The following is a 107445-nucleotide window of genomic DNA, read 5'->3' on the forward strand; positions in this document are numbered from 1 at the left end:
GTATACTAAAATATAACAGTATTTTCGGCAGAAAGCCGGAGAGGAATAAAGAGGATAAAAATATGGAAGCATTAAAAGCGGTAATATTGGCAGCTGGAAAGGGAACCAGAATGCAGTCAGACCTTCCGAAAGTAGTGCATACAATAGACGGAAAGTGTCTGGTAGATTATGTAATTGAAGCGGCAGAAGGAGCAGGAGCGGAGGATATCTGTCTGGTGGTAGGCTATAAGCATGAAGAGGTAGAGAATACCATTTCACATAAAGATGATGTAACATTTGTACTGCAGGAGCAGCAGCTTGGAACTGGTCATGCGGTAAAATGTGCCAAGGATTTTCTGGGAAAAGAAGGACATACACTGATTCTTTTTGGAGATGCGCCACTGATTACATCTGCAACCTTAAAGCAGCTTTTGAAGCATCATATCCAGCATAAAAATGCAGTAACCGTATTGTCAGCAACGATAGATGACCCGACCGGATACGGAAGAATTATCCGCAATGAATCCGGAGAATTTATAAAGAGCGTAGAACATAAGGATGCAAACGAAGAAGAGTTGAAATCCCATGAGATTAATTCCGGAATGTATGTATTTAATACCTGGGAATTATCACAGGCATTGGATAAGATTCAGCCGAATAATGCACAGGGTGAATATTATCTGCCGGATACGCTTGCGATATTAAAGGATAAAGGACTTCGTGTAGATGCATTTGCACTGGAAAGCCCGGAAGACATCAATGGAGTAAATGACCAGAAGCAGTTAGAATCAGCTGCAGAAATCATCAGAAGAAGGAAGAAAGAATGTACATTATAGCGGGACTTGGAAATCCTGGAAAGAAATATGAACATACCAGACATAATGTTGGCTTTGATGTCATGGATGTACTGGCAGAAAAATATAATATAAGGATGGACGAAAAAAAGTATAAAGCAATCTGCGGCAAAGGAATGATCGGAAGTGAAAAAGTTGTTCTGGTGAAGCCACAGACTTTTATGAACTTAAGCGGAGAAAGTATCGCTGAAGCAGTAAATTTCTATAAAGTGGATCCGGCCAGTGAACTGTTAGTGATTTTTGATGATATCAGCCTGGCACCGGGAAGAATACGGATTCGTAAAAAAGGCAGTGCCGGCGGACACAATGGAATTAAAAATATCATTGCGCAGGTGGGAACAGAGCAGTTTGCTAGGATCAAGGTAGGTGTCGGTGAGAAACCACAGGGCTGGGATTTGGCAGACCATGTCCTTGGCCATATGGATAAGGCAGACCGGAAACTGGCAGAGGAAGCATTTTTAGATGCGGTATCTGCGGTAGAACTGATTGTCGATGGAAAAATCGAACAGGCAATGAATGACTATAATTAAAGGAAGAACATTATGAATGTATTTTTGCAGCCCCTTTCGGAACTGGAAGAATTGCAAAATGCCTTAAAGCAGCTAAAGAGCAATCAAGGTATCGTTCAGATATCCGGATGCATGGATGCGCAGAAGGCACATATGGTATTTGCGGCGAACGATGGTTTTAGAAATAAAATCATCGTTACTTTTAACGAACAAAAAGCAAGGGAAATCTTAGAAGATTATCGTTTTTTCGACAGGGAGACTCTCTATTTCCCGGCGAAGGATATTTTATTTTATCAGTCGGATATCAGAAGTAATCAGCTTACCGGAGAGAGGATTGCCCTGTTAAAACGTTTATCCGAAAAGAAGCCGGTTACAGTGGTATTGACTTTTGACGGACTGATGAACCGGATGGCAGGACTTGAAGCCTTTAAAGAAGCGGTGCGTACTTATAAGGTGGAAGACGAATTAGACTTTGAGGCAGAGACAAAGCGGCTTTTGCAGATGGGGTATGTGCGCAATTATCAGGTGGAAATGCCGGGAGAATTTGCGGTGCGTGGAGGAATCCTTGATATATATCCTCTGACGGAAGAAAATCCGCTGCGTATTGAAATGTGGGGAGATACCATTGATTCCCTGCGAAGCTTTGAGGCGGAGAGCCAGCGTTCCATAGAGAATTTGGAAGAAATTACGTTGTATCCTGCAACGGAACTGGTGCTGACGGAAGAACGGAAGCAGGCAGGCTTGAAGAAAATTCGACAGGAAGCGGTAAAAGCAGAAAAGAAGTTCCGCGACCAGATGAAAAATGAAGAAGGCCATCGCATCAAACAGACGGCGGCTGCTTTGGAAGAAGAGATAGAAGAATTAGGTGGTGCAGCTAATTTGGACAGCAGCCTTGCATATTTCTTCCCGGAGGCGGTAAGCCTTTTGGATTATTTTGGCAAAGACGAGACTCTTTTAGTCCTGGATGAACCTGCCCGGCTGATGGAAAAGGGCAGAGTGACAGAGCAGGAATTTGAAGAGAGCATGAAGCAGCGCTTGGAGAAGGGTTATATTCTGCCGGGACAGGCAGAAACGCTCTTTACCGGAAAGGAAATTACTGTGAAGATGCAGAGTTTCCACGGACTTGCACTGGCAGCACTGGATATGAAGGTGCGGGAGTTAGACATTACGAACCGTTACCATATTCAGGTGCAGGGTGTGAATTCCTATAATAACAGCTTTGCAACGCTGGTAAAGGATTTAAAGAATTATAAGAAAAACGGATACCGGGTCGTTGTATTATCCGCATCTAAGACAAGGGCAGAGCATCTGGCGAAGGATTTACAGGAAGAAGAGGTGAGCTGTTATTATGCCAAAGATTTTGAACGGGAATTGCAGCCGGGAGAAATCTTAACTGCCTATGGAAAAGTAAAACGTGGATACGAATACCCGCTGATTAAATTTGCGGTTATCACAGAAAGTGATATATTCGGGCAGGAAAAGAAGAAACGGAAGAAACACCGCCTCTATGAGGGAGAAAAGATACAGAGCTTTCGTGACCTTCATGTAGGTGATTATGTGGTACATGAAAATCACGGCCTTGGCATTTATCGTGGAATCGAGAAAATCGAAGTCGATAAAAAAGTCAAGGATTATATCAAGATTGAATATGCCAAGGGAGGCAATCTTTATATTCTTGCAACCCAGCTGGAACTGATTCAGAAATATGCCGGTTCCGATGCCAAGAAACCGAAGTTAAACCGGCTGGGCAGCCCGGACTGGGATAAGACAAAAACCAGAGTGCGTGGTGCGGTAAAAGAAATTGCCCACGAACTGGTGGAACTCTATGCTATCCGGCAGAACAAAGAAGGCTATGTCTATGGTCCGGATACTGTATGGCAGAAGGAATTTGAAGAGATGTTTCCATTTGAGGAGACAGAAGATCAGGAACTTGCCATTGAAGCAACCAAGAAGGACATGGAAAGCACCAAGATTATGGATCGTCTGATTTGCGGAGACGTAGGATATGGCAAGACGGAGGTGGCAATCCGTGCTGCCTTTAAGGCGGTGCAGGAGGGAAAACAGGTAGTTTATTTAGTACCGACCACAATCCTGGCGCAGCAGCACTATAATACCTTTGCCCAGCGGATGAAAGATTTCCCGGTAAGAGTAGATTTGCTTTGCCGTTTCCGCAGCCCAAAAGAGCAGAAGAAAACCATCGAAGATTTGAAAAAAGGCATGGTGGATATTATTATCGGAACCCACAGAGTGCTTTCTGAGGATGTGAAATTTAAGGATTTGGGACTTCTCATTATCGATGAGGAGCAGCGTTTTGGTGTGGCTCATAAAGAGAAAATCAAGCAGATGAAAAAGGATGTGGATGTGCTGACTTTAACGGCAACACCAATTCCAAGGACATTGCATATGAGCCTTATCGGAATCCGCGATATGAGTGTTTTAGAGGAGCCGCCGATGGATCGTGTGGCAATCCAGACTTATGTCATGGAATATAATGAAGAAATGGTGCGGGAGGCAATCTGCCGGGAATTAGCAAGAGACGGACAGGTTTATTATGTATTTAACCGGGTAAACCAGATTGCAGAAATGGCAGCGAAAATTTCAGAACTGGTGCCGGATGCTAATGTGGCATTTGCCCACGGACAGATGAAGGAACGGGAACTTGAGGATATTATGTATCAGTTTATCAACGGAGAGATTGATGTGCTGGTATCTACAACGATTATCGAGACGGGGCTTGATATTTCCAATGTAAATACCATGATTATTCATGATGCGGATAATATGGGACTGTCACAGCTCTATCAGCTTCGCGGAAGAGTAGGGCGTTCCAATCGGACGGCATATGCGTTCTTAATGTACCGCCGGGATAAAATGTTAAAAGAAATCGCAGAGAAACGTCTGGCTGCAATCAAGGAATATACAGACTTAGGAAGCGGCTTTAAGATTGCCATGCGGGATTTGGAAATCCGTGGAGCCGGAAACCTGCTGGGTGCCCAGCAGAGCGGACACATGGAGGCAGTCGGTTATGACCTTTACTGCAAGATGCTCAATGAGGCTGTCAAACAGGAGAAGGGAATCGGAGTGGAAGAAAGCTTCGATACAACAGTAGATGTGGAAATGGATGCATTTATCCCACCGTCCTATATTCCAAACGAGACACAGAAGCTGGATATTTATAAACGAATTGCAGCCATTGAAAATGATTCAGAAAGTGATGAGATGCTTGATGAGCTGACAGACCGTTTTGGAGACCCGCCAAAATCAGTAACAAACCTTCTTTCCATTGCATTGATAAAAGTGCTGGCGCATCAGGCGTATATGAAGGAAGTGGTAGAGCGTGGCAATACAGTGCGCTTTGTCATGTATGAAAAAGCTGCGGTGAATCCGGCAAAAATACCGGAACTTCTGTCAAAATATGATCATGCGTTGAAATTTATACCAGATCAGAAAGGACCGTATTTTGTGCTGAACCGGGGAACCAACAGCCGGACAGTATCAGGCAGCAGTATCGACTATATCCGCCAGTTTGTGTTGGATGTGCAGACGATTCTGGTAGAAAAAACCATAAAAAAGGATGCTTAACTGCATAAAAATCTTGCGGCATGTACGAAAAAGCACTATAATAGAACGATGATAAATATTTTGGAGGAACGTGATATGAGATTTAAGAAATTCACAGCACTTGCATTGGCGGTTGTTACTGCAGCTTCCGTAGCTATGACAGGATGTGGCAGCAGAATCGATGAAGATGCAGTTGTTGCTACATTAGGAGATAAAGAGATTTCACTTGGACTTGCCAACTTTATGGCACAGTATACAGCAGTATCCTATGACAGCTATATTACCATGGGATATGCTAAGGAAAATATGTGGTCACAGGATTTATCCGGAAACGGTAAGACTATGCAGGATAATGTAAAAGATGGAATCCTGACACAGATTCAGACCAATTATCTCTTGGAAGACCATATGAAAGACTATGGTGTGGAAATAACGGATGAGGAGCTTTCTGATATTGATACTGCAGCACAGCAGTTCATGGATGACAATAGCAAGGAAGCAATCAGGACCATGGGTGCCAAGAAAGAATATGTAGCAGAAATGCTTCGACTGAACCTGATTCAGAAGAAGATGCATAATGCAATCATTGCAACTGTAGATACCGAAGTTTCTGATGAAGAAGCGGCACAGAGAACATTCAGTTATATCAAGGTTTCTACCGAGGCACATTATGATGACAGCAAGAATTATGTGGAATATACCGATGATGAGAAGGCAGAATTAGAAAAAACTGCAGAGAAAATCGCAGAAGAAGCGAAAACCGATTTTGATGCAGCAGCAACAGACAACGGATATACTGTAAGCACTTATTCATACGGCAGTGATGAAATCGGTGAAGATGGAACAGCAACCGGAAGTATGGATGCATCCGTTATTACAGCAGCAGATGCGTTAAAAGAGGGAGAAGTTTCTTCCATGATTTCCGTAGATGGAAAAGGATATTATGTTATCCGCTTAGACAGTGAATTTGACCGTGATGCAACCGACAAAGAGAAAGAAACAATTGTTTCTCAGCGTCAGTCCGATAAATATACTGAAGTATGCGACAGCTACAAGGAAGAAAAAGAATGGACGGTAAATGATGATGTATGGGCAGCTGTTAACTTTGATAAGCTCTATACCATCAAGAAAACAGATACAGAAACAGAATCTGTAAGTGAGACAGAGACAGCATCAGAGGCAGCAACAGAATAATTGCAGAAATTATAAAGTAACAAGAACATAGAGAAGCAGAAAATTTATTTTTCTGCTTCTTTTCTATCACATAGATACAGGAGTATGGAATGAAAGACAATATCGTATTAATCGGAATGCCGGGCGTAGGAAAAAGTACTGTAGGTGTCGTATTGGCGAAGGCATTAGGCTATAATTTTGTGGATGCAGATTTAGTCATCCAGCAGCAGACTGGAAAGCTTTTGTGTGAGCTGATTGCAGAGCATGGAACAGAAGGATTTCTTGAGATTGAGGATGAGGTAAACAGCAGCATAGAAGGACATAGAGCAGTCATTGCCACAGGAGGCAGTGCAGTATATTGTGCAAATGCCATGGAGCATTATAAAGAAATTGCAACCGTACTTTATCTGAGTGTATCTTATGAGACATTAGAAGAGCGTCTTGGTGATTTGAAAAACCGCGGTGTGGTATTGAATGATGGCCAGACGCTGAAAGATTTGTATGATGAGAGAACTGCATACTATGAAAAATATGCGGATGTAACAGTAAACGAAGAGGGATTGTCAATTCGTGAAACAATCGATGCAGTAAAAGAAAAACTCGGGATGGAATAAAAGATGCAGATACCAGGGAATGCACAGGAACCTGTGAAGATGCAGGAATCAGATAAAATGAAGAAGTCAGATAAGATGCAGGAGCAGAAAAAGAAATCAACAACTTTAAATAGAATTGGAAAAGTCGATAAAAAGATTCGTATCCGCATGTGGGCAGCAGGCATATTTTTCGTCTGTCTGGTACTGGTGGTACTTTTGCAGAAATTTTCACTGGGACAGAATTATTTTGTGGTAACCGTAAATAATAAAGTGGTAGGCTGTGTCAGCAGCAAGACAAATGTGGAAAAGGCAGTACACGAAAGCCGGCGGCAAATGGCAAAAGAGAGTGAAGGCTATCTGATGCAGGAGATTTCTTATGAGACAACAGAAAGCCATAAGCCATTTCAGAAACTGTTAAGTGAAACTGCATTAAAAGAAAAGATTACAAAGGAGCTTAAGAAAGAAAATTCCGGAGAAATCTTTGCATATACGGTAAGTGCCGGTGAAAACCAGCTTTCTTTTGCAACTTTAGATGAAGTAGAAACGTTTTTAGGACGTTTGAAGGAAGAACAGGATACGGACAATCGGTTTGAGGTAGAGTTCAAAAAGGAAACAGATCATCAGGAGGGAATGCTTCTTGCAAACTTAAAAGAGGCAGGCGTTTCAGAAAAAACAGAAGATTCTGCGGATGCCGGTATTGTGCAGCAGCTTGGAATCTATCTTTCCGATGCACAGGAGAATCCCGGGGAAAATAATTATGAAACCGGAATTCTTTCGATGGAATTTGCACAGGATGTGGAAGTGTTCACCAATCTGGTAGCAGCGGACACTCTGACGGATATAGATGCCGCGGTGGAAGAAGTAACAAAAGAGAAAGAAACGAATAAAATATATGAGATACAGCCGGGAGACTGTCTGTCGGTTATTGCACAGGAGCATGATACATCGGTGGCAGCAATTATAGCACTCAATGGATTGTCCGGGGAAGATGCAGTAATCAGTGCCGGTGAAGAACTGATTCTGTCGGTGCCTCAGCCGGACATCAGCTTACGGATCAGCGAAGGCGTAGTATATGAAGAGGATTATACCGCAGAGCCGGAGATTGTACCGAATGATTCCTGGTATACGACCGACGAGGTGGTGCTTGCAGAGGGAACTACCGGACATCGCGAGGTTAATATGGTGGTGACAACAGAGAATGGAATTGAGACGGAGCGGAGTATGATCCACCAGACCATACTGACAGAGTCAACGCCGGCAGTTATTGAGCGTGGAACCAAGATACCGCCAACTTACATTAAACCGCTGATTGGCGGAAGAGTTTCTTCCGGTTTTGGAAGAAGATGGGGCAGAATGCATAAAGGAATTGACTGGGCATGTCCGACCGGAACCAAGGTATTTGCATCCAGCAATGGTGTAGTAGTCAGTGCCGGCTATGTTTCCGGATATGGCAACTGCGTCTTAATCAGCCATCCGGATGGAAGAATGACACGTTATGCACATAACAGTAAATTACTGGTAAAAGCAGGGCAGAGCGTATCACAGGGTGAAGTGATTGCATTAAGCGGAAGTACGGGACGTTCTACAGGTCCGCATGTGCATTTTGAGATATTAATTAATGGTTCCCAGGTAAATCCGGTGAACTATCTGAATTAATTTCGATTTACAAGTCAGTGAATATATAATATAATAATACTATTGTAGATAATTCTTTTGAGGTACGAGAAATACTTGACAAAAGAGGAAATAAGTTACTATAATATTTTGTTTGTAATTTTGTAGGGAATCTAAGCATAGAGGTGCGAGATGGAACAGTATGTGATTAAAGGTGGAAATCCTTTGGTTGGCGAAGTTGAGATTGGTGGAGCTAAGAATGCTGCACTGGGAATTCTTGCGGCAGCAATTATGACGGATGAGACCGTAATAATAGATAATTTACCAAACGTTCGTGATATTAATGTGTTATTAAGTGCCATGGAGGGAATTGGTGCTAAGATAGAGCGTCTTGGAGAACATAAGGTAAAGATTAATGGTTCGCTGATTCATGATTTGAGCGTGGACTATGAATATATTAATAAAATCAGAGCTTCTTACTATCTGTTAGGAGCATTACTTGGCAAATATAAGAAAGCAGAAGTGGCTTTTCCGGGTGGCTGTGCAATCGGAACCCGTCCGATTGACCTTCATCTGAAAGGTTTTCGCGCGTTAGGAGCCGATGTTGATATTCAGCATGGGTTAATTTCTGCTACTGCAGAACATCTGGTGGGAAACCATATTTATTTAGATAAAGTTTCTGTAGGAGCAACCATTAACATTATGATGGCGGCATCCATGGCAGAGGGAAAGACAATTATTGAAAATGCAGCTAAGGAGCCACATGTCGTAGACGTAGCAAACTTCTTAAACAGCATGGGAGCAAATATCCGTGGTGCAGGAACAGATGTCATCCGTATTGTGGGTGTAGAGAAGCTTCATAAAACAGAATATTCTATTATTCCGGATCAGATTGAAGCAGGAACTTTTATGTTTGCAGCGGCTGCAACCAAAGGTGATGTAACTGTTAAAAATGTTATTCCCAAGCATTTAGAGGCAACCACAGCAAAGTTAATTGAAATTGGTTGTGAAGTGGAAGAATTTGATGATGCAGTACGTGTGGTATCCAGCAAGCCATTGCATCATACCCAGGTAACTACTTTACCGTATCCTGGCTTTCCAACAGATATGCAGCCACAGATGTCGGTGCTTTTAGCATTAGCAGAAGGAACAAGTACCGTAACGGAGAGTATTTTTGAAAACCGTTTCAAATATGTAGATGAACTGACCCGTATGGGTGCACAGGTGAAAGTAGAGAGCAATATTGCAATTATTACCGGTGTTGAAAAATTCACAGGTGCAAGAGTCAGTGCTCCGGATTTAAGAGCAGGTGCAGCCCTTGTAATTGCAGGTCTTGCAGCAGAAGGCATCACCATTGTAGATGATATTTATTATATTGAACGTGGATATGAACATTTTGAAGAGAAATTAGCTTCCCTTGGTGCAATGATTGAAAAGGTAAGTTCCGAGAAAGAAATCCAGAAATTCACATTGAAAGTATCATAAGATAAGAGCATCACAATATAGAAAGTTTTGAATATAAATACTAATATGAATATTGCAATGAGACAGAAGTGTTAAAAAGCGTTATCATAACCAAAAAAAGATATCTGGTAAATATGCTGCAAATGAGGCATAGTTATCAGATATTTTTTTTACGCGAGTAGCGAGAAAAATCGCATGCTTGCATGCAGATTTGACGAGCACCGCGATAACTCGAGAAACTCGCAAAGCGTGTTTCTCGTAGTTTATATGATTGCTTTGATATATAAAGGACTTTTCTCAAGGTCAATACAGGCTCCATCATCTAACTGAACCAGTGGCTTGGAAAGACGACGATGATTCAATAAAACAATGCGGGCAGAAGTACCATCACTTAACATAACCCGGTTGTTCTGGTATGCATTGGCAATATTCTCTAAGAAGGTCAGAATATACTTTGGCTTATATTTCTGCAGACCGTCTTTTTCAAATTCGGCAATTACCTCAAACGGACAAAGGGGAGCACGATAGGAGCGTGCTGCTGTCATGGCATCGTAAACATCGGCAATCGCAATGATGAGTGCATAGTCATCGATTTCTTCCATGGTAAGCCCCATTGGATAACCGGAACCATCGCAACGTTCATGGTGCATGAGAGCTGCCTTTTTAATATGGGAATTTAATGGCTGGGATTTTAAAATATCGTAGCCATATTTCGGATGATTACGAATCATCTGGAATTCTTCATCTGTTAATTTTCCGTCTTTATTTAAGACCTCATCCGGAATTTTTGTCTTACCGATGTCATGAAGCAGACCGGCAAGGGTGAGAGTGTCTAATTCTTCATTGGAAAAATGCAGCCATTTTCCGATAATACGGGAGATGATGGCAACATTCAGACTGTGTGCATAGGTGCTGTCGTTGACCTGACGCATATTATGTAACATATCAAAGACATCCAGAGTGGTCTGCTTTGGACTTACTAAAGAAATGGTCTTTGATAAAAGCTCTTCTTTGTTTACGGTTCCTCCATCGGAAAGATAAGCATCAAAACAGTTCTTTAAATCCTGGGAACGCAGGGTGAAATCCACCTGAAAACGCTGGAATTCCGGAGAACTTTTGAGCTTCTGTGAGTAAGAAGCATCAGAAACCGGACTTGGTGCAGAAACAGGGCTTTTGGCAGGAAAATATGCCGGATCTTTTGGCGTTTCCATTGGAGTAGCGACCTGTTTATTTTCTGTAATCTGCACACTGGCGATGCCATAAAATTCCAGTCTGGAAATCAGGGTACGCGTAAGTTCTACATTCGGATTAATAATAAGCTGTCCACGCTTGGTGCGGACAGGAATTGCTGTAACCATACCTGGTAACAAATCTTTTGTCTGATATTCTTTCATGCATGTGGTCCTCATTCTGGATGGATTTTATAATTATGATAGAACAAATCACAATTATATTCCTATTTAAGTATATTCTTTTTGCTAAAAATGTCAATCTTAACAGTAAAAATCGGAAAAATTTGTCAAAAGGATACAAAAAGTAATAAGGAATGTTTTCTCTGTTGATGAGAAAATATGGTGCTTGACATTTCGATATAATAGGTGTATTCTCTCCCATAGAGATTTGAAAATTCAATATTGTAATTTCTCTTATTCAGAGTGATGGAGATACATAGGATCAATGAAGTCACGGCAACCCCACAACATAAGGAAGGTGCCAACCTGAGCGAGCAAGTCGAACAATAAGAGGATTTGATTATCTTTACCGTTATCGGGTCCGCTTATGATGTAAGCGGTTTTTTTATTTTACGCGAGCAGCGAAAAAAGGTCTGGAAGAAAGAGGAGCCAAGCGCATCCACCAGATACTTAATAAGGGAATCAACAAAACGAGAGGAGAAAACGATGGAAAAAAGATTATTCACATCAGAGTCCGTAACAGAAGGACATCCAGACAAAATGTGTGATGCGATTTCAGATGCAATTCTTGACGCATGTATGGCAGAGGATCCAATGAGCCGTGTTGCCTGTGAGACAGCAAGCTGTACCGGATTTGTACTTGTAACAGGAGAGATTACTACAAAGGCAAAATTAGACATTCCTGCAATTGTAAGAAATACTGTAAATGAAATCGGTTATGACCATGCAGAAACCGGATTTGACGGACATACCTGTGCTGTTATGGTAGCATTAGACCAGCAGTCACCGGATATTGCAATGGGTGTTGACAAGGCTTTGGAAGCAAAAGAAAATAAAATGACCGATGAGGAGATTGAAGCAATCGGTGCCGGAGATCAGGGTATGATGTTTGGTTATGCAACCAACGAGACACCGGAATATATGCCATATCCGATTTCGTTAGCTCACAAACTGGCATTACAGTTAACCAAAGTTCGTAAAGATGGTACTTTAAAATACTTAAGACCAGATGGAAAATCACAGGTTTCTGTAGAGTATGATGAGGCTGGAAAACCAAAGAGATTAGAGGCAGTTGTACTTTCTACACAGCATGACGAGGATGTAACTCAGGAACAGATTCATGAGGATATTAAGAAATATGTTTTTGACCCAGTCCTTCCAAAGGAATTAGTTGATGAGAATACTAAATTTTTCATCAACCCAACCGGACGTTTCGTAATCGGTGGACCACACGGTGATGCAGGTCTTACCGGACGTAAAATTATCGTAGATACATACGGTGGATACGCCCGTCACGGCGGCGGAGCATTCTCCGGTAAGGATTGCACCAAGGTTGACCGTTCAGCAGCATATGCAGCACGTTACGTTGCTAAGAACTTAGTAGCAGCAGGTCTTGCAGAGCGTTGTGAGATTCAGTTATCTTATGCAATCGGTGTAGCACAGCCTACTTCTGTTATGGTTGATACTTTTGGTACCGGAAAAGTTTCTGATGAGAAATTAGTAGAAATTATCCGTGAGAACTTTGACCTTCGTCCGGCAGGAATTATCAAGATGCTTGATTTACGCAGACCGATTTATCGCCCGACAGCAGCATATGGTCACTTTGGAAGAACCGATGTTGCACTTCCATGGGAAGCGTTGGACAAAGTTGATGAATTAAAGAAACACTTATAATATTGGAATAGATTCCAGAATAGTATAAAGAAGAAAGACCTCTTTTCGGAAAAGATTTATTTCTTAAGGGAAATGATTGAAATGCCGGAAAGAGGTCTTTTGGCATTTACGCGAGTAGCGAGAAAAATCGCATGCTTGCATGCAGATTTGGCGAGCACCGCGATAACTCGAGAAACTCGCAAAGCGTGTTTCTCGTAGTTTTAATGAGAAAACCAGCAAAGAGTTTTGGGTGGTTGGAAAATAATTTATAAATTCTTTAGAATAATTCTCAGAATTTTCATGGGAAAAGAGACTGCATGTGGTATACTATGATTATGAAAAACTGGAGGCTTGAGAATGAAACTAAGGACAAAGCTGATTATATCATTTTGTATTATCATATTTGTGCCGGTGACATTGGCCGCGTTGGCAATGTGCGGATTCCGTTATTTTCAGTTAAGAGATATTGCCAACACCTATCAGGTGGAAGATGGAAATATTAGTTATCTGACCAATACGGTGCAGATGTGGAACCGGGTGACAAAGGACAGTTGTCAGAAGTTACTGGATACAGCGGAAAGCGACCCGGACAAATTCCTGGACATGAAATATTTAATGCAGGTTAATGAGACTCTGCAGGGGAAAAACTCCTACCTGATTGTCATGAGGGATAATGAAGAAGTCTATGTGGGAACGAATGATTTGAATACGGTTCCGGAAAATCTGCCGGATTACATGGATACAAAGACAGGGGGAGAGACCGGCTATTTCATTGACAGTGATAAACAGGAAATGATTAAGCGGATTGACTTTGATTTTTCGGATGGTTCGGAAGGAACGTTGTTTGTAATTACCTCTATTAAATCACTTGTGCCGGAAATGAAGGAACTTCTGATAGATATTATTATTTCTGTGTTATTGATACTTTTGTTGACGGCAGGTATGCTTACCATATGGAATTACCGGAGCATCATTACTCCGATTAAGAAGTTAGAGATGGCAACCCAGAATATCAAAGAGGGAAACCTTGATTTTACTTTGGAAATAGACAGCAATGATGAAATTGGCGAGCTGTGCCAGAACTTCGAAGAGATGCGGCAGAGACTGAAAGATTCTGCAGAAGAGAAGCTGGCATCAGAGAAAGAAAACCGTGTTTTAATCAGTAATATTGCCCACGATTTAAAGACCCCGATTACTGCTGTGAAAGGTTATTCGGAAGGTCTGATGGATGGTGTGGCAGATACGCCGGAAAAAAGGGATAAATATATCAAGACCATTTATAATAAAGCCAATGAGATGGATTTACTATTAAATGAGCTGACACTTTATTCAAAGATTGATACTAATCGAATTCCATATAATTTTAGCAAGATAAATGTAATGGAATATTTCGATGACTGCGTAGAAGAAATCGGTCTGGATTTAGAGGCAAAAAATATTGGTTTATCGTATTTTAATTACGCTGGGGATGATGTGCAGATTATTGCAGACCCGGAGCAGTTAAAGCGTGTCATTCATAATATTATTAATAATTCCATCAAATATCTGGATAAGCCGAAGGGCTTTATCAATATTCGTGTAAAGGATGTGGGTGATTTTATCCAGGTAGAGATAGAAGATAATGGAAAAGGAATTGCAAAGAAAGACCTGCCATATATCTTTGACCGGTTCTTCCGTGCAGATACTTCAAGAAATTCTGCAACCGGCGGAAGCGGTATCGGTTTATCCATTGTCCGCAAAATTATTGAAGACCATGGCGGAAAGATATGGGCAACCAGTAAAGAAGAAACAGGTACAATCATGTATTTTGCACTGAGAAAATATCAGGAGGTTCCAAATGAGTAAAGTATTGATTATTGAAGATGAGGTTTCAATTGCAGAACTGGAGAAGGATTATTTAGAGTTAAGCGGTTTCGATGTCGAAATCGAAAGTGATGGAGCAAGGGGCTTGGAGAAAGCACTGGCATCTGATTTTGACATGTATATCTTAGACCTGATGCTTCCGGGCATGGACGGATTCGAGATCTGCAAACGTATTCGTGAAGTAAAGAATACACCGATTCTTATGGTATCTGCCAAGAAGGATGATATTGACAAGATTCGCGGTCTGGGACTGGGTGCAGATGATTACATCACAAAACCATTCTCCCCAAGCGAGCTGGTAGCAAGAGTAAAGGCACACCTTGCCCGTTATGAAAGACTGATTGGCAGCAATGTGCAGGAAAATGATATTATTGAGATTCGTGGAATCAAGATTGATAAGACAGCCCGCCGCGTCTGGGTAAATGGCGAGGAAAAAGCATTTACCACAAAGGAATTTGATTTACTGGTATTCTTAGCACAGAATCCGAATCATGTATTTACCAAGGAAGAACTGTTTAAAGAAATCTGGGATATGGAATCCGTTGGTGATATCGCAACCGTAACGGTACATATCAAAAAGATTCGTGAGAAGATTGAAATGGATACCGCAAAGCCTCAGTATATCGAGACAATCTGGGGGGTAGGATACAGATTTAAATTATAGAATGTGTAGCCCCAGATTGTCTATAGATGCGCATGCGCGCGTCAGCCAGCAAAGCTGTCTGAGCTGGGGGGTAGGTTACAGATTTAAATTATAAATGGTCTGGTAGCAGCTAATCCGGTGGCATTGTTATTTGCTTTACTTATTGCGGCAGCTATTATTGTTGACTTTGTATGTATTAAAATTTATGTAAAAACAAATTCAGCTTTATTTTTACAATTAGAAAATGCACAGGAGATGCAGGAAAAAGTATATGTATAAGATTGCAGAACATATTTTATATGAGGATGACAAGCTGCTTGTCTGTGTAAAACCGGCAGGGATTGCAGTGCAGACGAAGCGTATGGGCGAGCAGGATATGGAGAGCCTGCTTCGGAATTATCTTGCTGCAAAAGGAGAGACTCCCTTTATTGGAATCATCCATCGCTTAGACCAGCCGGTGGAAGGCGTAATGGTCTTTGGAAAGACCAAAGAAGCCACAGCAGAGCTGAACCAGCAGATGCAGAAAAACGGTTTTGGAAAATATTATCTGACAGTGGTATATGGAAAAGCAGAACCGAAAGAAGGACAGCTTATTGACTTTCTTAAGAAGGATGGTAGAAGTAATACTTCTTCTGTCGTAAAACAGGGAACCGCAGATGCAAAGCGGGCGGCGTTAACCTATCGGGTGCTGGAATGTAGTACGCTTGATGATAAAGATGATAGAGATGGCAGAGATGGTAAAGCTGCTTCAGGAGCGGGTACAGCGGATGGAACATCGGAAAAAACTGAAGCTGCGGAAGAAATCAGTCTTCTTGAAGTAAAATTAGAAACCGGGCGGCATCACCAGATTCGTGTGCAGATGTCGCATCATGGCTGGCCATTGGTGGGAGATAGAAAGTATGGAAGGAAGAATGAAAGTCTGCCGGGAATGAGGTCGATTCCACTGGCACTTTGTTCTTATCGGCTGGAATTTCTGCATCCCACAAGCAAAAAGAAGATGCAGTTTCAGATAACACCGAAAGGTCAGGCATTTCATTTATTTTCAGATTTATAATACATAAAAAAGTCCGGGATGCCACATACTGATGGTATGACTGGGAAAACAAGACAACTTATAAAAAAGATTATATATTTAGCAGGGATTACAGTTGCAGTATATTTGGGAATGCGTTTCGCACTGCCGATTGTAATTCCTTTTTTACTGGCAATCCTTATTGCAAGAATATTATGTAAACCAGTAGCTTTTCTGTCAGAGAAAACAAAGCTTCCCAAAGGAATTGTAAGTACGGCTGCAGTGCTGTTGCTGCTGGCAGTGATTTTTCTGCCGATGGGCTATCTTGTATACAAGGGAATCTGCGAACTTGTATCACTGATAACGAATTATCCGGCATTATTTGGAAAAGCAGATACACTCTGGTGCAGTTGTTGTGAGCGGGTTGCGGAAATCACCGGCATGAAAACAGAGACAATGGTGCAGTGGGGAAAAAACTGTGCGGCATATGTCAGCAGTCAGGCAGAAACGAAGCTGATTCCGGCAATGATGAATGGCTCGCTGGCATCTTTGCGGGGACTGGCAGCATTCTTTGGCATCTGCATTGTAACTGTTGTGGCGGCAGTACTGATACTCTGTGATTATAATAATCTGGTGCAGCGTTGGAGAAAAAGCAGCTTTTATTTCTGGGGCGGACGGATATTTCAAAATATGTGTCATGCCGGTGGAACATATCTTAAGGCACAGCTTATTATATTGGCATTAATCAGTGGCGTATGTATAGTAGGTCTGTTCCTTACCGGAAATTCTTATGCCATTCTGGTGGGAGTGCTGATTGGCATGAGTGATGCACTGCCTTTTATTGGCACGGGACTTGTCTTTATTCCATGGCTGATTATCGATTTATTTCGTGGAAAGTATTTTGCGGCAGTGATATATGGTATACTGTTTATATTGAGTACCTTTATCCGGGAATTTATGGAGCCAAGGCTTATGGGAAGAGGGCTGGGCGTGCATCCGCTGGCGGTTATTATCAGTATTTATGCAGGTCTGAAAATATATGGAACAGCCGGTGTTATTTTAGGTCCGCTTTCCGGATTTTTAATCTGGGAAATTTATCGCAGTATCTGTGGAAGAGAGGAAAAAGAGATAACATGAAAATTGTGTGCATTTATGGACAGAATCATAAGGGTTCCACCTATCATATTGCAAAAATGCTTGCAGACAAATTGCAGGGAGAGACAAAAGAATTTTTCCTGCCGAGAGATTTTAATCACTATTGTGTAGGATGTACCCAGTGTTTCGAAAAGGATGAAAAGTTATGTCCCCATTATGGGGATTTGAGCCCACTGACAGAAGCAATGGATGAGGCGGATGTGATTATTCTGGCAAGTCCGGTATATGTCTATCATGCCAGTGGTCCGATGAAAAGTTTCTTAGACCACTATGGATATCGATGGATGGTGCATCGTCCGGAAGAGAGAATGTTTCACAAGCAGGCAGTCTGCATTTCTACGGCAGCAGGCGGCGGAATGAAAAGCACCAATAAGGATATGGCAGACAGCACCTTTTTCTGGGGAGTTGCAAAGACATATAAATATGGTGTGGCAGTCCGGGCAGTAAACTGGGATGGAGTCAGTGCAAAGAAAAAAGAAGCCATTGAGAAAAAGACAACAAAGCTTGCCGCAGTCATTCAAAGAAAGAATGGAAAAGTACATACTTCCCTGAAAACGAAAATGTTTTTCCAGGTAATGCGGATGCTTCAGAGAATGGGCTGGAATGAAGCAGATGTAAACTATTGGAGGGAAAGAGGCTGGACGGAAAAGAAACGTCCATGGAAAAAATAGAGCTGAAACAGAAAAAGAAAATTTTTTATAAGAAAATCCCATGGGATAATCCCATGGGATTTTTAAAAGTTACGTAGTTATTTGTTGCTTCTTCTCCAGATATGCATTTTCTCTGCATCTGCGATTAATTCATCACGGAAGTCCGGATGTGCGACAGAGATAATTGCTTCACATTTCTGCCAGGTAGAAAGTCCCTTTAAGTTGACTTTACCATATTCTGTTACCAGATAGTGGATGTTGGCACGGGTATCGGTTACGATAGATCCTGGATCTAAGGTAGGAAGGATACGGGATTTTAACTGACCATCCCTGGTTGTAAAGGTAGAAGAACAGCAGATGAAGCTCTTACCACCATTAGAAAGGTATGCACCCAAAACGAAGTCTAACTGTCCGCCGGCACCACTGATGTGTTTGATTCCAGCAGACTCTGCATTTACCTGACCGAAGAGGTCTACATTTACTGCATTGTTAATGGAAATAAAGTTATCCAGTGCGGAAATGGAACGGATATCATTGGTATAGCTTACCGGAGCACTCATAAGTTCCGGGTTTTCATCTAAGTAGTCATACATTTTCTGAGTTCCTGCACCGAAACCATAGGTCTGACGGAAACGGTCGATGTTTTTCTTGGAACCGTTGATTTTTCCTGCTCTTGCAATATCAACGAATGCATCAACGTACATTTCGGTATGTACACCTAAATCTTTCAAATCAGATTCTGCAATCATGGAACCAACAGCATTTGGCATTCCACCGATACCAAGCTGGAGACATGCACCATTTGGAATCTCATCTACGATTAATTTTGCAACTGCCTGATCGATTTCAGTAGCAGCTCCGCCGCCGCCTAATTCACCGATAGCCGGGTTCTCGCCTTCTACGATGAAATCAACATCGGAAATATGGATGCTGTTTTCAAATCCGCCTAAGCAGCGAGGCATATTTTTATTTACTTCAACGATAACTTTCTTGGAAGTCTCGCAAACTGCCATCATATGAGAAGCGTTTGGTCCAAAGTTAAAATATCCATGTTTGTCCATTGGAGCAACCTGGAACATTGCTACATCATCCGGAGTAGCGGAGTCACGATAGTATCTTGGAAGCTCGGAATAACGGATTGGAGCGTAGTAAGAAAAACCACGGTTGATATATTTACGCTCGATTCCGGACATATGCCAGGAGTTCCAGGTAAAGTGTTCGCCGGCATCTTCACGTTCGAAGACAGCTAACGGTTTTAACAGAATACCACCTCTTAAGTTGACATCCTTTAATTCATCCGTACGTTTTGCAAGGGCTTTATCCAGTGCATCCGGAGTTCCGGTACACCATCCATAATCTACCCAGTCACCGGATTTGATGACTTTGACAGCCTCATCTGCGGAGACTAATTTCTGTTTATATTCCTGTGTGTAATCCATGAGAAACCTCCTGTATATTTTGTCTGTTAAATTATTATCATAGTACCACTTCGTACATGATTATTCAAGCCGAAGGGACTAAGAATTATCGTCTGGGAGCTGCCATTGTCTGGCTGCATTTCTATATTCTTCCGCCTGGGCTGCATTCCCGGATTTTTCATAGCAGTCAGCCAGTCCGTTCAGCGGAATATTTCCACTGGTATGGACATCAAGAATGCTGGCAGTTTCAAAGGCTGCATTGTAGTACCACACGGCTGCTTCATCATAATCTTCTGCGTCAAAAAAATAATTTCCCAATTCGCAGCAGATTTCTGCACAAGGGGTAGTAATCATATCCTTCAGTGCCAGCTTGAAAAATTCATTGACATTTCCGGTAATCCGATAGCAGCGGCTTAAGATACAGCCGGCTTCCTTGCGGGCATCCCCAGAGGCGGTTTCATCCTTTAAGGTAGCAAGAAATACTTTTGCGGCGGCAATGAAATCTTCTTTCTCCCCGGTCATGAGGAGCTCTTTGGCATACATCCGGTGCAATTTTTCGGAAAGCCGTCCGTCCCGGTCAAATGCCAGTAAGAAGCCTTTGAAATCACGGCTGCTGTGCAGGGACTGCGGAAGATGCGTAATAGCAATATCACTGTCAAAGACAACCGGGTCTAAGCGCACCGTTTCGTGAATCGGGTCAATCCAGGTAAAGGTACGGAGTCTCCGGTAGAGCTTCGGACGGTATTCTTCTTTAAAGTTAAGTACCGTATTAAATTCATTTTTGGTCACATATTTCATCTGTACAATTTCGACCTCCGGAACCATGGCTTCTTTTAAAAGCCGGAACTGTTCCCGGTTCTCATCATCTAAGACTTCATCTGCATCTGCGGTATAAATGTATTCCATGGAAGCTTTGGAAAAAGCAAAATTTCTGGCATCTGCAAAGTCATCCTTCCAGATATAGTCATAGATTTTATCGGTATAGCGGGCAGCAATTTCCCTGGTGCGGTCGCAAGAGCCGGTATCCACGATAATGATTTCATCCATCAGACCGGCGAGTGAATCCAGACAGCGGGAGAGAACCTGCTCCTCGTTTTTTACAATCATGCAAAGGCTTATTGTTATCATCAAATTATCTCCTTTCGCAAGCACCTATACAAACATATTTATTATCGCATATTTCAGGGAAAAAGTATATCAGTAGGGACAGAATTTATTTGACAGAGCCGGCACTGGTGTCTATGATGAAATGAGACAAGAATGAGAAGAAAAGCGAAAGCTTGAGAAAAGGATGAAAGCAATGGAAACAAAAGAAAAATTCATGCAGAAAACCATAGTAGTCTGGCTGGGAGCATTGGTGTGCTGCCTGTTGTGGGGCAGTGCATTTCCGTGCATTAAAATCGGCTATCAGATGATGCACATTGCATCGGATGAGGTGGCATCCCAGATTCTGTATGCTGGCTATCGGTTTACGCTGGCGGGAATTTTAACAATATTATTGGGAAGTATTGGAAGCAGACGGTTTCTGCGTCCGACAAAGGGCTCCATTGGAAAAGTTTTTAAATTAAGCAGTCTGCAGACTGTGGGACAGTACCTGCTTTTCTATATCGGACTGGCGCACACCTCCGGGGTAAAAGCATCCATCATCGAAGCGTTAAATGTATTCGTGGCAATTCTGGTAGCAAGTCTTTTATTCCATCAGGAAAAATTATCGGCGCGGAAAATAGCAGGCTGTATCATTGGATTTGCAGGCGTGGCACTGGTAAATATGGGAAGCAGCGGATTTGATTTTCATATGAGCGTGACCGGAGAAGGATTTATTTTCCTGTCAACGGTAGCGTATGCATTTTCTTCCGTGTTGTTAAAGTGGTATTCCAAATCCGAAAATCCTGTCATGCTGAGTGGATACCAGTTCCTGGTGGGTGGAATTATTATGGCATTGTGCGGCTTTGCAGCAGGTGGACGGGTGAGCGGATTTACGGCGTCATCCTTTGGACTGCTGTTTTACATGGCATGTATTTCTGCTGTTGCATACACGCTGTGGGGAATTTTATTAAAATATAATCCGATTTCCCGTGTAGCGGTATTTGGATTTATGAACCCGGTGTTTGGTGTGATTCTTTCCGCATGGCTTCTGGGAGAAAAAGAGCAGGCAGCAGGCATCAAAAGTGTGATTGCCCTGATACTGGTATGCATTGGTATATTTGTGGTAAATTATAAGAAAGAGGTTACGAAGGAGGACTAACATGAGTGCAGTTGTTACATTGAAAAAAGGTGAAGGAAGAATGGTAAAATCCGGTGGCATGTGGATTTTCGATAATGAAATAGAAAGTGTCATGGGAACATTTGAAAACGGAGATCTGGTGTTGGTACACGATTTTGACGGATATCCGATGGGCATTGGATTTATCAACCGCAATTCCAAAATCCGGGTGCGCCTTTTCAGCAGAAAAGAAGATACAGTTATTGATGAAGCATTTTTCCGGACACGATTGCAGCAGGCATGGGAATACCGGAAAAAGACGGTAGACACCTCATCCTGTCGCGTGGTATTTGGAGAGGCAGATTTCCTGCCGGGACTGGTTATTGATAAGTTTTCGGATGTGCTGGTAGTGCAGTCCTTAGCACTTGGCATCGACCGTTACAAAGAGCTTATTGTAAAGCTTTTAAAGGAAATTTTGGCAGAGGATGGCATTACAATCCGCGGCGTATATGAGCGGAGTGATGCAAAAGTCCGCAAGCAGGAAGGCATGGAGCTTAAGAAGGGCTTTATCGGAGAAGCATTTGATACCAATGTGGAAATTGTAGAAAATGGTGTGCATTATATCGTAGATGTAAAGGATGGTCAGAAGACCGGATTTTTCTTAGACCAGAAATACAACCGTCTTGCCATTCAGAAATTATGTGAGGATGCAAGAGTGTTAGACTGCTTTACCCATACCGGCTCCTTTGCATTAAATGCCGGAATTGCCGGAGCAAAAGAAGTCACCGGAGTGGATGCTTCGGAACTTGCCGTACATCAGGCAGAAGAAAATGCAGCATTGAACGGTCTTTCCGGCACGGTAAAATTCCTGTGCAAGGATGTCTTTGAACTGCTGCCGGAATTAGAGGAAGCAGGCGAAAAGTATGATGTGGTAATCTTAGACCCACCGGCATTTACCAAGTCCAGAAATTCTGTTAAAAATGCCATCAAGGGCTATCGTGAGATTAACCTTCGTGCCATGAAGCTTGTGAAAAATGGCGGATTTCTTGCAACATGCTCCTGCTCCCATTTTATGACGTATGAGTTGTTTACCAAGACAATCGGACAGGCAGCTCACAGCGTCCACAAGCGTCTGCGTCAGGTGGAATTCCGCACCCAGGCACCGGATCATCCGATTCTCTGGGCGGCGGACGAATCCTATTATCTGAAGTTCTATGTGTTCCAGGTTGTTGATGAGATGTAAAAATTTTGAAAGTGGCAGGTCCTAAGTGGATTGCCACTTTTTTGTGTGCAAAAACACATTGATTCGTACGGAAAAAAGTAATATAATACATTAAAAGACACGATGATATTTTAAAGAAGGGAGAGAGCACACACATGAAGCGTAAAATAACTGCTAAATTATATGAATGGAAAAATATGAAAAAAGGCAGAATGCCGTTACTTATTTATGGTGCAAGACAAGTTGGAAAAACGTTTGAAATGCGTGAATTTGGAGCATTATATTATAAAAATACAGTCTATGTAAATTTTGAAACGGACGAAAGAATTGGGAAGTATTTTGATACAGATATTCATGCAGATTATATCATCGCCATATTAGAAAAATATTATCAGGTAAAGATTGTACCGGAAAATACGCTCATTATTTTTGACGAGATACAGATGTGTGAAAGAGCATTAACTTCTTTAAAATATTTTTCAGAAGAGACACCGGAATACCATGTAATAGCTGCCGGAAGTCTGCTGGGTGTAGCAGTCAACCGTGAAAAATATTCATTTCCGGTAGGAAAAGTTCAGATGGTTACCATGTACCCGATGGATTTGGAAGAGGTATTGTGGGCTAAGGGAAAGCAGATGCTTTCGGATACCATACGGGAACATTATGAAAATAATCAGCCGTTAGATGAGATATTGCACGAGGAAGCTTTGCAGGAATTTTATCATTATTGCGTCGTGGGAGGAATGCCGGCAGCAGTAAAGGCAGACCTTGCAAAAGATAGTCCATTGGAGCAGACGGAAATTCGTCAGATGCTGTTAAATTCTTATATTGCAGACATGACAAAATATGCAAATCAGACGGACACCGTGCGTATTTTTGAAGCGTATGATTCCCTGCCGGCACAGTTGGCAAAAGATGCTAAAAAATTTCAATACAAGCTGATAAAATCAGGAGCACGGGCATCTCAATATGGAGATGCAATTGATTGGCTGATTCGGGCTGGAATTGTGAATAAATGCATGAAGTGCAGTCAGGGATTTTATCCGGTTGCGGCATATCAGGATGTAAGTGCATTCAAATTATATTACAGTGATATGGGTATTATGTCTGCAAGAATAGGAATGACGTTGGAAGCATTACAAAGCATGGAAACAGAGCATTTTCGTGGCATACTGACAGAAAACTATGTTGCAATTGCTTTGAAAACAAATGGTTATGATCTTCATTATTGGGAGTCTGATAATACGGCGGAAGTGGATTTCCTGATACAAAAAGAAAGTCACGTTATTCCGGTAGAGTGTAAGGCTGGTAACCATGTAAAAGCCAAAAGCATGATGGTTTATATGGAAAAATATAATCCTTCGTATGCAATCCGGATTTCAACAAGAAATTTTGGGATGGCAAAAGGAATAAAATCAGTTCCGCTATATAGTGTATTTTGCATCTAAAGTTTTAGTTGCCTTATCGTACAGCAACAGTAAGTTGCTTTCCCAAAACTGAATTTACCGGTATGATATGGATAAAGGAGGTAGCAACGATGGAGACAAAAAATATTATTCTGGAACTTCGTACACAAAGAGGAATGTCCCAGAATGAGCTGACGGAACATATACCTATAACGATATGGATGAATTAATCGACATATGCGTTAAAAACATGGTAAGCGATGATTTTACAGAGGAGCAGGCGCGCATATATGAAAGAAATGCTCCCAAAGTTAGATTATTGGAAAAGATATGATGAACTTAGCGACAATGGAGAGTTTGAGGAGTTTAAGAAACAGCTAATAAAGGAAATAAATGAACTTCACATAGACGGGCTTCCTAAGGTTGAAAAATTAAATGCACTGGTAGGAAAATGGCGAAAATCCGGAATTACTTCTTTACAAAAAGAGATGATTGCAGTTTGATTGCAAAAATTAAATAGTGTGAAGTGTTGAAGGAACGTCGGTACAGCCTGTATCGGCGTTTTGTATATCCGTAAGAAACTGCCAGTGGCAGGCTCAGCAGGTGTCATTATTTCGCATTTTATTTTAATTCATTTATGAAAATTTAGGTATGAAAATATTTCTGCAATAACCATAGAAAAAGGCTGCTAAATGCGTTAAACTAAAAAATAGTATAGTATTTGAAAAATAAGGAACGGTACAGGAAATGAGAAAGTCAGAAGAGAACAATAAATTTAGAAAAAAGGAAAATGCAAAAAAGCAGCATGGTTCGAAATCGGAACGTCCGGAAAAACACATCTGCCCACCGGGAGAATGTGACCTTGCAAAAAAATGTGGCGGCTGCCAGTATCAGGGAATGGATTATGAAAAGCAGCTCAACAAGAAACATCGGGAAGTAAAAGAGCTTTTAGGCAGCTTTGGAAAAGTGGAGCCGGTTATCGGAATGCAGGAGCCATTTCATTATCGGAACAAGGTCAATGCTACGTTTCAGCGGCTGAAAAATGGAACAGTGATTTCCGGGGCATATCAGCAGGGAACACATTCGGTGGTAAAGATTGATGAATGTCAGATTGAGGATAAAATTGCGGATGGCATCATTTATGATATTCGTGGAATGCTTCGCTCCTTTAAAATAAAAGTATATGACGAGGACAGCGGATATGGATTACTGCGCCATGTTCTGGTAAGAAGAGGTTTTCGTACCGGCGAAGTTATGGTTGTTCTGGTGCTGGCATCCCCAATTCTGCCGTCAAAAAATAATTTTGTAAAAGCACTTCGTGAAAAGCATCCGGAAGTTACAACGGTGGTGGTAAATGTGAATGACCGGCGCACCAGTGTTGTCTTAGGAGAGCGGAATATTACCATTTATGGAAAAGGATTTATCGAGGACGAGTTGTGTGGACTCCGTTTCCGCATTTCTCCATCCTCATTCTACCAGATAAATCCGGTGCAGACAGAAATCCTTTATGGCAAAGCCATTGAGTTTGCCGGATTGACCGGAAAAGAAAAGGTAATCGACGCGTATTGCGGCATTGGTACCATTGGCATGGCAGCAGCAGGAAAAGCCGGCTCTGTCATTGGTGTGGAAGTGAACCGTGATGCGGTGCGTGATGCCGTGACCAATGCGAAGCGCAATAACATGAAAAATATCACATTTTGCAATGAGGATGCCGGAGAATTCATGGTCAAAATGGCAGCACAGGGCGAGACTGCCGATGTGGTATTCATGGATCCGCCTCGTGCCGGAAGTGATGAGGCTTTCCTATCTTCACTGCTACAGCTTTCTCCAAAGCGTGTGGTCTATATTTCCTGCAATCCAGTCACCCAGGCACGGGATTTGAAGTATCTTACAAGCCATGGCTACCGGGTGGAGCGGTGCCAGCCGGTGGATATGTTCCCGTGGACGTATCATATAGAAAATATTGTGGCATTGGTGCAGAAAATTCGATAATGACAGTATATATTGCAGATTTCTGCGTGCTGTGGAGATACGAGTGATTTGTTGGCTCAGTATTTGCTGGATAAGGATATCAAAGCAGATTATGTCTGCGGAACGTATTGGGGAAAAACAGATGAGAATGGAAAAGTCGCTTTATGATTAAATACGTCTGGACATGGGCGTGAATTATAATAAGTCCAAGAAAGAGAACCCAGAGGTGGAGTATATTAAGGATGCGTTGAGGTATTTTATCATTTACGAAAGTAGATCCGCTTGATATGGAAGCATATAAAGAGTGGATCCAAAGGTTATGATGAATGGCCAATTTCTGAAGAGATGCTGTCTGCTGGTAGAATTAAAAAGAAAAAAATTAATGACATACACCACAAATATAGTTATAATTCTAAACATTTGAATTATAACTATTTATATGATAAAAGAAGAAGATAAATAATAAATGGATGCTTCCGTTCACTACTTGTCTATGATAAACCATATGATTGTCCAGAAAAAACTAATGGAACAGCTGAAAGATACAGGTCTTACCTTGGGACAGCCCAAAGTATTGGATTACCTGAAAGAACACGATGGTGCCAGTCAGAAAGAGATTGCAGCAGGATGCCTCATCGAGGCAGGATCTTTAACGTCCATTTTGAACCGTATGGAAGAAAAAGACCTGATCGAAAGAAAAATGCTCAATGGAAACCGTCATACTTTTCATATTTTATGACAGAATCCGGGAAAAAAATCAGAAGCTTGTGGAGGAGGCTTTTAAGAAAATAGAAAAAACTGCATTAAATGGTATTTCCGAAGAAGAGCAGAAGCAGTTTATGGATATTTTTTGCCGGATCTATCGAAATCTCGCAGATATGAAATAATCCGGCGATAAAAAATATGAAATGAGAAGGAAATAAAAAAATGGAGACACTAAAACGATATTTAATATTTCTGGTGGGATTGTTTGTAAACTCCCTGGGAGTCAGCCTGAATACAGATTTGGGAGAAAAATTTATTGAGAACTGCATCCGCAGTGCTATGAAACTGTAAAAATATAGAAAGCCTTATAATATTTGTTGTAAATGATATAGACCCTTAAGGAACAGTCAATCTAAGCAACTGGGGATGGCAGATTGATCCAAAAGTACGTCGTTATATTCTGAATAGAATGAATACAACAAAAAAGTGCAGGAATATAAAGATATGGAATTAAGATTATTGCGCTATTTTTTAACAGTAGCAAAAGAACAGAGCTTTACAAAAGCAGCAGAACAATTGCATATTACCCAGCCAACGCTTTCAAGACAGATGGCGGCATTTGAAGAGGAGCTTGGAGTAACATTATTTATTCGAAGCGGGAAGAAAATTTCGCTTACTGATGAGGGAATTTTATTAAAAAGGCGTGCCCTGGAGATTCTCAATCTTGAGGAAAGGACGATTGAGGAACTGAAAGGAAAAGAAGAGGTTGTAGAGGGCACGATAACCATTGGATGTGGTGAATTTGCGGCAGTGGAGACATTGGCGAAGATATGTAAAACGTATAAAGAAAAATATCCGCTGGTTCAGATTGTATTACATACTGCAACAGCAGATGCAGTGTATGAGATGATGAACAGAGGACTTGTAGATATTGCATTATTCATGGAGCCGGTGGACACCGAAGGGTTGGATTATATCAGAATCACAGATTGTGATCACTGGTGTGTCGGAATGCGGCCGGATGATCCACTGGCAGAAAAAGAGTTTATAAAAAAAGAAGATCTCATAGGAAAACCATTGATACTGCCAGAAAGAGTGAGTGTTCAAAGTGAACTTGCCAATTGGTTTGGAAAAGACTTTTCAAAACTTCAGATTGCTTTTACAAGTAATCTCGGAACAAATGCAGGAGTCATGGCGGCAAATGGACTGGGCTATCCAATATCAATCGAAGGTGCTGCAAAGTATTGGCGAGAGGATATTCTTGTACAGCGAAGAATTTCTCCTGAAATAACGACAAGCACAGTGATTGCCTGGCGACGGAATATCCCATATTCTTTGGCAGTCCGTAAAATGATCGAGGAGATTAATGCTTTTCAGGCATAAAACAAAATTCAATATAAGCATTAGACATAATGAAGCGATAGAGCTTAAAATAGATGTGTAAGATGAATGTAAATCTTATACATCTATTTTTTTTGTGAAAAATACGTATAGAAAGGGGCTTTTTATTATGAGTAAAAAATTAGTGGCATTTTTCAGTGCAAGCGGAACGACAAAAAAAGTAGCAGAGATGATTGCAGAGGAAGTAAAAGCGGATTTGTTTGAGATTGAGCCGAAAGTTCCATATACAAAGCCTGATCTTGACTGGATGAATAAAAAATCCAGAAGCAGTGTGGAAATGAGTGATAAAAAATATAGACCGGCGATTATGAAAAAAGAGATGGATATGAGTTCTTATGACGAGATCCTTCTGGGATTCCCAATCTGGTGGTATGTTGCGCCGACAATCATCAATACATTTTTAGAAGCTTACGATTTCAGTGGTAAAAAGATTGTGCTTTTTGCAACATCCGGAGGAAGTGGATTTGGAAACACTGTGAAAGAATTGCAGTCATCTGCACCAGACGCAGTTATTACAGAAGGCAGACTGTTAAATTGCGGAACGAAACAGGAAATCAGTGAATGGGTAAACTCTTTATAAATAACAGCGTTATGGAGGTATACAGAATATGGAAAAAATAGTACAGACAGCAGGAAGAAATACACTTGGTGAATTCGCACCGGAATTTGCACATTTTAACGATGATGTACTTTTCGGCGAAAACTGGAATAACCAGGATATCGATGTAAAAACAAGAAGTATTATCACAGTGGTTGCTCTGATGGCTTCCGGAATTACGGATTCTTCTTTAAAATATCATCTTCAAAATGCAAAAAATCATGGTGTGACACAAAAAGAGATTGCTGCAGTGATCACACATGCCGCATTCTATGCAGGTTGGCCAAAAGCATGGGCTGTTTTCAATCTTGCAAAGGAAGTGTGGGAGGCAGGTGAAGGAGATTTGCCATACGAAGATGAAGCAATGCGTGCACATGCAAAAGAGATGGTATTTCCAATTGGTGCACCAAACGATGGCTTCGCACAGTATTTTTCCGGTAGAAGTTTTCTTGCACCGATCTCTACTTCTCAGGTTGGAATTTTTAATGTGACATTTGAACCTGGATGCAGAAATAACTGGCACATTCATCATGCAAAAAGTGGAGGCGGACAGATTCTGGTATGTGTTGCCGGAAGAGGATATTATCAGGAAGAAGGTAAAGAAGCTGTAGAAATGAAGCCAGGTGACTGCATCAATATTCCGGCAGAAGTGAAACACTGGCATGGCGCCGCACCGGATGAATGGTTTTCACATCTGGCAATAGAAGTTCCGGGCGAAAATGGTTCCAATGAATGGCTTGAACCGGTAAGTGATGAAGAATATGGGAAATTACAATAGGAAGGTGAATGAAATGTTTGATAATAGTATTGTATTGAATAATGGAGTGAAAATTCCACAGCTTGGACTTGGAACCTGGTTTATTGATGATGATAAGGTTGCTGACGCTGTAAAAGCAGCAGTAGAGATTGGATATAGACATATTGATACTGCACAGGCATATGGCAATGAGCGTGGCGTTGGTGAAGGAGTAAGAACCTGTGGTATTCCACGTGAGGAGTTGTTTGTTGTATCAAAGGTTGCCGCAGAGCATAAGACATACGAAGAAGCGATGGCAGGAATCAATGAGACGATTGAAAAGATGGGACTGGATTATCTTGATATGATGATTATTCACAGTCCGCAGCCGTGGGCGAAGGTTAATCAGTGCGAAGACAGATATGTAGAGGGAAATCGAGCAGCATGGAAAGCTCTTGAGGATGCTTATAAGGCAGGAAAACTTAAGGCAATTGGAATTTCCAATTTTCTGATTGAAGATATTGCAAGTCTTCTTGAAACAGCAAAGATTAAGCCAATGGTAAATCAGATTCTTCTCCACATCAGTAATACGCCGATAGAGTTAGTAGAATATTGCCAGAAGAATAATATTGCTGTAGAAGCATACTCGCCAATTGCGCATGGTGAAATATTAAATCAACTGGAGATAACCACGATTGCAAAGAAGTATGGTGTGACTGTTCCACAGCTCTGCATTAGATATACGCTTCAACTTGGTGCAATTTCTCTGCCAAAAACAGGGAATCCTGAACATATGAAGAGTAATGCCCAACTAGATTTTGAAATTAGTGCTGAAGACATGGAACTGTTAAAGAATTTTAAGAAAATTAAGAGCTATGGTGACAGTGGAGTTTTCCCTGTTTATGGTGGAAAGATGTAACTACAAAAGAAATATACAGTAGCATTAGTAAATGATAGAAATTGTTATAAATAATGTGAAGAATGGAGAGCAGTATGAAGAAACCATATATTATCTGTCATATGATGATTTCTATAGATGGAAGAATTGACTGTGCCATGACATCGAAACTTCCTGGAGTTGATGACTATTACACGACATTGGATGAAATCAATGTACCAACCACAGTCAGCGGCAGGGTGAGGGCGGAGCTGGAAATGGCAGAGTCGGGCGAATTCCATGCCAAAAATACAGAAAGCTATGGAAAAGAAGGCTTTTCCAAGAAAGCAGATGCCACAGGCTATGAAGTTATAATAGATACAAATGGAAAGCTTCTCTGGCCAGATGCATCTGGCATGGCAAAGCCGTATCTGATTGTAACCAGCGAAAAGGTATCTAAGGAATATTTGGATTATCTCGATGGGCAGAATATTTCATGGATTGCCTGTGGAAAGGAGCATGTAGATCTGGCTCGTGCAGTGGAAATTCTTGCAGAAAAATTTGGTGTGGAGCGTATGGGTATTGTTGGTGGACCGAAGATCAATACTGCATTTCTGGAAGCAGGATTGCTTGATGAAATCAGCCTGTTAGTCGGAGCCGGAATTGACGGCAGAGGCGGTATGCCGTCAGTGTTTGACGGACTTGCGATGGAGCATGATGTGACAAGGTTAAAATTAATTGATGTGAAGAAATTTGATAGTGATGCGGTGCAGATACGGTATCAGTGTTAAAAAGTTGATTTTTTCTGCCATAAGTTGGTCAGAAGTGTAATGCAGAAAAGCAGGTGTGTGGCGATTGTCATGTATCTGCTATTCTTTTTACAACGAAATAGGCTGTATTTATCCTAAAATTTGTGTATACTATAGTAAACAAATTACGGAGGTGATCAAATGACTATAGATACAAAAACAATGGTGTCTATTTCAGACGCTAACCAGAATTTTTCTAAAGTAGCAAGATTAGTGGACGAATGTGGTTCAGCAGTGATTTTGAAGAATAATGTACCAAGATATCTTGTTATAGACTTTAGTAAAGCAGATAAGGATTTTACTGCATCTGATGAAGATGTGTTAAGTATTTCAAAGCAGCTCATGGAGCAGAATAAAGAAGCATATGAGGTACTAGCTAAATGAAAAAACTGAGCAAAAAGCAGATTCTTATGCTTCATACTCAATTGATTCAGCAGACTGGTGGAAGCGATGGAGTCAGAGATTACAATTTATTGGACTCTGCATTAGAAAATCCTTTTCAGTCTTTTGGAGGGGAGGAATTGTATCCTACAATTCAAGCAAAAGCCGCGAGATTAGGGTATGGGTTGATAAAAAATCATTGCATGATAGATGGAAATAAAAGGATTGGAACTCATGCAATGTTGGTTTTTCTTGCTTTAAAGCATGAATCCCAGCGTATACCAATGAATGAGTTTGTTTCATATCTTTAATAGTGCAGACATGACTAAAAGACAGGGCAGTGAACCAATAATGGTTTGCTGCCCTTTTCACAACAAAAAAAGGTCATTTCACAACATTCCAGATAGATATTGCATGAATTTATCCGATATAATAGCTATAAATATATGTAAGCAAGGAAGTGACAATATGCGAATTGCTATCTGCGATGATGAAGTATCTATGGTTCAGATATTGGAAGAAAAAATAAAAAAGTTATTGCCGGATGCGGTTATAGATAAATATTTATCGGGTGATGAACTGATCGCAAGTGGCAGTAAGCCGGATATTCTTTTTCTGGATATTCAGATGCCGGGAATGGATGGGATGGAAACGGCAAAGGTACTTCGTCAGAACAATGAGGATATGATACTCATTTTTGTGACAGCAGCAGAGGAGTATGTTTTTCAGGCATTTGATGTCGGAGCATTTCATTATCTGGTTAAGCCATTTTCCGATGAGAAATTTAAAGAGGTTGTGACAAAGGCAGTCCATAACATAAAAAGGAGTTCCAGACTTGAAAAAGACGAAAAATATATCATGGTACAGACCGCCGGAAGTCATATAAAAATTTTTCTGCGTGATATTGTGTATGCCGAGGTGTATAACCGGAAAGTTATTATCCATACACGAAGTACGGATATTGAATACTATGGTAAATTACAGGAATTAAGTGATATGGCAGGAACAGATTTTTTCCGAACACACAGAGCCTATCTTGTACATTTTAAATATGTAGAAAAATATGATGCAACTTGTGTAACTATGAAAAATGGAACTGCATTGATTGCAAAAAAGAATTATCCGGAGTTTGTGAAGCAATATCTGAAATATAACCAGAGGAAAGGAAATGAAGTCAGATGAGTTTAGTGGAAAGATGTTGGATGATCACATCGAAGTTTTCTGTTATTGCAATTTTGATTATTACAGGAATCTGTTTTGGTGTTTTTGTATATCCATATATGAAAAAGAAAAGGGAAACTGCTCTGGTCAGTATTGTTTATATTGGAATTATGTTTGTGCTGTATCTGATACCGCAGCAGATTGGCAATTTTTCTGCATATATGCTGGGAGTTGTGGCTGCATTTCTTGTGATGTATGTACAGGACAGAAGAAACATTTATCAGAAAATATTTCTTGCAGTGACATTTTTTTCTATCCGTTGGCTTGCGGTTGCAATGGCAGGCAGAATGGATGATTTTATCACAAAAGCTCTGGTTTTTGGAAATACGATTGCAGGAAGACAATGGCTGCAATATGTACTTTATGCTGGAACGAGAATTCTGGATATTGTGCTTTGTATCGTTTTCCTTGCAGTTGCAATCGGTCTGATCAATAAAGCATATGTATACAAAAATGATGAAATGAGCGTCAAAGAGCAGGTAATGCTTATCATACCTTCTCTCGTGGGAGTTACAGGGTATGGCATTCTACAATATTATCTGAATATTTATGAAAAAGATACAGGAAAGAGCCTGACAGATACCTATGGATTTTATGGAGCTTTAAGCTTCGTGCATTATTTTATCTCTATCATAGCAATTCTTGTTATGACTACGATGTTTCAAAACTGGAAGGTGGCACAGGAAGAACAGACAGGGCAGGAGCTGGTATTAAATCAGGTCAGTGACATGAAAAAGCATATCGGGGAAGTGGAAAAGCTGTATCAGGATATCCGCAGCCTGCGTCATGACATGGGGAATCATATACAGATGCTGGAACATCTTGTGGCAGAGAATCATATGGATGATGCAGCAGAATATATGGAGCATTTGAAAAAGGAGTGGAATGAAATATCTCCTGAGATAAAAACTGGGAGTCCTGTCATTGATGTGATTCTGATGGAAAAGTTAAGAGAAGCAAAGGAAAAGCAGATTCGTTTTATATCAGATTTTCATTATCCGGGGGATACGAAATTAAATGCATTTGATTTAAGCGTGATCTTAAACAATGCACTGAATAATTGCATGGAAAATGTAAGTGGAGAAAATCCTTATATCAGTCTCTCTTCTTTTCGGAAAAACAGTATTTTTATGATAACCATAAAGAACAGATATGAGGGAGAGTTAAATTATAAGGACAGTGATCTGCCGGAAACAACGAAATCCGGGAAGGAGCATGGAATTGGACTGCATAATATCCGGAGGGTTGCAAGGATGTATATGGGAGATATATCTTTAGAGCAGGAGAATCAGGAAGTGGTTCTAAGTATTATGTTACAGGTAGAATAAGGACAAAAAGCACTAAGTAATCTGTGAAACATCAGAATATTTAGTGTTTTTTATTTGCTTCACAACAAAAAAAGGGCGGTTCACAACATCGCTGTTTATTGTAAAGAAAGATATGCCGAAAGAATCAGTAAAGAGAAATCATGTTGTACAGATTTTTAAGGAAACGGATTTCAGAATTTAAGCTCAAGGAGGACAATACGATGAGGATCAATGGATTTAGTGGGACAAATACGCAGACAGGAACAATGGGAATGACACAGGGGAATGATTCTGTAAGTAAAAATATTCAGAATCAGATTGCAAATGCACAGCAGAAGCTACAGGATTTATCATCGAATGAAGAAATGTCATTAGAGGATAAGATGAAAAAGCGTCAGGAGATACAGCAGGAGATTAACAATCTCAATCAGCAGTTAAGACAGCACCAGATCGAGCAGAGAAAGGAACAGCAGAGTAAAAATTCGTCATCTATGGATGATATGGTGGCTGGAACAAGTAACACTTCTAAAAAGAAAAACACCGGATTGTCACAGGCAAGTATGCAGGCGATGATCTCCGCAGATTCTTCCATGAAACAGGCAAAGGTGCAGGGAAGTATGGCAACACAGATACAGGGACGTGCCAGTGTGCTTGAATCTGAAATCAAACAGGATGCCGGAAAAGGAAATACTGAGAAGAAGGAAGAAGAACTGGCAGAGTTGCAGGCAAAGGCACAGTCTGCGACAGCAGCACAGATGTCTATACTTGCAGATGCAAATAAATCAGTAGAAGAAGCTGCAAAAGCGGAGAACAGCAATACAGAAGACACTGCAACAAAGAACAATACTGATAAATCCGAGAAAACACAGGAATCTGCGGGGACTGTGGCAGAGGAGACAGACAGCGTAAAGAATACGGATATCAAAGGGGAAACACAGGTGACAGTAGAAACACCGACTCTGGAAAATGCACAGAATGCAACACAGCAGGCAGTGTATACACCGATTGATATTCGTTTATAGTTGGTAAAGGAGAATGGTATTATGTCAGAGATTAAGAGTTTTAGTGATTACACAAGTAAATATAACAGCAATGTAGATTATTCCGCATTATTTGGAGGAACTTCTGACAGTTCATCCGTAGGAAACACCAATATGCTTTCTGATTATGCTGCGATTAAAAACGGAAGCTATGGAAAACTTATGAAAGCATATTATGCAAAGCAGGATGCAGAAAAATTATCGGGGAAAGGCGATACTTCACAGAAGCTTACACTGATGAAAACAAGTGCGGATTCCCTGAAAAAATCAGCAGATGCACTAAACGATGCGTCACTCTGGGAAAAAAAGAAAATAAAAAAGAAGGATGAAAAGACCGGGGAAGAAACAGAGGTAGAGGATTATGACTGGGATGCAATTACCAAAAAAGTGAAATCTTTTATTGATGATTATAATGATGTTGTTAAGGAGGCAGGAGAATCCAATACAAAAGATGTCCTTAGAAATGCTTCATGGATGACAGGCATGACAGACAAAACCAGTCATTTACTTTCTAAAATAGGTATTACCATAGGAAAGGGGAATAAGCTGGAGCTGGATGAAGATGAATTGAAGAAAGCAGATATCAGTTCATTGAAAACGGTTTTTACAGGTTACAATTCCTTTGCAGGCAAAACAGCTCAGAAAGCAACTGGTATATCAAATGCTGCGAACCGCGCAAGTGCGACTTATACAAACAATGGTACATATTCGAAAAAGGATTCCTCTCTAACGTCAAGTAAGATAGATAAGGAAGTATAGTATGTTAAGCCTAAATGACAAGAAGAAAAATCTTTTGTATTAATTTGTCGGGAAGGAGGAACCAGATGAGTTTTACAGTCAATTTATCCGGTGGAGGTTTACTGATAAATAGATTTAATAGTTCTAATATGTTGAAAAGTACACAGGAAAAATTGCAGCGACAGCAGGAACGGGATAATAAGGTGGCTTTTTTTGAAGCACAAAAAGAAAATTTGAAAAACCGAAAGGCTGACAGTTTGGAAGAAATCTCTGAAAAGCTGGAAATGTTTCATAATTATGAGGATGAAATTGCGGCAGCAAATCAGGAGTATAATAATTCACAGATGTTTCATGTCATGGACGAGGCAGAAGAATATGGCGAAAAGATTGCGGAAGCTGCTGAGAGGAATAAGCCTAAAACAGAAGAAGAACGAAAGGAAGAAATGGTGGATGAAGCTCTTGGAACAGAGGAAAACAAGGGCATGATGTCTGAAATCATGGACGAACTTTCGGAGACAACCGAAGAAATGACAGAGCAGATGACGGAAAAAACTGTGGAGAATATGGAAGAACTTCCAGACGAGGTTTTGCAGGAGCAGCTTGCTACAGATAGTTTAGAGGCAGCAGAAATGGTACAAACAGACACAATTAAAAGGTATGTGCCGATTGATATTAGAGTCTGATGGTATTTATCTGGGAAGGAAACAGCTATGAAGATTTACAATAATACAAATATTACATATTCTGCAATCGAACATAACAGCAGGAAAAATACAAAGCAAAATGTTCCGGCAGATTTAGAAAAGAAAATGACACAGTATACAGATACACTTTCCATTTCCAAAACAGGGCAGGAGAGCTTTCGACATTTATCTTCTGTCAGTTCTATGGATTATCAGAACCGTTTTGAGAAGGAAGTGACGGATATATTTGTCAAAGAAGATACAGAGAGTGTAAAAACTGATTCCTTTGAACATCATGTAAACAGAATGGCAGAAGCATATAACAAAATGAAAAACAGCATTGAAGAAAAATATGCGGAACAAGATTATGAGCCGGAGTATTATGTGACAGAATCGGGCAAAATTGAGGAATTAACCAAAGAAAAAGAAATGGATATGCTGAATCAGGCATATGAAAATCACAGTAATTTTATGGCAACTTCAACAGAAATCTGGTCAGAATTACAGGATTTTACCCCATCGGTAGTTTACCATAAAGGAAGTGAACAGACAGCAAATGAACAGAACATAGGTGAGAACCAGGAGAATACTGCTAAATCTAAAGAAAAGGGGGGTATCCAAAATTCGGCATATCAGGCATTTTTATCCGCCATCCAGTCGGATAACCAGAAATTATCGCAGCAGTATTCGGGTGACTGGAAAGATTTAAGGCTAAGTCTGAATGTATCAGATGGTGATCGGAAAATGCTTAATGGTATTTGGGATTATTATGCTAATAAAAGGTAATGAAAGCTTTGTAATACGAAAGGAGATGTTGGTATGGCAGTTACAGGTGTAAACAATTACTCTAATATTTACACAAATGCTTATACCGGTAATATACAGAAAAATAATGCTAAGGAAACCACAGAAAAGCAGGTTGTGGAGCAAACAGAAGATGTAAAGACATGGACAACCCGAAAAACTGCAGCGGATGAACTTTCCTATCTTTCTAAAAAATTTGACAATTATAGTTTTGTATCAGCAAATTATAGTCCGAGGATGAAATATGGTAAATCAACTACCACGAATGTAGCAATTTCTCCTCAGTTTTTAACAAAAATGGCAAATGATTCAGACTTAGAAGATGAGTACATAAAAGAAATTGGTAACATGAAAAAACTAGATGAGCAGTTTGCAAAGCAACAAGCAGATATTGGATGGAGAGTTGAACAGGGATGGGCAATAGATAAAGATGGAAATATTAGTTCATGGGCAATAGGACATAAAGATTCAAAAGTAAAATCCTTTCTCCAGAATATGAGTGAAAAAGCCGAAGAAATCCAACAGAAGCAGTTGGAAAAAGCAAAGGATACAAAGGAAGAAAAAGAAGTATTCTCAATGAAAAAGCACAAAGAAGTTATAAAAAAGAATAATGTTGATTTGAAGGTGTAAATAATCAGATTCGAAGTATTATGCTGAAAAAATGCATAGCATTGAGGGAGCTTTGCGTATGTCAGATGAAATCAATGCTCAGTTCGGTTTTGAAAGAGCATTCGGTAAGACTAACGATAATGCAGATGCTGATACAAAAATAACAAAATTTGGCATATCTTTTAATAGTGACGGAACTACAACCTTCTTTGCACAACTGGAAAAATCATCAGCCAGTCAGAAAGAATATCTTGAAAGGCTTCAGGAAAAGAAAGCTGAGGAGAAAAAAGAGACAAAGAAAAAGGAACAGACCAAGCAAATCGAAGTAAGAAAAACTACGGTTCAGGCAAATTCAAAAGAAGAACTTTTGGATAAGATCAAAAATATTGACTGGGATTCCATCAAACCGGGGGAGAATAAAATCGGCGGAAGATTTGATTTTTCAGTTTAGTGTATTCAGAGCGGGATAAAATCTTACATACACACTTGACAATATCCCTCTGAGGAAGAAGTGGGTAATGCTATTGCAAAAAGCGGCATTCCCAGAGATGAAATCTTCCTAACCACAAAAGTCTGGATTGAGCATTACGGCTATGAAAGAGCAAAAGCATCCGTATTGGAATCCATGCGAAAATTACAGGTCGACTACCTTGACCTGTGTTTGCTCCATCAGCCTTTTTCAGATGCCTACGGTGCATACCGGGCATTGGAGGAACTGTATGACGAAGGGAAAATCCGTGCTATCGGCATTTCCAATTTCTATACTGACCGTATGGTGGATTTTGCTTCCTTTAATCGAATCAAGCCGATGGTAAATCAGGTGGAAATTCATCCTCACAATCAGCAGACGGAAGCGAAAGCATGGCATGATAAATACGGCATACAGATGGAAGCATGGGCGCCATTCGGTGAAGGGCGGGGCGATATGTTCCACACGCCGGAACTGAAAGTCATTGCTGAGAAGTACGGAAAGTCTGTTGCTCAAGTCATTCTTCGTTGGCATTTGCAGCGTGGAATTGTCATCATTCCAAAATCCACTCACCTCGAGCGTATGGAAGAAAACTTTCATGTATTTGATTTTTCTTTGAGCGAGGATGATATGGCGGTTATTGCCACGATTGACAAAAAACAAAGTAGCTTCTTCTCACATAACGATCCGAATATGGTGGAGTGGTTTGTGAAGATGGTGGATGAAAGAAAACAGCAACACGACTGCACCAAAGATAAGAAAAACTGGTAATCGAGGAGGATGCTCTGCACGGATTGCTCTTTCTACGGGGGCATTGCAGCAGTCATAATCCAAAGTGTTGCGGTCTTCGTTATCTGTCATAAGAGCATCATATTGTTAAGGACAAATCGGACAACTATGTTGCTGGTAGACCATGATGTGCGGTTTCGGTAGAAGATTGCAACGAAAACAGTCAGGTTGCAAAAACACGCATTGCGTTGCTTTAAAGAATTTTCAGAGCATACGGGCATTCCTGTTCGTACTCTTGAGGATTGGGAGGCTGCAAGACGGACTCCGCCGGAATATATTCCAAGATTAATCGATTATCAGTTAAAATATGAGAAGTTGATGCAGGAAAAGAACTGAGTCAGGTGCAGCAGGCTTATCTGGTGGATGTGATTATGACCTGGATAGAAAAAGAGTTGTCACATTACGATAGCCAAATGTGAAATTAAATGTTAAAATACCACAATAGGGTTATTACGAAGAGAGAAAGGTATTTTATAATGGTAGTTTCAATTATTGAAAAAGTGTATTCATTTTTATGGGGAGACTGGATTAAAATTCCGCTTCCGGGGGGAGGCAGTCTTGGCATTTCACTGCTGATTATTTTGTTAATTCCAACAGGAATTTATTTTACGATTCGGACAAAGTTTTTACAGATAAGACTGTTCCCGGATATGGTGCGGGCACTGGTAGCAAAGAAGGAGCATAAAGACAGTCTGTCAACTTTTCAGACGCTGATTGTGTCCACGGCAACCCGTGTGGGAATGGGAAATCTGGTAGGTGTAGTTGCAGCAGTGTCGGCAGGTGGAGCCGGAGCGGTATTCTGGATGTGGATTACAGCTCTGATTGGTTCTGCTACAGCGTTTATTGAAGCAACTCTGGCACAGCTGCATAAGGAAAAAGATCCGCTGTATGGCGGTTACCGCGGTGGTCCGGCATATTATATCCATCATTTTTTTGAAGAAAAGTCAGGAAAGAAGAAAAAACATGTGCTGGTGGCAGTGTTATTTGCCATATCCGGTCTGATTTGCTGGTGTGGAATCAGCCAGGTAATCAGTAATTCAGTGGCATCTTCTTTTGAAAATGCATTTCATATTCCACCCTTGTATACAACAATTGTGCTGGTGGCAGTTGCGGCAGTGATTGTATTGCGGAAAAATGCAACTGTAAAAGTACTGGATATGATAGTACCGATTATGGCAGTGTGTTATTTCTTTATTACATTATTTATTATTATTGTAAATTTCCGTAGTATTCCGGGCGTATTTGGCAGGATTTTTGAAGAGGCATTTGGTATCCGGCAGGTAGTATCCGGTGGATTTGGAGCAGTGCTTATGAATGGAGTTAAGAGAGGACTGTTTTCTAATGAAGCAGGTTCCGGTTCTGCACCTTGTGCAGCGGCAGCAGCGGAATGCGATAATCCGGTACGTGCGGGACTGACACAGGCATTGGGCGTATTTATCGATACGATTATCATTTGCAGTTGTACCGCTATGATTATGCTTATTGCACCGGAAAAGATAATTGCAGGAAAAGCTGGTATGGATTTGCTGCAGTCTGCCATGCAGTATCATCTGGGCAGATTCGGAGTTATCTTTATTGCACTGACCTTATTTCTGTTCAGCTTTTCCACATTTCTTGGAATATTGTTTTATGCCAGAAGCAATGTGGCATATTTATTTGGAGATAAATGGATCTGGCAGACCCTTTATAAAATCGTTGCACTGATTATGCTTTTTATCGGCGGAATTGCAACCTATACTTTCGTATGGGATTTAGGCGATGTGGGAATCGGACTGATGACGATATTTAATATCGGAATGCTGTATCTTATGGGGGGACAGGCATTGAAGCCACTGTCGGAGTATGGGAAAGAGAAAAAGACCGAAAGAGACAGTAATCAAAATCCAGCAGCGGGAATTATTTTTTTTGAAGAAGAAAAATAATAAAAAGAAGTAGTTATCAAAACCGGTGATTCCATGTTATACTAGGGAGAAAACTACAAAAGGAGAAATTTATAGTTATGGGTCGTGAATCATTTAAGTCCCGTCTGGGATTTATACTAGTAAGTGCAGGATGCGCAATCGGAATTGGAAATGTGTGGAGATTTCCGTATGTGGCAGGACAGAATGGCGGAGGAATTTTTGTACTGTTTTATCTGATATTCCTGATTGCCATGGGGCTTCCGGTACTGACAATGGAATTAGCAGTCGGAAGAGCCAGCAGAAAAAGTGCAGTTTTAGGATATAAGGCATTGGAGAAGCCAAATAGTAAATGGCATATTCATGGCTGGGTGGCAATTTTCGGCTGTTATATGCTGATGATGTATTATACAACGGTTTCCGGCTGGATGGTAACTTATTTCTATAAGTTTGTAAAAGGTGAATTTACCCCAAGAATGGATACCGAGCAGACCGGAGCTGTGTTCAGCAATCTTTTGGCAGATCCCAAACAGATGGCATTCTGGATGATACTGACTGTTGTGGTTGGATTCTTTGTATGTAGCCGCGGCTTGCAGAACGGATTGGAAAAAATCAGTAAAGTTATGATGAGTGCACTGCTGATACTGATTATTGTCCTTGCAGTACATAGCCTGACACTTTCCGGAGCCGGCGAGGGATTAAAGTTCTATCTGGTGCCAAATATGGACAGTGTCCGGGAAGTCGGTTTGAAAAATGTAATAACCTCTGCCATGAATCAGGCATTCTTTACTTTGAGCCTTGGCGTGGCAGCAATGGAGATTTTCGGAAGCTACATGGGAAAAGACCATACGCTGGCAGGAGAAGGAACACGTATCTGCGCACTGGATACCTTTGTGGCAATTATGGCAGGATTGATTATTTTTCCGGCATGCTTCAGCTATGGCGTGGAAGTAGGCGTAGGACCAAGCCTTATCTTTGTGACACTGCCAAATGTCTTTGTAAATATGGGTGGCGGCAGAATCTGGGGCGCACTGTTCTTCCTGTTCATGACATTTGCAAGCTTTTCTACGGTAATTGCCGTATTTGAAAATATCATGTCCTTCTGCATGGATATGTTTGGCTGGAACCGCAACAAAGCGGCACTGGTAAATGGAATCATTATTCTTATTGCCAGTCTGCCATGTGTTTTAGGATACAATGTGTGGAGCAATCTCCATCTGATTGGCGGAAGGGATGTGCTGGACAGCGAGGATTTTATTGTAAGTAACCTGCTGCTTCCAATCGGTTCTCTTGTTTACCTGCTGTTCTGTGTGACGAAGTGGGGCTGGGGATTTGATAATTACTTAGAGGAAGCAAATACCGGAAAAGGCATAAAGATTGCAAGAAGATTAAAGCCATATTTCCAGTTTATCCTTCCGATACTGATTCTGTTTATTTTGATTCAGGGATTGTTATAAAAATGGAAAAAGAGTGTAATTGCAGGAAGCATATGCGATTGCATTATTAAAAATAAAGTGTGCACTGCGGCGTATAAGGTAGATGTCGCAAGTGACCGCCGCAGGCGCGAGAATGTGCCAAGGCACATTCTTTGTTCTTAATTTTATTTTACCAGTGCTTCTGCATAATCCAGTGCATCCACAATATTGTGATGGAAATTTTCTTTTCCAACTAATCCAATAAAACCATCTTTTTCCATCACGCGCATTGGCTGCTCATTGACATGGGAGAATACCAGCGTAATATTTTTGCGTTTTGCACGGTTGGCAAGCTCATGGAGAGAACGCATTGCGCTGGCATCAATGGCAGGAACGCTACGCATACGGATGACAACAACCTTCGTATGATGGTTACTGTTGATATTAAGAATCTGGTCTGCTGCGGCGAAAAACATCGGACCGCAGATTTCAAAAACACTGATGGAATGCGGGATGTCACGCAGTTTTTCCGCTTCACCCGGTGTAATGTCAGGAGAATCTGTGTATTTCCATGCTTTGATATCAGCTGTTTCTGCCATACGTTTCATAAAGAGCAGAGCTGCTAATACAACACCAATTTCGATGGCAACCACAAGGTCGAAAAATACCGTTAAGAAAAAGGTTGCAACCAGAACGATGATGTCACTCTTAGGTGCCATCTTACAAAGGCGGAAGAAAGAGGACCAGTCTGCCAGATACAGATACAACATAAAAGGCTGCAAGGAACACTAAGAATTTCCATATAAATTATAGATTCTTTTGGCAAACGACGCATATTCGCATCCATGCTCAAATGCGTCTCACTGGCACATCCGTGTGCCAGTGTTGCCAGTTGCTTAAGGAAATTCCAAGTGTTCTTAGCAGCTTTCATCATGCACCTTTATCCGCCAGACTGCGCAGATATTCCAGAATACAGCGAAAACTTCACCTTCCCCCACTAAACACGCAATTCAAAAGTTTAGCACTCTTATAGTCTTATTTCAATGACAAAATCCAATTTTCAGCCATTTGGTCAACAAATTTGAAAAAATAAAATTTTTTTGGAAATTTTAAAACCTCATCCATTTTTCATCCGTCTAGTAAGTGAAAGGAGGAAGAGCAATGCATGAGATGGAAACTTTTATAACGATGGCAAAGGAGGATATCAAAAATCAGAAGTTCACATTGCAAAAGGTAAGAAGGCTGTTCTACAATATAATGAAAGGATTAAGACGAAAATGAACGAAAGAGGAGTAATTTATATGACATGGAAAGATGCGGTAGGTCTTGCAATGGAAGGCCGGGAAGAAGGATATAATTTTCTGTATCAGCAGACTTATCAGAAGAGCTATTATGTGGCTTTAAAATATATGAAACAGGAGGAAGAGGCTGCAGATGTATTGCAGGATGCATATATCAAGGCATTTCAGAATCTGGATCAGCTTCAGGAACCGGATAAATTTCCGGGATGGTTTTCAAAAATCGTAGCCAGTAAGGCATTGGATGAGTTGCGGAAAAAGAAGGTAGTGCTGTTTTCGCAGATGCAGACAGAGGATTCCGAAGAAGTCAGCATGGAAGAACTTCTTGTGGATGAACGGGTGGAAAACAGACCGGAGCTGGCAATGGACAGAGAAGAAACCAGCCGTCTGGTGCAGGAAATGATAGCCGGTTTATCAGACGAGCAGAGAATGTGCGTGATGATGTTCTATATTGAGCAGATGTCGGTAAAGAACATTGCAGAAGTAACCGGTGTTTCGGAAAATACCGTAAAGAGCCGGTTAAAATACGGACGTAAGAATATCGAAGAAAAGGTATTGGAATTAGAAAGAAAAGGAACCAAACTTTATGGTATTACACCATTCCCATTCTTCTTATACTTCCTGCTTCGGGATACCTATTCAGCTGGTGTATTTCAGATTCCATTGCGGAATATTCTGCAGACAGCAGGCATAGCTACCTTTCACGGCACTGGAGTTGGAAATGGCGCAAGTGTTGGAAGCGGTGCAGGAGCGGGAAGTGGAACCGGTGTCGGAAGTGGTGCAGGAATGGGCACTGCAGCATCGGCAGCAGCTAAGACTTCATCCGTTGCAGCAGGAAAAATTATTGCCGGAGTGATTGCAGGAATTGTGGTTACAGCCGGTGTAACAACAGCAGTGGTAAGTCTTGCCAGCAGACAGCCGGAGAAACCGGAGGCTGCAGATACCATAGAAGAAAGAAAAGAAGAACCAGTTGTAGAGGTAGAAACCGAGACTGAAACGGAAACTGAGACAGAAGTTGATGAGGACAAAATCTGGCAGGATGCTTATCTTGCATTTGCAGAGAGTCAGAATTCTGTTGATAATGGCTATGCAGTGATAGATGTTGCAAACTATGATATTCCACTTCTTATTGAACAGCCGGATGTATTTACGGCAGAAAGCAATAGCATAACATATTCTACAGATGGAGCAAGCTGTACCAATGAATATCTGTATGAAGTGAAGATTTATTACTATGACAGAACGACAGAGACCGTCCAGCCGGTGGACAATGCCATTAATGAAAATAGCAGCAATGGAGCATTGATATCTGGTTATATGGAGTTTGGATATTATTTATCTTATATCCCGGAGCGGCAGCTTCTGTTGGGAGATATCATGGGAAGTGGAGACACCGCATTGGAATCCTATTCCTTTGATGCCTCAAGAGCGAGTCTCGTAGCAGAAGATACTTATTTGGGAACAGACAGAAATAATACCGGCCGTAAAAATATTGTTTATTACCGGACGGTAGAGAAGGCACTGGAAAACAGGGATGCTGTGAAGGATAAAACAGCAGAATATTATTAAAGAAAAACGAGAGGAGAATGAAGATGAAAGACACAATCAGAAAAATAACATTACGGTTGTGCATGTTTCTGGCAGTATGTTTTACATTTCTGATATTTGGAAATGTAAAATCGGTATCTGTAGCTGATGCAAGTGCAATACTTTATAAGAATGGAACCAAAGTACAGTCCTATGCCACAATGGATGAAGCATTTAATGCAATGACAGATTCAACTGCAAAATATTCTGTGAATTTAAAAGGACAGCATGTAGTAGCAAGAACAAGCTGGCCGAAGGTAAAATCCATTACGATTGATGGTGGAGAAAATAGTGCGCAGTTGATACTTCCGGAGGGAACCACAACATTAAACAGTAATGGAACAGGTACTGTGGATATTAAGAGTGACTGCCAGATGCTGGGAACATTCCATATGCCAAATGTAACGCAGAAAGATGAAATGACTTGAAATCTTACTATATGCATTATATTGCAAGTGGTAAGAAAGAGGGTAGAGCAGGAACCGGATGTAAGACATTACAAGGAGCTGTAACTGTATATAATGGAGTAGACTATAGTGCGGTTTTTGATTATAATTATTATATTAGTAACAATGGTGATATAAAGGCAGCTTTTTGGGATGATGATGTAGCTGTATTGGCACATTTTGTAAATTATGGAATGTCAGAAGGCAGAAGGAAGAACTGCTAAATAGTGTGCCAGGAACAAAGGAGAATGAAGATGTGGAAAGAGTTTAAGAAGTTTGCAGTAAGAGGAAATATGTTAAACCTTGCAGTCGGTGTGATTATCGGTGGTGCTTTTAATTAACTGGTAAGCTCGCTGGTAGACAATGTGATTATGCCGATTCTTAGTCTTGTAGTTGGAAGACTGGATTTCAGTAACTGGTTTGTTGCACTGGATGGAAAGCATTATGATACATTAGCACAGGCACAGGCGTCCGGAACTGCAGCCGTGAACTTTGGAATGTTTTTATCCGGAGTGCTGAACTTTATCATCATGGCATTTGTGGTATTTCTGATTGTAAAAGTGATGAACCGCCTGTTCCATGGAAAAGAAGAGCCTGCTGCACCGACAGAGAAGACCTGTCCATTTTGCAAGAGTAAAATTCCACTGGAAGCAACACGCTGTCCACATTGTACAAGCATGCTTGAAATCGAAGAGTAAGATAAAAAGCAGAATTTGAAAACAGAATTGAGAAATGAAATAAAAAACAGGATGTACCCATGAAACTATATTTAGCTCCCTTAGAGGGAATTACAGGATATGTATACCGGCAGGCTTACCATGCATGCTATGAAGATGCCGACAAATATTTTACACCATTTTTAGCACCGCATACGAAGCGGAGCTTCAATGCCAGAGAAAGAAATGATTTAATCCCAGAGCATAATGCCGGCATGTATACCGTGCCACAGGTGCTGTCAAAGAGCGGAGAAGATGTGGCAGCAATTGCAGAAGAGCTGAAAGCATTTGGCTATCAGGAAATTAATATCAACGCCGGATGCCCTTCCGGAACGGTAGTATCGAAGGGAAGAGGTGCCGGACTTTTAGATGATGAAAGAGCCTTGCTTCATTTCATGGATGAAATGTTTGAAAAGACGGATGCAGAGATTTCCATTAAGACAAGACTTGGCATGGAATATCCGGATGAATTTGAAGGCATTTTAAAAATATACAATCGTTTCCCGATAAAGGAGCTGATTTTACATCCCCGTGTCAGAGAAGATTATTATAAAAATAAGCCGGATTGGACGATGGTAGAGTATGCACTGGAGTACAGCAGGAATCCGCTGGTTTACAATGGAGATATTTTTACAGTGGAAGATTATGAGCGGTTTACAGAACGTTTTCCAACGATAGATGCCATTATGTTAGGGCGTGGTGTTATAAGAGACCCGGCACTCATAGAGAAAATCCGCTCCGGCGGCATAATAGATAGGGCTGCTGAATTAAAGCGGCTTTATGCATTTCACAATAAGCTGGTTACCGGCTATCAGGAAGAAATGTCCGGGGAGAAAAATGTCCTCTTTAAAATGAAAGAATTGTGGTTTTATCTTGGCACACAGTTTACCGGAATTGAAAAACCGTTGAAGAAGATAAAGAAAGCAAACAGCCTGATAGAATACCAGGCTGCTGTTTCAGAGATATTTTCAACTGGTGCTGGAAAATAACCGAAAGAGTCAAATGACATAGAATCATGATGTAATATCAATTGATATGCAATAAAAATTATCACACGATATAAATTGCTATTCGGTATAAATGGGTGAAATAGAAACATCGTCCCCATCCAAAGTCAGAATAGCGATAGTACAGGAGGAACCACTGCGGCTTCGACCGGCACTGCCCGGATTGATGAAAGTAGTGGTTCCTCTTTTACTTACTTCATAATGGTGGGTATGCCCGGTAATAATAAAATCTGCTTCCGGTTGTGGATAAGGCAAATCGCTTTTCTTATGGATGAGATAGAAAATCTTCCCACCAATGGGTGCTGCCAGAGTCTCCGGCAGATATTTCGTCCATTCGCCTTTGTCACAGTTCCCCTTGATGATATAAAGCGGAACATGCAGATCTTTTAAAGTCTCATAACATTTGAGACTTCCAATATCTCCTGCGTGCAGAAGATAATCACAGCTTTGCAGCTCGTCTAAAAATGTATCCTTTAATACACCATGTGTATCTGATAAAATTCCGATTTTCATAAAATGTACCTTTTTGTATGTGTCCTATTAAATTGCGAGAGCGGGATTACTGGTTTGGGGTTACTTTTTTATTTTATAACGGTTATAATGAAATAACAAGTGTCCGGTGATTGGGAGAGGGGAAAAGACATATCATTGTTTTGCGGAAGTACTGCACTGTCCGTCGGAGACGGATACCACATGATGCTTGAAAGGGGCACTAAGAATTTCGAAGTAGATAATCTTTTTATCTGGCAACCAGCGCAAATTCGCATCCTTGCTCAATTGCGCCTTGCCGGCACGTCCCTGTGCCGGCATTGCCTGTTGCAGGACGAAATTCTAAGAGCCCCTAACAATCCTCATAAGGCATCCGCATTCCGACGAACTGTTCAGTACTTCCAGACAAAGCAATAATCCGCACTTTCCCATTTCCCAATCACCGAACCACGGGATAATTAGAATTTTTAGAGTCATTATAAGGATTATAATTTTTGGAACCCGTGCCAGCTGGTCTGTTAAAGGAAGATGCATAACAAAAGTCTGTTAGTGGCACTTGGAATTTTGGAGAAAATCTGGCAACGCTGGCACAGGGAAGTGCCAGCGAGGTGCATCTGAGCATGGATGCGAATATGCACCGGTTGCCGGAAAAGTCAATAAGTAGAACAAAATTCTTAGTGGCACTTGCAGACGTTGTATCGCATCTGACTTCAATGGACGGGCTGACACGGATGAAAAAGATAGAATAGTTATTATTAGGAAAAGGAAAAAGGAGAAAAATATGTTTCGAATCGGTTGTCATTTATCATCATCAAAAGGCTTCCTCGCTATGGCAAAGCAGGCAGAGGAAATCGGAGCCAATACATTTCAGTTTTTTACCAGAAATCCAAGAGGCGGCAAAGCAAAGGATTTAGATGTGAAAGATATAGCTGCATATCAGCAGTATGCTGCGGAGCATGGCATCGGGCAGATTCTTGCCCATGCACCCTATACAATAAATGCCTGCGGCAAAGATGAGCGGGTACAGGAGTTTGCCAGAGAAACCATGGCGGATGATTTGCGGCGTTTAGAGGAGATACCGGACTGCAAATATAATTTTCATCCTGGCAGCCATGTGCAGCAGGGAGCGGAAGTTGGAATTGAAAAGATTGCAGGAGTCTTAAATGAAATCATGTGGCAGGAGCAGAAAACAACAGTGCTGCTTGAGACCATGGCTGGAAAAGGAACAGAAGTAGGAAGAAACTTTGAAGAACTGCAGGAGATTTTAAGCAGGGTAAAATATCCGGAGAAAATGGGAGTCTGTCTGGATACCTGCCATGTTTTTGATGGCGGCTATGATATCAGCGGACATTTAGAGGAAGTATTAGAAGAATTTGACCGCATTATCGGACTGGATAAGCTGTGTGCCATTCATTTGAATGATTCGAAAAATGTACTGGGCAGCCATAAAGACCGTCATGAATGTCTGGGTGCAGGCAATCTGACCATGGATGCCATTGTGCGGATAATCAACCATCCGGCATTGAAAAAACTGCCATTTTACCTTGAAACACCGAATGATTTAGAAGGATATGCCAGAGAGATTGCCATGTTAAAAGCGGCAAGAAAAGATTAGCTTAAAGGTTAAGTTTTTCGGAAAAAAGAACGATATATCAGGTATAAGATGGATGGAGGCAATTTTGTCTTAAAATTAGGAGGAGAAATATGATTCGTGTAACAGGAAATAACAGCCTTTTGATGAGTTCGCTGAATACGGACACAGACAATGATACAAAAGTGGTGGACTTGTTAAAAAAGAGCAGTGAGACAGAGAAGAGCAGCAAAATAACCGGGAAAAAGAGTGAAGAATATGACAGTGTCAAGAAGTCTGCATCCTCACTCAAAGCAAGTGCAGCAGTATTAAGTGAAACAGGAGAGGATTCCATTTTTGCCAAGGCAGAAGAAAGCGGAGATTATTCCGATTTGATTTCACTGATAGAGCGTTTTACCGGAGATTATAACAGTCTCTTAGAAAGCCTGTCAGACCTTGATACAGACAAATCTGCAAATTACAGCAAGGAATTAAAAAGCATTATTTCCGGTCAGAGTGAAGCGTTACAGAAGGTCGGCATTACCGTAGACAGTAATGGAAAACTTGTAATAGATGAGGTAACTCTGAAAAATGCAGATAAGAAGGAATTAAAAGACCTGTTCCAGGGAGAAAATTCCGTTGCAGGAAAAGTTGCTGATAAAAGCATATACATCGGAGCAAATGCTGCAGCTGACCAGTATGTGGACAGTTGTGCCAACTATACAGCAGGTGGAACATCCGCAGAATATGTCCAGATGGCAAATCTGATAGGCAGTTACTTAGACTCTCTTTCTTGAGATGAAAGTGTCACTAAGTCAGAAAGAAGCGGTTCAAAAATAACACCCTGCAAAGTATCATCCGAAAGCGACTGCGAATAGGAAATACAGGAAGCAATAAAATGAGCTGCCTGTGTGGTACATTCTTGTAAGGAGAAGCCCCGTAAGGTAAGTGCAGATACAATACTGACGAAGATGTCGCCGGTTCCGGGATACCCCGGACCGGCTTTTTTCGTGGAAACAGTATCCACATTTCCGCTGCTATCGGAAATATAGTTAAGGAAAGTGTCGCCTTTTGGACAGCCGGTAATAATACATTTTTTCACACCCAGTGCATGAAGCTTTTTGGAAATGGCAGAAAGCTCCGAATCGGTGCAGTCATGCTTCGGATAAGGCGTATCTGTTAAAAGGCAGGCTTCCGTCAGATTTGGTGTGATAATATCACCCCGGGATACAAAGTCTTTCATGTGATTGCAGAATTCCGGTGTAATATGCTGATAGGCTCTGCCGTGGTCACCCATTACCGGGTCTATAATAAAAAGAGGTTTTTCGGTGAGAGAATCATAGTAATGGGAAATGGCATGGAGCTGTTCTTTGGCACCAAGGTAGCCGCAGTAGATACCGTCCCAGTTCATGGAAAGAGTATTCAGTGCAGCAAAATAATCCTTAAGCTGTCCGGTTAAATCAATTTTCAAGTGGGTAGGGAAACCGGTATGATTGCTGAAAACAGAAGTAGGCACAGGGATTCCCTGTACCTTACATGCACTTACCACCGGGAGAGACACGCTCATGGAGCAGCGTCCCACACCGGATATATCATTGATAATCAGAAGTTTTGGTGGTAAAGTATTTAATTTCATGCGCATGCGCTTTCCTTTCCAAGACGTGGCAGCATATTAGATTTTGCCAGTACCGGACGCAGTGCCATGTATACAGCAGTTGCTACGATAACGGATAATACTGCATTAATGCTGGTTGCTGCAATGTTAATAGAAAGTGTAACTTCTGCTGCCGGTTTTCCTAAGATAACCAGTTTGTAGAAGTAGCCGAACAGTGGGTCAAAAACAACGTTGAATAACAGTCCGCAGATACTTGCGATAACAACCCATTTGAAAACGTGCCTGCTATCTTTGGAAGTGGAAATTTTACCGATTTTGTGTGCAACCAGACCGGTAATCAGACCGATGCAGAATTTTAAGATAAAAGTCTTTGGTGCGTATACAATGTAAATCGGGTCTAAAAGGTCGCCGATTGTCATACCGATGGCACCGCCAATTCCACCATAAACACCGCCTAATAATAATGCACCTAATACACATACCGCGTTCCCAAGGTGGAGAGATGTGGCATCTCCGCCAGGAAGTGCAATTTTAATCTGTAAGAATGTGAATACCACATAGGAAAGTGCTGCCATAAGAGCAGTCAGTACAAGTTTGTAGATTCTTTCGTTTTTCATCATAAAGTCCTCTTTTCTTTCTCTTTGTTTGCGGTTTATCATAAAACAGAAATGGCATTATAAAAACATCCAATTTTGATAAAAATGACCATGCCAGTTTAAAGATGAAGAGCAAGTTTTTTATGAACGTAATAATAAAAGAGTCCAATGGAAAGGCATATGGTAAGGCGTATAAATAAAAGTCTTTTCAATTTATGTAGAGAAAGGTATAATAAAATTGCTGGTAAAGTTCAAAAATTACAGTTTATATATGTTATATATGGGAGGATGAAAGAATTGACAGAACAAGGAAGAGTAAATAAGACTGCAATGACAGGGCATACAATTATGGGAATCTTATTGGCACTGGTTAATTTTTTGGAAATTTTCAAAACTTCCAAGAATGTAGTTTATGTGGCGGTGCTTATTGTGCTGGCACTTGGACCGGTGGTGGCAGAATGGATTTGCTATAGGAAAGATCAGGAGACAAAAGCAATCAAGCATCTTTTGGGGATTGGATTTGCAGTATATTATACGGTGGCACTGATAGGTGCCGGCGATCAGTTGGTTTTTGTATATGTAATACCGATGTTTATTTTGATTTCTGTATTTTCAGATTCGAAATATGCATTGGAACTTGGAATTGGAGCAATTATCGTAAATCTTATTTCTATTGTAGTACATACCATGAAAGGCCAAGGTGAGGGACCTGCTTTCTATGGAACAGAGATTATTATACTGATTTTGACAACAGCATTTTCTTATTGCAGTTCTGCTGTTTTACAGAAATCGTTTTTATCACGGCTGGGTGAAATGAATCAGGCGAAGGGACAGTCTGATACCATGCTTCAGAAAATTTTAGAAGTATCTGATGCCATGACAAAGAAAATTAATGGAATGTCTGATGAAGTAGAATTACTTGGCAGTGGTGTCAGTGATACCAGAAATGCCATGGAAGAGTTGACCGGCGGAACAACAGATACAGCGGAAGCGGTGCAGAATCAGTTAAGTCAGACAGAAGCAATCCAGGAAAAAGTAATGCAGGTAACCAGGGCATCTGGCAGCATTGCTGAGAGCATGGCAGTTACAGCAGAGGCGTTGAACGCTGGTAAGAAAAATATTGAACAGCTGGTATCACAGGTGAGTGTGACTGAGCAGACGAACAGTCAGGTGGCAGCAGAACTTACTTCTTTAAAAGAGTATATGGATAAAATGTATTCCATCATTGAGATTATCAATAATATTACTTCAGAAACCAGCCTGCTTTCATTAAATGCGTCAATTGAAGCAGCCCGTGCCGGTGAAGCAGGAAGAGGTTTTGCTGTAGTAGCATCTGAGATTTCCGGTCTGGCAACTCAGACACAGGAAGCAACGGTCAGTATTGAAGAACTGATAAGAAATGTATCGGAAGAACTGGAAAAAGTAGTGACCATCATCGAAAGCATGATTTCACAGGTTGAACATCAGAATGTAACAGTCAATGAAACTGCCGGAAGCTTCCGTACGATAGAGGATAATTCGGACCGTGTACAGAGCCAGTCGGATGCATTGTCTGGTATTGTGAAAGAATTAGAAAGTGCCAATGCAGGTATCATGGATAGTATCCAGACAATTTCCGCTATTTCAGAAGAAGTAGCGGCACATACAAATAATACATTGACAACCTGCGAGAAGAACCAGAAGAGCGTAGAACATCTGATGGCAGAGACTGAAAATTTAATTGAACTGACGCATCAGCTTCAGCAGTAAAGATATTTATTATATGAGCAGGGAGCAGAAAATGGGAGCATATCATAATCTTTCAGAAAAATTACAGCAGAGAATTATAGAAGACAGAAAAGAGCATAGGGCAAATCCATATGCTTTTTCCGAAGAACAGGTTTTGCGCCGGAAGATGAATCATGACAGGGCGAATCTCTGGAGACCTCCCTTTGTCCGGGACATTGAGAAAATCATGCATCTGCCTTATTATAACCGTTATGGAGACAAGACGCAGGTATTTTCCCTTTACAGAAATGATGACATTTCAAGACGGGCGCAGCATGTGCAGCTCGTTTCAAGGATTGCAAGGAATATTGGAAATGTATTAAATCTCAATCAGGATTTAATAGAAGCAATTTCCCTGGGACATGACATCGGACATGCACCATTCGGACATGCCGGTGAGAGAATTTTAAGTGCACTTTTACGGGGAGAGACCGGACGATATTTTAACCATAATGTGCACAGTGTGCGTGTGCTGGATGTACTGGGACAGAGAAATATCAGTCTGCAGACTCTGGATGGTGTCCTATGTCATAATGGTGAAATGGAACAGCAGGAGTATCAGCCGAAAAAGGCAAAAACCTTTGCAGATCTGGATACAGAAGTAGAAATGTGTTATCAGAAGGAAGATGGAATTAAACATCTTGTGCCGGGAACCCTGGAAGCCTGTGTAATGCGGATTTGTGATATTATAGCATATCTTGGCAAGGACAGACAGGATGCTGTACGCCTGCATCTTCTGCCGGATGACAGAGGTTTTAACGGAGATACTATAGGCAGCAGCAATGCGGAAATCATCAATAATATGGTAGTTAACATCATTGAAAACAGCTATGGAAAACCATATCTTTCCATGGATGAAGCATATTTTCAACAGTTGAAGCTTGCAAAGACTGAAAATTATGAGTATATCTATCACAATGAGAAAATCGAAAAAGTCATCCGGGAAAATCTGAATCCGATGTTTGAAGAGATGTACTATCAGTTATTGAAAGAGGCAAAGGATAAGAATGAAAATTCCTGGCTCTACCGCCACCACATTGCATATGTGGCAGAAAACAACCGGTTCAGCAGAACCTTTTCGAAGGAACAATACATGGAGACAGAACCGAACCAGCTTGTGGTGGATTATATCGCAAGCATGACGGATGACTATTTTGTAGATTTGTACCATGAAATGTTCCCGAAAGGAAAGTATGATGTAAAATACATCGGCTACTTTGATGAAGATTAACTATTTTAATGGCGAGGCTGTTGCCCGGGAAACCATCCGGTCAACAGCCTTCAATTCTTCTAAGAAAAGCTGCTGGTTATAGCTGGAAAGAGTATGATAGATACTTAGCAGTTCACCCTCACAGCTGTTGAGATGCGTCAGACTGGCATTGCGGATGTTACTGTGACCGAGCAGATAGTCGGTGGAAGTATGAAAATAGTCGGCTATTCTTACTAAGGTTGCATAGTCAGGTTCTTTCCCCTGATTGATATATCCATTCAGAGCAGAGGGAGAGATATGTAGTGCATCTGCAAGCTGCCGCTGGGTAATGTTAGCTTCTTCAATCAGGTATCGTAACTTAGAACCGATATTCATATACAAACCTCATCTTTCGTAAATAATACCTCTATTTTAAAACATGTTAAAAAACCAGTGGCAAAAATAAACGAAAGATAAATTATATCAACGGAGCACAAACTATTCACATATGTAAATTAACACCAGCCACCATCTAAGGTAATAATCTGACCGGTGAGATATGGACTTTGTGATACGATAGCATAAGCAAGTTCAGCTGTTTCCACAGGTGTACCATATCTGCCGCAGGGAATTTCGGATTCTAAGTCAGCACGCTCTTCGGCAGAAAAACAGGCGTTCATGGAAGTATCAATGGTGCCGCAGGCAATGGCATTGACAGAGATTCCACTGGGTGCAACCTCTTTGGCAAGTGCCTTTGTAAAGGAATTAACAGCTCCCTTGCTGGCGGAATAAGCAACCTCACAGGAGGCACCTACATTTCCCCAGACAGAAGAAATGTTAAGAATCCGACCTGATTTTTTGTGCAGCATATCTGGCAGAGCATATTTGCAGCAGGAAAAAACAGAAGAAAGATTGGTGTTTATAACGTGCTGCCATTGTTCATAAGTCATATCCTGCAGCAGACCGATGTGGGAGATTCCGGCATTGTTGATCAGAACATCAACCGAAAGGGACTGCTGGTGAATCATGGCAAACATATTGGCAATAAAATCCGGATCACTGACATCTCCGATAACCGGAAGAACCGTGACATGATATTTGTCCGAAAGTTCATCAGACAAAGCCTTAAGAGCAGTTTCGGAATGACAGCAATTTAAAATGAGCTGATAACCGTGGCGGGCAAATACTTCTGCGATAGCAGCACCGATGCCCCGGGAAGCTCCGGTAATTAAAACAGTATTCATAAGAAACAAATCCTTTCTGGTTTTTATCTGCATTAGAAAATGATAGCACAGATGAAAGCGTTAAAAAATACAGTTATATTTTAGACTTATTTTAGAATACAGGCAATCCCTTTTGAAAAATCCTGCAGATTTCCCGCTTTCAGAAAGATATTCGAAAAATTCTCTAAAAATACAGTAAATATTGCACAAAAAACTTGTAAATATTCGTACAAAATAGTATAATAAAACCATGATATCAGTCTGTATCAAATAAATGGCAAAGGGGTTGGACATCATGCGTATTACTATTTCAGGAAGAAACATCGAATTGACAGACGGTCTTAAGGCAGCAGTTGAGGACAAAATTGGAAAACTGGAGAAGTACTTTACTCCGGACACAGACGTATTTGTAACTTTGAGTGTAGAAAAGGAGAGACAGAAAATCGAGGTTACGATTCCTGTACCTGGACACATTATCCGTTCAGAGCAGGTAAGCAATGATATGTATGTATCAATTGATCTTGTAGAAGAGATTATTGAGAGACAGCTTAAAAAGTATAAGAATAAGATTATTACAAAACAGCAGAGCAACAGCAATTTCCGTAAGGAATATATTGAAAAAGAAGTGGAAGCAGATGATGAAATTAAAATCATCCGTACCAAGAAATTCGATATGAAACCAATGTATCCGGAAGATGCATGTGTTCAGATGGAATTATTAGGACATGATTTCTTTGTATTCGTAAATGCAGAGGATGACAATGTAAACGTTGTATATAAGAGAAAAGGTAACACCTATGGTCTGATTGAACCGGAATTCTAGATATATAACGAAAAAGACTATCACCGGCAGTTCCTTATGGATAACTGGTAACAGACAGCGGTATCGCAGTTAACGTTTTGACAACAGGCTTGACAAAACGCCAATAGCGGTACCGTTATTTTTATGCTACAGTAGTTATAATATATCGATAAGACATTTCTTTGGAACAGTCAATACGATGGGTTATGAGAAAAGGGAGGTTAGGAATTGGCTTGTTACAATCTTGGGGATTATATATGTGAATCCCGCAAACAGCTTGGCATTACACAGGAAGAACTTGCTTTTGGCATCTGCTCAACTGGAACTTTATCAAAAATTGAAAACGGATTTGTGGTACCAAAGCGGAAAAATTATGAAGCTATTATGCAGCGTCTTGGAAAAACAATGGGTATATGCAATATTCATGCAACGGCGGAAGAAATGGAATTATATGCCTATATGCGACAGCTGGTGCATGCAGTAGCAAATAATGATATGGAAGGCAGCAGGGAACTCTGGCAGAGACAACCGGAACATAAACAAGAGGATAAACTGACCAGACAGTTCTTTTCATACATAAAGGCGGTGCTGGACAGTAAGGAAGGAGTCCATCCGGAACTTGTATATGCAAAGCTGGAAGAAGCGTTACATCTGACACATCCGGCGGGGCTGGCAAATCTGGTGCAGAAGCGGATGTTTACCTTTGAGGAAATCAACATTATCAACAGTATGGCGGTACAGAAACAGCGGCTTGGTGAAAGAAAGCAGGCACTCCGCATCTGGATGCAGTTATCTGATTATCTGGAAGTAAGAAAAGTAGATGATGAAGAAAAAGAAAAGGTATATCCGATGATACTTTACAATGAAGCTAATCTTTTGTATGAGATGGAAATTTACAGAGAGGCGCTGGAATTATGCAATAAGGGTATCGATTATTGCACAAGGAGCAATAAATATATGGTATTGCCATATCTTTTGCTCTGCAAGTCCGGAATTTTAAAATGGATGGAGCAGCCGGAAGAAGCCATGGATGTACAGCAGTGTGCAGAGCATCTTTTTCAGGTGTTTGAAAATCATAATGCAAAGCCCGGAGAACCAATCTTGATTGCTTTGTGAGATTCTCTTGTCATTCTAAGAAAAAAAGGTATAATATACATATTGAAAAAAGAGATGTAATATACATATTTGAATCTGAAAGAAAGAAGGATATTAGAGAATGAATATCGTAGTTTTGGCAGGCGGCTTGAGCACAGAGCGTGATGTGTCTTTTAAAACAGGAGATATGGTAACAAAGGCATTGCGGAAGAATGGACATCAGGTTATTCTTCTGGATGTGTTTATGGGATATGGAGAAGAAGAACAGGATATTACTGGAATTTTTGAACATTCAGAAGAAGCAAGTGTAAAAGTAACGGATATACCGGAGACGGCTCCGGATCTTGATAAGGTAAGAAAGAGTAGAAAAGACCAGTCTGCCTGCTTCTTTGGACCAAATGTAATCGCAATGTGCCGTATGGCAGATATTGTATTTATGGCATTACATGGAGAAAATGGAGAGAATGGTAAGATTCAGGCAGCCTTTGATTTGTTTGGAATCCGTTATACCGGAAGCGACTATTTAAGCAGTGCGATTGCCATGAATAAAAATATGGCAAAGCAGTTTTTTGAAGCCAATGGAATCCCATGTCCGAAGGGCATTTATATGAAGAAAAAGGACAGAAAAGACAGCCTGGCTGAAATCGGAATTACGCTGCCTTGCGTGGTAAAGCCATGCTGTGGTGGTTCCAGTATCGGTGTTTCCATTGTAAAAGAAGAAAGCAATTTTACAAAAGCGTTGGATGATGCATTCTTCTGGGAAGATGAAATCTTAATTGAAGAATATGTAGAGGGAAGAGAATTTTCAGTAGGTGTCATCAAAGGAAGAGCATTGCCGGTTATCGAGATTGCACCAAAAGAAGGATTTTACGATTATAAAAATAAGTATAAGGCTGGAAGCACAGTGGAAACCTGTCCGGCAGATATTAAAGACAGTGTGGCAAAAGAGATGCAGAAGCATGCAGTAAAAGTTGCGGAAGCGTTAGGCCTGGACACCTATTCCAGAATCGACTTCTTAGTCAATGCAAAAGATGAAGTATACTGCTTAGAGGCAAATACATTGCCTGGTATGACAGCAACCAGCTTACTGCCGCAGGAAGCCAAGGTAGAAGGAGTAAACTTCGAAGAGTTATGCCAGCAGCTGGTTGATATTTCCATGGAGAAATACGGAGCATAAGGAAGGGCAGAGAAGGCAGATATGAAGGAACTGACATTAGCACAGATTGCAGAAGCCTGCGGTGGAACATTAATAGGTGGGAATGAAGCAAAAGAATATACCGTAACCGGAGTAGAGATTGACAGCCGGAGAGTAAAGGCAGGAGATTTATTTGTTGCCATTCCGGGAGAAAAGGTCGATGGTCACAAATTTATTCCGGATGTATTAAAAAAAGGAGCATATGCACTGTCCCAGCAGAGTCTTGATGTAGATGGAGCTTATATTCTGGTGGAAGATACCGTAACTGCCATGAAGCGTCTGGCACGTTTCTATCGGAGTACTCTTGACATTAAAGTAGTGGGAATTACCGGAAGTGTTGGAAAGACCAGTACCAAAGAAATGATTGCATCTGTACTGGGCACAAAATTCCGGGTACATAAGACACAGGGGAATTTTAATAATGGAATCGGTCTGCCACTGACTATTTTTCAGATTGAAAAAGAGCATCAGGTTGCAGTTCTGGAAATGGGAATTTCTGAATTTGGAGAGATGCATGAACTGGCAGATATGGCGCAGCCGGATATTATGGTTATTACCAATATCGGTTTATGTCATCTGGAGAATTTGAAAACCAGAGATGGAATCTTAAAAGCAAAGACAGAAAGCTTTGCCCATTTGAAACCGGATGGTGTTGTGATATTAAATGGAGATGATGACAAACTTTCAACTGTAGAGCAGGTGGCAGGAAGAAAGCCTGTATTTTATGGAATCAAGGGAAGGAATCTCTGCGAGACTTCTGTCTGTGCAGATGCAGTTACAGAGCATGGCTTAGAAGGAATGACAGCAGAATTCCACACTCCACAGGGAGACATGGAAGTATTTATTCCAATTCCGGGAGAACATAATGTATATAATGCACTGGCAGCAACCTGCGTGGCAGAACAGTTAGGCCTTTCCATGGATGAAATTAAATGTGGAATTGCTGCCGCTTCCACCATCAGCGGAAGAACGAATCTGATTCACACAAAGGGCATGACGGTTATTGATGACTGCTACAATGCGAATCCGGTTTCCATGAAGGCATCTTTGGATGTCCTGTCTAAGGCAGGGGGACGAAAGATAGCGGTTCTTGGAGATATGGGTGAATTAGGCGAGGATGAAAAACAGCTTCATTATGAAGTGGGAACCTATGCCGGAACACTGCCGATTGATTTGTTATTCTGTGTTGGAACATTATCCGGGAAACTGGCAGAAGGAGCGAAGAAACAGAATCCGGCTCTGACCGTAAAACACTATGCAACCTGTGAGGAGATGACAGGAGAACTTCTTGCTACCGTAAAAGAAGGAGATGCCGTTTTAGTCAAGGCATCCCATTTTATGGAATTCCCGAAAGTGGTGGCAGCATTAACCGAAGCATAAGAAAATGTTTTTTTAAATGGTAAATACAGGAAGTGTCTGATAATAATATAGAAAAATGAAAAAAGAAACTGTAACTTTGAAGTATAGTCATCAAAGCTACAGTTCCTTTTTTATCAATATTTGCGGTTTAAAGATATTTCCGGTTATCTGCCAGCAGCTCATGTACCGTATTCTGTGTATAGGCAGCAAGATGTTTGCGGTCATCAGCAGAAAGCTGATCTAAATAAATCGGAGTACCATACTGCAGGATAACATGGGTAGGTTTTACCTTTGGAAAATGATTTTCCAGAATATCAGCAGAATTGGTGATTGCCATAGGAACAATCGGACATCCGGTTTTCTCAGAGAGCTTTAGGCTTCCGGCTTTGAAAGGAAGCATTTCGTCCTCAGTCTTGTTTCTGGTACCTTCCGGGAAGATACACATGGAAATACCGGCTTTAATCTGGTCGATACCGGTCAGGATGGTTTTTAAGCCCTTCTTCATATCGGTACGGTCTAAGAAGAGGCAGTAGAGCCGCTTCATCCAGATGTTTAAAAGAGGAACTTTTCCCATGGTGTCTTTGGCAATGTAACCGGTGAGTCTCGGACATCTGGAATAAGTGATAATAATGTCAAAATAACTTCTATGATTTCCGATATAAAGAACTGGAACATCTTTTGGAACATTTTCTTCCCCGATTACAGTCAGCTTAACGCCACAGATAAACATAATCACACGGAATGCCCACTGCACCATGCGAAGACTGCTGATATCGGCGGCATGGCGGTTGCATTTACGGATAATCCATTCTACAAAGAGAACTGGAATACCAAGAATCAGGTAAAGAACAGCAAATAAAAGTGCAAGAATTGCTCGTATCATAGAGATAGAATTCCTTTCTGGATATAAATTTCAAAAACAAAATACTGATTTCTTTCCCTATTATAGCGGTAAAGCTTAAGAATTACAACATGATAATCCGGATTTTGGAATAGAATGAAAAGAATAAAAACAGGGAGAAGAAAGTGAAACGGAAAACAATAGAAGCAAGGAAAGCTGTCCGGAGTGTCACCGGTCTGCTTGCGGTAGCATGGATTGGACTGGCAGCAGCAGGCTGCGGTATCGAAGATACCAATGGCAGTAAAATAGAAGACGTGGAATTTACCGTGTTAGAAGAGGAAGCAGTGCCGGAAGAATTGAAGCAGGAAATTGAAGAACGAAAGGAAATGGATTTCAAGCTGACTTATGAAGATAACGGAAAACTCTATATTGCAAGGGGTTATGGAGAGAAGGAAACGGGAGGCTACAGCATTTCCGTAAAAGATGTTTATCTGACTCAGAATGCCCTCTGTTTTGTTACAACGCTGATTGGCCCGGGGGAGAATGAGACGGTGGCAAAGGCACCAAGTTTCCCATATATTGTGGTTGAGATGACAAAATGTGACAAGAACGTGTTGTTTGAGTGAAAAAATGGTACTTTTTTCCCTTTGACAGCATTTTAACACGGTGATATACTAAAGAGCGTGGATAAAAAAGGAGGAACTGGTATATGCAGAGAGCAGATATTAACAGAGTCCGGGCATCCGTGCATCAGCAGTGCGGTAGCAGTGTAATGATTCAACTGGACAGAGGTCGTAATAAAGTAGATGTACAGCGTGGTGTAATACAGAATGCTTATCCGAGTGTATTCACGATTCTTGTAGATGATGAAAGAGAAGGCAATCCGCCACAGTTATTATCTTTCAGTTATACAGATATCATCACAAGAGATATCCGAATGAAATTATGTTAGAAGAATAAAGTCCCTTTTTCCTGAATAAAATGAAATAACATTCAGGAAGGGGATTTTTTTAGTGGAAATAAAGAAACAGAACATACATATGAATTATGAAAAAGCCAGTGCCATGAGTCAGATTACTCTGGATGATGATTACAATCTACCGGATTATCGGCCGGATATTGTAAAAGTACTGAAAGAAAAAGGTGAAATCCGCTTTGATGAGATACAGGTAAAAGAAGGACGTATTTATGTGAAGGGGAATCTTATCTTTCATGTGCTCTACCGCAGCGATATGGAGGAGCATAAATTAGACTGCCTGCGGGGACAGATTCCATTTGAAGAAACCATCAGTATGGATGGAGTGAATGAATTAGATCCGGTGGACGTCACAGCAGAACTGGAAGACATTAATATCGGAATTATTAATTCCAGAAAATTAAGTGTTCGTGCACTGGTGATGCTGAAGGCAGAAATGCGGATGCGCAAGGAGACGGAACTGATTACGGGAGTAGCCATGGAACATCCGTTGGAAATCCTTCAGAACAGGCATAATATTCTGGAATTGGAAACCTGTAAGAAAGATAATTACCGGTTGAAACAGGAAATAGAGCTGCCCCAGAGCAAGCCAGATGTAGAACAGATTTTATGGAAAAGTGTGCAGCTTCGGGGTGTGGAAACGAGGTTACGAGAAGAAAAAATCCAGCTTACCGGAGAAATAAGACTGTTTTTGCTATATTATGCCCAGAAAGAAGAACGCCGGTTAGAATGGTTAGAAGAGACGATACCACTGAACGGAGAACTTGCCTGTGAGGGATGCAGTGAGGAAAAAATCTATCGGATTCAGGTAACACCTGCCAGTGTGGAAGTAGAGGTCAGACCGGATTATGATGGAGAAGACCGGAAAATCAGTCTGGATATGACGTTAGAATTAGATATCTGTATCTGGAAGGAAACAGAGACAGATGTGGTAGAGGACGTATATTCGCTGCGGGAAGAGATGACACCAGCTTATGAAGAAGTTACCATGAGCAGGCTGCTGGCAAAGAATTATGCAAAATGCCGGTTGACAGACCACATGAATTTAAAGAAGAATCAGGAGAATATCCTGCAGATTTGTTCCTGCGAAGGAATGGCATTTATTGACCATGTGGAGCCACAGGCAGATGGTCTTAAAGTGGAAGGAAGCCTGAATGTGGAAATCCTTTATGTAACTACGGACGATGCCATGCCGATTGGAACCTGCCGGGAGACATTTCCTTTTGAACAGCTGATTGAAGTCCCGGAAATGACAGACGATATGAACTATGAACTGGAAGCGGGAATCGAGCAGTTGTCAGCGATTCTTTTGGATAATACCCAGATTGAGGTAAAGGCAGTACTGAATCTGAATCTGATTGCATTTTCACAGGAGAACATCCAGAAAATGGATGAAATCAGAATTACAGAACGGGATATGGAAGAATTACAGAGACAGCCAGGAATTACCGGATATATTGTAAGAGAGGGGGACAGTCTCTGGAAAATTGCCAAGGCAAATCATACGACTATTTCCCAGTTAATGGAAACCAACGACTTAAAGAGTGAAGAAATTCAAAAAGGCGATAAATTGTTAATTGTAAAGATGGTATCATGATGTTATACTAAGATGATAGGAAATACACAAAAGTGGAAGGAGCAGAAATATGCACAGAAAAAAACATATGTGGAAAATGCGGTTGGTTGCAGCAGGACTGGTAGCAATTCTTGGAATTTCATGTTTTCAAAGTGCGTCAGCAAGCGCTCTTTCAAAGGCTAAAAACAAGAAGAGTGAAGCACAGACCGCATTGGATAATGCCAATGCAGATATAGAGAATATACAGAGCCAGCAGCAGGAACTGCAGTCCCAGATTGATGCACTGGATGCAGATCTGGTAAATATTATTATGAACTTAGATATTCTGGAAGGAGAACTTTCGGATAAGCAGACTGAACTGGATAATGTGACAGCACAGCTTGCACAGGCGCAGGAAGATGAACAGAACCAGTACGATGCTATGAAAAAGCGTATCGTATATATGTATGAGAATGGGGATGACAGTTATATTGAGGCACTGGTGGGCGCAACAGATTTCTCCGATTTACTGAATCGTCTGGAATATGCCCAGCAGATTTATGATTATGACAGAAATCTGCTGACGCAGTATCAGGAGACAGTGCAGCAGGTAGCTGACCTTAAGAGTCAGGTGGAGACAGAGAAGGCAGAGTTAGAGGAAGTACAGCAGTCTTATCAGGAACAGCAGGCTTCTTATGAAAGCATGATTGCAGAGAAACAGTCTCAGATGTCTGATTTTGATACCCAGCTTGCATCAGCCCAGAGTCTTGCAGCCCAGTATAAAGCTACTGTTGATGAGCAGAATGAAATCATAAGACAGGAGCAGGCAGCTGCAGCAGCTGCCGCTGCTCAGAATAATAATAAAGGCAATAATACAACAACTGCTAACAATAATAATGGCAGCAATACCGGAGGTGACAGCACTACTGGTGGCAGTACAGGGGGAGGTGGATTGAATCCTCCTTTTAGTACATCAGTAAGTGGAAGTGATGTCGTATCTTATGCCTGCCAGTTTATTGGAAACCCGTATGTATGGGGCGGCGAGAGTCTCACCAATGGAGCGGACTGTTCCGGATTTATCAAGAGCGTTTATGCCAACTTTGGAATCAGCCTGCCACACAGTTCTGTGGCATTGCAGCGGGCAGGAAGTGAAGTGAGCTATGAGAATGCCCAGCCAGGTGACATTGTCTGCTATGCCGGTCATGTGGCAATTTATATGGGCGGAGGGCAGATTGTCCATGCAAGTTCACCGTCTACCGGCATTAAGACAGGCTCAGCAACTTATCGAAGCATTATATCTGTCCGGCGTGTATTGTAAAAAGTTATCAATAAAGAAGAGAAATGATAAAAATTCCCCGCAGTAAGTAAACTACTGCGGGTTTTTAAGAACTTGTAAAATCTTTCAAGTTGCGTATAATGAAAAAGTAGAAAATATTTTAGGAGGAATAAGAAATGCAGATAGAACAGTTACAAAAAGAAATGATAGCAGCAATGAAGGCAAAAGATAAACCAAGAAAAGATGCAATTTCTTCGCTGGTTTCTGCAGTGAAGAAAACAGCAATTGATGAAGGCTGTCGTGATGACATAAAAGAAGAATTAGTAAACCGTGTGATTTTAAAAGAAATGAAGACCGTAAAAGAACAGATTGATTCCTGTCCGGCAGAAAGAACAGATTTACTTGCGGAATATCAGCAGCGTTATGACATTATGAGCGAATATGCACCGGCAATGCTTTCTGAGGAAGAAGTACGTAAGATTCTGACAGAAAAATTTGCAGATGTCATTGCAACAAAAAATAAAGGTCAGATTATGAAAACAGTTATGCCGGAGTTAAAAGGCAAGGCAGATGGAAAATTAATCGGACAGGTTGTAGCAGAGCTTTGCAAATAGGATAGTCTATGAGTGAAAATAAATCACAGAAGAAGCGCATATGGTTCATTACAATACTGATTCTACTGGTACTGTTATTAATCAGTCTCTTTGTTTCCGGACGAAGGGGGAAGATTGTATACAGGGAGTATCTTTCCGAAGATATCCTGACAGTAGATGGAGAAAAACTGCAGCTTGGGGATCTGGCAATGTATATCGCTTATGAGGAACTGAAGGTAGAAGATGAGGCAGCAGCCTATGATTATTATGATACGAATAAATATTGGAATCTTCATACCAGTGGAAGGTTTGTAAAAGAAGTAGCAAAGACCCATGTCATCGAAATGGCAGTACATGATGAAATCTTTTACCGGCAGGCAATGGCAGAGAAACTGACGCTGGATGAAAAAGAAGAAGAACAGCTTCGTAGCCGTCAGGAGGATTTCTGGACGGATATGACAGAGGAACAGCAGGAAAGACTGGGCGTTGATAAAGCAGAGATAGATCGTCAGTTAGAGAAAGCTGCATTGGCACAGAAATATCAGAATCAGATAGCAGCAGAGAATAACAGTGATTTTGACGGTTACAGTGCCGGGGCAGAGCCATATGAGCAGATTTTAAAAGAACATAAGTATAAACTGAATGAGAAGCTCTGGGACAGAGTGGATTTTGGGAATATCATATTGAATCATTAGAATGGAAGGAATTAGAAATGTCTGTAAAAATAGGTAGAAATGATCCCTGCTGGTGTGGCAGTGGAAGAAAGTATAAGACATGCCATCAGTCATTTGATGAAAAGATTGAAAAGTATCGTGAGGCAGGCTGTATTGTGCCAACCCATGATTTGATTAAGACACCGAAGGATATCGAAGGTATCAGGGAAAGTGCCAAAATTAATGTGGCAGTACTGGATTATGTGGCTGAGCATATCAAAGCCGGCATGAGTACAGAAGAAATTGACCGTATGGTATATGAGAAAACAACAGCCATGGGTGGAATCCCGGCACCGCTTAATTATCAAGGATTTCCGAAGAGCGTCTGTACATCAATTAATGAAGAAGTATGCCATGGTATTCCATCGGAGGATATTATTTTAAAGGATGGCGATATCATTAATGTGGATGTTTCCACAATATTAGATGGATATTTTTCTGATTCCTCCAGAATGTTTCTGATTGGAGATGTCAGTGAAGAAAAGAAGCGTCTTGTCCAGGTAACGAAAGAATGTGTGGAAGAAGGCTTAAAAGCGGTAAAACCATGGGGCTTTTTAGGAGATATGGGACAGGCAGTGCATGACCATGCTTATGAAAATGGCTATACTATCGTAAGAGAAATCGGTGGACATGGTGTTGGAAAAGAATTCCACGAAGAGCCATGGGTTGGCTATCACAGCAAGAGAGGAACCGAGATGCTCTTAGTTCCGGGCATGATGTTTACGATTGAGCCAATGGTAAATATGGGAAAAGAAGCTATCTACATAGATGATGAAAATAACTGGACCGTGTATACAGAAGACGGACTTCCAAGTGCCCAGTGGGAGATTCAGGTTCTGGTAACCGAAGAGGGAACCGAAGTTATTTCCTGGTAGGTATCTCTTAAAAAAGCTATTTTTGAAAGAAAAACCGGATGGAAAGTTTCTCATTCTGGTAAGCGCAAAGATGCTTATAGATAACAAGCAGTGCAATTCCAAGGCAGGCAAAGTCAATGGAGAGAACCGGCACAAAGAGAAAGACCAGAAGGCAGAATACGCCAAAGGTAATAATGGACCGGAAAAGATGTGGCCGGATAATTAAGACCACAGAAAAAAGAATATAAGCAGCTGCAAGGAAAAGAACCGGAAGAACAACCGGAAAGATTCCAAGCAGTACACCAAAGGAGACGGCAATGGCTTTGCCGCCTTTTTTGTTACTGTTTTTCGGATGAAACTGCAATGGGAACGCATGTCCGAGAACCGGTGCTATCAGAATCGGAATCATGTATGGAGTGTCAATATCCAATGTCCGTAGGGCAAGTACGACCGGGAAAAAGCCCTTGAAAAGTTCCAAAAGGAGCGCAAGAATACCAGCCCGGAATCCGCCGTACACAAAGGCATTGGCAGTGCCGGGATTTCCATCCGGACTTAATGCACAGATATCTTTCTGGAATAATATCTTCGGAATCCAGTAGGCATAGAGTATGCTGCCGCTGAGATAGCCAACGATGGAAAAAAAGATGCAGGTGATAATTGACTGGTTCATATAAAGGCTCCTTTTCTTTTCGATAAACAGGTGATTGTGGAAGGAGATAGCGTTTGTATAAAGGAATTTTGCAGTATTCCATATGCATTGATTTTCCGATGATGAAATACCACCGTTCTAAGTAGTTCATTTTTCTTTTTCTGATAAAAACAGTCTTTTCCATGTTTAACAGAATCCTGGTACTGTTCGTCAAAGTACGGATGCCTGGTAAGGACTGTTAGGGGCACTTGGAATTTCGTCTGGCAACAGGCAACGCTGGTACAGGGATGTACCAGCGAGGCACAGTTGAACATGGATGTGAATTTGTGCCGGTTGCCAGATGAAAATAGCATGATGTCAAAATTCCTGGTGCCCCTTGCAGGCGTTATGTGGCATCCGCTTTTGACGGACAGTGCCGAGATTCTGTCAAAGCAAGCGAAAAGACAGTTTATAATCAAGAAAAATGAACCACTAAGAATGGTTGGCATTTCACATCCAGGAAAATCAGATGTACATGGAATGCCACAAAATTTCCTATTAAAATCTTTTCTCCTGCTTCCGTAATCACTTGTTTGAATAAAAGCAATTGTCGTTATTTTTCAGACAGTGATTCTAACAGGTCTACAATGCGTTCTGCTGCATCGGATTTCTGCTCCCGGAGCTGTGCGGTATGCATTTCCTCCTGTAAATCATGGCTTCGCATCAGCAGCTTTCCAAGGCGAATCTGTTCTATCATGTATTTAGAGGCATAGGAAATGCCACGGTCTACGAAAAATGCACTGTTTGCGGTTTCGCAGCCTGGAATCGGTGCGGTATGGATAGTTGGGATTCCCTTTACCAAAGTTTCGGTAGAGGTAAGTCCGCCCGGTTTGGTAAAGATGACATCACAGGCATCCATATAAAGGGAAACATGTCTGGTGTAGCCTAAGACATGAACCCGCGGGCAATGTCTGAATTCTTTGGTGAGAACTGACTGTAATTTCTTATTGTTTCCGCAGATAATTACAATGTGTTCGTCATTTTTACACTGCTTATAAAGTGCCATGGCAAAGACTGCCAGTTTTCCAAATCCCATACTTCCACTCATAATGAGAAAGGTAGGAGCATCAGCATCTAGGTGGCATTTGCGGCGGGCAATGTCCTTTGGTGTATGCTTGGCAAAGGCGTGGCGTACCGGAATACCGTAAGGCAGTAATTTTTCCTTTGGAACACCACGTTTTATATATTCGTCTACTAAATCCTCATGGGGAATAACATAGTAGTCGCAGTTGGTTTCCTCCCAGAAAGGGATGCAGGTATAATCGGTTCCGATAGCGACTGCTTTTACCGGAAGCATGTTGTGTTTCTTCATATAAGTAATGGTCTCTGCCGGGTAAAGGTGCGGCATCACCACAATGTCATAATTTCCTTCTTCGATGAGGGATGCAAGCGGTTTCGCCAGCTTTGCATTTGCCCAGTAAACCGGAGATTTGAAATGGCGGTTACTGATAAGCATTCCCAGTTTATAAATGAAACCGAAAAACCACGGCAGATGCTTTACAATCCCAATATAAAGTCCGCTGATAAGGCGTGAAGTATGTCTTTTGCCAAGCTGCATGGCATCAACGAAATTTACTTCGTGTCCCCTTGCTAAAGCTGCTTCTTCCACGGCATGACCGGCGGCGTTATGTCCTTCTCCTGTGTTGCAGGATAAAATCAGAATTTTCACAAAAAATCCCCTTTCCGAACTTTTCTTTCGTATAGAACATCTTAATATATTTGCAACAAAATAGCAACTTTTCATAAAATTTTATAACCAAAAACGAAACATTTTATAAAAAATTGCTTGTATTTCTGGCAGTATAAATTTATAATAAAAAAGTGTTTTTTAAAACAGAGGGCAGTAAATAGAAAGAAGGGTATTAAGATGAAAAAAATAGAAGAATATGTAAGAAGTATACCGGATTTTCCAGAGCCGGGAATTATTTTCAGAGATATTACTTCCGTATTGCAGGATGCAGACGGACTTCAGCTTGCAATAGATTCCATGATCAAGCTTTTAGATGGTGTGGACTTTGATGTAGTTGCCGGTACAGAATCCAGAGGATTCATTTTCGGAGTACCAATTGCTTACGAAATGCATAAACCGTTTGTACCGGTTCGTAAAAAAGGAAAATTACCATGTGAGACCATTTCACAGTCTTATGATTTAGAGTATGGACAGGCTACCATTGAGATGCACAAGGATTCCATCAAACCGGGGCAGAAGGTTGTTTTAGTAGATGACTTAATCGCAACCGGCGGAACCATTGAAGCTGCTATCAAATTAGTAGAGCAGCTTGGCGGAGAAGTAGTTAAGGTCATTTTCTTAATGGAACTGGCTGGATTAAAGGGAAGAGAGCGTTTGAAGGGTTATGATGTTGCTTCTGTAATTACATATGAAGGAAAATAATTTACAGAAGAGAAGTTTAACATGACTTATTGCCAGAGAGGCTGGCTTTAGGTATAAAAAACAATTTGGAGGAAGAAAAATGTTAGAGAAAATGTTCAAATTCAAAGAGAACAACACTAACGTCAAGACAGAAGTAATTGCAGGTCTTACCACATTTATGACAATGGCTTACATCCTGGCAGTTAACCCGAACCTGTTATCTGCTGCTGGCATGGATCCTACTGCAGTTTTGATTGCAACCTGTCTTGCATCCTTTATCGGAACACTTGCAATGGCTTTGATGGCTAATTATCCATTTGCATTAGCTCCTGGTATGGGATTGAATGCATATTTCGCATTTACAGTATGTGGAAATATGGGTTATGACTGGAGAGTCGCATTAATGGCAGTGTTCATTGAAGGTATCATCTTTATCGTACTTTCACTGACCAACGTACGTGAGGCAATTTTCAATGCCATTCCTGCTACACTGAAAAAAGGTGTAAGTGCCGGTATTGGTCTGTTTATCGCTTTCATCGGTTTACAGGGTGCTCACATTGTTGTTGACAACAGCTCTACTTTATTATCTTATGTTAAATTTACAGAGAACTGGCATACAGAAGGAATCTGTGCTTTACTTGCACTGATTGGTTTACTTCTTACCATTATCTTATATGTAAAAAATGTAAAAGGTTCCATCCTTATCGGAATCCTTGCTACATGGATTCTTGGTATGATTTGCCAGGCCGCAGGTATCTATCAGATTGATGCAGAAGCTGGATTCTATTCTTTATATCCTACATTTGCAATGACAGACTTCACCAAAATCGGAGAAACCTTTGGACAGTGTTTCAAAGCTGACTTTACCGGTGTAGGTATTGTTAACTTTATCGTAGTATTATTATCCTTCTTATTTGTAGATATGTTTGATACTATCGGAACCTTAATCGGTGTTTCTGATAAAGCTGGTATGTTAGACAAAGAAGGAAAGCTTCCAAGAGTTAAAAATGCGTTATTAGCTGACGCTATCGCAACATCCGCTGGTGCTGTTCTTGGTACTTCTACAACCACAACTTTCGTAGAGAGTTCTGCTGGTGTAGGTGCAGGTGCCAGAACCGGTTTTGCATCTGTTGTAACCGGATTCATGTTCCTGATTGCAATCTTATTTGCACCAATCTTTACAGCAATCCCAGGATTTGCTACCGCTCCTGCATTAATCTTCGTTGGATTCCTTATGGTATCTGCAATCGTTAAGATTGACTTCAACGATGTTACAGAAGCAGCTCCTGCATACCTTTGCTTAATCGCTATGCCTCTTATGTACAGCATTGCAGAAGGTATCGCAATTGGTGTTATCTCTTACGTTATCATCAACTTAATCTGTGGTAAAGCTAAGAAAATTACTCCGCTGATGTATATTCTTGCAGTATTATTCATTTGTAAGTATATCTTCCTGTAAGAGGAGATTAAATTAAATAAAACAATTTGAAGCAGACATTTATTACCATTTAAGGTGGTGATTTATGTCTGCTTTTTTTGCACAAAAAACTTCCGAAGAACATTTGGCATCATTGAAATCCCCTTCTCGTCAAAATCCACAAATTCAGGAAACCAATTTTGGTAATTCAGTTTCTTGTAACGGATATGCAGAAAACGGATTTAACCAGATGAGCCAGAGGCTGCATCATTTTATCTGGGAGCATATTATCCGTGGAACCTGGCAGAAGAAGGAGCGGCCGATACTGCTTAACAGTTGGGAGGCTTCCTATTTTGACATCAGTGAGAAGAAGTTACTGAAGCTGGCAAAGGAAGCAAAAGAAGTTGGCATAGAATTATTTGTAATGGATGACGGCTGGTTTGGCGAGCGGATGGATGACAGCAGTTCCTTAGGAGACTGGGAAGCAAATACGAAGAAGCTGCCGGGCGGTCTTAAGGGCTTATCTGATAAGATTCATGGACTGGGACTGCAGTTTGGAATCTGGGTGGAGCCGGAAATGGTCAATGTGAAAAGCAAACTTTATGTGGCTCATCCGGACTGGACCATTGAGATTCCGGGGCAGCCTCATTCGGAAGGAAGAAACCAGCGGATTTTAGATTTGGGAAGAAGAGAAGTACAGGATTATATTATTGAGAGCATGAGCAAAGTCTTTTCTTCAGCGGACATTTCCTATGTGAAATGGGACATGAACCGGACCTTCAGTGATTATTATTCCACAGCACTTCCACCGGAACGGCAGGGAGAAGTGGCACACCGCTATGTGCTGGGATTATACCGCTGCATGAAGGAGCTGATGGAACGGTTTCCGGAGATTTTATTTGAAGGCTGTGCAGCAGGCGGCAACCGCTTTGACCTTGGAATCTTATGCTATTTTCCGCAGATCTGGGGCAGTGATGATACGGATGCATTGTGCCGGGCGGAGATAGAGGAAAATTATAGTTACGGCTATCCGCTGTCAGCAGTCAGTGCTCATGTGTCTGCCTGCCCGAATCACCAGACGCTGCGGAATACGCCATTAGAGACAAGATTTCAGGTGGCATGCTTTGGAAGTTTCGGCTATGAATGCAACCTCTGTGATATGAAAAAAGAAGAAAAGGAAGCCATGAAAGAGCAGATTGCATTATATAAGAAATGGCGGAAGGTATTGCAGCAGGGAACCTTTTACCGGGGCAGAAGCTTTTACGACGGAGCACAGAGTGGAATGGGTGGCAGTGTTTTAGCGGACGAAGCCGGTAACCAGATGGAGTGGACCTGCGTATCGGAAGATGGCACCAAAGCAGTGGGTATGCTGATGCAGAAATTAGTGGTACCAAATACGCAGCAGCAGACCTATTATCCGAAGGGATTGCTGCCGGATGTCCGTTACCATTTCTACAACCGGAAATTAAAATATAATATCAAAGAATTCGGTGACCTGGTAAATACGGTTTCGCCGGTTCATATCAGACAGGATTCCCTGACCCATCAGGTGCTTTCGAAATTGGTAAAAATGGATGGCGAGACGGAAGACTTCCATGCATATGGAGATACCTTAATGTATGGCGGCGTTCATGTCAGTCCGGCATTTGGCGGAACCGGATACAATGATAAGGTAAGGCACTACCCGGATTTTGCATCCCGTTTATATTTTATGGATGGAGAAGTAAAAAAGTAGGGAGACAGAAGTCCATGTTTGTGCTAAGATGAACATATCCATAAACACAAACAGGAGCGGATATGAAGAATAAATCAAAGTTAAAGAAAATAAGAGAAAAGAAAGCAGGCACAGCCACCGTTACCAATGAGTGGCTTTATATGAATCCAAATTCCATCACAGTAGCAGAGATTGAAAATGCATTAGAGGGAATGGATGGCATCGAAACAGAAATCTGGAAAGAGGCGGGAGTATTAGAGGTGGAGGTTCCGGAGCATCATTCCATGGATATCGAGGAGATTGCAGTTGATTTAAAGGATGAATATGCCAATGCTTATTTAAAAGAGCATGACATTCATGCTCTTTTTGCTGTCACAATTGACACAGAAAACTATGCATTTATGCAAAAAATCATGCAGAAAATCATCGCCGGTGCAGGAGGCTTCTTCTGCGGTGATACAGAGGATTTTACACCGGTAGTAAAAGAGTAAGAAGTGAAATAAAAAATGCGAAAGATAAGATTATATGATGCAACAAAATTAGACCGGGAACATATGATGTTTTCCAATAAGCAACTCCTTACGCTGCTTCTGCCGATTATGGTAGAGCAGCTTTTGAATTCCTTTATGGGAATGGCGGATACCATGATGGTAAGCAATGTGGGAAGTGCGGCAATCTCTGCGGTATCACTGGTGGATTCCATCAATGTACTGGTCATACAGGTATTTACGGCATTAGGAGCAGGAGCAGCAATTATCTGTTCCCAGTATCTTGGAAGGGGAGACAGGGAGTCCAGCAATGAGGCTGCAAGACAGGTAACTTTAAGCGTACTGACGATTTCTACGGTATTGTCTGTGATTTGCGTTGTATTTCGTGGCTCGTTGCTGCATCTGATTTTCGGACAGGTAGAAGAGGCAGTTATGGATAATTCCGTGATTTATTTCCTGCTGACTGCAATTTCATTTCCGTTCATTGCACTTTTTGATGCCGGTGGAGCTTTTTACCGGGCAGCAGGAAACAGTCGTTTTCCAATGATGATTTCTGTCCTTTCCAATGGACTCAACATTGCCGGAAATGCAGTGCTTATCTTTGGATTAAAGATGGGCGTGGAAGGAGCAGCTCTTTCTACCTTATTTTCAAGAATCTTCTGTGCAGTAGTAATTTTCTGGAATCTGCGGAAACCGGATCAGGTGATTGTGGTAAATCATTATCTTAAGATCCGTCCCAATTTCCCATTGATTGGAAAAATTCTTTCTATCGGAATTCCATCCGGAATTGAAAACGGAATGTTTCAGTTCGGAAAGCTGGCAATCCAGTCCAGCGTATCAACCCTTGGAACGGCAGCCATTGCCGCGCAGGCAATGACCATTATACTGGAAAATTTAAATGGAATCGGAGCCATTGGAATCGGAATCGGCCTGATGACAGTGGTAGGACAATGTATTGGAGCCGGAAAAGTGGAAGAGGCGCGTTATTATATGGTGAAACTCTGCGGCTATGCAGAAATTGTTATTCTGATTTCCTGTGCAGTGGTATTTTTATTGACAAAGCCGGTTACATTTTTAGCTGGAATGGAAGCAGAAAGTGCCTCCCTCTGCATGGAAATGATAATAGCAATTACGATTGTAAAACCGATTGTATGGGTACTGGCATTTATCCCGGCTTATGGCATGCGTGCCGCCGGAGATGTGAAATTTTCCATGATTTTATCCAGTCTTACCATGTGGTTCTGCCGTGTGGCACTGTGTGTATATCTGATCCGCAGCTGTGGTTTCGGACCAATGGCGGTGTGGATTGGCATGTTTGCCGATTGGACGCTTCGTGCTATCGCATTCAGCGTCCGGTATTTAAGCGGCAGGTGGAGCCGGATACATGTCATTTAGAACATGCTAGCGGGAGCAGTACCTGGGTAATAAATTTACTTTTGTCTTTATGCTGTGGTGGTCCCTCTAAATAGCAGTGGCGGAAGATGCCAACTGGTGTAAGCTTTTGCTCTCTGGCATAGGAAAGCGGGGTATCATGAACCGATGGCAATTCTTCATACGCTCCATGATGATAGAGGCAGACTGCTTTCTGGGCAGGAAGATTTAGGATATGTTCGCCCTTACTTCCTGCCGGGACAACAGCAAAAAAGGACATATCCTTTGCATCCGTAATGGGAGCTTCCGTAAAATAAATCTGCCCGGTATGTGCCGGACCATAGTTCTGCAGTGCTTCCAGGGCAACCGCTCTTAACAAATTCGTCTTTTCTACGATGCTGTCACTTTCCGTTTTGCGGCAGTACACCGTTTGTGGTGGAATTGTAATGATTTCCATTGATTCAAATCCCTGATTGATTCTTTCGTATAAGGCTTTGATATTGGCATTTAATTCATCCCGCAAAGATTCCAGCCTTCGAACCATGGATAAAAGGTCGTTGGAGTTGTCAAAGTAGCCATGGATTTCATCCAGTGACAGGCCAAGATTCTGCAGCGAGCGGATGGTTCGAATCTTCGTCAGTGTATCAATGGTATAGTAACGATTGCCGGAGGGGTCTTCTTTTACATCCGGAAAAACCAGTCCATGAGCTTCATAATTTAAAATAATTCTTCTTGTGATGCCCACAAAGTCTGCGGCATCTCCAATTGAAAACAGTTCTTTCAAAATGTTCCCCCTTTTTATTTATTCGGTGATTGTGAAAAGAATGGATTTAGAAATTTTGAAGAAATAAAGTCGGCTGCATCACTTCAAAACACCGTAGTTCTAAAATATATGTTTTGCTTTTCTCTATGAAAGCCAGTCTTTCCAATGTTTGACAGTCTGCACCGGTTGTCCGCCTGCATACAGATACATAAACAAGCCTGTTAGGAGGTCTTGGCATTCTGTTATGCAACCGGCAATGCAGGCACAGGGATGTGCCTGCAAGGCGCAGTTGAATATGGATATGAATTTGCGCCGGTTGCCGGAATCATAAACTTATTTGCCAGAATGCCTAGACCTCCTTACGGGTTTGTGAAAGTATCTGTAGCAGACGGACAACCGGGCAGCCGGTCAAAGCAACGGAAAGACAGCTTACAAACAAGCAAAACATACATTTAAGAACTGCTGGTGTTTTGAGGCAAACCAGCTGGTCTTTATTTCACACAAAATTTTCATATCATATATTTTTTCACAATTACCGGCAAAATTTGTAAAATGATTGCATCGTACATTGATGTACGGTGTAAAATAACAGTGTAATTGTAGCACAGCATTGAGAGTGTGAAAAGTGAAAAAAGAAAAAAGTAATTTAAGTGTAATTTAAGAAGGGAAGGATGTACATGAAACAAAAGAAGAAAAGTTTATTTTCCTTGTTACTTGCGTTGATGATGATGGCAGGTCTTATGCAGGGGATGACAGTTGAGACAAAGGCAGCCACAAATTCAGTTCAGGCAGGACCATTTACGTTGTCAAGAGATTCGGGGGCAATTGTAGAAGGAGTCGATTACACCTATGGAAAGTATGAATCTGGAAATAGAAATTCGCTTACCATTCTGACGGATGACATTACGATTGCAATGGATGAAAACGCAGAACCTACATCAGATATTATTGAGCTGGGAGAATTTAATAACCTACCTCTTGACAGTTTTTCTAAGGTAACATTTTCAAATTTAAAAATGAAATCTTATTATAATAATATATACAGTAATGTAGACCATATTCATATTACACTGGTTGGAAGCAATGAACTGGTCAGCATAAAAGAGAAATCGGAAACCTATGGAGGTTATGCAATTTTTGGACATGGAAGTGTAACTATTGAGAATAGTCCATATGGTTCTCTTTATGCAACCGGAGATGGACTTGGCTGGGGAGCTATTTCTGTATCAGAAGGATATGGAAAAAGTGATGCATGCATTACAGTTGGAGATGCCATGTCAATGAAAAGTTCTACCACTCTGATGGCAGATATATCAGAATTGACAGATACACCACAGGTTTGGAGAGACTATATTGGAGCAGGCAAAAATTATATGGATATTAAATCTGCCAAAACACTCCTGATCGGTATGTGGAAGCACAGCCACACATGGAGTTATGCATTGGATGAAAGCAAAGATGGAAGCCGTATTCTTGCCACCTGCAGTGGATTGGGAGACTGCAATGAGAAAGATGCATCTTTATGGTTATCCTTATCAGCTGAGAATACAGACTATGATGGAACAGCAAAAGCTGCCAATATAACAATATCCGAAGACTGGAAGAGACTTAATCTTCCGGTTCCGGAAATCGTATATTATCTGAGTGGAACAGACACAAAGACCAACAGTGACAACAGCGGAGCAGAAGCCGTTGGAGGCGCACCAAAGTTACCGGGCAGCTATAAGGCACAGGTTACGGTTGGAACAGATACGAAAGCAACAAAAGAATTTACAATTACATGCAAGCATGGTGAATGGGTGGAAACAGTGTCAGATTCCTATCTGAAAACAGCAGCAACCTGTACGGCACCGGCAGTTTACTACAAATCCTGCAAGCTGTGTGGGGCAAAGGGAACGGAAACATTTACCAGTGGAAATCCATTAGGACATGACTTTAGCAACAATGCAGAAGTCTGCAGACGGGAAGGCTGTAATGAGAAGAACCCGGATTATAAACCGGCAACACCGGTCATTATTGAAGGCGCTGGTGGAGAATGGACAAAGGAAAGTGGTGCAACGCTTCGTTTCCGCAGTGACGCCGGTATCAGCAGCTTCCTTCGTGTAGAAGTGGATGGCACCGTAGTAGATGCGAAAAACTATATGGTAACAGAAGGCTCTACCATTGTCACCTTTACTGCAGAATACTTAGAAAGCCTTGCTACCGGAAAGCATACGGTTGCGATTGTGTCTTCTATCAGTGGAGAAGAAAAGAAAGCAACCGCCGAATTTACCGTTGCGAAGAAAGCTGATACAACAAGTGGAAATAGCACTCCAAATACTGAGCAGACCACAGCACAGAAAACAAAAGCATTGAAAACGGGCGATGAATCACCGGTTGGATATCTGCTTGCACTCTTGGCATTATGCGGAGCGGCAGTAGTATTCACAGGGAAAAAGGGTTATTTGAAATAGAATATAGATGAGATAAAAAAGCCATACATAAAAGCAAATCCTCTGCATACAATGTAAAAACAAGTATTGCAGGGGATTTTCTTTGAAAAGCTATATAGAAGAAAGAGCCGTAGAAATAGCCAAATACATTATAGATAACAATGCGACAGTGCGTCAGACCGCAAAGCAGTTTGGAATCAGTAAGAGTACGGTACATAAGGACGTAACAGAACGTTTATCCCAGGTGAATCCGACCCTGGCGCGGGAAGCAAGGAAAGTACTGGATGTCAATAAGTCAGAGCGTCATATCCGTGGGGGACTGGCAACGAGAGAAAAATATCTTCATCAGCATGTGACAAGTTGATATGTCATGTTGACATATCGGCATAAAAGTGCTATCGTTATAGTAACAACCAAGGAGAAGGGGGACAATTTTGAGTACATTAAAGGATGTGGCAGAACGGGCAGGAGTAACTGTTACGACTGTTTCGAGAGTAATTAATAACCGTGGATATATCAGTGAGAAGACCAGACAGAAGGTATATGATGTCATGAAGGAGATAGGCTATCAGCCCAATGAGGTAGCCCGTTCTCTTTCAAAACAGCATACCAGCACGATTGGCGTAATCGTACCACATATCGTGCACCCGTATTTTGCGAAGCTTTTAAGTAATATTGAATCGGCGGCGGCAGCGGAAAATTATAAAATGATAGTCTGCAACTCCAAGGAGGAGCGCAGCAACGAACGGAAATATGTAGAGATGTTTAAAAGTAATCAGGTGGCAGGAATCATATTATGCAGTGGAACAGTAAGTGCCAATGAATTCCTGAATCTGAATATTCCAATTGTTACCATAGAGTGTGATGATGCATTGGGGGACTGCAATATCCAGTGTGATAACTATATGGGAGGAGTGCTTGCTACAGAACATCTTGCTAAATGCGGATGTAAAGAAATTGTGCATTTTAGTGGAGTAGAGCGACAGGTGATGCCGGCAGACAGACGTTGTGTAGGCTTCCGGGAGGTATGCGGGAAATACGGAATCCGGCATCATGAAATAGAAACAAGCGAAGCGTCCTACAGCGTGATGGAATATCTGGAAAATATCAAGCAGACGCTGCAGACATATCCGGAGATTGATGGAATTTTTGCCAGCAGTGATGTCATTGCAGCCCAGTCCATTCAGGCATGCAGTGCCCTTGGAAAGCGGGTTCCGGAGGATGTGCAGATTGTAGGTTTTGATGATGTCAATATTGCAACACTGGTAAATCCGATGCTGACTACAATCCGGCAGCCGATTAAGGAAATGGCACAGCTGGCAGTGGATGCCATCTTAAAAAAGCGAGGTGGCGGCGTAATGCCGGCAAAGGTGGTACTTCCGGTCAGCTTAATGAAGCGTGGTACAACAAAAGAAAAGTAACAGATTGACAGAAATGATAAATAAATAAAAGAAAAGACAATAGTTCTTAGTTCGTGTCCGTCGGTTGACATGAATTTAGAACTATTTTTCTGTGGTATAAAACGGATAAATCGGTTGACATTAGTGCATACTGCACAAAAAACGTGGCATTATCTTGTGAAAACCTAATATTTCGCATGTTAACCGCTTGACATTTTACAGAACCGGTATTATATTAGCAATGTAATCAAGTGAAACGCGTTCACGATAAGAAAATATAAGAAACGGGGAAGAGATACTTTTTACAATGACAGGAGGAAGACAAATGAAGAAAAAGATTTTGGCTGCAATTCTTACCGCAGCAATGACAATTGGAATGGTTGGATGTGGTTCCACCAGTAGTTCTGACAATGGAAATAATTCCGCTTCAAATACCGAAGCATCTTCAAACGAACTGACCGTATGGTGCTGGGATGCAACCTTTAATATTCCGGCAATGGAAGAGGCAGAAAAGATTTACCAGAAAGATCATCCGGATGTAAACGTAAATGTAGTAGAAACATCCTGGGAGGATATTCAGACCAAGCTTACAACAGCAGCAACCTCTGGACAGACCGATACACTACCAGACATCATTCTTATGAATGACACTGCTTTATTAAATAATGTAAAGAACTATCCGGACTTATTTGCAGATTTATCTGATTCCGGAATCGATTTCTCCAAATTTGCAAGTTATAAAACAGCAATTGGAACAGTAGATGGAAAGAATTACAATGTACCATTCGACAGTGGTGTAACCGCATTATTTATTCGTACCGATGTAATCGGCGAAGCTGGTTATTCTATTGATGACTTTACTGATATTACATGGTCCAAATTCATTGAACTTGGCGAAGATGTATTAGCAAAGACCGGCAAACCATTATTAAGCGCACAGGCTGGTGGACCTGACTTATTGATTGCAATGTTAAGAAGTGCAGGCGACAGCATGTTTGATGAAGATGGCAATCCAAATTTTGCGGGAAATGATGTAGTTGCAGAAGCTGTAGAAGATTATGAGACCATGGTTGACAAGGGAATTTTAGTAGAAGTAAATGACTGGGATCAGTATATTGGAACTATCAACAACGGAACAGTAGCAAGCGTAATCAACGGATGCTGGATTACAAGTACCATTCAGGCACAGGAAGACCAGTCCGGTGACTGGGGCGTTACTACAATGCCAAGACTGGACAATGCTCCAAATGCAACCAATTACAGTAATAATGGTGGTGCAGGATGGATGGTTATGAATGACTCACCAAACAAAGACCTTGCTATCGATTTCTTAAAGAATACATTTGCAAGCAGCACAGAGCTTTATGATACTATTCTTCCTACTACCGGTGCAGTAGCAACCTACCTTCCGGCAGCAGAAAGTGATGCATACTCACAGGAAAATGAATTCTTCGGTGGCGATAAGATTTACGAGAGATTTGCTAACTATGGTGCTGAAGTACCGGCTATCACATTAGGTCAGTATTGGGAGGAAGCAAAATCCGCACTTGGAACAGCGCTTACCCAGATTCAGCAGGGACAGGATATTCAGGAAGCGTTAAAAGAAGCAGATGATACCGTATCATTTGCAATGAGCGAATAATTTAGCAGAAGCGCTTTACAAACTGCCTGCATAGCAGCTGCTGTGCAGGCAGAATTTTCAAGAAGAAAGCTGTAAAGTCGATACGAATTGGAGGAACAACAGTGAAAACGAAGAAAAGAAAGATTATGGGATGGACATTCGTAATACCGGCATCGATAATGATTGTCATATTCAATTTCGTGCCGATGATACAGTCCTTTATTTTATCCTTAAAACGCGGAAGCGGAACGAACATGACTTTTACCGGACTTTCTAACTATAAAAGAATGTTCCAGGATAAAATTTTTAAAATGACATTAAGCAATACTTTTATTTATCTGATCTTAGAAGTAGCAATCATGCTGGTGATAGCAATGTTCTTAGCATCGCTTTTGAATGATAAGAGATTAAAAGGAAAGTGGTTTTTCCGTCTTGCAATTTTCTTACCATGTACTACTTCCCTGGTATCGTATTCCATTATTTTTCGTTCTCTTTTCTCTGTGGACGGATTCATCAATACGATTCTTACGAATCTGCATCTGATTGCATCTCCAATCAACTGGCTGGGAAATACCTGGACCGCACGAATTGTAATCGTACTGGCATTATTGTGGAGATGGACCGGTTATAATATGATATTTTTCCTGGCGGCATTGCAGAATATTGACAGTTCTATTTATGAAGCAGCAGTTGTAGATGGAGCCAATGCATTCCAGAAGTTTACTAAGATTACAATCCCGATGCTTCGTCCGACAATTTTACTGACGGCAATTATGTCAACCAATGGAACCTTACAGCTCTTCGATGAGTCTATGAATATTACCAATGGTGGACCGGCAAATACGTCCATGACAATATCCCACTACATATACAATTTGTCTTTTGCAGGAAATCCAAACTTTGGATATGCATCCGCAATTTCTTATGTAGTATTTATCCTGGTGGCAATCCTTGCCTTTATTCAGATGAAAGTAGGTGATGAGAAATGAGTAAAAGAAAATTCGTATATTTCTGGAAATATGTATTCCTAATTCTGGTCGCAATCATTTCCATCTTCCCAATGTACTGGATGATTGTCAGTGGAACCAATAAAAGTGTGGATGTCATTGTAGGAAAAATTCTTCCGGGCAATTACCTGATGGAAAACTTAAAATCTCTTCTGGATACAACGGTTCTTTCACAGGCAATGTGGAATTCCATCCGGAACGCAGTAGTTTCCATGGTTTTAAATGTATTTGTCTGCTCACTGGCAGGTTATGGATTCGAAAAATTCCATGATAAATACAAAGATAAAATTATGTCCATTTTGTTACTTTCCATGATGGTACCGACTGCAGCAACTGTAATTCCATTGTTCCGTATGTTTGGAAAGATGGGACTTTTAAATACAACCGTTGGATGTATTTTACCGACCGTTTCTACTGCATTTATGATATTCATGTTCCGCCAGGCAGCAAAATCATTTCCGGATGAAATCATTGAAGCAGCCCGGATTGACGGAGTAGGTGAATGGGGCATTTACTTTAAAATGTTCTTACCGATTATGAAATCTACCTACGCAGCAGCTGCAATTGTAAGCTTTATGAATGCATGGAACAGCTACATGTGGCCATTGATCGTATTACAGAATGAAAATTCCAAGACTATGCCGATTCTGGTATCTGGACTGACCGCACGATATACCATTGATTATGGAAGCATGATGCTTGCAGTCACGATTTCTACAATTCCGATGTTGATTATATTCTTTGTATTACAGAAGAACTTTGTAGAAGGAATTACCGGTTCTGTAAAATCATAAAGGAGACCAGCTATGGAATTTAACGAAAATGTAATTTATGAGCCAGACTGTTTTGCAATCCGGCGGATGCCGGCACATTCAGACCATGGATATTATGCAACTGGAAAAGAGGCAGACGGTGTGGAAAGCAGTTTTCTCACCAGCCTCAATGGCAGATGGAAATTTGCATATGCCAATAACTTAGCAGAAGTCATAGAGGGCTTTTATCGTAAGGATTATGACAGCAGCAACTGGGATGAGATTATGGTGCCTTCTTCCATACAGCTTTTTGGCTATGACAAATTGCAGTATGTGAATTCCCAGTATCCATGGGATGGAAAAGAAGCTGTCTGTGGCAAAGAGATTCCAAAGAAATATAATCCGGTTGCAATGTATGTGCATTCTTTTTCAGTGACCGGAGAAATGTTAAAGGACCGGTTATCCCTCCGGTTTGATGGGGTGGAAAGTGCTATGGCACTCTGGGTAAATGGCAGATTTGCAGGCTATAGCGAAGACTCTTTTACACCGGCAGAATTTGATATCACAGAATTGGTCTGCGAGGGAGAAAATAAGCTGGCGGCAGAAGTCTTTCATTTCTGCACCGGAAGTATTTTAGAGAGTCAGGATTTCTTCCGGATGTCTGGAATCTTCCGTGATGTGACACTGCGTCGTATGCCGGCACATCATATCTATGATTTGAAGGTAAGTCAGCAGTTTCAGGATAATCTGACAGAAGCAGTTTTGAAATTGCAGTGGAAGGGTGTACCGGAACAGGAAGACCAGCCGGCACAGGAAAACTGGCAGGAGAAAGAGCTGGTAGGAGCCGGTGCAGATACCTGCTGCAAGCTGCATATTTTCTTATACGATGATAAAAAGGAATGTGTTGTAAAGACAGAGACAGCTTACACAGAAGCTGAAATAGAGTTAAAAATAAAAGCACCAAAGCTTTGGAGTGCGGAGGAGCCGAATCTTTATACCTTATATATAGAAGTAACAGACTCCGATGATACCGTAACAGAAGTAATAAAACAGCGCATTGGATTCCGGCATTTTGCTATGGAAAATGGCATTATGTGCCTGAATGGAAAACGTATTGTATTTCGCGGTGTAAACCGTCACGAATTAAGCTGCGACCATGGAAGAAGCGTTACAAAAAAAGAAATTCTCCATGACCTTCTTATCATGAAGCAGAATAATATCAATGCAGTGCGGACTTCACATTATCCAAATCAGAGTTATTTCTATGAACTTTGCGATGAATTGGGGTTATATGTGATAGACGAGGCGAACCTTGAGTCCCATGCGGATTGTTTCCTTGCAACAGTAGGAAAGGCACCGATGAGTGAGACGATACCGGGCAGCAAAGCAGAGTGGAGAGAAAACGTCTTAGACCGCGCTAACTCCATGTATCAGCGGGACAAGAACCATGCCTGCATTCTGCTTTGGTCCTGCGGAAATGAGTCCTGTGGCGGAAGCAATTTATATGAAATGTCAGAGTTCTTCCGGAAAAATGATTCCGAACGCCTGGTACATTATGAGGGTATTACCTTTGATGATACTTATCCGGATACTTCTGATGTGAAGAGCTTTATGTATGCACCGGCAGAAAAACTGCGGAAATATTTAAGCGAGGGTGAAGCCTCTACCAATGAAAAAACAAAACCGGTAATCAGTTGTGAATATATGCATTCCATGGGAAATTCTACTGGTGGAATGGATGAATATATCCGGCTTACAGAAGAAGAACCACGTTATCAGGGTGGATTTATCTGGGATTTTATTGACCAGAGCTTTTATCTTGCCAATGAAAAGGGCGAGAGATATTTAGCCTACGGTGGAGATTTCGGAGACCGTCCGAATGATGGAACCTTCTGTGGAAACGGACTTCTCTATGCTGACCGCAAGGTGACTCCAAAGATGCAGGAGGTAAAATTCCAGTATCAGAGTGTAAAGCTTTTGCCGGAGGAAACAAAGGTTATTGTTAAAAACGAAAATTTATTTATTTCTCTGAAAAATTATGTATTAAAAGTTGTCGTTGCAACAAAAGACGGTGTATGTGCAGAGAACACTTATGAGCTTCATACAGCACCACAGGAAGAAGAGGCGATAGATATCAGCAGCCTTTCCAAGGGGCTTAAGATAGCCGGAGAATTTACGGTGACCGCCTCCTTACTTACCAAAGAAGATACTGCGTGGGCGAAAGCCGGATATGAGCTTGCCTTTGGTCAGTATGCAGGAAAAAAGGAAGCTCCGGAAGAAGTAATCAGAGAAGCAGAAGATTTTGAGCTGGTTGATGGACTTATGAATATCGGTGTGAGAGCAGGTAATATAAAAATGCTTTTTGCAAAGGAAGGTGGCGGACTGACCTCTTATCAGGTAGAAGAGAAAGAATTTATCGTATCCGTTCCAAGGCCGAATTTCTGGCGGGCACCGACAGACAATGACAAAGGAAGTGGAATGCCGCTGCGTTGCGGATGCTGGAAGACAGCCAGCATGTATGCAAAAGCAATGCCGGCAGAGCTGAAAGAAACAAAGGATGGTGCAGAAATTTCTTATGTATACCGTCTCTTTGATGTGGCAGAGAACATCCCGGGAAATGAGTGCAGGGTGACTTATGGTATCAGAAAAGACGGAGCACTCACCATCCATATGGAATATGAAGCCGATGAGAAGATCAAGACCCATGAAATGCCGGAATTTGGTATGCTGCTTCGAATCCCGGAGCAATATGATAAAGTAACTTACTATGGATACGGTCCGGAAGAAAATTACTGGGACCGCCGTCAGGGCAGCAGACTTGGAAAATTTCATTTTTCCGTAAAGGAAAATCTGTCAGAATATCTGGCTCCGCAGGAAAGTGGCGGACGCAGTGGTGTCAGAGAAGCAGTAATCGAAGATGAGAATGGTTATGGACTCCGGATTAGTGCAGAAGAAATGGATTTATCGGCGTTGCCTTATACACCGCATGAGCTGGAAAATGCCAGACATCTTTACGAGCTGCCGGATAGTGAATATACGATTCTCCGTCCGTCTCTCCATCAGATGGGAGTTGGCGGCGACGATAGCTGGCTTTCCAAACCACATCCGCAGTACCGGATGGAACAGCCGGGAAAATATGAATTTACATTTACGTTAAAAGGAGGGAAGAAGCTTGAAACTGACAAATAAAATTATGCTGATCACTTATGCAGACAGCCTTGGAAAAAATCTTTCTGAATTAAAAGAAATGTTAGAAACTTATTTTCATAAGGCGGTAGGTGGCGTACACATTCTTCCGTTCTTTCCGTCCTCGGCAGACAGGGGATTTGCACCGATGCGTTATGACATGGTAGACGAGCAGTTTGGAACCTATGAAGATGTACGCAAAATCGGAGAAGAATACTATCTGATGTTTGATTTTATGGTCAACCACATTTCCAGACAGTCTCCGTATTTTAAAGATTTCTTAGAGAAAAAGGATGCATCGGAATATAAGGATTTCTTCATCCGATACAAGGATTTCTGGGAAAACGGAGAACCGACAGAAGAACAGGTAGATTTGATTTATAAAAGGAAACCAAGAGCACCTTATATTGATGCAGATTTTGCTGATGGAAGCAGCGAGAAGGTCTGGTGCACCTTTGGAGAAGAGCAGATTGATTTAAATGTGGAATCTAAAGCTGTTCAGAAATTTATGGAAGATACACTGGAACTGATGTGCAGTAAAAATGCTTCCATTATCCGGCTGGATGCATTTGCTTATGCCGTAAAGAAAGCGAATACAAGCTGTTTCTTTGTGGAACCGGAAATCTGGAATCTCCTGCATCGAATTGAAGCAATCGTAAAGAAACATGATGTGATAATTCTGCCGGAAATTCATGAACATTACAGTATTCAGATGAAAATTGCCAATCAGAATTTCTGGATTTACGATTTTGCACTTCCGGTGTTGGTATTGAATGCCCTTTACTTTGGAAAGGGAACTTATCTTAAGAAATGGCTGGAAATGAGTCCGAAGCATCAGTTTACCACGTTAGATACCCATGATGGAATCGGAATTGTGGATGTGAAAGATCTGATGCCGGATGAAGAAATTGACCGAACAAAGGAAATGATGTTTTCCGAAGGAGCGAATGTCAAGAAAATCTACAATACGGCAGCCTACAATAACCTTGATATTTATCAGGTGAATACGACTTACTATTCTGCACTTGGAAATCAGGATGATGCTTATCTTCTTGCCCGTGCAATCCAGTTCTTTGCACCGGGAATTCCGCAGGTCTATTATGTAGGCATGCTGGCAGGATGCAATGACCTGGAGCTTCTGGAAGCAACGAAAGAAGGCAGAAATATTAACCGCCACTATTATTCGAAGGAAGAGATTGCAAAAGAAGTAGAGCGTCCGGTGGTAAAGAAACTTTTGGAATTAATGGAATTCCGCAACAGCCATCCGGCATTTGATGTGGAAGGTGATATTGCGGTAGAACTTCCGGAAGAGGGACTGCTTGAGATTCGAAGAAGCAGCGGAGCAGACTATGCAGTATTAAAGGCAGACCTTGTGAAGAAAACATTTACCATTGAACATAGTTAGAAAATGGTGAAAAGAGGAAGGCAGATCAGATGGAGAAAAAACTGTATGCAATCGGAGAAGCACTGATTGATTTTATTCCACAGGAGAGTGGCAGACCTATGAAAGATGTCTTGGGATTCTGCCCGAAAGTAGGTGGTGCACCGGCGAATGTCTGCGGTGCATTTACCAGACTTGGTGGTAAATCAGAGATGATAACGCAGCTTGGAGATGATCCTTTTGGCGATAAAATTGAAGAAGCATTGGAAGAAAACGGAATTGGAACCAGTCATGTACTTCGTACAAAAGAGGCAAATACCTCTCTTGCCTTTGTGGCTTTAAAGGAAGATGGAAACCGGGAATTTTCTTTTTACCGGAAACCAGGAGCCGACATGCTTTTTTCAAAAGAAAAAGTAGAAGCGGATTGGTTTAAGGATGCCTATGCATTGCATTTTTGCTCCGTTTCACTGGGAGATTTTCCAATGAAGGAAGCACATAAAAAGGCAATAGAAGCTGCAACAGAGGCTGGTGCAATTATAAGCTTTGATCCAAATCTCAGGTTTGCACTCTGGGAAAATCTGGAAGATTTAAAGAAAGCAGTGCTGGAATTTCTCCCATTGGCACATGTATTAAAGCTTTCGGATGAGGAACTTTATTTCCTGACCGGAGAGGATTCGATTGAGGCAGCAAAAGAAAAGCTTTTCGTGGGAAATGTTCATCTTCTCATTTATACCAGGGGAGCAGATGGAGCAGAGTGCTATACGAAAAAAGCAAACGCACAAAGCAAGGGAAAGAAAGTAAAGGCGCTAGATACCACCGGAGCCGGGGATGCATTTATCGGCTCCTTCCTGTATCAACTCTATGCAGATGGTGTGACGGAAGCAGATTTGCCGGAACTGACTTCGGATAAGATGGCAGTATACCTTGATTTTTCTAACCGGTATTGTGCGAAGAGTGTGCAGAAAGCCGGAGCTATTGCCTCGTATCCAACCATGGTTGAAATGGAAGAATAGAATTAAGAAAACGTAATATTGTGCCCGGCATTGGGAAAAATCAGTGCGGCGGCGCAATCAAAAAGAAATGCCAGTATCAGCAGCGTAAGAAAAATGCGTTGTAGGGGTACTGGTATTTTTTTCCATAAATGGGAGGCAATCCGCGCAAACACGCAGACCCAGAGCACACCGGCGATGCCGAATCCCAGTGCAGAATAAAGACAGATATAACCGCCAAGCTGCAGTGGATAATCGTGATAATCCCAGTAACGCAGGTGGAAAACTTGGGCGAGGAACCATCCGATAAAAAGTTCTACGAAAGATCCGAGAAGCACCGCAAGAAAAAAGACTTTGACCGGATGCTTCTGAAAGCGTCTTAAAATAAGCAGCATCAGGACAGCCCCCACACCATAGACCGGAAGCCATGGACCATAGAGAAAGCCACGGTTACAGAAAACCCCATCCTGCACATAAAAAAGCAGCACTTCCCATAGGTATCCAAGGAATGCTCCCAGAAAGAAAAAGAAAATGTATTGTGTGATGGATTTAATCAGATAATCTTTACGCATACAGGGAGTATTTCCATATAATAAAGAATTATGTGCTGCCCCAAATAACAACTCAGAATATCTTGCGAAAACAAAATAGGGCTTGTCTTTCCAGGGTGGCTCAACTATAATAAAATTTAGACGCTGGGCGAGTCTCAGCAAAAATTAGGAGGAAAAACGTCCATGGATAAGGAAAAAGTTATTGTCATTGATTTTGGCGGACAGTACAACCAGCTGGTTGCAAGACGTGTCCGTGAATGCAATGTATATTGTGAAATATATTCTTACCGCACAGATATCGAGACAATCAAAGCGATGAACCCGAAGGGAATTATCCTGACCGGAGGCCCAAATAGTTGTTATGAGGCAGATTCACCAACTTACAGCAAAGAGCTTTTTGAACTTGGTATCCCGGTTCTGGGACTTTGTTACGGCGCACAGCTCATGATGCATGTGTTGGGCGGCAAGGTAGAAAAAGCACCGGTTCGCGAATATGGTAAGACAGAAGTAATGGTAGATAAGAATTCACCATTATTCCAGAATGTAGAAGAAAAGACCATTTGCTGGATGAGCCATTTTGATTATATTTCAAAGACAGCACCTGGTTTTGAAATCGTAGCACATACTGCAGACTGCCCGGTGGCAGCCGCAGAAAACCGTGAAAAAAATCTCTATGCCATCCAGTTCCACCCGGAGGTACTCCATACCAAAGAGGGAACCAAGATGCTCCACAACTTCGTACGTGGTGTCTGTGGCTGTGCCGGAACATGGAGAATGGATTCCTTTGTGGAAAATACCATCAAGGAAATCCGTGAAAAAGTCGGCAACGGAAGAGTGCTTCTGGCATTGTCCGGCGGAGTGGATTCTTCTGTGGCAGCAGGTCTTTTATCCAGAGCAATCGGAAAGCAGCTTACCTGCGTATTTGTTGACCATGGCCTTCTTCGTAAAGACGAGGGAGATGAAGTGGAAAATGTATTTGGACCGAACGGTCAGTTTGACTTAAACTTCATCCGTGTAAATGCCCAGGAGCGTTACTATAACAAGCTTGCCGGAGTAACAGAGCCGGAAGCAAAACGTAAAATTATCGGTGAAGAATTTATCCGTGTCTTTGAAGAAGAAGCAAAGAAAATCGGAGCCGTTGATTTCCTGGCACAGGGAACCATTTATCCAGATGTGGTAGAAAGTGGTCTTGGCGGAGAATCCGCTGTCATCAAATCCCACCATAACGTAGGTGGTCTTCCGGAATATGTTGATTTCAAGGAAATCATCGAGCCATTGCGTAACCTCTTCAAAGATGAGGTTCGTAAAGCCGGTCTTGAGCTTGGAATTCCGGAGCATCTGGTATTCCGTCAGCCATTCCCAGGCCCGGGTCTTGGTATCCGAATCATAGGTGAAGTCAATGCTGAGAAAGTCCGCATCGTACAGGATGCCGATGCCATCTACCGGGAAGAAGTGGACAAGGCAGTAGCTGCTTACAAGAAAGAAAACGACGAAGCTCCATCCTGGATGCCGAACCAGTATTTCGCAGCCCTGACCAATATGCGTTCCGTTGGAGTAATGGGCGACGAGAGAACCTACGACTACGCAGTTGCACTGCGCGCCGTAAATACCGTCGATTTCATGACCGCCGAAAGCGCAGAGATTCCATTTGCAGTACTGCAAACAGTAATGAGCCGAATCATCAACGAGGTACGCGGGGTAAACCGTGTATTCTATGATTTGACGAGTAAGCCACCTGGAACGATTGAGTTTGAATAAGAGCCACAAGTCTTGGAACCCGCTAAACAAGCGGATTCCGAGACTTTTTCTTTTGCTCTGCTACTAATTTGCTACTAATAGCAACTACTCTTTTTCTATCGTTTTCAGTTGGTTGTCATTAACTTTAATAGCAAGAAACCCTGATGACTGCTGGATTTCTTTTATATGATCTTTCTTTGTGGCATCTGGATGATTTTCCCGGATGCGGTATTTGGTGGTACTAACGCAGGTCCAAACTGAGGTCGGATTGTTACATCTGAGCCGTTGTCTTGAGTCTGAGACACTTCACATGTGATACCTGCTGCTTCAAGCAGAGGGTTATCAGATGGTGGTTCAGGTGTTGGCGAATCTGTCGCCTGCAATGATTCCAGACTATGCACAAGCTCCTGCTGTTTATGTGGAAACAGATGAGAGTATGTGTTAAGTGTTGTGGATACTTTCTCGTGTCCGAGCCTGTCTGCTAACATCAGCGCATCACAGCCCTGATTAATAAGTAAGCTGGCGTGCGAATGCCTGATATCGTGGATTCGTATTTTTTTTACACCTGTGTTCTTGCAACCTCTTATCATCTCGTGTGAGAGATATGATTTTGTTACCGGGAACAGCCTTTCATCTGCGTCAAGCATATACCTTGACTGGATATAGTCTGATAGCTCCTGGCAGAGAAAATCCGGAATCGGAATCTTTCGCTTACTTTTTCTTGTCTTAGGTGATGTAAATACATCTTTTCCTTCTATCCGCTGATATGTTCTGTTGATGGATATTGTCTTGTTATCAAGGTCAATATCAGCAGGTGATAGAGCAAGCAGTTCACCTTCTCGCATACCAGTCCAGTATAGGACTTCAAAGCATATATACGATAGCGACTTGTCTTTTACACCCTCACGGAAAGCAATATATTCATCGTAAGTCCAGTAATGCATTTCCTCAGCCTTTGCTTTTCCAATGGTGCCTGCCTTGCCGCAGGGATTGGTGTTAAGGTCATAGAAACGCTTGGCGTAATTGATGATGCTGTTAAGCTCCGTGTTAATCTTTTTCAGATAGGTCTGGGAGTAATTATTCGGCGAACTCATAAGCTTCGCCTGCCATCTTCGTACATCAGAGGCTTTGATTTCATTTATCGGCTTGCTACCGAAGAATGGAAGAATATGCGTCTGTAGTACCGCCTTTTTTGTCAGAAGAGTTGACTGCTTAAGTCTTGCAGCCATATCCTCCATATAAATTTCATAAAGGTTTTGAAATGTCATGTCAGGATTGGCAGACTGCTTTTCCAGAAAATCCCTTTCAAATCCTAGGGCTTCCTTTTTGGTGGCAAAGCCTCTTTTCCACTTCTGTTTTTTGATTCCCTGCCAGTTCGTATAATAGAACTTGGCGAACCATTTACCAGTTTTTTCATCTTTGTAAGCTGGCATAAATATCATCTCCTTTTTGTAAAATTGTTGTGCAATCATCAAAAGGCTATGATATAATCTACTTGTTCAGGGTGATTATAAAGCCTTCGGGTTAATCACTTACATAGCTTCGGTTATTCCTTTTGCGAGAAGGAGTGTGCCGGAGCTTTTTCTTTACTAAAGGTGTAAGCCTGCAATTATTCAGTTTTTTAATCGGCTTCATTATCCAGTCTGGAATCCTTATAATATGCTAACATATCTGATTTCCATGAATCAAACTTTTCTTTTGAAATTTTTCCTGTCTGAAGCATATTCTTCTTTGCTATCCAGTTTTCCATAAAGAGACAGAAGTCTGCATCATATTTTCCATTGCCTTTGCCATTAACCTTGATCCCGGCAGTCCATTCAGGATTTTCAGGAGGTTTGGTGTTGGTCAGCTCAAATGAAAAATCAGTAAGTTCAGTTATGGCAAAGAGAGCGTTGATAACATCTGACATAGTGTGGAATTCATATGCCGGATATTTAGTAGTCGTATTATCTTTGGGAATATTATTATCTTCTGGAGATAAAAGCTCCTGCCATGGAACATTTAATTCATTAGCAATCTGTTTTAAAACATCTATCTTCATTAGTATTTCACCAGACTCATATTTCTGGATAGTGCGTTCTGATTTACCAAGATGCTGTGCAAACTCTTTTTGAGTAATTTTCTGTGCTCTGCGCTGTTTCTGTATTGCCTTCCCGATTTCTTCTGGAGAAGACATAGTGATTTTAATGGAATGAGAATTAGTCATTCTGTCCACCTTCCTTTATATGAAATAGTCCGTTGTAAAGATGCGTATAAGATTGATAATAAATAAAATACGTATCAGTAAGTGACTTGTTTATGATTGTAAGATTACTTTATCATAAGTAAAAACGAATTGCAAGTGCGTAATTACAAAAATTTTATTGACAAATTTTGAAAAGGATATTAAGATAAACACGAATTAAAAATACGGATTAAATAAAGAACAGGATAGTGACTTTGTGAAAAAACGTATTTAAAATAACAATTTATGAAAGGAGGAGCTGCATGAAGGGTATAAAGGAAGCATTCATAGATGCAGGTGAGATAAGCCAGATGCTTGGTATCGGGATGACAAAGGCATATGCGATTATAAAGGAATATAATGCAGAGCTTGAGGCAAAAGGTTATTTCACCATGCGGGGCAAATGTCCAAGGAAGTACTTTGAACAGAAAATCTATGGTTACGAAGATTATTACAATCCGGATTATGAGCCACAGCGTAACCGAAGCAAGGTTGTAGAAGAAATGGATTATGAAGCGGCAGTTGGGGATTCTGTGATAAGTGAACAGGATGAAGTGGATATACCGCCTGAAACAAATGAATTGTCGGAAGATGGTGCTGAGATAGCAGAAAATGTGATGTTGGATGCAGATGTAATGGTGAAAGAGACAACTGAATAGGTGAATCCAGCGAGTGGGGGCAAAAAGCGCCCCCAAAACGTGCAAATGGGGGCAGAAAGCGCCCCCAAAACCACAAAGTGGGGGCAGAAAGCGCCCCCGCACAAATCAGAGCCGAAAAAGTGTGGAGGCAAAAAGTGCCGTCAAAATGGAAAAGTGGTGGCAAAAAGCGCCGTCAAAACAGCAAAGTGACGGCAAAAAGCGCTACCACTCAGATAAGCGAGAAAAAAGTTATGGTGGCGGAAAGTGCCGTCAAAATGGAAAAGTGGTGGCGGAAAACGCCACTAAAACAGTAAAGTGATGGCAAAAAGTGCCACCACTTTTAAATCAGGTGGAACTTTAGCCACCATATCAGTAATTGTGGTGGTACATTAACCACCACATATCATATACAGGGTGCAGGTGCTCCTGCCAAGACGAAAAATTATGTAAACGCTGATGCGTTTATATTTTTTCGGGAAAAGGTCCGACCTTTTCCGCATCTTGCAAAACCTATAAGTAGAACTTTTAGAAAGGATGAAAAAAGCAATGGTACAGATAAAAAGAGATTGGTTTGATACAGAATTTGGAAATTACGAAAGGGGAAAAACGTATGGCAGATGGAAAGAGAAGATACAAGTCTGACAGGAAAGATTATAAGATATCGGTGAAGTTGTCAGAGAAAGATATGGATATTCTGAAAGCGGCACTTAAGCGAACAGGAATGACAGCAAGTGCCTATATAAGAGAATTAATTCGGACAGGAGGCAACATTGATACAAGTTATCCAGAGGACAGGGCAAAAATAATTCGTGTTATTGCAGGTATTGCAAATAATATTAATCAGGCGGTAAAGCTTGGCAATTCACAGGGAAGATTGTATTACAGCGATATTGATAAATTGCAGAACAGTCTGGATGATGTAAAGAAAACATTCGGGGAGGTGCTGGAAGTATGGCGATTACAAAGATCTTAAATATAAAAGAGTCAGAAGGTAGAAATCCAGCATCACACCTGAAGAATGCTTTGGAATATATCCAGAATCCGGATAAGACAGAAGAATGTGTACTGGTGGGCGGTATTAACTGCCTGCCGGATACGGCATTTGAGCAGATGGAGGAGACAAAGAATATATTTCATAAGACAGGTAAAAGACAAGGCTATCATGTGATTATATCGTTTTCGCCGGAAGAAAAAGTAACTGCAGAACAGGCAATGTACGTCCTGGAGCACTTTGCGAAGGATGAGCTTGGTGATGATTATGAGGCTGTGTATGCAGTCCACACAGACAGAGAGCATATGCATGGACATCTTATCTGGAACAGTGTCAGCATGACAACCGGCAAGAAATACAATTCACCGAAAAGCAACTGGAAGAATCATCTCCAGCCTATCACAAATAAATATTGTGATGAACTTGGACTTTCCATAATGCCGGCAGAGTACAGCAGGAATCCAAAGAATATCAGCAGGGACAAATGGGAAAAGGAAATGTCCATGAAAGAGATAATTCTCAGGGATGCCAAGATGTGTGCATATGCAGCCGGGAATGTGGAGCATTTTAAATATCTGATGAAAAGACTTGGATATGTATTCAAGAAAGATGCGTGGATGGAAGTGCAGGCACCGGGATTCCGATATTATCATAGTCTGGTAAAGATGGATGAAATGTTTGCAGAGGATAGGCTTAGACATCATGTAGATATGCCTTGGATGGCAAAGCCTTATTTTTATTCATCGGATATAAGAGGGTTGCATGGGGCGAAACTTTCACCATACCAGAAACGATTTTATGCAAAGCTATATAGGCTGAGAATTGTAGAACAGAAGCGATTTGTGGTTGGTGGAGCAAAGTATACGGAAGAATTGAAAAGGTTTCATCAGCTGCAGGACGAGTACCTGTTACTGGTAAATAATGATATTAGGGATGTTGCGGGACTTGTGAAGTACAGGAGTGAACAGCAGAAAAAGGTGAAGCGGATTGATGACAGGCAACAGGAGATTTATAAGGAAAACGCCAGCAGGAAACGGAAGATTAAGACGGATGAGAAGTACCGGGAATATCAACTGTGGCATGCGGGAGTGCAGGAAGAACTGGACGAACTGAAGCAGGAGAAAAGGGAAATTAAGAGGCAGATACAGCTTACTGATGACATTATAAAAGAAGATTTGTATACGGCTTATTATGCGGTGTCGGGGAAAGAGGAGATTGTTGCTGACAGGGATGTTGAGATACCGGGGATGGAAGAGGATATGTTAGTTGAGAGAACAGCGGGAGCAGTTGTTGAGTCGGAGAGAAATGTTGTTGTAATGAATCAGCCTGCTAATAACCATAATGATGGAAATGGACAAAAGGAGCAAATTAATGTTGCCGGTAAACAACAGATAGATTTAGAAGGAACAGAAATGTCAAAGGTTCACAATCTGTCTGATGAGAATGTGACAAGAATGGACGAAGGTATAACTGATGTAACAGGTAAAAGCGAATTGGTGGAACATGAAGAAAAAGAGTCTGTGGACGAAGTTGGATGGATTGTCAGGAGAATATCAGATCTTGGTGGTTTTGAGAATGTCAGTGATTCTGTTAAGGCAGATGTATTCGGATTTGATATTGCTGATATTAGTGGAAGCATAAGGTTGTTTTCGGATGTAATGAAAAGGCTGGAGATAAAGCTGGCTGGAGACGAGCTTTATGAGGAGTTCCAGAGGATTTATGATGAAGCAATTAGCAGAGATGTTGATAAAGGTAAGGCGGAAGATAAAATATGGAATAGGGACAGAGAAAGGTGATTCCTCTGCATATCTCCGATTCACTTTATGCACCCGAATTATATAATGGAAACTAGGAAACAATCGCAAGAAGTTGCGATTGTTATTGATGATGTAGTGATTCTGTGATATCATATAAAAAAGTGGTACATGAAAACGGAGGTCAAAATGAAAGTATTGATAATGAATTGTAGTCCTGTAAGAAATGGAGCAACAGCAGAAATTGTTAATATAGTTACTGCTTGTCTGGAAAAGAAACATGATGTTAAAAACATATGTATTGATGATTATGATATAAAATATTGCAAAGGATGTAGAACTTGTCATAATACAGCAAAATGTGTTCAGAATGATGATGTTGATAGGATAATTGAGCAATATGAATGGGCCGATATTGTTATATCTGTCTCTCCGTCGTATTGGGCAGATGTACCAGGACAATTTAAATCTTTTATTGATAGATGCACTCCGTGGTGTAACACACATGAACCGCATGCCAAGATAAGTAGTGGTAAGAAGGGATATGTTATCGTATTAAGAACTGGACCGGGAATGAAGGAATGTGAGAGGATTATTGCAACCATAGAACATTTTTATGGACATATGGAAATTGAATGTTGTGATAGACTTGGTTTGTGTTCGGTGGAATATAAGGAAGATTTGGAATGCAGGAGAGAAGAAATCGAGGAATTCTGTAACAGTATAGATTAAATGATTTATTATGGATATTATTCACATATAGATGGAATGTTTTTGGTTGGTATTACAAGATTTTTATATCAAAGAAGGGGTGTGATGATATTGGAGACAGGTATTATGATAGAAAATGCTATAACATATGTGAAACAAATATTTGCTGCTGATTCCAGTGGGCATGACTACCATCATACCATTAGGGTTTATCGGTTGGCGGTAGAAATTGCAAAGCAGGAAAATGCGGATATGCAGATTGTGCAGTTAGCAGCATTATTACACGATGTAGATGATGCCAAGCTTTCATCGGAAACTTATGCTTCGAAGAGAAAGGCAGTTGATTTTATGAAAGGCAACGGTGTGGATAATGAAATTATTGAAACTGTGTGTAAGATTATAGAGGAAGTATCATTTGCAGGAAACGATTCAGTTGTGCCAAGTACGATAGAAGGTAAATGCGTGCAGGATGCGGACAGGCTGGATGCAATCGGAGCAATTGGAATTGCAAGAGCATTTGCTTATGGTGGTAGTAAAGGTAGAAAGATTTATGAACCGGAGATAAAACCTTTGATTAATGTGAGTAAAAAAGAGTATCAGCAAAATCAAAATTCTACAAGCATTAATCATTTTTACGAAAAGTTACTATTGCTAAAGGATATGATGAATACGGATGCTGCAAAGAAGAAAGCTTGGCATAGACAATTTATCATGGAATCCTATCTTGAGGAATTCATGGCAGAGTGGGAAGGAGAAAGGTGATATGTTAGAAGTGAATTTTTATGATACAGTTGATGACGATTTATTGAAGTTTGCAGTGATTATTTCACAGAGTAATGGGAAGTGGGTAATGTGTAAACATAAAGAACGCGATACATATGAAGTTCCGGGTGGACATCGTGAAGAAGGGGAAGATATTTTGGAGACTGCTAAAAGAGAACTTCAAGAAGAAACAGGTGCCGTTAAGTTTGATATAGAACAGCTATGTGTATATTCTGTCACAGGTAAGAACAGTATAAATGAAAACGGAGAGGAATCATTTGGATTATTATGTTTTGCAGAAATAAGAGAATTTTCAGGTGAACTTCATTGCGAGATGGAGAAGGTGGTACTTATGGATGAATTACCAGAAAATTGGACTTATCCATTGATACAACCAAAGTTGATTGAAAAATATCTGCAAATACAAAAGCAATCTTATAGTCAGATACAGCAGACTGCAAAACAGACTATAGCATATATAAAAAAGATTATTAAGCCGGGTATGAAGTTATTTGATATTCGAAAACTATGTGAGGAAAAACTGATGGAGTTAGGTGCAGACTCTTTCTGGTATTGGGATGTTGGTGCATTTGTATTCGCAGGAGATGAAACAACGGTTTCCGTATCTGGAAAGCAATATGTAACTTCGGATAAAATTATAGAAAATAATGATATTATAACAATTGATTTAAGTCCACAGGTAGGTAATATCTGGGGAGATTATGCTAGAACTATTATTGTAGAAAATGGTGAGGTTGTAGATGATATAGAGTTAATTCAGAACCAAGAGTGGAAAAGTGGTTTGCAAATGGAAGATAAGCTACATGCAGAGTTATTTCGTTTTGTTACAAAAGGAACCACTTTTGAAGAACTATATTATCATATGAATGAGTTCATAGTTGAAAACGGATTTGTGAATCTTGATTTTATGGGTAATCTAGGACATTCCATTGCGAAAGTTAAGAGTGACAGAATTTATATTGAAAAAGGAAATAAGGCGAAACTTGTAGCGATGAATTATTTTACTTTTGAGCCACATATAGCATTTCCTGATTCAAAATATGGGTATAAGAAAGAGAATATTTATTATTTTGATGAAGATGTGTTGGTAGAATTGTAAAAGGGGATATTTGCTAATTGTCTAGTTACAAAGAAAGTGTGTGCTTTGAATTCAGGAGGCAAAAACAATGGATTGGAATGAAGTTTTAAAAGATATTGTGTCAGGAACAATACTGCTTGCTATAGGTGGTATAGGCGGATGGTTTGGTGGTGTGATTAAAGGAAAAAAACAATCATCAATGGCTGTTGAACGCAAAAATCAAATATATCAGCCATTACTTGATGAAATTAAAACATATACAACTTTTGACTGGTCAATATTGATAAATATAAAAGCGGACATTTTAAAACAAGTAGTTTGTGAATCGTATAAATTTGGATTAAATGAAGAAATACAAAATAAGTGTAATTATTTGTATGAAGTTATACAAGAGTATAATAATATAAAACCTGTTGCAGTAGCTAATCAAATTATTGTAGATATTTTTACAGAAGCTTATGAAAAAATATATGGGAATATTATTGATGGTATTGCTTATCATACTGACCGCGAAGGTAACGAATGGGAAGAGGAAGTACTAGTAGAATCGGTACAAATTATAAGAGAATTAAATCTTACTAAGGATATTGAGAACTTATTAAGAAATGAAGATATGTATTCAAGTGAAGTTTGTGTTGATTATGAAAATGGATTATATGAGCCTATCTATCTAGAATTGAAGCGCATTTATGCATCAGCACTCCATGTCATTATAAATGGAAAGCCATGCAAGCATGCTCAGCCAGTAATAGAATTAAATATGTTACCAGAGGAATATATGGCGTATTATTATGATTTCTTTGATAGATATAATAATGATAAAAGGATAAAAAGGAAGTATGAATTAAGGGAGGAGATTATATATAGTAGCCAGTCTCTTGTAGAAGATATGAAGTCAATAATTGACAAAATTGTACGTATTTATGAAATTGAAGAAGTATAAAAGCGGACAGTGTTTTAGCAAAGAGAGAGGATGTCTGTATGCAATATGCAAGAAAATTGAGAAAAGGTGACAAAGTAGCAATTGTAAGCTTGTCGAGTGGAATGCTTGGTGAAGAATTTTGCAGTCATAATATTGAGATTGGTGTAAAGAGATTAAAAGAATATGGTTTGGAGCCGGTATTTATGCCTAATGCTTTGAAGGGGATTGAATATTTGCAAACTCACCCACAAGCAAGGGCGAAAGACTTAAAAGATGCATTTCTGGATAATTCTATTGCAGGGATTATTTGTGCAATTGGTGGTGATGATACATACAGACTTTTGCCTTATCTAATGGAAGATGAAAAGTTTATAAAGGCGGTAGAGGAGCATCCAAAATTATTTACAGGATTCTCAGATACTACGATCAATCATTTGATGTTTTATAAACTGGGCTTGTCTACTTATTACGGACCAAACTTTATTTGTGATTTGGGAGAAATTGCAGATGAGATGTTACCATATACCCAAAGGGCATTTGAGAGTTATTTGGAAGGTAATGAATCTGATGAAATTATATCCAGTGATACTTGGTATGAAGAAAGAGAAGATTTTTCAAGAGCCGCAATAGGAACAGAAAGAAAAACTCATAAGGAAGAACGTGGGTTTGAACTTCTCCAGGGAAGTGAAATTTTCCAAGGAGGATTATTAGGAGGATGTTTGGAAAGCCTTTATGATGTATTGACCAATAGCAGATATGAAGATGAAAAGGAAGTTTGTGAAAGATATGATCTGTTTCCAAATAAGGAAGAGTGGGTTGGGAAAATTCTATTTATAGAAACCTGCGAAGAAAAACCGACTCCTGAATTGTTTGAAAGAGAAGTGTTATTACTGAAAGAAAAGGGAGTATTCGACGTGGTAAAGGGTGTATTAGTTGGAAAACCACAGGATGAAGCTTATTATCAGGAATATAAAGATATTCTTATTAGAGTGATAGACAATGAGAAACTTCCGATTGTTTATAATGTGAATTTCGGACATGCTATGCCACGATGTGCGTTACAGTATGGTGCTGTTGCAAAGGTAGATATGAAGCAGAAAAAGATTTATGTGAATAGGTAGGAGCGAATACTATGGCTGTATCATATAACAAATTATGGAAATTATTAGTTGACAAAAAAATGAGCAAATCTGATTTGCGTAAAAAGGCAGAAATTGCCCCGAATACAATGACAAAATTGCGACGTGATGAAGAGGTAAGTCTTACAATTCTTAGCAAAATCTGTAAGACTTTAAATGCAGATTTTGGCGATATTGTGGAGTATGTACCGGATGCAGAAATTTGGGATTTGTATGATGAAAATAGGGAGCTTCTTGGGAAAGACCATGTCAGGGGTGAGCAGTTACCGATAGACGGATATCATCTGGTGGTACATGTTTGGATTCGCAATTCAAAGGGAGAGTATCTGATTGCGCAGCGCTCGGCAAACAGACCAACATTTCCCTTGGTGTGGGAATGTGTGGATGGTTCAGTGATAAAAGGGGAAGATAGTTTGCAAGGTGCACTCAGAGAAGTAAAAGAAGAAGTAGGGGTAGATTTATTACCGGAAAAAGGACATGTTATTTTGTCTGATATAAAGAAAATAGAGTTCGGTAAAGTAGTTAATAAAATTGTAGATGTTTGGTTGTTCGAGTATGATGGAGAGGTTGATTTGAGCAATGCTACAACAGATGAAGTGGCGCAAGTTGCGTGGATGAACAGAAGTCAAATAAAAGAATTATTTGATGCAAATATGTTTGTGGATACATTGGAGTATTTTTTTACGGAAGTGGAGAAAGAAGGGAGATAAATGTTTAAGTTTATATTTGATTTAATAACAGAGCCATTAGGGTTACCAATTGAATGGTACTATGAATGGATTATTCTATTAGTTATTGGAGAAATGGCATATCGTGTGGCATATAATAAGGTGGGTGTTTTGTATCAAAGCGGTTCTATATCTGGAAAATCTGCAGGCTCATTTTTTCATTGGATAATTCGTACTGTTGTATTTGTGGCAATATGGGCAGTGACATATGGAGTGATTTGGATTGGCAAATTTGTTATGGCACATAAAATACAAGTCGCTATTGGTATATGTAGTATTGTGGCGGTTGTTATAGCTGTAAAAATATTTGTTTGGTTTAAAGAACAAAATGAATTAGTCAAAGTCTCAATAAAAGTTGAAGATAAGGATAACCGGTAAAATACTTTAGAAATAAAGAATGTTGGTGGATATATGAAGGAAAAAGAACATCAATCCATAGAGTGGAAGGAATCATGGCAGGATGAGTATTTAAAATGGATTTGTGGATATGCCAATGCCTACGGTGGAACAATATACATAGATACGGATGACGATGGTAATGTTGTAGGTATTGATAATGCAAGAGATTTATTAGAACGAATTCCTAATAAGATTACAGATACAATGGGAATCATTGCAGATGTGAACTTGTTATATAAAGGCGAACTTGAGTATCTGCAGATAATTGTTGATAAATATCCATCTTTAATAAGTTTTCGTGGAAAATATTATTGTCGTTCCGGAAGTACCATGCGTGAGATTACTGGAAAGGAATTGGAAAGAGCTTTGTTAAAAACGCAGGGAAGAACATGGGATGGTGTGCCTCTGCCAAAACTGTAAGTATCTGACTTAAAGCAGGATGCAATACAGTTATTTAAAGATAAGGCAGTGAAAAGAGGAAGGCTTACGAAGGAAGAAGTCAGTGTGGAAGATACTATCTTGATGGATAACCTGCACCTAATTGATGAAGATTTGAAACAAAAAATCCGGGATATAATGGTGCATACTCATATGAAGAGTTTATGAGGATTGTTAAAGAGTTGTAGTAAATAGAAAGGAAAGTACGTATTGATGCGTAGAGAAAATCCAAGATGGGAGTATAGAAGAGAAACATCAGCATACGATAAGTCTGATTATAGGAGTAAATTTTATAAGGGTAAATGGGAAAAAGCTTGGATAAAAAATAGAATCCAATATGCTTTAGATAAAAAAATAGATTTATATGAATCAATGTGGGAAGGTTATGTAGATAAAACAGAACATATGCCCAAAAGTTTGTTTAAATTTTTTCCATTTAATCATAATAGTTTAAAATGTATTGAAACCAATTCTGTTTTTATGAATAACCCTAGTAACTTTAATGATCCATTTGATTGCTTATTGTGCGCAAATGAAAATGAATTTCTTAAATACTGTTTATTGGATTATCTGAAAGAAACGGACGCTGTTGGACGAGAGATATTATCACAAGATGAATTGAATAAATTGGAACATAGTTATTGCGGTGATTGGGAACAGCATAATGGAAGTATATATAATACTTTTGATAGTGTTGTTACTCATATCTGTTATGATCCTGAATTAAGAAAAGAACGTAAAGGAAGCGATGAAATTAGTCGGAAACTATATTATGATAGGATAAAATATGAAAATGGACTAAAAGAGCTAAGAAAAAATATGATACAAGTAACTTCATTTGCTAATATTGATGATTTTAAGTTGACTTCTTATATGGAATTATGGGCACATTATGCACAAAATCATGAAGGTTTTTGTGTTGAGTACGATTTAACACGACCTATTGCAGATTCAAGAGAAAATGCAATGATTCTAGGGGGATTATTGCCTTGCGAATATGGAGCAAAACAGATTATTTTAAGTAAAAGAAAAATATACAAGTATATAAACAAAATCCCGCTTACAGCATATGAACAGATGGAACTTGATAAAAGTTTAATGCTGTCATTTATCACAAAATCTTCATCGTGGAAATATGAAAATGAATGGCGACTTTTGCTGCCTGTGGATATATGTAAAATATATGACAATATGATACCATTCTTCCCAATAAAGGCAATTTATATTGGATGCAGAATGCATAGGGATAATAGAGAGTATTTGTATTGTTTGGCAAAACATAAAGATATTAAAGTTTATGATATGTCTATGCATAAATATAATTTTGAACTTGAAGGTGAGTATTGCGAAGCCGATATAAATAATTATTTTCAATCAAAGGAAGAGAAGAGACAGAGAGAGTTAAGAGATAGTAAATATAAGTTTTGGAAATAAAAATCAAATAAGATACTAAGAAAATTAGAAATGATAATTATGTTTAGAATATAGTTGTGTAGGAATGGAGATGACACTATGGAACTTGAAATGGATGTAGAGGACTTATTAAACAAAAGAAAATTAGAATCAGACCGAATAGAGTTTAAGGCTGGGTGGAATCCTGATGATATCTACCATAGTGTCTGTGCATTTGCAAATGATTATAATAATGATGGCGGCGGTTATATTGTTGTAGGCGTTGAGGAAGAAAATGGTGTTGCCAAGCGTCCGGTAAAGGGCTTACCTGAATATATGTTGGATTCAATACAGAAAGATATGTTGGGTTATAATAATCTGATTTCTCCACCCTACTTTCCACAGGGTATACCAGCAGAAGTGGATGAAAAATGGATTTTTGTAATTGTTGTCAGAACAGGACAGCAGCGACCTTATAAATCACCAGAGCATGTAACAAGTAAGAAAGAGAAAAAGTACAATTATTATATTCGTTATCAGACAAGTTCTGTTAAGGCAAATAGTGAACAGGAGCGAGAACTGATTAATATGTCAGATCAAACACCGTTTGATTGCAGAGCAAACCATAAGGCAACATTTGAGGATATTTCACCTGTACTGTTAGAAGATCATTTGAGAAAAACCGGTAGTAAGCTTGCTAAACAGGTAAGGGAACGTGGTGTTGAGGAAATACTTAATGATATGCAGTTATTGATTGGTCCGCCAGAACTCAGATATATTCAGAATGTGGCAATTATGATGTTCTGTGAACATCCAGAAAAATTCTTTGGATATACTTATGTACAGATGACATCCTTTCCTAAAGGAAGTATTGAAAATCCAAGTATTAGTGAAGATTTCCCCAATATTACAGGTTCTGTGCCACAGATGATTCAGGCAACAATGGAAAGATTTCGTAATTTGATTATTCGAGAGAAGGTAATTAAAGTACCAAATCAGATGGAGGCGTTAAGGATATTCAATTATCCATATCAGGCGATAGAGGAGGCTGTTGTAAATGCCTTTTATCACAGAGATTATATGTCCTTTGAACCAGTAACTATAGAGATAGAGCCGGATTGCATAAATATTATGAATTTTCCGGGGATAGACAGATCTATTTCAGAAAAAACGATAGCTGAGGGAAAGAGATTTGTTTCGAGATATTATAGAAATAGACGACTTGGAGAGTTTTTAAAAGAACTGGATTTATCAGAGGGACATTCTTCTGGCATACCAACAATACAGGAAGAACTTGAGAAGAATGGCTCACCAAGAGCGGAGTTCTTTACGGATGAAGATAGACGAGCTATGAGAATAAGAATTCCAATCCACCCGGCATTTTTGGAAGCGGATGATGAAGTTTTGCTGCCAGATAGCTATGAGAAAGCAACGAAAAAATCATCAAAGAAAAAGATAGAGCAATATGAAAAAATCTTAAAATTATTAAATGATGGAGAATGGCACAAAACAGCTGAAATAGCTGATAATCTGGGATTAAAGGATACTAGGACAAAGGAATTGTTAAAGGAATTAATTGCACTTGATAAACTCATTGATAATGGGAAAACAAAAGGCAAGTTGTATAGATTAAAATAATTCGTCGCTTTTTTCGTTGAAAAAGCGACGAAAAAAGCGACGAAAAAAGTTATTCTATCATGAGGACTACCTGATAGATGCAGGTGTGCCGATAGTAATTAAGTGTTGAATATAGTACAGAACAGGTAGCGGAAATACGATATAGGAAGGAAAAAGAGATGTTGGTACAAATTGGTAATTGGCTATATCAAAATGCAATGGCTATTTTCATTTCTGCGATTGCATCGTTGTTAATATCAAAAAGATATTATGACAAAGCAAACCGAGAAAGTGTATTGATGATGGTGATATTTCCAATCGTTAAATTATTGAATGAAAAATATTATACGCGTAATGATTATGAAGCACTTTTTGAAATCAATTCTTCTTATGCGGTTAAATATCTTAGAAAAAAGGAAAGAAATAAGTTGCTTGAATTATTAAGTGCTTATAGAGATGTATGTAAATATAGTAAAGAGAATGCAGACACAAGTTGTATTATGGCATATTATAACTATAAGTTGAAAGAAAAAGGCATTAATCCTAAACCTTGTGCAATAACAGATGATGATGGAGAAGTGGTAGCAGACGATTTTCCACCAGATTATAATTATCTGCAGGATTATGTGTATAAAATAGTTTCTTCATTTGATTTTATAGAGTCACCAGAAGAATGCACCATAAAAATTGCAGATGCGTTTAAATGCTATACAGAAAAGTATTATACGGGGGAAGAAATAACTTATTTTAAAGATTATTCAATCGAGAAAGTGATAGAATTGTCTGAAATTTCTAAAAAGTGGAATGATAAATTCAGGCGAGCAGATAAGAGTAAAGAAGAATTTTTGAATTTACCTATTTGTAAGAAAGTGAAAAATATTATTGATGAGTCAAGTGTGAATAAATATGTAAATAGAAAAATAGATGAGAAAGAATATAATTATAAAGAATATGAACAAAGACGAATTAGAGATAATATGATTTTGGAGGATGTTAAAAAAGCAAATGAACTGGGGAGTATAAGCCGATATTCGGAAGAACAAATACAGTGAGCTCAAAAAGAAGAGGGGAAGAAGGCTATAAATGCATTATATTAGAGACCGTTTCAAGTTTTGTGTAAACGTTAAAAACTGATATAAGATTTGTGAATAGTTACAAATGGGCAG

102 protein-coding genes, 5 pseudogenes and 1 riboswitch are annotated in these 107445 nt (G+C 40.6%); of the genes and pseudogenes, 91 read left to right on the plus strand and 16 right to left on the minus strand.

All coding sequences use genetic code 11. The features are described from left to right. From OCV43_RS02735 to OCV43_RS02765, 7 genes are all read left to right on the plus strand, one after another. Positions 1-815: sugar phosphate nucleotidyltransferase (locus tag OCV43_RS02735; RefSeq protein WP_331494959.1), on the plus strand; the 815-nt coding region annotated here is incomplete at its 5' end. Beyond that, a complete protein-coding gene (pth, locus tag OCV43_RS02740; RefSeq protein ID WP_117698657.1) occupies positions 803-1363 on the plus strand; it encodes an aminoacyl-tRNA hydrolase in 561 nt (186 codons plus the stop codon). The genes OCV43_RS02735 and pth, both read left to right, overlap by 13 nt. Before the next feature lie 12 nt (positions 1364-1375). Continuing rightward, positions 1376-4924, plus strand: coding sequence for a transcription-repair coupling factor (mfd, locus tag OCV43_RS02745; protein WP_262623359.1), 3549 nt, complete (start codon positions 1376-1378; stop codon positions 4922-4924). Between the two features lie 75 nt (positions 4925-4999). Then, positions 5000-6097 (plus strand): peptidyl-prolyl cis-trans isomerase, encoded by a 1098-nt coding sequence (locus OCV43_RS02750; RefSeq protein ID WP_262623360.1) that lies wholly within the window; start codon positions 5000-5002, stop codon positions 6095-6097. Between the two features lie 89 nt (positions 6098-6186). Further along, a complete protein-coding gene (locus OCV43_RS02755) occupies positions 6187-6690 on the plus strand; it encodes a shikimate kinase (protein ID WP_262623361.1) in 504 nt (167 codons plus the stop codon). 3 nt (positions 6691-6693) lie between these two features. Next, positions 6694-8325, plus strand: coding sequence for a M23 family metallopeptidase (locus OCV43_RS02760; protein WP_262623362.1), 1632 nt, complete (start codon positions 6694-6696; stop codon positions 8323-8325). A 150-nt stretch (positions 8326-8475) separates the two neighbouring features. Beyond that, a complete protein-coding gene (locus tag OCV43_RS02765) occupies positions 8476-9768 on the plus strand; it encodes a UDP-N-acetylglucosamine 1-carboxyvinyltransferase (protein WP_022243618.1) in 1293 nt (430 codons plus the stop codon). Positions 9769-10010: 242 nt separating this feature from the next. On the opposite strand, the gene OCV43_RS02770 is transcribed toward OCV43_RS02765, so the two are convergent. Further along, a complete protein-coding gene (locus OCV43_RS02770; RefSeq protein ID WP_022243617.1) occupies positions 10011-11141 on the minus strand; it encodes an HD-GYP domain-containing protein in 1131 nt (376 codons plus the stop codon). A gap of 249 nt (positions 11142-11390) precedes the next feature. After that, positions 11391-11492, plus strand: a riboswitch (SAM riboswitch). A gap of 153 nt (positions 11493-11645) precedes the next feature. Here OCV43_RS02770 and metK point away from each other — a divergent pair. The 7 genes from metK to OCV43_RS02805 all read left to right on the plus strand — a co-directional run bounded on the left by metK (position 11646) and on the right by OCV43_RS02805 (position 18156). Further along, complete coding sequence (gene metK, locus OCV43_RS02775; RefSeq protein WP_022243616.1) at positions 11646-12833, plus strand: methionine adenosyltransferase; 1188 nt, start codon at positions 11646-11648, stop codon at positions 12831-12833. 336 nt (positions 12834-13169) lie between these two features. Then, complete coding sequence (locus tag OCV43_RS02780) at positions 13170-14657, plus strand: sensor histidine kinase (RefSeq protein ID WP_262623363.1); 1488 nt, start codon at positions 13170-13172, stop codon at positions 14655-14657. Then, on the plus strand, positions 14650-15339 hold the full coding sequence (locus OCV43_RS02785) for a response regulator transcription factor (RefSeq protein WP_022243614.1): 690 nt from the start codon (positions 14650-14652) through the stop codon (positions 15337-15339). Before OCV43_RS02780 ends, OCV43_RS02785 begins: the two co-directional genes overlap by 8 nt. 117 nt (positions 15340-15456) lie before the next feature. Then, positions 15457-15597 (plus strand): hypothetical protein, encoded by a 141-nt coding sequence (locus tag OCV43_RS02790; RefSeq protein ID WP_158564710.1) that lies wholly within the window; start codon positions 15457-15459, stop codon positions 15595-15597. Next, positions 15590-16372, plus strand: coding sequence for an RluA family pseudouridine synthase (locus OCV43_RS02795; RefSeq protein WP_262623364.1), 783 nt, complete (start codon positions 15590-15592; stop codon positions 16370-16372). The genes OCV43_RS02790 and OCV43_RS02795 overlap by 8 nt, the downstream gene beginning before the upstream one ends. Before the next feature lie 18 nt (positions 16373-16390). Then, positions 16391-17467, plus strand: coding sequence for an AI-2E family transporter (locus OCV43_RS02800; RefSeq protein WP_262623365.1), 1077 nt, complete (start codon positions 16391-16393; stop codon positions 17465-17467). After that, the gene (locus tag OCV43_RS02805; RefSeq protein WP_227710810.1) at positions 17464-18156 is read left to right on the plus strand and encodes a flavodoxin family protein; all 693 of its coding nucleotides are present in this window, start codon (positions 17464-17466) and stop codon (positions 18154-18156) included. The genes OCV43_RS02800 and OCV43_RS02805 overlap by 4 nt, the downstream gene beginning before the upstream one ends. Before the next feature lie 77 nt (positions 18157-18233). Here OCV43_RS02805 and OCV43_RS02810 read toward each other — a convergent pair whose 3' ends face one another. Together OCV43_RS02810 and OCV43_RS02815 are read right to left on the minus strand one after the other, a co-directional pair. After that, on the minus strand, positions 18234-19574 hold the full coding sequence (locus OCV43_RS02810) for a butyryl-CoA:acetate CoA-transferase (RefSeq protein WP_118056599.1): 1341 nt from the start codon (positions 19572-19574) through the stop codon (positions 18234-18236). Between the two features lie 78 nt (positions 19575-19652). Then, complete coding sequence (locus OCV43_RS02815) at positions 19653-20681, minus strand: glycosyltransferase (RefSeq protein ID WP_117946158.1); 1029 nt, start codon at positions 20679-20681, stop codon at positions 19653-19655. 163 nt (positions 20682-20844) lie between these two features. Here OCV43_RS02815 and OCV43_RS02820 point away from each other — a divergent pair, with 163 nt between their 5' ends. From OCV43_RS02820 to OCV43_RS02940, 25 genes and pseudogenes are all read left to right on the plus strand, one after another. Then, a complete protein-coding gene (locus OCV43_RS02820; RefSeq protein ID WP_262623366.1) occupies positions 20845-21798 on the plus strand; it encodes a DMT family transporter in 954 nt (317 codons plus the stop codon). A 1-nt stretch (position 21799) separates the two neighbouring features. Then, positions 21800-22999 carry a class I SAM-dependent rRNA methyltransferase gene (locus OCV43_RS02825; RefSeq protein WP_262623367.1) on the plus strand — a complete coding sequence of 400 codons (1200 nt, stop codon included), beginning with the start codon at positions 21800-21802 and terminating at the stop codon, positions 22997-22999. A 134-nt stretch (positions 23000-23133) separates the two neighbouring features. Next, the gene (locus OCV43_RS02830) at positions 23134-24426 is read left to right on the plus strand and encodes an ATP-binding protein (RefSeq protein ID WP_117698668.1); all 1293 of its coding nucleotides are present in this window, start codon (positions 23134-23136) and stop codon (positions 24424-24426) included. A gap of 248 nt (positions 24427-24674) precedes the next feature. Next, complete coding sequence (locus OCV43_RS02835; protein WP_255669441.1) at positions 24675-24887, plus strand: hypothetical protein; 213 nt, start codon at positions 24675-24677, stop codon at positions 24885-24887. 244 nt (positions 24888-25131) lie between these two features. After that, positions 25132-26376 carry a 23S rRNA (uracil(1939)-C(5))-methyltransferase RlmD gene (gene rlmD / locus OCV43_RS02840; protein WP_262623368.1) on the plus strand — a complete coding sequence of 415 codons (1245 nt, stop codon included), beginning with the start codon at positions 25132-25134 and terminating at the stop codon, positions 26374-26376. A gap of 505 nt (positions 26377-26881) precedes the next feature. Continuing rightward, entirely contained in the window at positions 26882-27094 is a 213-nt protein-coding gene (locus tag OCV43_RS02845; RefSeq protein ID WP_262623369.1) for a MarR family winged helix-turn-helix transcriptional regulator, read from the plus strand. A gap of 188 nt (positions 27095-27282) precedes the next feature. Further along, the gene (locus OCV43_RS02850) at positions 27283-27411 is read left to right on the plus strand and encodes a hypothetical protein (protein ID WP_022243603.1); all 129 of its coding nucleotides are present in this window, start codon (positions 27283-27285) and stop codon (positions 27409-27411) included. Positions 27412-27564: 153 nt separating this feature from the next. Next, a complete protein-coding gene (locus OCV43_RS02855) occupies positions 27565-28443 on the plus strand; it encodes a LysR family transcriptional regulator (protein ID WP_262623370.1) in 879 nt (292 codons plus the stop codon). Between the two features lie 127 nt (positions 28444-28570). Further along, the gene (locus OCV43_RS02860) at positions 28571-29041 is read left to right on the plus strand and encodes a flavodoxin (RefSeq protein ID WP_118343095.1); all 471 of its coding nucleotides are present in this window, start codon (positions 28571-28573) and stop codon (positions 29039-29041) included. Positions 29042-29069: 28 nt separating this feature from the next. Further along, a complete protein-coding gene (locus OCV43_RS02865) occupies positions 29070-29837 on the plus strand; it encodes a carboxymuconolactone decarboxylase family protein (RefSeq protein WP_262623371.1) in 768 nt (255 codons plus the stop codon). Between the two features lie 13 nt (positions 29838-29850). After that, positions 29851-30714, plus strand: a complete 864-nt coding sequence (locus OCV43_RS02870) for an aldo/keto reductase (protein ID WP_262623372.1) — start codon at positions 29851-29853, stop codon at positions 30712-30714. 74 nt (positions 30715-30788) lie between these two features. Then, positions 30789-31463, plus strand: a complete 675-nt coding sequence (locus tag OCV43_RS02875; RefSeq protein WP_262623373.1) for a RibD family protein — start codon at positions 30789-30791, stop codon at positions 31461-31463. Positions 31464-31622: 159 nt separating this feature from the next. Further along, a complete protein-coding gene (locus OCV43_RS02880; protein WP_022433332.1) occupies positions 31623-31865 on the plus strand; it encodes a hypothetical protein in 243 nt (80 codons plus the stop codon). Next, complete coding sequence (locus tag OCV43_RS02885; protein ID WP_262623374.1) at positions 31862-32173, plus strand: type II toxin-antitoxin system death-on-curing family toxin; 312 nt, start codon at positions 31862-31864, stop codon at positions 32171-32173. Before OCV43_RS02880 ends, OCV43_RS02885 begins: the two co-directional genes overlap by 4 nt. A gap of 157 nt (positions 32174-32330) precedes the next feature. After that, a complete protein-coding gene (locus tag OCV43_RS02890) occupies positions 32331-33044 on the plus strand; it encodes a LytR/AlgR family response regulator transcription factor (RefSeq protein WP_262623375.1) in 714 nt (237 codons plus the stop codon). Then, positions 33041-34411, plus strand: coding sequence for a GHKL domain-containing protein (locus tag OCV43_RS02895; protein WP_262623376.1), 1371 nt, complete (start codon positions 33041-33043; stop codon positions 34409-34411). Before OCV43_RS02890 ends, OCV43_RS02895 begins: the two co-directional genes overlap by 4 nt. A gap of 200 nt (positions 34412-34611) precedes the next feature. Next, positions 34612-35412 carry a FlxA-like family protein gene (locus OCV43_RS02900; protein ID WP_262623377.1) on the plus strand — a complete coding sequence of 267 codons (801 nt, stop codon included), beginning with the start codon at positions 34612-34614 and terminating at the stop codon, positions 35410-35412. A 21-nt stretch (positions 35413-35433) separates the two neighbouring features. Continuing rightward, positions 35434-36189: a hypothetical protein gene (locus tag OCV43_RS02905; protein ID WP_227061396.1), complete on the plus strand. Its 756-nt coding sequence runs from the start codon at positions 35434-35436 to the stop codon at positions 36187-36189. Positions 36190-36254: 65 nt separating this feature from the next. After that, positions 36255-36851, plus strand: coding sequence for a hypothetical protein (locus OCV43_RS02910; RefSeq protein WP_118488640.1), 597 nt, complete (start codon positions 36255-36257; stop codon positions 36849-36851). Between the two features lie 27 nt (positions 36852-36878). Further along, on the plus strand, positions 36879-37637 hold the full coding sequence (locus OCV43_RS02915) for a hypothetical protein (RefSeq protein ID WP_262623378.1): 759 nt from the start codon (positions 36879-36881) through the stop codon (positions 37635-37637). A 33-nt stretch (positions 37638-37670) separates the two neighbouring features. Further along, on the plus strand, positions 37671-38285 hold the full coding sequence (locus tag OCV43_RS02920; protein WP_262623379.1) for a DUF6033 family protein: 615 nt from the start codon (positions 37671-37673) through the stop codon (positions 38283-38285). Positions 38286-38301: 16 nt separating this feature from the next. Continuing rightward, a pseudogene (locus OCV43_RS02925) lies at positions 38302-38715 on the plus strand (DUF6033 family protein); the annotation flags it as partial. A 54-nt stretch (positions 38716-38769) separates the two neighbouring features. Beyond that, positions 38770-39504: pseudogene (locus tag OCV43_RS02930) on the plus strand (aldo/keto reductase); the annotation flags it as partial. Positions 39505-39998: 494 nt separating this feature from the next. Next, positions 39999-41444, plus strand: coding sequence for an alanine/glycine:cation symporter family protein (locus OCV43_RS02935; RefSeq protein WP_022244219.1), 1446 nt, complete (start codon positions 39999-40001; stop codon positions 41442-41444). A gap of 77 nt (positions 41445-41521) precedes the next feature. Continuing rightward, on the plus strand, positions 41522-42877 hold the full coding sequence (locus OCV43_RS02940) for a sodium-dependent transporter (RefSeq protein WP_022244218.1): 1356 nt from the start codon (positions 41522-41524) through the stop codon (positions 42875-42877). A gap of 143 nt (positions 42878-43020) precedes the next feature. Here OCV43_RS02940 and OCV43_RS02945 read toward each other — a convergent pair whose 3' ends face one another. Beyond that, positions 43021-43605 (minus strand): STAS domain-containing protein, encoded by a 585-nt coding sequence (locus OCV43_RS02945; protein WP_262623380.1) that lies wholly within the window; start codon positions 43603-43605, stop codon positions 43021-43023. A 531-nt stretch (positions 43606-44136) separates the two neighbouring features. Here OCV43_RS02945 and OCV43_RS02950 point away from each other — a divergent pair. The 5 genes and pseudogenes from OCV43_RS02950 to OCV43_RS02970 all read left to right on the plus strand — a co-directional run bounded on the left by OCV43_RS02950 (position 44137) and on the right by OCV43_RS02970 (position 47871). Further along, complete coding sequence (locus tag OCV43_RS02950; RefSeq protein ID WP_262623381.1) at positions 44137-45702, plus strand: RNA polymerase sigma factor; 1566 nt, start codon at positions 44137-44139, stop codon at positions 45700-45702. A 23-nt stretch (positions 45703-45725) separates the two neighbouring features. Beyond that, the gene (locus OCV43_RS02955) at positions 45726-46148 is read left to right on the plus strand and encodes a hypothetical protein (RefSeq protein WP_262623382.1); all 423 of its coding nucleotides are present in this window, start codon (positions 45726-45728) and stop codon (positions 46146-46148) included. After that, positions 46145-46390, plus strand: coding sequence for a hypothetical protein (locus OCV43_RS02960; RefSeq protein ID WP_262623383.1), 246 nt, complete (start codon positions 46145-46147; stop codon positions 46388-46390). The genes OCV43_RS02955 and OCV43_RS02960 overlap by 4 nt, the downstream gene beginning before the upstream one ends. Before the next feature lie 30 nt (positions 46391-46420). Continuing rightward, positions 46421-46864 (plus strand): annotated as a pseudogene (gene mscL / locus OCV43_RS02965) (large conductance mechanosensitive channel protein MscL). Between the two features lie 59 nt (positions 46865-46923). Further along, a complete protein-coding gene (locus OCV43_RS02970; RefSeq protein WP_262623384.1) occupies positions 46924-47871 on the plus strand; it encodes a tRNA dihydrouridine synthase in 948 nt (315 codons plus the stop codon). A 78-nt stretch (positions 47872-47949) separates the two neighbouring features. Here OCV43_RS02970 and OCV43_RS02975 read toward each other — a convergent pair whose 3' ends face one another. Next, a complete protein-coding gene (locus OCV43_RS02975) occupies positions 47950-48402 on the minus strand; it encodes a metallophosphoesterase family protein (RefSeq protein ID WP_118088131.1) in 453 nt (150 codons plus the stop codon). A gap of 596 nt (positions 48403-48998) precedes the next feature. Here OCV43_RS02975 and OCV43_RS02980 point away from each other — a divergent pair. From OCV43_RS02980 to OCV43_RS02990, 3 genes are all read left to right on the plus strand, one after another. Further along, the gene (locus OCV43_RS02980; RefSeq protein WP_255415050.1) at positions 48999-49127 is read left to right on the plus strand and encodes a hypothetical protein; all 129 of its coding nucleotides are present in this window, start codon (positions 48999-49001) and stop codon (positions 49125-49127) included. Positions 49128-49159: 32 nt separating this feature from the next. Next, positions 49160-49993 carry a deoxyribonuclease IV gene (locus OCV43_RS02985; protein WP_117946193.1) on the plus strand — a complete coding sequence of 278 codons (834 nt, stop codon included), beginning with the start codon at positions 49160-49162 and terminating at the stop codon, positions 49991-49993. Between the two features lie 89 nt (positions 49994-50082). Continuing rightward, positions 50083-50745: a hypothetical protein gene (locus OCV43_RS02990; protein WP_022244210.1), complete on the plus strand. Its 663-nt coding sequence runs from the start codon at positions 50083-50085 to the stop codon at positions 50743-50745. Here the strand turns inward: OCV43_RS02990 and OCV43_RS02995 are convergent. Both OCV43_RS02995 and OCV43_RS03000 read right to left on the minus strand, forming a co-directional pair. Beyond that, positions 50724-51584: a pyridoxamine kinase gene (locus OCV43_RS02995; protein WP_227700460.1), complete on the minus strand. Its 861-nt coding sequence runs from the start codon at positions 51582-51584 to the stop codon at positions 50724-50726. The genes OCV43_RS02990 and OCV43_RS02995 overlap by 22 nt on opposite strands. Next, positions 51581-52180: an ECF transporter S component gene (locus OCV43_RS03000; protein WP_227700567.1), complete on the minus strand. Its 600-nt coding sequence runs from the start codon at positions 52178-52180 to the stop codon at positions 51581-51583. The genes OCV43_RS02995 and OCV43_RS03000 overlap by 4 nt, the downstream gene beginning before the upstream one ends. 276 nt (positions 52181-52456) lie before the next feature. Between OCV43_RS03000 and OCV43_RS03005 the strand changes: the two genes are divergently transcribed. Further along, on the plus strand, positions 52457-53908 hold the full coding sequence (locus OCV43_RS03005) for a methyl-accepting chemotaxis protein (protein ID WP_227710070.1): 1452 nt from the start codon (positions 52457-52459) through the stop codon (positions 53906-53908). A 31-nt stretch (positions 53909-53939) separates the two neighbouring features. Then, positions 53940-55157, plus strand: coding sequence for a deoxyguanosinetriphosphate triphosphohydrolase family protein (locus OCV43_RS03010; protein ID WP_262623385.1), 1218 nt, complete (start codon positions 53940-53942; stop codon positions 55155-55157). Here OCV43_RS03010 and OCV43_RS03015 read toward each other — a convergent pair whose 3' ends face one another. Both OCV43_RS03015 and ymfI read right to left on the minus strand, forming a co-directional pair. Continuing rightward, the gene (locus OCV43_RS03015; RefSeq protein ID WP_022244205.1) at positions 55158-55511 is read right to left on the minus strand and encodes a helix-turn-helix domain-containing protein; all 354 of its coding nucleotides are present in this window, start codon (positions 55509-55511) and stop codon (positions 55158-55160) included. A 119-nt stretch (positions 55512-55630) separates the two neighbouring features. Further along, positions 55631-56359, minus strand: a complete 729-nt coding sequence (ymfI, locus tag OCV43_RS03020; RefSeq protein ID WP_117946201.1) for an elongation factor P 5-aminopentanone reductase — start codon at positions 56357-56359, stop codon at positions 55631-55633. A 274-nt stretch (positions 56360-56633) separates the two neighbouring features. Here ymfI and hpf point away from each other — a divergent pair, with 274 nt between their 5' ends. The 4 genes from hpf (at position 56634) to OCV43_RS03040 (ending at position 60810) form a co-directional block, all read left to right on the plus strand. Continuing rightward, on the plus strand, positions 56634-57161 hold the full coding sequence (hpf, locus tag OCV43_RS03025; RefSeq protein WP_117698857.1) for a ribosome hibernation-promoting factor, HPF/YfiA family: 528 nt from the start codon (positions 56634-56636) through the stop codon (positions 57159-57161). Between the two features lie 207 nt (positions 57162-57368). After that, positions 57369-58256, plus strand: a complete 888-nt coding sequence (locus OCV43_RS03030) for a helix-turn-helix domain-containing protein (protein ID WP_022244202.1) — start codon at positions 57369-57371, stop codon at positions 58254-58256. Positions 58257-58356: 100 nt separating this feature from the next. Further along, complete coding sequence (locus tag OCV43_RS03035) at positions 58357-59412, plus strand: D-alanine--D-alanine ligase family protein (RefSeq protein ID WP_022244201.1); 1056 nt, start codon at positions 58357-58359, stop codon at positions 59410-59412. 21 nt (positions 59413-59433) lie between these two features. Next, positions 59434-60810 (plus strand): UDP-N-acetylmuramoyl-tripeptide--D-alanyl-D-alanine ligase, encoded by a 1377-nt coding sequence (locus OCV43_RS03040; RefSeq protein WP_022244200.1) that lies wholly within the window; start codon positions 59434-59436, stop codon positions 60808-60810. A 127-nt stretch (positions 60811-60937) separates the two neighbouring features. On the opposite strand, the gene OCV43_RS03045 is transcribed toward OCV43_RS03040, so the two are convergent. Continuing rightward, the gene (locus OCV43_RS03045) at positions 60938-61672 is read right to left on the minus strand and encodes a lysophospholipid acyltransferase family protein (RefSeq protein ID WP_022244199.1); all 735 of its coding nucleotides are present in this window, start codon (positions 61670-61672) and stop codon (positions 60938-60940) included. Positions 61673-61815: 143 nt separating this feature from the next. Between OCV43_RS03045 and OCV43_RS03050 the strand changes: the two genes are divergently transcribed. From OCV43_RS03050 to OCV43_RS03080, 7 genes are all read left to right on the plus strand, one after another. Then, positions 61816-62256, plus strand: a complete 441-nt coding sequence (locus tag OCV43_RS03050) for a protease complex subunit PrcB family protein (protein WP_022244198.1) — start codon at positions 61816-61818, stop codon at positions 62254-62256. An 83-nt stretch (positions 62257-62339) separates the two neighbouring features. Beyond that, complete coding sequence (locus tag OCV43_RS03055; RefSeq protein ID WP_022244197.1) at positions 62340-62582, plus strand: Veg family protein; 243 nt, start codon at positions 62340-62342, stop codon at positions 62580-62582. Between the two features lie 61 nt (positions 62583-62643). Beyond that, positions 62644-64203, plus strand: coding sequence for a DUF3794 and LysM peptidoglycan-binding domain-containing protein (locus tag OCV43_RS03060; protein ID WP_022244196.1), 1560 nt, complete (start codon positions 62644-62646; stop codon positions 64201-64203). Between the two features lie 49 nt (positions 64204-64252). Next, complete coding sequence (locus tag OCV43_RS03065; RefSeq protein WP_022244195.1) at positions 64253-65479, plus strand: C40 family peptidase; 1227 nt, start codon at positions 64253-64255, stop codon at positions 65477-65479. A 134-nt stretch (positions 65480-65613) separates the two neighbouring features. Continuing rightward, on the plus strand, positions 65614-66051 hold the full coding sequence (locus OCV43_RS03070; protein WP_022244194.1) for a GatB/YqeY domain-containing protein: 438 nt from the start codon (positions 65614-65616) through the stop codon (positions 66049-66051). Positions 66052-66059: 8 nt separating this feature from the next. Further along, positions 66060-66725 carry a hypothetical protein gene (locus OCV43_RS03075; protein ID WP_022244193.1) on the plus strand — a complete coding sequence of 222 codons (666 nt, stop codon included), beginning with the start codon at positions 66060-66062 and terminating at the stop codon, positions 66723-66725. Positions 66726-66742: 17 nt separating this feature from the next. After that, a complete protein-coding gene (locus OCV43_RS03080; RefSeq protein WP_022244192.1) occupies positions 66743-67618 on the plus strand; it encodes a methionyl aminopeptidase in 876 nt (291 codons plus the stop codon). Positions 67619-67634: 16 nt separating this feature from the next. Here the strand turns inward: OCV43_RS03080 and OCV43_RS03085 are convergent, their stop codons facing one another. Together OCV43_RS03085 and OCV43_RS03090 are read right to left on the minus strand one after the other, a co-directional pair. Then, positions 67635-68267, minus strand: a complete 633-nt coding sequence (locus OCV43_RS03085) for a glycerol-3-phosphate acyltransferase (RefSeq protein ID WP_022244191.1) — start codon at positions 68265-68267, stop codon at positions 67635-67637. Positions 68268-68838: 571 nt separating this feature from the next. Continuing rightward, positions 68839-69954, minus strand: a complete 1116-nt coding sequence (locus tag OCV43_RS03090) for an MGDG synthase family glycosyltransferase (protein ID WP_227700469.1) — start codon at positions 69952-69954, stop codon at positions 68839-68841. A 198-nt stretch (positions 69955-70152) separates the two neighbouring features. Here OCV43_RS03090 and OCV43_RS03095 point away from each other — a divergent pair, with 198 nt between their 5' ends. The 5 genes and pseudogenes from OCV43_RS03095 to OCV43_RS03115 all read left to right on the plus strand — a co-directional run bounded on the left by OCV43_RS03095 (position 70153) and on the right by OCV43_RS03115 (position 75670). Then, positions 70153-70677: an adenine phosphoribosyltransferase gene (locus tag OCV43_RS03095; RefSeq protein ID WP_022244188.1), complete on the plus strand. Its 525-nt coding sequence runs from the start codon at positions 70153-70155 to the stop codon at positions 70675-70677. A gap of 79 nt (positions 70678-70756) precedes the next feature. Then, entirely contained in the window at positions 70757-72115 is a 1359-nt protein-coding gene (locus OCV43_RS03100; protein WP_022244187.1) for an NCS2 family permease, read from the plus strand. 184 nt (positions 72116-72299) lie between these two features. Continuing rightward, positions 72300-73808: pseudogene (locus OCV43_RS03105) on the plus strand (alpha-galactosidase); the annotation flags it as partial. Positions 73809-73870: 62 nt separating this feature from the next. Beyond that, positions 73871-74278 carry a hypothetical protein gene (locus tag OCV43_RS03110; protein ID WP_262623386.1) on the plus strand — a complete coding sequence of 136 codons (408 nt, stop codon included), beginning with the start codon at positions 73871-73873 and terminating at the stop codon, positions 74276-74278. A 15-nt stretch (positions 74279-74293) separates the two neighbouring features. Beyond that, positions 74294-75670 carry an MATE family efflux transporter gene (locus OCV43_RS03115; protein WP_262623387.1) on the plus strand — a complete coding sequence of 459 codons (1377 nt, stop codon included), beginning with the start codon at positions 74294-74296 and terminating at the stop codon, positions 75668-75670. Here OCV43_RS03115 and OCV43_RS03120 read toward each other — a convergent pair. Continuing rightward, on the minus strand, positions 75663-76430 hold the full coding sequence (locus tag OCV43_RS03120; protein ID WP_262623388.1) for a MerR family transcriptional regulator: 768 nt from the start codon (positions 76428-76430) through the stop codon (positions 75663-75665). The two genes, OCV43_RS03115 and OCV43_RS03120, sit on opposite strands and share 8 nt — an antisense overlap. Before the next feature lie 656 nt (positions 76431-77086). Between OCV43_RS03120 and OCV43_RS03125 the strand changes: the two genes are divergently transcribed. From OCV43_RS03125 to OCV43_RS03165, 9 genes are all read left to right on the plus strand, one after another. Next, a complete protein-coding gene (locus OCV43_RS03125) occupies positions 77087-78862 on the plus strand; it encodes a hypothetical protein (RefSeq protein WP_262623389.1) in 1776 nt (591 codons plus the stop codon). A gap of 82 nt (positions 78863-78944) precedes the next feature. After that, positions 78945-79205 (plus strand): sporulation transcriptional regulator SpoIIID, encoded by a 261-nt coding sequence (gene spoIIID / locus OCV43_RS03130; protein ID WP_262623390.1) that lies wholly within the window; start codon positions 78945-78947, stop codon positions 79203-79205. Positions 79206-79275: 70 nt separating this feature from the next. Then, entirely contained in the window at positions 79276-80262 is a 987-nt protein-coding gene (locus OCV43_RS03135) for a LacI family DNA-binding transcriptional regulator (RefSeq protein WP_262623391.1), read from the plus strand. 304 nt (positions 80263-80566) lie between these two features. Beyond that, a complete protein-coding gene (locus tag OCV43_RS03140; protein ID WP_262623392.1) occupies positions 80567-81883 on the plus strand; it encodes an ABC transporter substrate-binding protein in 1317 nt (438 codons plus the stop codon). Between the two features lie 125 nt (positions 81884-82008). Beyond that, positions 82009-82851 carry a carbohydrate ABC transporter permease gene (locus OCV43_RS03145; protein ID WP_227710095.1) on the plus strand — a complete coding sequence of 281 codons (843 nt, stop codon included), beginning with the start codon at positions 82009-82011 and terminating at the stop codon, positions 82849-82851. Then, positions 82848-83663: a carbohydrate ABC transporter permease gene (locus tag OCV43_RS03150; protein ID WP_227710047.1), complete on the plus strand. Its 816-nt coding sequence runs from the start codon at positions 82848-82850 to the stop codon at positions 83661-83663. Before OCV43_RS03145 ends, OCV43_RS03150 begins: the two co-directional genes overlap by 4 nt. Before the next feature lie 12 nt (positions 83664-83675). Then, entirely contained in the window at positions 83676-86810 is a 3135-nt protein-coding gene (gene lacZ, locus OCV43_RS03155) for a beta-galactosidase, LacZ type (RefSeq protein ID WP_262623393.1), read from the plus strand. Then, positions 86794-88212, plus strand: a complete 1419-nt coding sequence (gtfA, locus tag OCV43_RS03160) for a sucrose phosphorylase (RefSeq protein WP_262623394.1) — start codon at positions 86794-86796, stop codon at positions 88210-88212. Before lacZ ends, gtfA begins: the two co-directional genes overlap by 17 nt. 29 nt (positions 88213-88241) lie before the next feature. Next, complete coding sequence (locus OCV43_RS03165; RefSeq protein ID WP_262623395.1) at positions 88242-89201, plus strand: carbohydrate kinase family protein; 960 nt, start codon at positions 88242-88244, stop codon at positions 89199-89201. Positions 89202-89203: 2 nt separating this feature from the next. Here the strand turns inward: OCV43_RS03165 and OCV43_RS03170 are convergent, their stop codons facing one another. Beyond that, positions 89204-89749, minus strand: coding sequence for a putative ABC transporter permease (locus OCV43_RS03170; protein WP_262623396.1), 546 nt, complete (start codon positions 89747-89749; stop codon positions 89204-89206). Positions 89750-89911: 162 nt separating this feature from the next. Here OCV43_RS03170 and guaA point away from each other — a divergent pair, with 162 nt between their 5' ends. After that, entirely contained in the window at positions 89912-91486 is a 1575-nt protein-coding gene (gene guaA, locus OCV43_RS03175) for a glutamine-hydrolyzing GMP synthase (protein ID WP_262623397.1), read from the plus strand. A 161-nt stretch (positions 91487-91647) separates the two neighbouring features. Here guaA and OCV43_RS03180 read toward each other — a convergent pair whose 3' ends face one another. Both OCV43_RS03180 and OCV43_RS03185 read right to left on the minus strand, forming a co-directional pair. Beyond that, positions 91648-92898 carry a site-specific integrase gene (locus OCV43_RS03180; RefSeq protein WP_317246653.1) on the minus strand — a complete coding sequence of 417 codons (1251 nt, stop codon included), beginning with the start codon at positions 92896-92898 and terminating at the stop codon, positions 91648-91650. A 188-nt stretch (positions 92899-93086) separates the two neighbouring features. Beyond that, positions 93087-93671: a helix-turn-helix domain-containing protein gene (locus OCV43_RS03185; protein ID WP_262623398.1), complete on the minus strand. Its 585-nt coding sequence runs from the start codon at positions 93669-93671 to the stop codon at positions 93087-93089. 281 nt (positions 93672-93952) lie between these two features. On the opposite strand from OCV43_RS03185, the gene OCV43_RS03190 reads away from it, so the two are divergent. The 16 genes and pseudogenes from OCV43_RS03190 (at position 93953) to OCV43_RS03260 (ending at position 107331) form a co-directional block, all read left to right on the plus strand. Next, a complete protein-coding gene (locus tag OCV43_RS03190) occupies positions 93953-94348 on the plus strand; it encodes a hypothetical protein (RefSeq protein WP_118468234.1) in 396 nt (131 codons plus the stop codon). Positions 94349-94482: 134 nt separating this feature from the next. Then, positions 94483-94641, plus strand: a complete 159-nt coding sequence (locus OCV43_RS03195) for a hypothetical protein (protein WP_262623399.1) — start codon at positions 94483-94485, stop codon at positions 94639-94641. 257 nt (positions 94642-94898) lie between these two features. Further along, a complete protein-coding gene (locus OCV43_RS03200; protein ID WP_241070777.1) occupies positions 94899-95300 on the plus strand; it encodes a plasmid mobilization protein in 402 nt (133 codons plus the stop codon). Next, the gene (locus tag OCV43_RS03205) at positions 95279-97114 is read left to right on the plus strand and encodes a relaxase/mobilization nuclease domain-containing protein (RefSeq protein WP_262623400.1); all 1836 of its coding nucleotides are present in this window, start codon (positions 95279-95281) and stop codon (positions 97112-97114) included. The genes OCV43_RS03200 and OCV43_RS03205 overlap by 22 nt, the downstream gene beginning before the upstream one ends. A 129-nt stretch (positions 97115-97243) precedes the next feature. Next, positions 97244-97804 carry a flavodoxin family protein gene (locus OCV43_RS03210; RefSeq protein WP_119224447.1) on the plus strand — a complete coding sequence of 187 codons (561 nt, stop codon included), beginning with the start codon at positions 97244-97246 and terminating at the stop codon, positions 97802-97804. Positions 97805-97888: 84 nt separating this feature from the next. Then, a complete protein-coding gene (locus tag OCV43_RS03215) occupies positions 97889-98545 on the plus strand; it encodes an HD domain-containing protein (RefSeq protein ID WP_262623401.1) in 657 nt (218 codons plus the stop codon). A 1-nt stretch (position 98546) separates the two neighbouring features. Further along, positions 98547-99665: a M24 family metallopeptidase gene (locus OCV43_RS03220; RefSeq protein WP_117841297.1), complete on the plus strand. Its 1119-nt coding sequence runs from the start codon at positions 98547-98549 to the stop codon at positions 99663-99665. A 67-nt stretch (positions 99666-99732) separates the two neighbouring features. Next, positions 99733-100587, plus strand: a complete 855-nt coding sequence (locus OCV43_RS03225; protein ID WP_262623402.1) for a hypothetical protein — start codon at positions 99733-99735, stop codon at positions 100585-100587. A gap of 38 nt (positions 100588-100625) precedes the next feature. Further along, positions 100626-101687, plus strand: coding sequence for a S66 family peptidase (locus tag OCV43_RS03230; RefSeq protein WP_262623403.1), 1062 nt, complete (start codon positions 100626-100628; stop codon positions 101685-101687). Between the two features lie 11 nt (positions 101688-101698). Then, positions 101699-101899, plus strand: a pseudogene (locus tag OCV43_RS13900) (helix-turn-helix domain-containing protein); the annotation flags it as partial. Continuing rightward, entirely contained in the window at positions 101882-102415 is a 534-nt protein-coding gene (locus OCV43_RS13905) for an NUDIX hydrolase (RefSeq protein ID WP_416906619.1), read from the plus strand. The pseudogene OCV43_RS13900 and the gene OCV43_RS13905, both read left to right, overlap by 18 nt. Beyond that, the gene (locus tag OCV43_RS03240) at positions 102416-102811 is read left to right on the plus strand and encodes a hypothetical protein (RefSeq protein WP_117841293.1); all 396 of its coding nucleotides are present in this window, start codon (positions 102416-102418) and stop codon (positions 102809-102811) included. 33 nt (positions 102812-102844) lie between these two features. Further along, complete coding sequence (locus tag OCV43_RS03245; protein WP_243006000.1) at positions 102845-103252, plus strand: AlbA family DNA-binding domain-containing protein; 408 nt, start codon at positions 102845-102847, stop codon at positions 103250-103252. Positions 103253-103483: 231 nt separating this feature from the next. Beyond that, positions 103484-104704 carry a DUF2971 domain-containing protein gene (locus OCV43_RS03250; protein WP_262623405.1) on the plus strand — a complete coding sequence of 407 codons (1221 nt, stop codon included), beginning with the start codon at positions 103484-103486 and terminating at the stop codon, positions 104702-104704. A gap of 78 nt (positions 104705-104782) precedes the next feature. Next, positions 104783-106300 (plus strand): RNA-binding domain-containing protein, encoded by a 1518-nt coding sequence (locus OCV43_RS03255; RefSeq protein WP_262623406.1) that lies wholly within the window; start codon positions 104783-104785, stop codon positions 106298-106300. 158 nt (positions 106301-106458) lie between these two features. After that, positions 106459-107331 carry a hypothetical protein gene (locus OCV43_RS03260; protein ID WP_262623407.1) on the plus strand — a complete coding sequence of 291 codons (873 nt, stop codon included), beginning with the start codon at positions 106459-106461 and terminating at the stop codon, positions 107329-107331. The last annotated feature ends 114 nt before the right edge of the window (positions 107332-107445 follow it).

Source organism: Roseburia amylophila (assembly GCF_025567465.1).
Classification (GTDB): domain Bacteria; phylum Bacillota; class Clostridia; order Lachnospirales; family Lachnospiraceae; genus Roseburia_C; species Roseburia_C amylophila.

Coding starts and splice junctions, on each gene's coding strand:
- pth (WP_117698657.1), top strand. CDS start 803: ATGTACATTATAGCGGGACTTGGAAATCCTGGAAAGAAATATGAACAT.
- mfd (WP_262623359.1), top strand. CDS start 1,376: ATGAATGTATTTTTGCAGCCCCTTTCGGAACTGGAAGAATTGCAAAAT.
- OCV43_RS02750 (WP_262623360.1), top strand. CDS start 5,000: ATGAGATTTAAGAAATTCACAGCACTTGCATTGGCGGTTGTTACTGCA.
- OCV43_RS02755 (WP_262623361.1), top strand. CDS start 6,187: ATGAAAGACAATATCGTATTAATCGGAATGCCGGGCGTAGGAAAAAGT.
- OCV43_RS02760 (WP_262623362.1), top strand. CDS start 6,694: ATGCAGATACCAGGGAATGCACAGGAACCTGTGAAGATGCAGGAATCA.
- OCV43_RS02765 (WP_022243618.1), top strand. CDS start 8,476: ATGGAACAGTATGTGATTAAAGGTGGAAATCCTTTGGTTGGCGAAGTT.
- OCV43_RS02770 (WP_022243617.1), bottom strand. CDS start 11,141: ATGAAAGAATATCAGACAAAAGATTTGTTACCAGGTATGGTTACAGCA.
- metK (WP_022243616.1), top strand. CDS start 11,646: ATGGAAAAAAGATTATTCACATCAGAGTCCGTAACAGAAGGACATCCA.
- OCV43_RS02780 (WP_262623363.1), top strand. CDS start 13,170: ATGAAACTAAGGACAAAGCTGATTATATCATTTTGTATTATCATATTT.
- OCV43_RS02785 (WP_022243614.1), top strand. CDS start 14,650: ATGAGTAAAGTATTGATTATTGAAGATGAGGTTTCAATTGCAGAACTG.
- OCV43_RS02795 (WP_262623364.1), top strand. CDS start 15,590: ATGTATAAGATTGCAGAACATATTTTATATGAGGATGACAAGCTGCTT.
- OCV43_RS02800 (WP_262623365.1), top strand. CDS start 16,391: ATGCCACATACTGATGGTATGACTGGGAAAACAAGACAACTTATAAAA.
- OCV43_RS02805 (WP_227710810.1), top strand. CDS start 17,464: ATGAAAATTGTGTGCATTTATGGACAGAATCATAAGGGTTCCACCTAT.
- OCV43_RS02810 (WP_118056599.1), bottom strand. CDS start 19,574: ATGGATTACACACAGGAATATAAACAGAAATTAGTCTCCGCAGATGAG.
- OCV43_RS02815 (WP_117946158.1), bottom strand. CDS start 20,681: ATGATAACAATAAGCCTTTGCATGATTGTAAAAAACGAGGAGCAGGTT.
- OCV43_RS02820 (WP_262623366.1), top strand. CDS start 20,845: ATGAAAGCAATGGAAACAAAAGAAAAATTCATGCAGAAAACCATAGTA.
- OCV43_RS02825 (WP_262623367.1), top strand. CDS start 21,800: ATGAGTGCAGTTGTTACATTGAAAAAAGGTGAAGGAAGAATGGTAAAA.
- OCV43_RS02830 (WP_117698668.1), top strand. CDS start 23,134: ATGAAGCGTAAAATAACTGCTAAATTATATGAATGGAAAAATATGAAA.
- OCV43_RS02835 (WP_255669441.1), top strand. CDS start 24,675: ATGAAAGAAATGCTCCCAAAGTTAGATTATTGGAAAAGATATGATGAA.
- rlmD (WP_262623368.1), top strand. CDS start 25,132: ATGAGAAAGTCAGAAGAGAACAATAAATTTAGAAAAAAGGAAAATGCA.
- OCV43_RS02845 (WP_262623369.1), top strand. CDS start 26,882: ATGGAACAGCTGAAAGATACAGGTCTTACCTTGGGACAGCCCAAAGTA.
- OCV43_RS02850 (WP_022243603.1), top strand. CDS start 27,283: ATGGAGACACTAAAACGATATTTAATATTTCTGGTGGGATTGTTTGTA.
- OCV43_RS02855 (WP_262623370.1), top strand. CDS start 27,565: ATGGAATTAAGATTATTGCGCTATTTTTTAACAGTAGCAAAAGAACAG.
- OCV43_RS02860 (WP_118343095.1), top strand. CDS start 28,571: ATGAGTAAAAAATTAGTGGCATTTTTCAGTGCAAGCGGAACGACAAAA.
- OCV43_RS02865 (WP_262623371.1), top strand. CDS start 29,070: ATGGAAAAAATAGTACAGACAGCAGGAAGAAATACACTTGGTGAATTC.
- OCV43_RS02870 (WP_262623372.1), top strand. CDS start 29,851: ATGTTTGATAATAGTATTGTATTGAATAATGGAGTGAAAATTCCACAG.
- OCV43_RS02875 (WP_262623373.1), top strand. CDS start 30,789: ATGAAGAAACCATATATTATCTGTCATATGATGATTTCTATAGATGGA.
- OCV43_RS02880 (WP_022433332.1), top strand. CDS start 31,623: ATGACTATAGATACAAAAACAATGGTGTCTATTTCAGACGCTAACCAG.
- OCV43_RS02885 (WP_262623374.1), top strand. CDS start 31,862: ATGAAAAAACTGAGCAAAAAGCAGATTCTTATGCTTCATACTCAATTG.
- OCV43_RS02890 (WP_262623375.1), top strand. CDS start 32,331: ATGCGAATTGCTATCTGCGATGATGAAGTATCTATGGTTCAGATATTG.
- OCV43_RS02895 (WP_262623376.1), top strand. CDS start 33,041: ATGAGTTTAGTGGAAAGATGTTGGATGATCACATCGAAGTTTTCTGTT.
- OCV43_RS02900 (WP_262623377.1), top strand. CDS start 34,612: ATGAGGATCAATGGATTTAGTGGGACAAATACGCAGACAGGAACAATG.
- OCV43_RS02905 (WP_227061396.1), top strand. CDS start 35,434: ATGTCAGAGATTAAGAGTTTTAGTGATTACACAAGTAAATATAACAGC.
- OCV43_RS02910 (WP_118488640.1), top strand. CDS start 36,255: ATGAGTTTTACAGTCAATTTATCCGGTGGAGGTTTACTGATAAATAGA.
- OCV43_RS02915 (WP_262623378.1), top strand. CDS start 36,879: ATGAAGATTTACAATAATACAAATATTACATATTCTGCAATCGAACAT.
- OCV43_RS02920 (WP_262623379.1), top strand. CDS start 37,671: ATGGCAGTTACAGGTGTAAACAATTACTCTAATATTTACACAAATGCT.
- OCV43_RS02935 (WP_022244219.1), top strand. CDS start 39,999: ATGGTAGTTTCAATTATTGAAAAAGTGTATTCATTTTTATGGGGAGAC.
- OCV43_RS02940 (WP_022244218.1), top strand. CDS start 41,522: ATGGGTCGTGAATCATTTAAGTCCCGTCTGGGATTTATACTAGTAAGT.
- OCV43_RS02945 (WP_262623380.1), bottom strand. CDS start 43,605: ATGTTGTATCTGTATCTGGCAGACTGGTCCTCTTTCTTCCGCCTTTGT.
- OCV43_RS02950 (WP_262623381.1), top strand. CDS start 44,137: ATGACATGGAAAGATGCGGTAGGTCTTGCAATGGAAGGCCGGGAAGAA.
- OCV43_RS02955 (WP_262623382.1), top strand. CDS start 45,726: ATGAAAGACACAATCAGAAAAATAACATTACGGTTGTGCATGTTTCTG.
- OCV43_RS02970 (WP_262623384.1), top strand. CDS start 46,924: ATGAAACTATATTTAGCTCCCTTAGAGGGAATTACAGGATATGTATAC.
- OCV43_RS02975 (WP_118088131.1), bottom strand. CDS start 48,402: ATGAAAATCGGAATTTTATCAGATACACATGGTGTATTAAAGGATACA.
- OCV43_RS02980 (WP_255415050.1), top strand. CDS start 48,999: ATGGATGCGAATATGCACCGGTTGCCGGAAAAGTCAATAAGTAGAACA.
- OCV43_RS02985 (WP_117946193.1), top strand. CDS start 49,160: ATGTTTCGAATCGGTTGTCATTTATCATCATCAAAAGGCTTCCTCGCT.
- OCV43_RS02990 (WP_022244210.1), top strand. CDS start 50,083: ATGATTCGTGTAACAGGAAATAACAGCCTTTTGATGAGTTCGCTGAAT.
- OCV43_RS02995 (WP_227700460.1), bottom strand. CDS start 51,584: ATGAAATTAAATACTTTACCACCAAAACTTCTGATTATCAATGATATA.
- OCV43_RS03000 (WP_227700567.1), bottom strand. CDS start 52,180: ATGAAAAACGAAAGAATCTACAAACTTGTACTGACTGCTCTTATGGCA.
- OCV43_RS03010 (WP_262623385.1), top strand. CDS start 53,940: ATGGGAGCATATCATAATCTTTCAGAAAAATTACAGCAGAGAATTATA.
- OCV43_RS03015 (WP_022244205.1), bottom strand. CDS start 55,511: ATGAATATCGGTTCTAAGTTACGATACCTGATTGAAGAAGCTAACATT.
- ymfI (WP_117946201.1), bottom strand. CDS start 56,359: ATGAATACTGTTTTAATTACCGGAGCTTCCCGGGGCATCGGTGCTGCT.
- hpf (WP_117698857.1), top strand. CDS start 56,634: ATGCGTATTACTATTTCAGGAAGAAACATCGAATTGACAGACGGTCTT.
- OCV43_RS03035 (WP_022244201.1), top strand. CDS start 58,357: ATGAATATCGTAGTTTTGGCAGGCGGCTTGAGCACAGAGCGTGATGTG.
- OCV43_RS03040 (WP_022244200.1), top strand. CDS start 59,434: ATGAAGGAACTGACATTAGCACAGATTGCAGAAGCCTGCGGTGGAACA.
- OCV43_RS03045 (WP_022244199.1), bottom strand. CDS start 61,672: ATGATACGAGCAATTCTTGCACTTTTATTTGCTGTTCTTTACCTGATT.
- OCV43_RS03055 (WP_022244197.1), top strand. CDS start 62,340: ATGCAGAGAGCAGATATTAACAGAGTCCGGGCATCCGTGCATCAGCAG.
- OCV43_RS03065 (WP_022244195.1), top strand. CDS start 64,253: ATGCACAGAAAAAAACATATGTGGAAAATGCGGTTGGTTGCAGCAGGA.
- OCV43_RS03070 (WP_022244194.1), top strand. CDS start 65,614: ATGCAGATAGAACAGTTACAAAAAGAAATGATAGCAGCAATGAAGGCA.
- OCV43_RS03075 (WP_022244193.1), top strand. CDS start 66,060: ATGAGTGAAAATAAATCACAGAAGAAGCGCATATGGTTCATTACAATA.
- OCV43_RS03080 (WP_022244192.1), top strand. CDS start 66,743: ATGTCTGTAAAAATAGGTAGAAATGATCCCTGCTGGTGTGGCAGTGGA.
- OCV43_RS03085 (WP_022244191.1), bottom strand. CDS start 68,267: ATGAACCAGTCAATTATCACCTGCATCTTTTTTTCCATCGTTGGCTAT.
- OCV43_RS03095 (WP_022244188.1), top strand. CDS start 70,153: ATGAAAAAAATAGAAGAATATGTAAGAAGTATACCGGATTTTCCAGAG.
- OCV43_RS03100 (WP_022244187.1), top strand. CDS start 70,757: ATGTTAGAGAAAATGTTCAAATTCAAAGAGAACAACACTAACGTCAAG.
- OCV43_RS03110 (WP_262623386.1), top strand. CDS start 73,871: ATGAAGAATAAATCAAAGTTAAAGAAAATAAGAGAAAAGAAAGCAGGC.
- OCV43_RS03115 (WP_262623387.1), top strand. CDS start 74,294: ATGCGAAAGATAAGATTATATGATGCAACAAAATTAGACCGGGAACAT.
- OCV43_RS03125 (WP_262623389.1), top strand. CDS start 77,087: ATGAAACAAAAGAAGAAAAGTTTATTTTCCTTGTTACTTGCGTTGATG.
- OCV43_RS03140 (WP_262623392.1), top strand. CDS start 80,567: ATGAAGAAAAAGATTTTGGCTGCAATTCTTACCGCAGCAATGACAATT.
- OCV43_RS03145 (WP_227710095.1), top strand. CDS start 82,009: ATGGGATGGACATTCGTAATACCGGCATCGATAATGATTGTCATATTC.
- OCV43_RS03150 (WP_227710047.1), top strand. CDS start 82,848: ATGAGTAAAAGAAAATTCGTATATTTCTGGAAATATGTATTCCTAATT.
- lacZ (WP_262623393.1), top strand. CDS start 83,676: ATGGAATTTAACGAAAATGTAATTTATGAGCCAGACTGTTTTGCAATC.
- OCV43_RS03165 (WP_262623395.1), top strand. CDS start 88,242: ATGGAGAAAAAACTGTATGCAATCGGAGAAGCACTGATTGATTTTATT.
- OCV43_RS03170 (WP_262623396.1), bottom strand. CDS start 89,749: ATGCGTAAAGATTATCTGATTAAATCCATCACACAATACATTTTCTTT.
- guaA (WP_262623397.1), top strand. CDS start 89,912: ATGGATAAGGAAAAAGTTATTGTCATTGATTTTGGCGGACAGTACAAC.
- OCV43_RS03180 (WP_317246653.1), bottom strand. CDS start 92,898: ATGCCAGCTTACAAAGATGAAAAAACTGGTAAATGGTTCGCCAAGTTC.
- OCV43_RS03185 (WP_262623398.1), bottom strand. CDS start 93,671: ATGACTAATTCTCATTCCATTAAAATCACTATGTCTTCTCCAGAAGAA.
- OCV43_RS03190 (WP_118468234.1), top strand. CDS start 93,953: ATGAAGGGTATAAAGGAAGCATTCATAGATGCAGGTGAGATAAGCCAG.
- OCV43_RS03205 (WP_262623400.1), top strand. CDS start 95,279: ATGGCGATTACAAAGATCTTAAATATAAAAGAGTCAGAAGGTAGAAAT.
- OCV43_RS03210 (WP_119224447.1), top strand. CDS start 97,244: ATGAAAACGGAGGTCAAAATGAAAGTATTGATAATGAATTGTAGTCCT.
- OCV43_RS03215 (WP_262623401.1), top strand. CDS start 97,889: ATGATATTGGAGACAGGTATTATGATAGAAAATGCTATAACATATGTG.
- OCV43_RS03220 (WP_117841297.1), top strand. CDS start 98,547: ATGTTAGAAGTGAATTTTTATGATACAGTTGATGACGATTTATTGAAG.
- OCV43_RS03225 (WP_262623402.1), top strand. CDS start 99,733: ATGGATTGGAATGAAGTTTTAAAAGATATTGTGTCAGGAACAATACTG.
- OCV43_RS03230 (WP_262623403.1), top strand. CDS start 100,626: ATGCAATATGCAAGAAAATTGAGAAAAGGTGACAAAGTAGCAATTGTA.
- OCV43_RS03240 (WP_117841293.1), top strand. CDS start 102,416: ATGTTTAAGTTTATATTTGATTTAATAACAGAGCCATTAGGGTTACCA.
- OCV43_RS03245 (WP_243006000.1), top strand. CDS start 102,845: ATGAAGGAAAAAGAACATCAATCCATAGAGTGGAAGGAATCATGGCAG.
- OCV43_RS03250 (WP_262623405.1), top strand. CDS start 103,484: ATGCGTAGAGAAAATCCAAGATGGGAGTATAGAAGAGAAACATCAGCA.
- OCV43_RS03255 (WP_262623406.1), top strand. CDS start 104,783: ATGGAACTTGAAATGGATGTAGAGGACTTATTAAACAAAAGAAAATTA.
- OCV43_RS03260 (WP_262623407.1), top strand. CDS start 106,459: ATGTTGGTACAAATTGGTAATTGGCTATATCAAAATGCAATGGCTATT.